Source organism: Aquamicrobium defluvii (assembly GCF_004363725.1).
In the GTDB taxonomy this organism is placed as follows: domain Bacteria; phylum Pseudomonadota; class Alphaproteobacteria; order Rhizobiales; family Rhizobiaceae; genus Mesorhizobium; species Mesorhizobium defluvii.
This window is the reverse complement of the sequence record NZ_SNZF01000005.1, coordinates 113111-210045: the sequence shown is the minus strand read 5'-3', so window position 1 is coordinate 210045 and position 96935 is coordinate 113111. Positions and strand designations below refer to the sequence as shown.

General features: G+C 61.8%; 87 protein-coding genes and 1 tRNA gene (1 of these 88 cut by a window edge). 64 read left to right on the top strand and 24 right to left on the bottom strand.

Going from position 1 to position 96935, the window contains the following annotated elements; translation table 11 throughout:
• The first annotated feature begins 149 nt into the window (after positions 1-149).
• Together DES43_RS06070 and DES43_RS22820 are read left to right on the top strand one after the other, a co-directional pair.
• Positions 150-2963: a lytic transglycosylase domain-containing protein gene (locus DES43_RS06070; RefSeq protein WP_133674858.1), complete on the top strand. Its 2814-nt coding sequence runs from the start codon at positions 150-152 to the stop codon at positions 2961-2963.
• Positions 2964-3613: 650 nt separating this feature from the next.
• Positions 3614-6064, top strand: coding sequence for a hypothetical protein (locus DES43_RS22820; protein WP_245514533.1), 2451 nt, complete (start codon positions 3614-3616; stop codon positions 6062-6064).
• A 607-nt stretch (positions 6065-6671) separates the two neighbouring features.
• On the opposite strand, the gene DES43_RS06060 is transcribed toward DES43_RS22820, so the two are convergent.
• The gene (locus tag DES43_RS06060; protein WP_133674857.1) at positions 6672-6935 is read right to left on the bottom strand and encodes a hypothetical protein; all 264 of its coding nucleotides are present in this window, start codon (positions 6933-6935) and stop codon (positions 6672-6674) included.
• Between the two features lie 97 nt (positions 6936-7032).
• Between DES43_RS06060 and DES43_RS06055 the strand changes: the two genes are divergently transcribed.
• Together DES43_RS06055 and DES43_RS06050 are read left to right on the top strand one after the other, a co-directional pair.
• Positions 7033-9135: a hypothetical protein gene (locus DES43_RS06055; RefSeq protein ID WP_133674856.1), complete on the top strand. Its 2103-nt coding sequence runs from the start codon at positions 7033-7035 to the stop codon at positions 9133-9135.
• A complete protein-coding gene (locus tag DES43_RS06050; protein ID WP_133674855.1) occupies positions 9135-9440 on the top strand; it encodes a hypothetical protein in 306 nt (101 codons plus the stop codon). Before DES43_RS06055 ends, DES43_RS06050 begins: the two co-directional genes overlap by 1 nt.
• A gap of 9 nt (positions 9441-9449) precedes the next feature.
• On the opposite strand, the gene DES43_RS06045 is transcribed toward DES43_RS06050, so the two are convergent.
• Both DES43_RS06045 and DES43_RS06040 read right to left on the bottom strand, forming a co-directional pair.
• Positions 9450-10151 (bottom strand): FkbM family methyltransferase, encoded by a 702-nt coding sequence (locus DES43_RS06045; RefSeq protein WP_133674854.1) that lies wholly within the window; start codon positions 10149-10151, stop codon positions 9450-9452.
• 607 nt (positions 10152-10758) lie between these two features.
• Positions 10759-11013, bottom strand: coding sequence for a hypothetical protein (locus tag DES43_RS06040; protein ID WP_133674853.1), 255 nt, complete (start codon positions 11011-11013; stop codon positions 10759-10761).
• A 132-nt stretch (positions 11014-11145) separates the two neighbouring features.
• On the opposite strand from DES43_RS06040, the gene DES43_RS06035 reads away from it, so the two are divergent.
• The 8 genes from DES43_RS06035 to DES43_RS05995 all read left to right on the top strand — a co-directional run bounded on the left by DES43_RS06035 (position 11146) and on the right by DES43_RS05995 (position 16638).
• A complete protein-coding gene (locus tag DES43_RS06035) occupies positions 11146-11934 on the top strand; it encodes a glycoside hydrolase family 108 protein (protein WP_133674852.1) in 789 nt (262 codons plus the stop codon).
• Positions 11935-12169: 235 nt separating this feature from the next.
• Positions 12170-12757 carry a phage antirepressor N-terminal domain-containing protein gene (locus DES43_RS06030; RefSeq protein WP_133674851.1) on the top strand — a complete coding sequence of 196 codons (588 nt, stop codon included), beginning with the start codon at positions 12170-12172 and terminating at the stop codon, positions 12755-12757.
• Between the two features lie 64 nt (positions 12758-12821).
• Positions 12822-13067 carry a hypothetical protein gene (locus DES43_RS06025; protein WP_133674850.1) on the top strand — a complete coding sequence of 82 codons (246 nt, stop codon included), beginning with the start codon at positions 12822-12824 and terminating at the stop codon, positions 13065-13067.
• 126 nt (positions 13068-13193) lie between these two features.
• Positions 13194-13424, top strand: a complete 231-nt coding sequence (locus tag DES43_RS06015) for a hypothetical protein (RefSeq protein WP_133674848.1) — start codon at positions 13194-13196, stop codon at positions 13422-13424.
• A 155-nt stretch (positions 13425-13579) separates the two neighbouring features.
• The gene (locus tag DES43_RS06010) at positions 13580-14047 is read left to right on the top strand and encodes an RT0821/Lpp0805 family surface protein (protein WP_051520369.1); all 468 of its coding nucleotides are present in this window, start codon (positions 13580-13582) and stop codon (positions 14045-14047) included.
• Between the two features lie 87 nt (positions 14048-14134).
• Positions 14135-15079: a DnaJ C-terminal domain-containing protein gene (locus DES43_RS06005; RefSeq protein WP_035023317.1), complete on the top strand. Its 945-nt coding sequence runs from the start codon at positions 14135-14137 to the stop codon at positions 15077-15079.
• Positions 15080-15176: 97 nt separating this feature from the next.
• Entirely contained in the window at positions 15177-15995 is an 819-nt protein-coding gene (gene fabI, locus DES43_RS06000) for an enoyl-ACP reductase FabI (RefSeq protein WP_035023314.1), read from the top strand.
• 55 nt (positions 15996-16050) lie between these two features.
• Positions 16051-16638, top strand: a complete 588-nt coding sequence (locus DES43_RS05995) for a histidine phosphatase family protein (protein WP_035023311.1) — start codon at positions 16051-16053, stop codon at positions 16636-16638.
• A gap of 21 nt (positions 16639-16659) precedes the next feature.
• Here the strand turns inward: DES43_RS05995 and DES43_RS05990 are convergent, their stop codons facing one another.
• Positions 16660-16923, bottom strand: coding sequence for a DUF1344 domain-containing protein (locus DES43_RS05990; protein ID WP_035023308.1), 264 nt, complete (start codon positions 16921-16923; stop codon positions 16660-16662).
• 205 nt (positions 16924-17128) lie between these two features.
• Here DES43_RS05990 and aroC point away from each other — a divergent pair, with 205 nt between their 5' ends.
• The 10 genes from aroC to DES43_RS05940 all read left to right on the top strand — a co-directional run bounded on the left by aroC (position 17129) and on the right by DES43_RS05940 (position 26499).
• Positions 17129-18235 (top strand): chorismate synthase, encoded by a 1107-nt coding sequence (gene aroC, locus DES43_RS05985; RefSeq protein ID WP_035023526.1) that lies wholly within the window; start codon positions 17129-17131, stop codon positions 18233-18235.
• Positions 18236-18340: 105 nt separating this feature from the next.
• The gene (gene ribB, locus DES43_RS05980) at positions 18341-19435 is read left to right on the top strand and encodes a 3,4-dihydroxy-2-butanone-4-phosphate synthase (RefSeq protein ID WP_035023305.1); all 1095 of its coding nucleotides are present in this window, start codon (positions 18341-18343) and stop codon (positions 19433-19435) included.
• A 412-nt stretch (positions 19436-19847) separates the two neighbouring features.
• Positions 19848-20777, top strand: coding sequence for a histone deacetylase family protein (locus DES43_RS05975; protein WP_035023523.1), 930 nt, complete (start codon positions 19848-19850; stop codon positions 20775-20777).
• Positions 20778-20781: 4 nt separating this feature from the next.
• The gene (locus DES43_RS05970) at positions 20782-21033 is read left to right on the top strand and encodes an exodeoxyribonuclease VII small subunit (protein ID WP_035023302.1); all 252 of its coding nucleotides are present in this window, start codon (positions 20782-20784) and stop codon (positions 21031-21033) included.
• A gap of 99 nt (positions 21034-21132) precedes the next feature.
• Positions 21133-23061, top strand: a complete 1929-nt coding sequence (gene dxs, locus DES43_RS05965) for a 1-deoxy-D-xylulose-5-phosphate synthase (RefSeq protein ID WP_035023299.1) — start codon at positions 21133-21135, stop codon at positions 23059-23061.
• Positions 23062-23224: 163 nt separating this feature from the next.
• A complete protein-coding gene (locus tag DES43_RS05960) occupies positions 23225-23503 on the top strand; it encodes a hypothetical protein (protein ID WP_035023297.1) in 279 nt (92 codons plus the stop codon).
• Between the two features lie 41 nt (positions 23504-23544).
• A complete protein-coding gene (locus tag DES43_RS05955; RefSeq protein ID WP_035023294.1) occupies positions 23545-24309 on the top strand; it encodes a TlyA family RNA methyltransferase in 765 nt (254 codons plus the stop codon).
• Entirely contained in the window at positions 24306-25547 is a 1242-nt protein-coding gene (locus tag DES43_RS05950) for a class I SAM-dependent RNA methyltransferase (protein WP_035023291.1), read from the top strand. The genes DES43_RS05955 and DES43_RS05950 overlap by 4 nt, the downstream gene beginning before the upstream one ends.
• A 78-nt stretch (positions 25548-25625) precedes the next feature.
• Positions 25626-25997 carry an antitoxin Xre/MbcA/ParS toxin-binding domain-containing protein gene (locus DES43_RS05945; RefSeq protein ID WP_035023288.1) on the top strand — a complete coding sequence of 124 codons (372 nt, stop codon included), beginning with the start codon at positions 25626-25628 and terminating at the stop codon, positions 25995-25997.
• On the top strand, positions 25990-26499 hold the full coding sequence (locus DES43_RS05940) for an RES family NAD+ phosphorylase (RefSeq protein WP_051520368.1): 510 nt from the start codon (positions 25990-25992) through the stop codon (positions 26497-26499). Before DES43_RS05945 ends, DES43_RS05940 begins: the two co-directional genes overlap by 8 nt.
• A gap of 6 nt (positions 26500-26505) precedes the next feature.
• Here DES43_RS05940 and tldD read toward each other — a convergent pair whose 3' ends face one another.
• Both tldD and DES43_RS05930 read right to left on the bottom strand, forming a co-directional pair.
• The gene (gene tldD / locus DES43_RS05935; protein ID WP_035023285.1) at positions 26506-27918 is read right to left on the bottom strand and encodes a metalloprotease TldD; all 1413 of its coding nucleotides are present in this window, start codon (positions 27916-27918) and stop codon (positions 26506-26508) included.
• A gap of 153 nt (positions 27919-28071) precedes the next feature.
• Positions 28072-28596, bottom strand: coding sequence for an invasion associated locus B family protein (locus DES43_RS05930; RefSeq protein WP_035023281.1), 525 nt, complete (start codon positions 28594-28596; stop codon positions 28072-28074).
• Between the two features lie 334 nt (positions 28597-28930).
• On the opposite strand from DES43_RS05930, the gene coxB reads away from it, so the two are divergent.
• From coxB to rnhA, 11 genes are all read left to right on the top strand, one after another.
• Positions 28931-29797: a cytochrome c oxidase subunit II gene (coxB, locus tag DES43_RS05925; protein WP_035023278.1), complete on the top strand. Its 867-nt coding sequence runs from the start codon at positions 28931-28933 to the stop codon at positions 29795-29797.
• A 37-nt stretch (positions 29798-29834) separates the two neighbouring features.
• On the top strand, positions 29835-31481 hold the full coding sequence (gene ctaD / locus DES43_RS05920; RefSeq protein ID WP_035023275.1) for a cytochrome c oxidase subunit I: 1647 nt from the start codon (positions 29835-29837) through the stop codon (positions 31479-31481).
• 73 nt (positions 31482-31554) lie between these two features.
• Positions 31555-32496: a heme o synthase gene (cyoE, locus tag DES43_RS05915; RefSeq protein WP_035023272.1), complete on the top strand. Its 942-nt coding sequence runs from the start codon at positions 31555-31557 to the stop codon at positions 32494-32496.
• Positions 32497-32501: 5 nt separating this feature from the next.
• Positions 32502-32660: a hypothetical protein gene (locus DES43_RS22310; protein WP_166647707.1), complete on the top strand. Its 159-nt coding sequence runs from the start codon at positions 32502-32504 to the stop codon at positions 32658-32660.
• Positions 32661-32668: 8 nt separating this feature from the next.
• Positions 32669-33298: a cytochrome c oxidase assembly protein gene (locus DES43_RS05910; protein WP_035023266.1), complete on the top strand. Its 630-nt coding sequence runs from the start codon at positions 32669-32671 to the stop codon at positions 33296-33298.
• Between the two features lies 1 nt (position 33299).
• Complete coding sequence (locus DES43_RS05905; protein ID WP_035023263.1) at positions 33300-34178, top strand: cytochrome c oxidase subunit 3; 879 nt, start codon at positions 33300-33302, stop codon at positions 34176-34178.
• A 187-nt stretch (positions 34179-34365) separates the two neighbouring features.
• The gene (locus DES43_RS05900; protein WP_035023260.1) at positions 34366-34773 is read left to right on the top strand and encodes a DUF983 domain-containing protein; all 408 of its coding nucleotides are present in this window, start codon (positions 34366-34368) and stop codon (positions 34771-34773) included.
• Entirely contained in the window at positions 34770-35555 is a 786-nt protein-coding gene (locus tag DES43_RS05895; RefSeq protein WP_035023259.1) for an SURF1 family protein, read from the top strand. Before DES43_RS05900 ends, DES43_RS05895 begins: the two co-directional genes overlap by 4 nt.
• 200 nt (positions 35556-35755) lie before the next feature.
• Positions 35756-36790, top strand: a complete 1035-nt coding sequence (gene ispH / locus DES43_RS05890) for a 4-hydroxy-3-methylbut-2-enyl diphosphate reductase (RefSeq protein ID WP_051520385.1) — start codon at positions 35756-35758, stop codon at positions 36788-36790.
• Positions 36791-36799: 9 nt separating this feature from the next.
• Positions 36800-37762 (top strand): homoserine kinase, encoded by a 963-nt coding sequence (locus DES43_RS05885; protein WP_035023256.1) that lies wholly within the window; start codon positions 36800-36802, stop codon positions 37760-37762.
• On the top strand, positions 37759-38283 hold the full coding sequence (gene rnhA / locus DES43_RS05880) for a ribonuclease HI (RefSeq protein WP_035023253.1): 525 nt from the start codon (positions 37759-37761) through the stop codon (positions 38281-38283). The genes DES43_RS05885 and rnhA overlap by 4 nt, the downstream gene beginning before the upstream one ends.
• Before the next feature lie 143 nt (positions 38284-38426).
• On the opposite strand, the gene DES43_RS05875 is transcribed toward rnhA, so the two are convergent.
• Positions 38427-38912, bottom strand: a complete 486-nt coding sequence (locus tag DES43_RS05875; RefSeq protein ID WP_035023250.1) for a peroxiredoxin — start codon at positions 38910-38912, stop codon at positions 38427-38429.
• Positions 38913-38982: 70 nt separating this feature from the next.
• Entirely contained in the window at positions 38983-39801 is an 819-nt protein-coding gene (locus tag DES43_RS05870; RefSeq protein WP_035023517.1) for a protein-disulfide reductase DsbD domain-containing protein, read from the bottom strand.
• Positions 39802-39961: 160 nt separating this feature from the next.
• Here DES43_RS05870 and DES43_RS05865 point away from each other — a divergent pair, with 160 nt between their 5' ends.
• The gene (locus tag DES43_RS05865; RefSeq protein ID WP_035023247.1) at positions 39962-40573 is read left to right on the top strand and encodes a YqgE/AlgH family protein; all 612 of its coding nucleotides are present in this window, start codon (positions 39962-39964) and stop codon (positions 40571-40573) included.
• Between the two features lie 15 nt (positions 40574-40588).
• Here the strand turns inward: DES43_RS05865 and DES43_RS05860 are convergent, their stop codons facing one another.
• Genes DES43_RS05860 through thrC form a run of 4 tightly spaced genes read right to left on the bottom strand, consistent with a single transcriptional unit; the run spans position 40589 to position 46806 of the window.
• Positions 40589-43462, bottom strand: a complete 2874-nt coding sequence (locus DES43_RS05860) for an EAL domain-containing protein (protein ID WP_035023515.1) — start codon at positions 43460-43462, stop codon at positions 40589-40591.
• A 41-nt stretch (positions 43463-43503) separates the two neighbouring features.
• Positions 43504-44088 carry a GNAT family N-acetyltransferase gene (locus DES43_RS05855; protein ID WP_035023244.1) on the bottom strand — a complete coding sequence of 195 codons (585 nt, stop codon included), beginning with the start codon at positions 44086-44088 and terminating at the stop codon, positions 43504-43506.
• A 13-nt stretch (positions 44089-44101) separates the two neighbouring features.
• The gene (locus DES43_RS05850; protein WP_035023241.1) at positions 44102-45394 is read right to left on the bottom strand and encodes a M16 family metallopeptidase; all 1293 of its coding nucleotides are present in this window, start codon (positions 45392-45394) and stop codon (positions 44102-44104) included.
• Between the two features lie 5 nt (positions 45395-45399).
• Positions 45400-46806 (bottom strand): threonine synthase, encoded by a 1407-nt coding sequence (gene thrC, locus DES43_RS05845; protein WP_035023238.1) that lies wholly within the window; start codon positions 46804-46806, stop codon positions 45400-45402.
• A 116-nt stretch (positions 46807-46922) separates the two neighbouring features.
• On the opposite strand from thrC, the gene DES43_RS05840 reads away from it, so the two are divergent.
• The gene (locus tag DES43_RS05840) at positions 46923-47612 is read left to right on the top strand and encodes a hypothetical protein (protein WP_063608036.1); all 690 of its coding nucleotides are present in this window, start codon (positions 46923-46925) and stop codon (positions 47610-47612) included.
• Positions 47613-47657: 45 nt separating this feature from the next.
• On the opposite strand, the gene DES43_RS05835 is transcribed toward DES43_RS05840, so the two are convergent.
• On the bottom strand, positions 47658-48347 hold the full coding sequence (locus DES43_RS05835; RefSeq protein WP_035023235.1) for an HAD family hydrolase: 690 nt from the start codon (positions 48345-48347) through the stop codon (positions 47658-47660).
• Between the two features lie 162 nt (positions 48348-48509).
• Here DES43_RS05835 and DES43_RS05830 point away from each other — a divergent pair, with 162 nt between their 5' ends.
• Positions 48510-49643, top strand: coding sequence for a site-specific DNA-methyltransferase (locus DES43_RS05830; RefSeq protein ID WP_035023231.1), 1134 nt, complete (start codon positions 48510-48512; stop codon positions 49641-49643).
• Between the two features lie 12 nt (positions 49644-49655).
• Here the strand turns inward: DES43_RS05830 and mutY are convergent, their stop codons facing one another.
• Positions 49656-50747, bottom strand: a complete 1092-nt coding sequence (gene mutY / locus DES43_RS05825; RefSeq protein ID WP_035023227.1) for an A/G-specific adenine glycosylase — start codon at positions 50745-50747, stop codon at positions 49656-49658.
• 60 nt (positions 50748-50807) lie between these two features.
• Between mutY and DES43_RS05820 the strand changes: the two genes are divergently transcribed.
• From DES43_RS05820 to DES43_RS05780, 9 genes are all read left to right on the top strand, one after another.
• Complete coding sequence (locus DES43_RS05820; protein ID WP_035023224.1) at positions 50808-51311, top strand: DUF721 domain-containing protein; 504 nt, start codon at positions 50808-50810, stop codon at positions 51309-51311.
• Positions 51312-51440: 129 nt separating this feature from the next.
• A complete protein-coding gene (locus tag DES43_RS05815; RefSeq protein WP_425352060.1) occupies positions 51441-52139 on the top strand; it encodes a DsbA family protein in 699 nt (232 codons plus the stop codon).
• Positions 52140-52223: 84 nt separating this feature from the next.
• Positions 52224-55682 carry a chromosome segregation protein SMC gene (gene smc, locus DES43_RS05810; protein ID WP_035023218.1) on the top strand — a complete coding sequence of 1153 codons (3459 nt, stop codon included), beginning with the start codon at positions 52224-52226 and terminating at the stop codon, positions 55680-55682.
• Positions 55683-56004: 322 nt separating this feature from the next.
• Complete coding sequence (locus tag DES43_RS05805; RefSeq protein ID WP_063608035.1) at positions 56005-58005, top strand: polysaccharide biosynthesis protein; 2001 nt, start codon at positions 56005-56007, stop codon at positions 58003-58005.
• A 416-nt stretch (positions 58006-58421) separates the two neighbouring features.
• The gene (locus tag DES43_RS05800) at positions 58422-58913 is read left to right on the top strand and encodes a transcription termination/antitermination NusG family protein (protein ID WP_051520366.1); all 492 of its coding nucleotides are present in this window, start codon (positions 58422-58424) and stop codon (positions 58911-58913) included.
• Between the two features lie 278 nt (positions 58914-59191).
• The gene (locus DES43_RS05795; RefSeq protein ID WP_035023215.1) at positions 59192-60484 is read left to right on the top strand and encodes a sugar transferase; all 1293 of its coding nucleotides are present in this window, start codon (positions 59192-59194) and stop codon (positions 60482-60484) included.
• 123 nt (positions 60485-60607) lie between these two features.
• Positions 60608-62374: an ABC transporter ATP-binding protein gene (locus tag DES43_RS05790; RefSeq protein ID WP_245264632.1), complete on the top strand. Its 1767-nt coding sequence runs from the start codon at positions 60608-60610 to the stop codon at positions 62372-62374.
• Positions 62355-63476: a glycosyltransferase gene (locus DES43_RS05785; RefSeq protein ID WP_084496384.1), complete on the top strand. Its 1122-nt coding sequence runs from the start codon at positions 62355-62357 to the stop codon at positions 63474-63476. Before DES43_RS05790 ends, DES43_RS05785 begins: the two co-directional genes overlap by 20 nt.
• Before the next feature lie 2 nt (positions 63477-63478).
• Positions 63479-64420, top strand: a complete 942-nt coding sequence (locus tag DES43_RS05780) for a glycosyltransferase family 2 protein (RefSeq protein WP_035023212.1) — start codon at positions 63479-63481, stop codon at positions 64418-64420.
• A 7-nt stretch (positions 64421-64427) separates the two neighbouring features.
• Here DES43_RS05780 and DES43_RS05775 read toward each other — a convergent pair whose 3' ends face one another.
• The gene (locus DES43_RS05775) at positions 64428-65534 is read right to left on the bottom strand and encodes a DUF2793 domain-containing protein (RefSeq protein ID WP_051520364.1); all 1107 of its coding nucleotides are present in this window, start codon (positions 65532-65534) and stop codon (positions 64428-64430) included.
• Between the two features lie 139 nt (positions 65535-65673).
• Here DES43_RS05775 and DES43_RS05770 point away from each other — a divergent pair, with 139 nt between their 5' ends.
• The 15 genes from DES43_RS05770 (at position 65674) to DES43_RS05700 (ending at position 84821) form a co-directional block, all read left to right on the top strand.
• The gene (locus tag DES43_RS05770; protein WP_051520363.1) at positions 65674-67020 is read left to right on the top strand and encodes a hypothetical protein; all 1347 of its coding nucleotides are present in this window, start codon (positions 65674-65676) and stop codon (positions 67018-67020) included.
• Positions 67021-67123: 103 nt separating this feature from the next.
• A complete protein-coding gene (locus tag DES43_RS05765) occupies positions 67124-68152 on the top strand; it encodes a glycosyltransferase (RefSeq protein WP_166647710.1) in 1029 nt (342 codons plus the stop codon).
• A complete protein-coding gene (locus DES43_RS05760) occupies positions 68149-69321 on the top strand; it encodes a glycosyltransferase family 4 protein (protein WP_133674845.1) in 1173 nt (390 codons plus the stop codon). Before DES43_RS05765 ends, DES43_RS05760 begins: the two co-directional genes overlap by 4 nt.
• Before the next feature lie 44 nt (positions 69322-69365).
• Complete coding sequence (locus DES43_RS05755; RefSeq protein ID WP_133674844.1) at positions 69366-70757, top strand: phenylacetate--CoA ligase family protein; 1392 nt, start codon at positions 69366-69368, stop codon at positions 70755-70757.
• A 77-nt stretch (positions 70758-70834) separates the two neighbouring features.
• Positions 70835-72886 (top strand): bi-domain-containing oxidoreductase, encoded by a 2052-nt coding sequence (locus DES43_RS05750; RefSeq protein WP_245264634.1) that lies wholly within the window; start codon positions 70835-70837, stop codon positions 72884-72886.
• Entirely contained in the window at positions 72883-73995 is a 1113-nt protein-coding gene (wecB, locus tag DES43_RS05745; RefSeq protein WP_035023203.1) for a non-hydrolyzing UDP-N-acetylglucosamine 2-epimerase, read from the top strand. Before DES43_RS05750 ends, wecB begins: the two co-directional genes overlap by 4 nt.
• A 152-nt stretch (positions 73996-74147) precedes the next feature.
• Entirely contained in the window at positions 74148-75635 is a 1488-nt protein-coding gene (locus DES43_RS05740) for a heparinase II/III family protein (protein WP_198027461.1), read from the top strand.
• Positions 75636-75656: 21 nt separating this feature from the next.
• On the top strand, positions 75657-76940 hold the full coding sequence (locus tag DES43_RS05735) for a glycosyltransferase family 4 protein (protein WP_035023197.1): 1284 nt from the start codon (positions 75657-75659) through the stop codon (positions 76938-76940).
• 19 nt (positions 76941-76959) lie between these two features.
• On the top strand, positions 76960-77421 hold the full coding sequence (locus DES43_RS05730) for a hypothetical protein (RefSeq protein ID WP_035023194.1): 462 nt from the start codon (positions 76960-76962) through the stop codon (positions 77419-77421).
• A 277-nt stretch (positions 77422-77698) separates the two neighbouring features.
• Entirely contained in the window at positions 77699-78019 is a 321-nt protein-coding gene (locus DES43_RS05725) for a hypothetical protein (protein ID WP_133674843.1), read from the top strand.
• 198 nt (positions 78020-78217) lie between these two features.
• On the top strand, positions 78218-79045 hold the full coding sequence (locus DES43_RS05720) for a tyrosine-protein phosphatase (protein WP_063608033.1): 828 nt from the start codon (positions 78218-78220) through the stop codon (positions 79043-79045).
• A 4-nt stretch (positions 79046-79049) separates the two neighbouring features.
• Positions 79050-79808, top strand: a complete 759-nt coding sequence (locus DES43_RS05715) for a polysaccharide biosynthesis/export family protein (RefSeq protein ID WP_245264631.1) — start codon at positions 79050-79052, stop codon at positions 79806-79808.
• Between the two features lie 147 nt (positions 79809-79955).
• Positions 79956-82328, top strand: coding sequence for a GumC family protein (locus DES43_RS05710; protein WP_035023185.1), 2373 nt, complete (start codon positions 79956-79958; stop codon positions 82326-82328).
• On the top strand, positions 82300-83475 hold the full coding sequence (locus DES43_RS05705) for a tetratricopeptide repeat protein (protein ID WP_035023182.1): 1176 nt from the start codon (positions 82300-82302) through the stop codon (positions 83473-83475). The genes DES43_RS05710 and DES43_RS05705 overlap by 29 nt, the downstream gene beginning before the upstream one ends.
• Complete coding sequence (locus DES43_RS05700) at positions 83472-84821, top strand: O-antigen ligase family protein (RefSeq protein WP_051520361.1); 1350 nt, start codon at positions 83472-83474, stop codon at positions 84819-84821. The genes DES43_RS05705 and DES43_RS05700 overlap by 4 nt, the downstream gene beginning before the upstream one ends.
• A gap of 16 nt (positions 84822-84837) precedes the next feature.
• Here DES43_RS05700 and DES43_RS05695 read toward each other — a convergent pair whose 3' ends face one another.
• The 5 genes from DES43_RS05695 to DES43_RS05675 all read right to left on the bottom strand — a co-directional run bounded on the left by DES43_RS05695 (position 84838) and on the right by DES43_RS05675 (position 89423).
• A complete protein-coding gene (locus tag DES43_RS05695) occupies positions 84838-85155 on the bottom strand; it encodes a GNAT family N-acetyltransferase (RefSeq protein WP_035023179.1) in 318 nt (105 codons plus the stop codon).
• Positions 85148-86716: a VOC family protein gene (locus DES43_RS05690; protein WP_035023176.1), complete on the bottom strand. Its 1569-nt coding sequence runs from the start codon at positions 86714-86716 to the stop codon at positions 85148-85150. Before DES43_RS05690 ends, DES43_RS05695 begins: the two co-directional genes overlap by 8 nt.
• Before the next feature lie 14 nt (positions 86717-86730).
• A complete protein-coding gene (locus DES43_RS05685; protein WP_035023173.1) occupies positions 86731-87687 on the bottom strand; it encodes a pirin family protein in 957 nt (318 codons plus the stop codon).
• A gap of 130 nt (positions 87688-87817) precedes the next feature.
• On the bottom strand, positions 87818-88438 hold the full coding sequence (locus DES43_RS05680) for an alpha/beta hydrolase (RefSeq protein ID WP_035023170.1): 621 nt from the start codon (positions 88436-88438) through the stop codon (positions 87818-87820).
• 52 nt (positions 88439-88490) lie between these two features.
• Entirely contained in the window at positions 88491-89423 is a 933-nt protein-coding gene (locus DES43_RS05675; protein ID WP_035023167.1) for a ring-cleaving dioxygenase, read from the bottom strand.
• A gap of 113 nt (positions 89424-89536) precedes the next feature.
• Here DES43_RS05675 and DES43_RS05670 point away from each other — a divergent pair, with 113 nt between their 5' ends.
• Positions 89537-90436 (top strand): LysR family transcriptional regulator, encoded by a 900-nt coding sequence (locus DES43_RS05670; protein WP_035023164.1) that lies wholly within the window; start codon positions 89537-89539, stop codon positions 90434-90436.
• A 54-nt stretch (positions 90437-90490) separates the two neighbouring features.
• Here DES43_RS05670 and DES43_RS05665 read toward each other — a convergent pair.
• Both DES43_RS05665 and DES43_RS05660 read right to left on the bottom strand, forming a co-directional pair.
• Positions 90491-90565, bottom strand: a tRNA-Gln gene (locus DES43_RS05665).
• 214 nt (positions 90566-90779) lie between these two features.
• Positions 90780-91124, bottom strand: a complete 345-nt coding sequence (locus DES43_RS05660) for a VOC family protein (protein ID WP_035023491.1) — start codon at positions 91122-91124, stop codon at positions 90780-90782.
• A gap of 277 nt (positions 91125-91401) precedes the next feature.
• On the opposite strand from DES43_RS05660, the gene ppdK reads away from it, so the two are divergent.
• Positions 91402-94068, top strand: coding sequence for a pyruvate, phosphate dikinase (gene ppdK, locus DES43_RS05655; protein WP_035023161.1), 2667 nt, complete (start codon positions 91402-91404; stop codon positions 94066-94068).
• Between the two features lie 9 nt (positions 94069-94077).
• Here the strand turns inward: ppdK and DES43_RS05650 are convergent, their stop codons facing one another.
• The gene (locus tag DES43_RS05650) at positions 94078-94434 is read right to left on the bottom strand and encodes a hypothetical protein (RefSeq protein WP_035023158.1); all 357 of its coding nucleotides are present in this window, start codon (positions 94432-94434) and stop codon (positions 94078-94080) included.
• Positions 94435-94659: 225 nt separating this feature from the next.
• On the opposite strand from DES43_RS05650, the gene DES43_RS05645 reads away from it, so the two are divergent.
• Positions 94660-95427, top strand: coding sequence for a DUF1499 domain-containing protein (locus DES43_RS05645; RefSeq protein WP_035023155.1), 768 nt, complete (start codon positions 94660-94662; stop codon positions 95425-95427).
• Between the two features lie 102 nt (positions 95428-95529).
• On the opposite strand, the gene DES43_RS05640 is transcribed toward DES43_RS05645, so the two are convergent.
• Positions 95530-96438, bottom strand: coding sequence for an MBL fold metallo-hydrolase (locus DES43_RS05640; RefSeq protein WP_035023152.1), 909 nt, complete (start codon positions 96436-96438; stop codon positions 95530-95532).
• A gap of 128 nt (positions 96439-96566) precedes the next feature.
• Between DES43_RS05640 and DES43_RS05635 the strand changes: the two genes are divergently transcribed.
• On the top strand, positions 96567-96935 hold the 5' portion of the coding sequence (locus tag DES43_RS05635) for a biotin transporter BioY (protein WP_035023149.1). Its footprint extends 225 nt past the window's final position; 369 of the gene's 594 nt are visible here — the first part of the coding sequence; its start codon is at positions 96567-96569; its stop codon lies off the right edge, out of view.

The following is a 96935-nucleotide window of genomic DNA, read 5'->3' as shown; positions in this document are numbered from 1 at the left end:
TTCAACTTCGCAAAGGCTCAAGCCGCCCCCTGAGCCGATAGCCGCGCCACGCTTGTTCACACATCTCTGCGGCAGGACCTGAAAATCGCGCTTACGATCAGCAATCCGTACCAGCGCTACAATCAAGGCCCGCTGGGGAGTATCTGACCATGGCAGTAATCCGTCGCATTGAAAGCCAGCGTTCGTTCGACATAGGCGGCATTCCGTCCACGCAGGTCGATGACAGCGTGGGACAGGGGCTGCGCGCGGTTGGCGGGGCAATCCAGAATGCCGGCGAAGCCATGCACGCCATGGAAATGCGCCGCCTTCAGTCGCAGATGCAGATGGTTGAGTTCGGTCAAACCGAAGCGTTTAACCGTTGGCAGAATGATAACGCGCTTGAGTTTGGCAAAGCTCAGGACGAGATGCCGGCGTCTGGCGACGGATTTACCGGAAATGTATCCAAGGTCTTTACGGATCGGTCGGAGGAATTCCTTAAAAACGTTCCTGACGCGCTCAAGCCCAAGTTCTCGGAGCTAGTTTCAACGGCGCGCGAAACATGGATCAACAAGGCCGCCGCCGCCGAGGTCGATCAGCGCAACAACTGGTACAGAACCGGCGTCACGGAGCGCCAGCAAATCCTGCAAAATCAGGTCTTCGATGACCCGGCGATGTTCGATGCTGCGAAGGAAGATGCGTTCCGCACCATTGATTCATCCGGCCTGCCGCCTGTCGAGAAAGAGGCGCTCAAGAAAAAGACTGAGGAAATGTTCTCGCTTGCCGTTGGTGAGCGTGAGGTCCGGGATGCCGAGGCAAATCCGTCTTCTGCGACCGGCGCGGCCTCCCGGCTTGGGGTTCCGGCCGCGGGGAACGATGCCGTTGACGTGGTGGTCAGCAAGATCATCGGCGTCGAGAGTGGCGGCAGGGCCAATGCCAAGAACCCGAATAGCTCTGCCTCCGGGCTTGGGCAGTTCATCGACTCGACCTGGCTTTCAACGGTCAAGAAGTATCGGCCCGACATTGCGCAGGGCCGGTCTAACAAGGAAATCCTGTCGCTCAAGAACGACCCGCAGCTTGGTCGTGAGATGACAAAGCGTTACACACAGGAAAACGCGGCGGAACTACGCAAGTCGGGCATGCCGGTTAATCCGGGCACGCTCTATCTCGCGCACTTTGCCGGCATCGGTGGGGCAAAAGCTGTCCTGCGCTCGGCAGATGACGCGTCTCTGGCAAATGTTCTCGGCCCTGCCGTCATAAAGGCCAATGGGTTTTTGTCCGGCAAATCGGCCGGCTGGCTCAAGGATTGGGCGGCGAAGAAGATGGGGGACGCCAAAGGCGTGCCTGCCAGCACTGGTGCCGCGCCTGCCGACCCGCGCTATGCCAACCTGTCTCTGATGCAGCGCCTGTCGATCTACGATAACATTCAGGCAGCGGCACAGCGTGGCGAGACTGCCATTCGTGCGCAGGAAAAAGCACAGTATGACGCGCAGAAGGGCGCTCTACAGCTTGGCATCCAGACCGGCGAGGTTGCCAGCCCGCAGCAAATCCTCTCTTCGCCCATGTCGGATGCCGACAAGGCCACACTGCTTTCGGCGTTGCGGTCCCGGCAGGGCGATGCCGCCTTGACGCAGCAGGCGCTTGCCGATTTCCAGAACGGATCTCTGAAGGTCGATCCATATTCCAGCGACGGCAAGAAGACCGTGGACGCTGTGCAGGACGTGATTTCCAAGAACGTGCCTGCCGAGCAGCAGCAGTATGCGACGGAAAACCTTGTCGCGCAGACCGGCGTCGTTCCACAGTCCGTTCTTAATCGGATGCGCGCGGGGCTCGAAAGCACGAATGTCTCTGAGGTCGAAGCGGCAGCACAGGAGGCCGCTCGGATAGCCCAGATCAATCCAGCGGCATTGTCTCGGCGCGATGGCGGTAGCGAAGTCCAGAAAAGGGCCGACGACTTCAATCACTTCGTCAAGAACCTGAACCTGACGCCGGCACAGGCGGCACAGAAGATTGCCGAAATGAACGATCCCGACAAGCAGCGGGAACGCAAGGCGCTGGAACCAGCGGCCAAGGAGTTCCGCAAGCAGCTTGAGAACGATGATCTCGGCTCCATGTTCGATGAAAATTGGCTGCCCTTCACCGACCCGAATGTCGGGTTTACCGAAGGGCAGCGCCTTGGCATCCAGGCTGAATATCTCGCCATTGCCGAGGAGCAGTTCTATCAGGCGAATGGTAACGTCGAACTGGCTAAGAACCGTGCGGCTGAAGAAATGAAGCGCCTGTATGGTGTGACCCGCATGGGGTCGTCGGCTACGGTCATCAAGCATCCTCCGGAGCGCTATTGGCCGGCAGAAAGCAATTCGCTTGACCCGCATGCTTATGCCCGTGACCAGATCGTATCCGAGATCATGCCGCTCATCAGCGATGAGGAAGCGCTTAGGTTTGTCGGGTCTACGCAGACGGGCATCAACCAGTCCTCTCTTGATCAGACATTCCTCGGGAAGCTGCCTGTGGCTGACAAAGGCCGGGAGCGCGTCGATGAGGCCAAGCGCCAAATGATCCTCGGCAGTCTCCAGATCGTCGCCACGCCCGAGACAGATCAGATGATCAAATCCGGGAAACTGCCGGGCTATGCCGTGTTCTACGCGGACGGAAACGGTGTCCTGCAAACCATTCCAGGCAAGCTGTTCGTGCCGAATATCGAGCCAGCGATGAAGGCGCAACAGCAGATGATCGATTGGGCGCAGGATGATCGCGAGACGCTTCTGGAAGACGAGCGGGCCGTGCAGGGACCGGACGGCGGGCGGGAACGCACGCTTGATACCTTCCTTGACGGTGATCCCCTGACGGGCCGCCAGCGGCTCCAGAACCTGCCGCCGAATGTCAACTTGCAGCCTCCGACGCAGAGGCAGGAGCTTAATGACCAGCGGCAGCAGTTGATGGATGATGCCCGAAACTCCGGCATCCTCTCTCCGGGGGGCATGTAATGCCGTTCATCGACGCGCAGCGCTATCCGCAAGACCTGACGAACATCGCAGGGCCGGAACCTATTGCCGACCCGTCGCTGGTCCAGATCTTTGAGGCAGCCTTCCGCACGGAAAACATGGTCGGCTCCTATCTCGCCTCGCGCGGAATGCCAGACCCCCGCAGGATCGAGGAAGGGTTAAATGCTATCGACTATGTGAAGGACGATGCAGAGTTCGCGCCATATGTCCGCGAGTTCGCGGGCGTCTTCAACAAGGAGGCAGCAGACGCGCTTAAGCTCCAGATCAAGCGCGAACAGCAGGACCGGCGCACGATAGAGGCGGCAGGCGGTATGGGAATGGTGGCCTCGCTGGCGGCTGGCGTGATCGACATTCCCACGCTTCTGCCCGTATTCGGCGGCGGCATGGCTGGCGGTTCAGTCATGCGCACCGCGACGGGCGCGGCTATCGGCGCGGCGATGGGCGCAACAGTGTCCGAAACCGGCCTGCAATTGACGCAGGTGACGCGCACTGGCGAGGAAACAGCATACAACATCGGCGGGTCGATCCTCCTTGGCGGGGCGCTTGGAACGCTGGCCGGTCGATACCTGTCAACGCCTCAGGCTGTGGAGCTTTCGCGTAAGATCGAGCGATCCGAGGCCGAATATGATGCGGTGGACAACGCGTTCATTGCGGCAGGTAAGGGCACGTCTGCTGGTGCAGCGGCGCGCGATACCGGCCCGCTGCGCCTCAAGGATGAAGACCTGATCAAGAAGCTGCCTGTCATAAACCGGCAGGATCCGATGATCCGGCTTCAGCTTTCGGATTATGACAGCGCCCGTCAGACGGTGCGAGGCTTGGCGGAAACGCCGCTGGAATATGCCGAGAACGCGCAGGGTGTTGCCACGGAAATCGGCGGCTCGGTCGAAACCCGCATGAAAATGTGGAATGCGCCGCTTGCGCGCACCCTGAGTGAGATGGACACCGCCTATGCCCGGTACTTCAACAATGCGCAGGAGCCGACATCTTGGCAGGTGCGGCTATCCCCGCTGAAATCCGAGTTCCAGCGCCTGACGGGCGGCCAGAAGCTGACCTATAAACAGTTCAAGGAGGAAGTTGGCAAGGCTGCATTCTCAGGCGAGAAGCATGCTATCCCGGAGATTGCCGAGGCCGCTCGCTTCTATCGACAGCTTGACGACGCCATGAAGCAGGCCGCTATCGATGCCCGCCTGTTCCCGGAAGATATAGCCGTGCAGGGTGACGTTTCGCACCTGTTCCGCATGTACAACAAGGAGAAGATCATTGCGCGCCGCGACGAGTTCGGACGCATCCTCCATGATTATTTCATCTCCAAGCGTGATGCGGCGGTTAAGATCGGGGATGCCCAGAACCTTGCCAAGGAAGCGGACGCCGCCGCCAAGCGCGCGAATGCCAAGATGGAAGAATTCTCCCGTCTCTCGGATCAGGAGGTTCGCGAGCTTGTCGAGGAAACCATTGACACAATACTGGGTAATGCTGACGGCCGCATTCCCTACGACAGCATCGTTTCCGGCCCGCGTGGCCCACTGAAGGAGCGCCTGCTTCATATCGAGAGCGCCAAGATACAGGATTTTCTCAATCTCGATATCGAGGAAGTCATGCGCGCTCAGGTCCGAACCATGTCGGCTGATGTGGAGCTATCCAAAAAATTTGGCACCCCTGATTTGGCAGAGGAAATTCGCAAGATCAACGATGAGGCGAACCGCAAGATCGCCGCTGTTGATGGGGCAAAGGATAAGGACGGCAAGCCGCTTTCGGCAGAGGCCAAGGAGAAAGAGCGTCGGCGTCTGGATAGGCAGCGCGAGGACGCCGTTCGGGACGTTAAAGGCATTCGCGACCGCCTGCGCGGCCAGTATGCGCTCCCGTCAAACCCTGACAGTCTGGTGTTGAGGGCAGGGCGCATTGCCCGAAATCTGAACTATCTGCGCCTGCTTGGCGGAATGACGGTCTCGGCTATCCCCGACATGGGCAAGGTCATATTCACCCATGGAATGACCAGCACGTTCAGGGATGGCTTTGTGCCGATGGTGAAGAACTTCCGGGCATTCCGTCTGGCGGCTGAGGAAGTGAAGCAGGCCGGTACGGCTCTGGATATGATCCTTGATAGCCGCACTATGGCGATGGCCGACATAACAGACGACTTCGGCAGGCATTCGGCCTTTGAGCGCGGTCTACAGGCAGCATCTTCCCGGTTCGGTGTCGTGTCCCTCATGGCCCCGTGGAATGCCGCCATGAAGCAGTTTTCCGGCCTTGTGACCATGACGAACATGCTTCAGGCTTCTCAGCGGGTAGCGAACGGGACGGCGAGCAAGGCGGACATTCGCAAGCTGGCGGCATCGAACATCAACCCCGATTTGGCGAGCCGTATTGCCAAGCAGTTTGCCGAGCATGGCGAGACGCAGGATGGGGTACTTCTGGCGAAGGCCGGCAACTGGACTGACCGACAGGCAACCGACGCATTCCGCTCAGCAATCGTTCGGGACGTTGACCGGATCGTCGTCACGCCGGGGCAGGACAAGCCGCTGTGGATGAGCACCGAACTCGGCAAGACGGTGGGCCAGTTCAAGAGCTTCGGCATTTCATCCATGCAAAAGACGACGCTTGCTGGCCTCCAGCAGCGTGACGCCGCTGTTCTCAATGGCCTCATGGTCATGATGGGGCTGGGAGCAATGACCTATGGCATGAAGGAATTTGTGGCCGACCGTACGCCTTCCGACAATTGGCGGGTCTGGGCTGCAAACGCTTTCGACTGGTCCGGTCTCGGCGGCTGGCTTATGGAGCCGAACGGGCTTCTGGAAAAGGCAACACGAGGCCGTCTCGGGCTATCGGCACTGACCGGTGAGCAGCTTTCGCGCTTCCAAAGCCGGAACATAGCAGGTACGATTGCCGGCCCGTCGATTGATGCGGTTGCCGACATTTTTCAGGTGTCGGGCTCAATCTTTGCGGGGGATACGACGAAAAGCGATCTGCGGAAGGCGCGGCAGCTTATTCCTTTGCAGAACCTCTTTTACGTTCGGAAATTGCTCAACGCTGTCGAGGACGCTACGGGCGACGCACTTGGTTTGCCGGAGACGCGACGCAATTGATGGGCTTGGTTGGACTTGTTGGATTGGTTCTGGCGTTGTTCGTGGCCGACGCCATAATGGCGGGTGACGGCAAGAGGACTCTGAAGTTCGGAGCGGGTCTGGCAGTATGCGCTGTTCTCGCGATTGCGCTCGGTGATCCGCCCCGTCTCTCGTCTTCCAGCGATTGCTATGTCGAGTGGGACATGCGCGCCAGCCGTACGGTTTGTGATTAGGCTAAGTCTTAGCCAATTCCGAAGCAAATCGGCACACGTTTTCAGTTGGACCTCTCCCTAAATTATCAGCCGTCAAAATTGCGACCATTTCGAGAACGGCAGCATGGTATCTGATTTCTGGGATCGGATTCAGTAGAATGGGAAGCGCCCCTTCTGCTTCGGGGATATGGGGCATTTTGCACGGACCTGCCGCCACCCACGCGCCCGATATTTGTTTCGCGACACGCGCCTCGTCATGCGAGAGATCACGCGCTACAGCCACGCGATCTAGCAGTCCGGTCAAACTTTCGGAGACCTGTTCGTAGGTAAGGGAGATGAAGTCAGCCCGCGCTGAAAACGTAGACGCCATACAGATGGCGATTGCCCATGAAACCTTAAACACAAGCCTTTCCTTGCTACTTTGAGCATCTGCCTTTCAGGATGGCGATCTCGGTTTCGTTGTCGCCGCCTGACATCGACGCGACCGGGAGACCGATCAGAAATACCCCGAGAGCATCGCCATTCGCGGCTTTTGTCTGCTTGTTTGACAGAAGGGCAAGCCGTTCTCTGTCGGCAGAGGTACACGGACCAGAATTTGGAACCCCGGAAATCTTCTCTGGCGGCGTGGCGCAGCCCCAAACAAGCGCTGCGATGGACGCCAGCAAAACAACTCTTCTCATAAACCCCTCCAAGCCCGAGGGACGATAACACCGCAAAACCCCTGACCTTTCAAGCCCTGCCAACCCGGCGGGGTTTTCTCATATGGAGACCTCCCCGATGACAGTACCTGTCCCCGGCTCCCTGACCTATTCCTATGATGAGGATGGCGTCACAACCGTTTTCCCATACCCGGTTCGCTTTCTTGAACCACAGGAGTTGACCGTCATCCGCGAAGTGGCAGGTGTGCGGACGGTCCTTGCCTACAACGTGGATTACACGGTTTCCGGCGCGGGCAATCCCTCTGGCGGATCAATCGTCCGTACGGCGGTCACGAATGGCGGCAAGATCATCATCGCCCGCTCTACAGAGTGGAAACAGATTGTTGATCTGGAAGACAAGGCGCGCAACCCAGCGCAAGCAGTGGAGGACCAGCTTGATCGCCTGACCATGGCGGGGCAGGACACGAACGAGCGCCTAGGCGGTAAGGCCGACGCCGCCAGTCTCGCACCGGTAGCCTTTAGCGGCGACTACGATGATTTGGAAAACAAGCCTTTCATTCCTCCGGGGACAGTGACGAGCGTCGGCTTATCAGCTCCCACTGGGTTTACGGTCTCTGGCTCTCCGGTAATCGGGTCGGGCACCCTCTCGTTCTCCTACTCGACTGGCTATCAGGGATACACCACCGCCGAGGCAAGCAAACTCGCAGGGGTACAGGCTGGCGCGCAGGTCAATACCGTCACATCCGTTGCCGGCAAGACAGGCGCTGTTGCGCTCGTAAAGGCGGATGTTGGCCTTGGTAGTGTCGACAATACATCTGACGCAGATAAGCCGGTATCCTCAGCCGCGCAGAGCGCACTTGACGCAAAGGCTGATAAGGCCATTGCAATCACGGCTGGCGCAGGATTGACAGGGGGCGGTGCGCTAGACGCCAGCCGCACAATCTCTTTGTCCTCGGCCTCACAGGTGGCTATCGCTGCGGCGCAGACGGCTGTCCAGCCGGGCAGTTTGGGCGATCTGGCTACCATTGATCTCCCTCCATCCCCGTCCGGCCTTGTTCTGGGGGATGGTGGCACTTGGGTGTTGCCAGCAGGCGGCGGCGACATGCTGTCCTCCGTGTATGACCCACAGGGCAAGGCCGGGGACGCGTTCAGCCGGGGGAACCATACTGGCACGCAGGCTATTTCCACCATTTCCGGCTTGCAGTCTGCACTGGACGCAAAGGCTGACAATGCTGCCCTAGCCGGAAAATTCGATATCCCGACTGGCACTACCTCACAGTACATTCGCGGCGATGGCAGCCTAGCGACCTTTCCGGCCATCCCGGCAGGTACGGTGACCAGTGTCGGACTGTCAGCACCCACAGGCTTTACCGTCTCGGGCAGTCCCGTTACCGGGTCCGGCACGCTCACCTTCGCCTACGCTCCCGGATACACCGGCTTTACGACCACCTTGCAAACCAAGCTGAACGGAATTGCAACAGGCGCTACGGCTAACCAGACTGATGCCTATTTGCTGAATCGGGCCAATCACACCGGGGTCATGCCTTTTTCGGCATTGGAATCCGTACAGTCAGGCGGTCGTGTTCTTGGTCGTACATCGGGAACCGGATGGAGCGAAATTTCTCTTGCGGGTGCGGCAAACGCAAACAGTGTGGCATATCGTGGAACGGGTGGCGTTCTTGAAGTCGGAATGCCAACTGCGGATGCCCACGCCGCGACCAAGAAGTATGTCGATGACGGGATAGCCAGTGTTGTTTCGTGGACAGAGACTTCTCCCGTAGCGGCGACCACCGGCACCGCAATAGATTGGACCAGCATCCCATCGGGCGTGAATGATATCGAACTATGGCTAAAGGACGTTATCCTGAGCGGGAATGATGCCTTGGTGCTTCAAGTCGGGCCGGGCGCCTCGCCGGTGATCAGCGGGTATAGTAGCGGATCGGGACTGGCTGGCGCATCAACGCGCACTCGTTTGTCATCCGGGTTCGTGGTTTTCCGTAACAGCGCGAGCTACACTTATTCAGGGGTTATGCGGCTCCATCGCACATCCGGCAACGATTGGGTGTCGGAGCATGTCCTGAATGATACTGCCACGGATGGCGTTTCTCCAGTGGGTGGCGGTGCCGTCTCGCTGGCTGGAGTCCTCGGCAATCTGCGCCTCCGATCACAAGGAGGCAGCCAGACGTTTAGCGGCGGGTCAATTCAAATGAGGTATCGCTGATGCGCACGATTGTTGACGCCGAAACCGGCGAAGTCACGGCGGACGAGAATTTCATTCTCGAACCTCTTGACAGAATGCTCCCAGATCGCGTTACCGCGCGCCAATTCAAGCTTCAGCTTCTTGCTGACGGCATTCTCGATCAGGTCGAAGGCTGGATTGGCACTCAATCCCAGGCAGTGCAGATCGCCTATGCCAACAGCGGGACCTTCGTCCGTGATGAGCCGATGATGCAGGCGGGCTTTGCTGCGTTGGGCTTCACTGAACAGCAGATAGAGGATTTTTTCTTGGCCGCAGATGCGCTCTGATGCGAGCGCTTAGCGCGTGAAGAGGTAGGTGTCTCCCATCCTGTTACGCTCCAAAAACCCAAGGCTGGCAAACCTGTCCAACACAGCCTTGGCTTTCAGCTCACCGATGACGTGCGGATGAACCTCCAGCATCGCCGCACGCACACCGGGAAAATCGGTTGCATCCACGATTTCCGCCTCAGCACCTTCAACATCCATGCTGATGATGGTCGGCCCGAACGCATTGATAATATCGGAAATGGCAACACTCTTGACCGATATGGCTCCCTTCGAGTCACGCGGGAAAACGCTGGATGAAAATACCCGCTTCTGAAGGTGAAGTTCGATATCTCTACCATCTTTGGTTACCGCGACCATATGAAGTGCCGGATCGACATTGTTGAGAGCGAAGTTCTTACGAATGATTGGCTCCAGCGCGGGGTTCGCCTCATGTGTCTGGACATTTTTGCTGCCAACCAGCTTTGCCGCCGTTATCGCAACAACGCCAACACATGTTCCAAGATCAAGAACCCTGTCGGATGGAGAGAGGTCCAGCGTTCGAATTAGATGCCGCTCCTGCTTTTCATACTCTCGATGGAACACGCCCTTGCGAATTTCGCGCGGCACCGTGAATTTATCGACTGATATCGTCAAGTCATCGAGCGATGCTGTCTGCTGGTTGAAAATCTTTGACGCATTGTAGCGAATTTTATCAGCGAATGAAGATTTCATCACGATTGGCACCCCGACCCATGATTGACGGATATATCCGGGCAGGCTGATCCTCACAACATGAAAGACACGCGGTCGTATTAGCCGCGAACCGCCAGAAACACGGCGATGGCAATGACGATCAGCAGAAATGCAATCAGCGATCCCTTGCGCACAGGCGGCCCGCCATAATCTGGTGATTTCTCATAACCGGTCATGGCTGGTCTCCGGTTGGGCCGGCGCATAAAAACTTGGGGATTTCAGTACGCCGGCCCGTGCGGCACTGGGGGGCGCCGCACGCCTATCTAACCCGATCCCGCTCCCCTGACAATCTGAAAGGAATTGACATGGACCTGTCGCATGGCGACGGGCGGGGTCGCTACGCTCTTGGGATAGAGGCGAATGGCGATGCCATCTGTAAGCGACGGTCGAAATATTCGATTGTGTAGCGGGAAAGGACTTCGAACTGATCGTTCCCCGGATGGATCACATATCGGCCATCCGGGGAAATTAGTTTGGTTACAGGGACCATCCCCCGCGTCGGATCGGCGCCAATGCCTACTCGACACTCCCCGCCTTGGGCGCGGAGCCAGCCCATGTATTCCCCCAGCGTTGCCACGAAAAGCTCTTAGGCTACGAGCTTTTCACGATACTGAGGGCGGTCCTCGTAAAGGTCGTGGAACATCTTCGGAGCGGGGCCGACGACTTCGTTAACGTCGCGACCGGAGGCAAGAGCCTCCTTTTCCTCGGCAATAAGAGCGATTTTCAGGCGATCCAAAGCCTCATCGAATGAACGGCCCTGCGCTGAGACATCAAGCTCAAGCGCCTGGACTACAAAGACGTCGCCGTCCTTGATGCCAACCACCCTGTATGTCTGTTTCATTGCAGTAGCTCCATTTTGGCCCGTGTAAATGGGCCTTTTGACCGAAAAGTCAACGTCTGACGCTTCGATCACCCCCCTGATGAAAATCAGCGAAGCACGAGAAACTTAAAAAATCAACAAGGAGAATGTCGCATGGATCGCAACTTTGCGAGAGCGTTAGCGCTCGTCCTGAAGCATGAAGGGCTTTGGTCCGACCACCCTCAAGACAAGGGCGGTCCCACCATGAAGGGCGTCACGCTCGCCAATTTCAGGCGCTACGTGAAGCCGAACGCGACCAAGGAAGACCTGAAGAAGATCACCGACGAACAGGTCGCAACAATATATCGCCGGTTCTATTGGGACGCCGTGCGCGGTTCTGACTTGCCGGGAGGGATCGACTACGCCGTCTTCGACATGGCTGTGAACAGCGGACCGGATCGGGCGATCAAGTACCTTCAGGCGGTTGTCGGGGCCAAGCAGGATGGGCGGATCGGCCCGGACACGTTGGCCAAGACCCGCGCAATGATGCGAGCCACGGTCATCAACAGCCTGTGCGACAAGCGCATGGCCTTCCTGAAGCGCCTGAAGACGTGGCCGACCTTCGGAAAGGGCTGGACCTCGCGCGTCTCTGGCGTGCGTGCTGAGGCTCTGAAGATGGCTGCCCAGCCGGATACGCCGCCCCCTGTCGTGGTGGAAAAGGAAGTCCAGAAAGAGGTCGTCCCCGAAACCGTCGAAACCAAGGTGAAGAAGGAAACCGGCCTGTGGGGCTGGCTCACCACCGGCTTCGGTGGCGTGGGCGCTGCGGTCGCATGGCTCCGTGACAGCCAGGTGTCGGACATTGCCGCGTTCGGTGGCGTTGCCATCGTCGGCCTGCTTATCCTGACTTTCCTTGGACCAAGATTGGCGGCGTCCATCCGCAAGATCAGGGAGGAACTGGCTTAAAGTACTCGTTTCGTTCTTGTTGCATTTGTTTGGGGAAACAGAGTTGCTGTCCGGGTGTTCTGGGTCTGTTTCGTTTAAAAGGGTATTGAACTAATGAATTCCCCATTTGGGGAATGCCCCAGCCCTAACTGGGGCTGGAGAGGGGGCGAGGTTTCTCGCTTGGACACCGAAGACCTTCCCCCTCTCGTGTCCAAAGTGCGGTTAGGGCCGCACATCGTACGAAAGGAACCCTATCATGGGTCAGATCGTAACTGTCAACTTCCGTGGCGATCAACTTTACGGCTTCGAGAGCGATGACGGCGTGTTCGTCGCGCTCAAACCCATCGTTGAGAGCATTGGGATGAACTGGTCCGGGCAGGAGCAGCGGGTCAAGCGCGACCCAATTCTCTCGGAAGGTATATGTGTCATGCATACACCTTTCGGCCCCGGAGGCGGGCAGGACTGCCTTTGCCTTAAGATGGACCTCGTGAACGGATGGCTTTTCACCATCGACTCAGCCCGGATCAAGGACCAAGCGGTGCGCGAAAAGGTCATTCTGTACCAGCGCGAGTGCTACGGGGTGCTTTTCAAGCACTTCTACAAGGGCGCAAAGCCTGTTCAGGAGCCGTTGGTTATCGAAGATCATGAGGAAACGGCCAGCCCCGACAACGCCAAGGTGCGCTTGGTGACCGAATGTCGCCAGACGTTTGGCTCAAAAGCTTCTGGTCAGCTTTGGTTCCAATTGGGATTGCCGACCGTACCGGCCATGATCGAACAAAGCAGGCAGTTCGACTTGCTCGACTTCGAGGCGATCAAAACGGCATCGGATAGTCGAGCAGCCTGAATATCGGAATAAACTTGCATTGGGGCGGTTCTTCGGAGCCGCCCCTTTCACATGGAGATTGGCAATGGCCTTCCTTCTCTCGCCTCTCGGCCGCGTGCTGGGCGCTCTCGCTGTCACTGCCTCTCTCATGGGCCTGTCATGGCTCCACGGCTACCAGCAAGGCGCGGCATCCGAAAGGCAGGCCATCCTCACTCGATCCGTTGAAGTCTTGCGCGAAAGGACAAAGGTCGATGACCAGATACGCGACATGGATGCTGCTGGCCTGTGTACCGCTCTTGGCGGCGTGTTCGAAGACGGCTCCTGCCAGTGAATGCGATGGGTGGCGGAAGCTCACGCCATCAGCCGAGACGCGGCAATTCATCATCCAGAACGACAGGCCGTTCGCGCAGGGCGTGGCGGCTCATAACCAATTTGGCAAGCAGCGGGGATGCTGGGAATGAGCGATGCAAAGCGGTTTGACGATCTGCCGGACGATACCAAGGAGTTTCTGACGGACCTCAGCCCAGATGATGTGCGCACCATCAGGGCTGGTCTGCCAATCGTCAGGGCCATAATTGGCTTTGGCAAGGTGACGAAGTGGATAGCAATCGCGGCGCTTGGAATTCTCGGCGGCATCGTCATGCTTGGAGAGAGCGTGGCGAAGATCGTCGCTTGGTTTCGGCCTTGAAGGTTTCCATTCCGGGCCGGAACGCGGCGCGAACATCGTTTGGAAACCCTTCCCTTAAGTAACTGAAAAGTCAGGCGATGTTCAGTAATGGTCTGTTAACTTCGCATCGCTCATAAGTTTTTACTCGAATTCTATCGTTCACCGGAGACGGGCTATTGTGGCGAAGCGCGCAGGCTTCTGACAACCGGGTAAGCCCAAAACGGGTTCCCGCCAGCGTCAGGGCTGTCGCTTCTGTCGTGCTCCTGTCGCTTGGCGGCTGCGGCATGGGCGGTTTCAGTCTCGACAAGGTCGAAATAGACCGTTCCATCGTCACCAGCAATGTACCATCCACGAATAGCGGCACGGCCACCGATGCCGGCTTCGCCGCTGACCAGATCACCGTCCGCAACGCCGCCTCGTCGGCCGACCTCGAGGAGCTCGGCGGGCAGCCGGTGCCGTGGGCGAATGCCGACACGGGCTCGCGCGGCTCGATTTCGGCGATTGCCGAAACCCGGATCGGGAGCGAACTGTGCCGCGTGTTCTCCGTCACACGCGAAAGCTTCGACGGTGTGATCCTCTACAGGGGACGCATCTGCATGATGGGTGCCGGCGTGTGGCGGATCGAGGAGTTCAAGGCGGTCTGAGTAGTTTTGCACAGGGTCTGGAATTTCTTCCTATGCAGGCGCATATAAGGCTCGACACCAGAACCGTTCGTCTAGCAGGCAGGATATATGCGCGACCCGTATGAGGTGCTGGGCGTTGCAAAAAACGCCTCGGCCAAGGAAATCAAGTCGGCCTACAGGAAGCTGGCCAAGAAGTATCATCCGGACCAGAATCCGGACGATCCCAAGGCCAAGGACCATTTCGCGGCCGCGAATCAGGCTTATGAGATCGTCGGCGACGATAAGCAGCGCGCCGCTTACGACCGTGGCGAGATCGGTCCCGACGGCAAGCCGCGCTTTCAGGGCTTCGAGGGCGCTGCCGGAGGCGATCCCTTTGCCGGTTTCAGGCGCGGACAGCAGGGGCCCGGCGGTGCGCATTTCGAATTCCGTTCGGCTGGTCCGGGCGGCGAAGCCTTTGGCGACGACATCTTCAGCCATATATTCGGCGACGCATTCACGCGCCAGCAGCAGGGCCCCCAGGGTCCGTGGTCGGCCGGAGCGGACCGTCGCCGCCAGACGGCTCGCGGACAGGACATGAATGTCGAGCTTGGCATCACCATCGAGGAAGCGGCGACGACGCCCAGGGTGACGGCCCAGTTCCCGGATGGCCGCAAGATCGCGGTGAAATTGCCCGGCTATGTCGAGGACGGCCAGACCATACGCCTCAAGGGCCAGGGGGAGCAGGGCCATGGCGCGCCGGGCGATGCGCTGGTCAGGATCCGCTTCCTGAACCATCCGCGCTATCGCGTGGAGGGTCGCGACCTTCATGTCGATCTGCCGGTGCCGCTGCGTGATGCGGTGCTCGGCGCCAAGCTGCCCGTGGAGACGCCGACCGGCAAACTGGCGCTCAATGTGCCGGCATGGTCGAGTTCCGACAAGGTTCTGCGTCTGAAAGGCAAGGGCCTGCCCAACAAGTCCGGCGGTCATGGCGACCTGTATGTGCATGTGCGCCTGATGCTGCCGGAGGGCGGCGACAGTGAGCTTGAGGCGCTGATGCGCAAGCGGCCGGCCTGACCCCGGATCGACAGGTCGGCGTTTGAGAGCTTGAAGCGCGGGTAAGCCTGTGCGATAGGGCTTGCTTCCAAGCAGACAAGGTGCGGAGAACGCTGACATGGCGGGTGTACAGGGCCTCATGGCCGGCAAGCGCGGGCTCATTCTGGGTGTCGCCAACAATCGCTCGATCGCTTTCGGTATCGCAAAGGCTTGCGTCGACAATGGCGCCGAGATCGCGCTGACCTATCAGGGCGAAGCCTTCAGGAAGCGCGTGGAGCCGCTGGCGGCGGAACTCGGCGCGCACATCGCCGGCCATTGCGACGTTACCGACCCGGAAAGCCTCGATGCGGTGTTTGCGAATGTCGCGGCGCATTTCGGCAAGGTCGATTTCGTCGTCCACGCCATCGCCTTCTCCGACAAGGAGGAACTGGACGGCCGCTACGTCGAGACGACCCGCGCCAACTTCAACCGCACCATGGAGATTTCGGTGTTCTCCTTCACCGATATCGCCAGGCGTTCCGAAGCGATCATGAACGATGGCGGCTCGCTGCTGACCCTGACCTATTATGGGGCGGAGAAGGTGATGCCGCACTATAACGTCATGGGCGTCGCCAAGGCCGCTCTGGAAGCCAGCGTGCGCTATCTGGCGGTCGATCTCGGCGGCCGCGGCATCCGCGTCAACGCCATTTCGGCCGGCCCGATCAAGACGCTGGCCGCCTCCGGCATCGGCGACTTCCGCTACATCCTGAAATGGAACGAGTACAACTCGCCGCTCAAGCGCACGGTCACGCCGGAAGAGGTCGGTGATTCGGGCCTCTATCTGCTGTCCGACCTGTCGCGCGGCGTCACCGGCGAGGTGCATCACGTCGATTCCGGCTATCATGTCGTCGGCATGAAGGCCGTCGATGCACCGGACATCTCCACCGTCAAGGACTGATTTCCGCCATTCCAGCCGGCGATTCCGGACGTTTTTTCAGGGGACGCTGCAGATCATGCCCGCGCCTGTCTATATCGTGCGCCACGGTCAGACCGACTGGAACGCCGAGTTTCGCCTCCAGGGGCAGGCCGATATCGATCTCAACGATCTCGGCCGCAGGCAGGCTGCGGGAAACGGCCGCAGCCTCGCGCGCCTGATCGCCGAGCCGCAGCTGTTCGATTTCGTGGCAAGCCCGATGGCGAGGACCCGCCACACCATGGAACTGCTGCGTGGCGCGATGGAGCTGGACCCCGCAGCCTACCGCGTGGACGAAAGGCTCAAGGAGCTGAATTTCGGCGACTGGCAGGGCTATACGGCCGAGGAGCTTGAGGCGCTGCACCCCGGTTCAACGCGTGAGCGCGAGCTTGCCAAGTGGGATTTCCGGCCGGCCGGAGAGGGTGCGGAAAGCTACCAGATGCTGCTGGAACGGGTGGAGCCGGTGTTCCGTGCCTTGCGGGGCCCCGCCGTCTGCGTCACCCATGGCGGCGTGATGCGCGCATTGTTTCGCCTCGTCGGAGCTGCGACGAAGGAGGAAGCCTGCGCTCTCGCCATCCCGCAGGACCGCATCCTGCGCTGGCAGGAGGGCACTCTGGAATGGCTGTAGAGATCGACAGGGCAGCAGGGACTATTCGGTAACCTGCATGTCGGTGATGACGTTTTCGCCATTGGTCACGTCATAGGCGATAACGACGTCCATGCCTGCTTCGAGCGAGTCGACATCCATCTCGGCATTGAGCTTGTAGGATTTGCCGTTATCCAGCGTCAGCGTCATCGCTTCCTTGTCGACCTTCCTGATCAGCCCTTCAGCCTGTTCGGCGAAGGCGGCGGTCGAGATCAGCATCAGGGCTGCTGCGGCGCCAGCGAGAATGCGCCCGGTTTTGATTGGCATATGTCGTCCTCTGGTTTCTTGCTCCGGCTTGGGGCCGGGTGATTGCGGAGACAGGGCGATGTGAACAGAAGCAGCCCAATGTGTCAAAGCTTAGACGCGGGGCATGACGGTTTGACCACCGCAAAAAACGCCAATAGAACGCATGCACGATCATACCGGTGTCGGGCCGCATGCCGGCTTCGACCCGAAGGGCAGGTTTTTCCCGATGTCTCACAACACGTTCGGCCATCTGTTCCGCGTCACCACCTGGGGCGAAAGCCATGGCGCAGCGCTTGGCTGCGTTGTGGACGGCTGTCCCCCCGGCATCCGCTTCACGCCGGCGGATATACAGGCCGAACTGGATCGCCGCCGTCCCGGCCAGTCGCGCTTCGTCACCCAGCGGCGCGAGCCCGATCAGGTGAAGGTGCTTTCCGGCTTCATCCTCGATGAGGACGGCGAGACGATGGTCACGACCGGCACGCCGGTATCGATGATGATCGAGAATGTCGACCAGCGCTCGAAGGACTATGGCGAGATCGCGCGCCAGTACCGTCCGGGCCACGCGGACTATACCTATGATGTGAAGTATGGCCTGCGCGATCATCGTGGCGGCGGGCGCTCCTCCGCGCGGGAGACCGCCGCCCGTGTTGCCGCCGGCGCGCTCGCCCGCAAGGTGGTGCCCGGTCTCGTGGTGCGCGGCGCGCTGGTTTCCATGGGCGTGAAGGACATCGACCGCGCCAACTGGGACTGGGATTTCATCGGCCACGAGGACAATCCCTTCTTCACGCCGGACCCCGCCTCGGTACCGGTTTTCAGCGCCTATCTGGATGAAATCCGCAAGGCGGGCTCGTCGGTGGGCGCAATTGTCGAGATCGTGGCGGAAGGGGTGCCGGCGGGGCTCGGCGCGCCGCTCTATGGCAAGCTCGATCAGGACATTGCCGGCAACCTGATGTCGATAAACGCGGTCAAGGGCGTCGAGATCGGCAACGGCTTCGAAGCGGCCCGCATCACCGGCGAGGAAAATGCCGACGAGATGCGCATGGGCGATGACGGCCGCCCCGTGTTCCTGTCCAACAAGGCGGGCGGCGTTCTCGGCGGCATCTCGACCGGCGAACCGGTCGTCGCGCGCTTTGCGGTGAAGCCGACCTCGTCGATCCTGACGCCGCGGCTTTCCATCGACAAGGAGGGAGCCGAAGTGGAAGTGCGCACCAAAGGGCGTCACGACCCCTGCGTCGGCATTCGTGCCGTGCCTGTGGGCGAGGCCATGGTCGCCTGTGCCATCGCCGACCACTATCTGCGCCACAGGGGGCAGACGGGCAGGGCGGAAGGGTAAGGGTTCGCAGGGCGATATATGGGGCGGGTACTTGCCCGCTCTGCCCCAAAGCCCTATTCCCTTACTGCCTTATTCCCTTATTGCTTGCGAGCGAAACGAGCCCCCATGTACGACCAGAAGAAGATCGTCGAAGCCATCCGCGCTTTCGAGCGTGGCGAGATCGTCGTTGTCATGGATGATGACGGGCGCGAGAACGAGGGCGACCTGATCGTCGCCGCCGTGCATTGCACGCCCGAGAAGATGGCCTTCATCGTGCGCCACACATCCGGCATCGTCTGTACGCCGATGCTGCGCGAGGATGCGCGACGGCTCAATCTCGCGCCGATGGTCGCCGACAACGATTCCGCGCACACCACCGCTTTCACCGTCAGTGTCGATTTCAAACATGGCACCACCACCGGCATTTCGGCCGACGACCGCACGCTCACCGTGCGCAATCTGGCCAATGGCAATGTAGGCCCATCGGATTTCGTGCGTCCCGGGCACATCTTCCCCCTGATCGCCCGGGAAGGCGGCGTGCTGATGCGCTCCGGTCATACGGAAGCGGCTGTCGATCTGTGCAAGCTCGCCGGCCTGCCGCCGGTCGGCGTCATTTCCGAACTGGTCAACGACGACGGCACGGTGATGCGCGGCCCGCAGGTGCAGGCATTCGCAGAGGCCAACAATCTCAGGCAGGTTTCGGTCGCCGACCTCATCGCCTATCGCCAGCGGCAGGAAACGCTGGTCGAGCGTGTCGCCTGCACCGATATCGAGACACCCGGTGGCCAGGCCAGGCTCTATGCCTACACGCTTCCGTGGGACCCGATGCAGCATCTGGCGGTTGTTTTCGGCGACATTCGCGATGGCGAGGAAGTGCCCGTGCGTCTGCATCCGGAAAATGTCGTCGCGGATGTATTCGGCACCAGCCACCGGCTGGACGGCATCATGAGCGCCATGGGAGACCAGAAGCGCGGCGTCATCGTCTATCTGCGCGAAGGCTCCGTCGGCGTCGCGCATCAGGAGAGCCGCCGCCGTGGAGGCGATAGCGAGGACCATGAGGAGGCCCGCCGCCGCGAGAACGAATGGCGCGAGATCGGGCTGGGCGCGCAGATCCTCAAGGACCTCGGTATCTCGTCCATCAATCTCATCGCCTCGCGCGAGCGCCATTATGTCGGGCTGGAAGGCTTCGGCATCCGCATCGTCAGGACCGAAATCGCCTGATCGCCGGCCACCGCTGCTACCCGATTGACGCAATCCCGAAGCGGCGCGATGCTTCCGGCGTTTCATTGGGGGGCGTGGATGTGGCCGTTCATCGCGCTTCGGATGATCGCCCATTTCGATATCACGCTCGCCTGCAACGTGCTGGACGGAATCTTCATCGCCGTTCAAACTGCCCGGCAGGGCATAGTTCTCTTCTATTTCACCGAAGATCGAAGGACAGGTTCCCGATCCCGAATGGGATCGGCGGCTTGCCGGGGCGTCTTCGAAATTTCGCGAGCTCGCAGACACGGCCGGGGAAAGCCTGCGCCCTTCGCGCAGTCGGATGGATGCTTCCGCAAAGTGAATTGTTGATCAAAAAGATCCGCGACCCTGAAAATGTGGTCAAGCGGTTCCCATGCGCCTATATCGGGGCATGGTCACGCGCCTCTACAGCCATCCGGTCTATCTGGAGCACCTGACGCCAGCCGGGCATCCGGAGCGTCCGGACAGGCTGCGCGCCATCGAACGCGTGCTGATGGAGGAGCCGTTCGAAGCGCTTGACCGGGTCGAGGCGCCGGAAGGCGATGCCGCAACCCTCTTATACGCCCACCCCGAAAGCCATGTGGAGCGGCTGCGCGCCGCAGCGCCGCAGGAGGGCATCGCCACCATCGATGGCGACACGGTGCTGAGCCCGAAGAGCTGGCAGGCGGCGCTGACGGCGGTCGGGGCGGCGAACGCGGCCGTGGACGATGTGTTTTCAGGCACCGCAGCCAATGTCTTCGTGGCCTCGCGCCCGCCGGGCCATCATGCCGAGAAATCCACGGCCATGGGGTTTTGCCTGTTCAACAATGCCGCGATCGCGGCCCGTCATGCACAGAAGAAGCACGGCGCGGAGCGCGTCGCCATCGTCGACTGGGACGTCCACCACGGCAATGGCACGCAGGATATTTTCTGGGACGACCCGAGCGTTCTTTATTGCTCCACCCACCAGATTCCGCTTTTTCCGGGCAGCGGCCGGCGTAACGAGACCGGCGCGTTCGGCAATGTCGTCAACGCGCCGCTGGCGCCGGATACGGGGTCTGAAGCGTTTCGGGAAGCTTTCGGCACCCGCATCCTGCCGCGCATCGATGATTTCGCGCCCGACCTGATCATCGTCTCGGCTGGCTTCGATGCCCATTATCGCGATCCTCTGGCCGACATCAACCTGACCGAGGACGATTTCGACTGGGCGACGGGCTATCTGCTGGAACGAGCGACACGCTATTGCGACAACAGGCTCGTGAGTCTGTTGGAAGGCGGCTACGACCTGCATGGACTGGCATTTTCGGTTGCGGCCCATGTCGGTCGCCTGATGAAGGGATGAACGGATGGATGCTTCGGCTAACGACGACGTGAAGGCGATGAGCTTCGAGCAGGCGCTCGATGCGCTGGAGAAGATCGTCGAGGATCTCGAACGCGGCGAGGTGCCGCTCGACCAGTCGATCCGCATCTATGAGCGTGGCGAGGCGCTGAAGGCCCATTGCGACCGGCTGCTGAAGGCGGCCGAGGACAAGGTGGAGAAAATCAGGCTGGCCCGCGACGGCAAGCCCGCCGGCACCGAACCGCTCGACGGCGAATAGCGCTGTTCGCGATACGCGCCGACAGGGGATCGAGCGTTTACATTCCGGTCTCGTCGGCCTATTCCGGCTGCGTGCATCAGCTTCGGGAGGTAGCAGCCGATGAACGCCGGACCCCAGCCGCAGCTTCCTGAGACTCCGCTTCTCGACAAGGTTCGCATTCCGGCGGACCTGCGAAACCTTCCTGAAAGCGCCCTGCCGCAACTGGCCGACGAATTGCGCCGCGAGACCATCGACGTGGTGTCGCGCACCGGGGGGCATCTCGGCGCCGGTCTCGGCGTCATCGAACTGACCGTGGCGCTGCACCATGTGTTCGACACGCCGCGCGACCGGGTGATCTGGGACGTCGGCCACCAGACCTATCCGCACAAGATCCTCACCGGACGCCGCGACCGCATCCGCACCCTGCGGCAGGAAGGCGGGCTTTCCGGCTTCACCAAGCGCGACGAAAGCGAATACGACCCGTTCGGCGCGGCGCATTCTTCCACCTCCATTTCGGCCGGGCTCGGCATGGCGGTGGCGCGCGATCTCGCCGGCGGGCGCAACAATGTCATCGCTGTCATCGGCGACGGCTCCATGTCGGCCGGCATGGCCTATGAGGCCCTGAACAATGCAGGCGCGCTGGGTTCGCGGCTGATCGTCATCCTCAACGACAACGACATGTCGATCGCACCGCCGAGCGGAGCGATGAGCGCCTATCTGGCGCGGCTGGCTTCGGGGCGCACCTATCAGGGCTTTCGCGAACTGGGCAAGAAGCTCACCGCCTATCTCGGCAAGCGTGCCGACCGGGCCATCACGCGGGCCGTGGAACATGCGCGCGGCTACGTCACCGGCGGCACGCTGTTCGAGGAGATGGGCTTCTTCCACATCGGCCCCATCGACGGGCACAATCTGGAGCATCTGGTGCCGGTGCTGAAGAATGTGCGTGACCATGGCGAGGGCCCGGTGCTCATCCATGTCGTGACGCAAAAGGGCAAGGGCTATGCGCCGGCCGAGGCCGCCGCCGACAAGTATCACGGCGTCAACAGGTTCGACGTCATCACCGGTGCGCAGGCCAAGGCTCCGGCCAATGCGCCAGCCTATACGAAAGTGTTCGCCGAAAGCCTGATTCGCGAAGCGCGCGAGGACGAGAAAATCGTCGCCGTCACCGCGGCCATGCCTTCCGGCACCGGGCTCGACCTGTTCGGCGAGGCGTTTCCGAGCCGTACCTTCGATGTGGGCATCGCGGAACAGCATGCCGTGACCTTCGCTGCCGGGCTTGCCACCGAAGGCTACAAGCCCTTTGCCGCCATTTATTCCACCTTCCTGCAACGGGCCTACGATCAGGTCGTGCACGACGTGGCGATCCAGAAGCTGCCGGTGCGTTTTCCCATCGACCGCGCCGGCTTCGTCGGCGCGGACGGCCCGACCCATTGCGGCGCCTTCGACACGACCTTCCTCGCCTCGCTGCCGGGCTTCGTGGTGATGGCCGCCGCTGACGAGGCGGAGCTGAGGCATATGGTGCGCACCGCTGCGGCCTATGACGAGGGGCCGATCTCCTTCCGCTATCCGCGCGGCAACGGCGTCGGCGTCGACATGCCCGAACGCGGCGAAATGCTGGCCATCGGCAAGGGCCGCATCGTGCGGCAGGGCTCGCGCGTGGCGCTGCTGTCCTTCGGCACGCGGCTGGCTGACTGCCTGCTGGCAGCCGAAGCGCTGGATGCTGCCGGCCTTTCCACCACGGTCGCCGATGCGCGCTTCGCCAAGCCGCTGGACGAAGACCTTGTGCGCCGGTTGGCGCGCGGACACGAGATTCTGGTGACGGTGGAGGAAGGCGCCATCGGCGGCTTCGCCACGCAGGTTCTGCACTTCCTTGCCCATGAAGGGCTTCTGGAAAGCGGCCTGAAGGTGCGCCCGCTGGTGCTGCCGGACGCGTTCACCGATCACGGCACGCCGGAAAAAATGTATGCCGAGGCCGGGCTCGACAGTTCCGGCATCGTGCGCACCGTCTTCGCCGCGCTTGGCCATGTCGAAAGCGTCCGGCGCGCCTGATGTTGACGCAACAATTTTGAATCACTGCATGAGCGGCCTGAATCATCTTCTGCCGTTTCTGTCGTAACGCTCTGTTTACGCTTATTTTTGGCGTTTCGCTTACCCTTCCGGTTGGCCGAATCTCAACGTCACGCTGTTAGCTCTGGCCCCGGCAAGGGGCGTGATGGCAGTGAAAGCGGTTTTCTACGGCATGGCGGTCGTGGTGGTGACGACGGGGTATGGCGCCGCGGAGACGCGCGTCGACGCGCGTATCGACGAAGCGGCGCGGGAGATCGTAGCCGCAAGGATGGGGAACCTGCGGGGCGGTTTCGAGCCGGGCGAAGAGCCTCTTTTCGTGGGGCAGGGGGTCGGGCAAAAGGAGCGCGAGCCGCTCAAGGTCCTTCAATATGGCCGTTACCGCGACGACCCGCGCATCACACCCCAAAGCAGGAAGACGCGCTGACGGCGCTTGCGTTCGTGCCCGCCTTTCGTCAATGAAGGCGGATGAAGCCAGAAGCACCAGCCAGCCGGCGGCTGCGGCTCGATGAACTGCTCGTCGAGCGCGGCCTGTTCGTCAGCCGATCCCGCGCCCGCGATGCGATCGGACGCGGAACCGTGCGCGTGGGCGGCGAGGTGGCTGACAAGCCCGGGCGGACCATTGCCATCGATGCCGCTGTCGAGATCGACGACCCGGCCCGCGCCTATGTCTCGCGCGCGGCGCTCAAGCTGATTGCAGGGCTCGATTGCTTCGGGTTCGACCCGGCCGGCTGCGAGGCGCTCGATATCGGCGCTTCCACGGGCGGCTTTACGCAGGTGCTTCTGGAGCGCGGTGCCGCTCACGTTACCGCAATCGATGTCGGCCATGGCCAGATGCGCGCGGAGATTGCCGCAGATCCGCGCGTCACCTCCATCGAAGGGCTGAACGCGCGTGAGCTTGCTGCCGCAAATCTCGGCGGCCGCGCGCCGGATTTCATCGTCTCCGACGTCAGCTTCATTTCGCTGAAGCTCGCCTTGCCGCCAGCTCTGGAACTGGCCGCATCGGGCGCGCGGGCGGTGCTTCTGGTCAAGCCGCAATTCGAGGCGGGCAGGGAGGCCATCGGCAAGGGCGGCCTGTTGAAGAACCCGGACGAGGGGGAGCGCATCGCTGCCGACCTGCGCGACTGGCTGGACAACCAGCCGGGCTGGCGCGCCCTCGGGCTGCATCCGTCGCCCATCGAAGGCGGCGACGGCAACCGCGAATTCCTGCTGGCCGGAGTGAAAGACCGATGAGCGCGCGCTTTACGATCGACAGGCTGGGCGCGCAGGGCGACGGCGTGGCCAATACCGAAAGCGGGCAGGTGTTCATCCCCTTCACGCTGGCTGGCGAGGTGGTGACCGCCGCCCGCGAGCGCGACCGCGCGACGCTGATGGCGGTGCTGGAGAAATCGCCGCTCCGTGTCGAGCCCGCCTGCCGCCACTTCGGCGATTGCGGCGGTTGCGCCTTGCAGCATCTTGAGGATTCGGCTTACCGCGCCTGGAAGCGCGACAAGGTCGTTCATGCCCTGAAAGGCGCGCGCATCGAATGCGAAGTGGACGATCTGGTACCCTGCGCGCCGCATACGCGCCGCCGGGTGACGCTGAGTGCGCGGCGCACCGAGGCGGGGCTGCTGCTCGGCTTCAACCGGCATATGTCCACGCAGATCGTCGACCTTGACGAATGCCCCATCGCGCTTCCGCAGATCGTCGGCGCGCTGGATTTGCTGCGTGAACTCGGCAGCCTGATCTGCGCCACGCCGAAGCCGTTCCATATGACCGTAACCGTCACGGCATCCGGCCTTGATGTCGCCGCTTCCGATTCGGGGCGCATGGGCGAACGCCAGCGCCAGATCGCGGCCAATTTCGTCATCGGCCATGGGCTGGCGCGGCTGTCGGTGGATGGCGAGATCATCATCGAGCCGCAGAAGCCGGTGGTGATGTTCGGTGCTGCGGCCGTTCCGGTCCCGCCCGGCTCGTTCCTTCAGGCAACGGAACCGGCCGAGCAGACCATGGCCGATCTGGTCGGCCGGCATCTGGCACGGGCGAAGAAGGTGGCCGATCTTTTTGCCGGTTGCGGCAGCTTCGCGCTGCGGCTGGCGGCAAAATCCGAAGTGCATGCGGTGGAAGGCGAAGCAGCAGCCCTTGCCGCTCTGGACCGAGGCTTCCGTTACGCACCCGGCCTGAAGCGGGTGACCTCGGAAAAGCGCGACCTGTTCCGTCGCCCGCTCACCTTCAAGGAACTGAACGCGTTCGACGGGCTGGTCTTCGATCCGCCGCGCGCCGGCGCGGAAGACCAGTGCCGGCAGATCGCGCGCTCCGATGTGCCGCTGGTCGCGGCGGTATCGTGCAATCCCGTCACGCTCGCGCGCGACCTCGCCATCCTGCTTGCCGGCGGCTACCGGCTCAGGCAGGTCATACCCATCGACCAGTTCCTGTGGTCGGCGCATGTCGAGGCCGTGGCTCTGCTGGAGAAGCCGAAGAAAAGGCGATAAAAGCGGTGCGCTTGAAATGCGCGCCGTTTGCGCTTATTTTGAGCACATGATGTTCAAAATATGAAAGGAGGATGAACTATGGCCTCCATGGCTCTTGCATTTCATGCTTCGCGTTTTGGCGAAGGCGGTTCGCCCTTCCTCTCGCCGAGGCGGGTGGCGGAATTGCTCGGCGTAACCCTTTCCGAACTGGCGGCGCTGATCGGTGTCGCCCGCAACACGCTGGCCGCCAAAACCGGCGCGCGCAAGGTGGATGCGGCGCTGAGCCCCGTCGTGCGCATATTGACGATGGCCGGGGAAATGTCGGGCGACGAGCGCCGCGCCGCGATCTGGTTCAAGCACCAGCCAATACCCGGCTGGGCCGGCAAGACTGCCTACGACCTTGTGCGCGAGGGCAAGGCCGACAAGGTGCTCGCCTATCTGGAGGCTGTGCGCTCCGGCGTCTATGCCTGATAAAGCGCCGCTTACCCTGTGGCGCGCTTTCGTGCCGCAATGGGCGCACCTGCCTTTGTCGGGCGAGGGCGCGGCCCGTTTCGGCGGGCGCTGGAACCCGGTCGGGGCACCGGCCATCTATGCCGCGCGCGAATTGTCTACCGCCTGGGCAGAGTACAATCAGGGCTTCGTCCAGCACCCGGCGCTGATCGCCCGGCTCGAACTGACCGGCGCGCGGCTTGCCGACCTCACCGACGCTGAGACGCTGGACGCCCTGAGCATAGAGCCGTCGATCCATGCCTGCGAATGGCGCGACATGATGGATCGCGGCAAGGTTCCCGACACCCACAGGCTGCGCGCGAAACTTTTGCGGCAAGGGTGGGACGGGGTGATCTACCCGTCCTTCATGTCTCCGGGCGGCACCTGTGTGGCGCTATGGCGCTGGAACGGCAAGGGCGCGCCGGAACTTACCGTCATCGACCCCGATCACAGGCTGCCCAGATCAGCCGCCTCGTGGATGTGACGCCGTTCAGACCTGTGTGCCGCCAACCGTCATCTGGTTCATGCGCAGATGCGGCTGGCCGACGCCCACGGGAACCCATTGGCCGGCCTTGCCGCAATTGCCGATGCCGGTGTCGAGTTTCATGTCGTTGCCGACCATGGTGACGCGGTGCATGGCGTCGGGGCCGTTGCCGATCAGCATGGCGCCCTTGATCGGCTGCGTCACCTTGCCGTCCTCGATCATGTAGGCTTCGGTGCAGCCGAACACGAACTTGCCGGAGGTGATATCCACCTGCCCGCCGCCGAAGGATACGGCGTAGATGCCCTTCTTCACCGAGGCGATGATTTCCTCGGGCGTCTTGTCGCCGGACATCATGTAGGTGTTGGTCATGCGCGGCATCGGCCGGTGGGCGTACCCCTCGCGGCGTCCGTTGCCGGTTGCCGTCATGCCCATCAGCCGGGCGTTCTGCCGGTCCTGCATGTAGCCGACGAGCTTTCCGTCCTCGATCAGGACATTGTGGGCGCTAGGCGTGCCCTCGTCGTCGACGGTGATCGAGCCGCGGCGTTCGGGAAATGTGCCGTCATCGACAACGGTGACGCCTTTGGCGGCCACCTGTTGTCCCATCAGGCCGGCGAAGGCGGAGGTCTTCTTGCGGTTGAAGTCGCCTTCGAGCCCGTGGCCGACCGCCTCGTGCAGCATCACGCCGGGCCAGCCGTTGGCCAGCACGATGTCGAAGGTTCCGGCAGGGGCCGGAGCCGCTTGGAGATTGACCAGCGCCTGCCGCAGCGCCTCGCCTGCGGCATATTTCCAGTTCTCTTCCGCGAGGAACTCGCCGAATGCCTTGCGCCCGCCCGTGCCGTAGGACCCGCTTTCCTGCCGGTCGCCGTCACCGACGACGACCGCGACGTTCATGCGCACCAGCGGGCGGATGTCGCGCACGACCTGCCCGTCGCCGCGCAGGATTTCCACATGCTGCCACGAGGAGGAGAGCGAGGCCGTCACCTGCCGCACGCGCGGGTCGGCGTTCCGCAGATGAGCGTCGATCTCCTGCAGGAGCTTCGCCTTGGCCTCGAAGCCGGGTGCGGGGATAGGGTTCTCGTCGGAATAGAGATGGCGGTTGGTGCGCGCCGGCGCATCGGCAAGCGTGCCTTCATGCCCGTTACTCACGGTCGCGACCGCGTCGGTGGCGCGCAGCAGGGCGGCATGGGAAAGTTCGCTCGAATGGGCGTAGCCCACAGCCTCGCCGGCAACCGCGCGCAGGCCGAAACCGCGGTCGGTATTGAAGTTGGCGGTCTTCAGCCTGCCGTTGTCGAGCATCAGCGATTCGTTCTCGCTGTGTTCGAGGAACAGTTCGCCATCGTCCGCGCCACGCAGCGTGTCTGCCACGAGCGTTCGGATGCGATCCTCGGAAATGTCGAACTGGGAAAGCAGGCTGGTCATGACATGTCCTCGAACGTGAGCATCGGAGCGGAATATGTGGCGCGGTTCTCGCGCTGGCCCGATGCTGGAACAAAAAAGGGTCTCGCCGCCATGTAAGCGTGCGAGACCCGTTCGGCAATGAGCGGAGGGGCAAGAACCGACCGAAGCGCCGGGTCAGGGCAGTGCGGCGAAACCGTCGGCGAATCCCTTGAGATCGACCGGGATGCCGATGCCTTCTTCCGGCGTCTGGAATATGATGAACGTGGCGGATGCGCCGGCCTTGAGCGTATCGAGCAGCTGCTTTTCAAGGATCACTTCGGCATAGCAGCCGTCCTGGAAGCAGCGCACGAAATAGGCGCGGCCGATATCCTTGCCGTCCACGTTGAGGCCGAGGCCGTTGGGCAGGAGCACGCCGAGCGGCGCCAGCACGCGCAGGATTTCCGCCTTGTTGTCGGCCGTGCGCAGCACGACGACCGAAAGGCCCATTTCGGGCCTGTCTTCGGCGACGACATTCTGCATCATCACGCATTGTTCGGCGGTCGCGCCCGGAGGCGTGTCGCAGATCACGGACCACGCGCCATGGGTCGAGCGCACCGTGCCGCTCTGCTGCGCAAGGGCTGAGCCCGAAACTGACATCACCCCCAGCAAGGCGGCGAGAAAGGTGACCTTCGCCAAGGTTCCCGAAACCCAAGACTTCATGACGGCTCCACTGCGAATCGCCTCACTTTAAGCCGCCCATGCGCGGAGCGGAAGGATGCGGGCGCGCCCAATTGCTTCCGGACGCGACAATAATGCGGTTTTTGCACCTCTATTTTGCCCATGCGGCCGGCTCGCGGCAAGAATGCGCTTACATCGGGGCAGGCGCGGTGCTGCGATGCCGCGCGCAAAAATGCCGCATGGATGACCCCGGTCCTTCCTTGCGGAGGGAAACAGAGTATGGTTTGAACCACCATCGACTGTCCGGGATTCCCGTTCCGGCATCAATTGGATTATTCTCGCGCCGGATGTGCGAGCAAGGGAGATGATAAGGGCGATGAAAAGATTCATTGCAGGGGGAATCGGCGCTGGAGCCGCATTGTTTTCCGCAGCCTCCGCCTGGGCGGCGCAGCCGTCCGACTGGGAATACAGGTTCCAGCCTGCGGCAACCGACATCATGCATCAGATCACATGGTTCGAAGGTTATACGCTTGCCTTCATCATTCCGGTCACGCTTCTGGTTCTGGTGCTGCTCGCCTATTGCATCGTGAGGTTCCGCGCGAGTGCGAACCCGGTGCCTTCGCGCACCAGCCACAATACGGTCATCGAGGTGATCTGGACGGTGGGGCCGGTGCTGATCCTGCTGCTGCTGGCCGTTCCGTCCTTCCAGCTGCTCACCAACCAGTATTCGCCGCCGGAAGAGGCAAAGCTGACCATCAAGGCAACCGCCAATCAGTGGAACTGGGACTACGAGTACCAGACCGACGACGCCCTTTCGTTCAACTCGGCCATGCTTCAGGAAGGCGATCGCGCCGCTGCCGGCAAGGAAGACAAGTCCGTCTATCCGCGCCTGCTCGCGGTCGACAACGAGATGGTCGTGCCTGCCAATACCGTTGTGCGGGTTCTCGTGACGGCTTCCGACGTCATTCATGCCTTCGCGGTGCCGTCGTTCGGCGTCAAGAGCGACGCCGTTCCCGGCCGTCTGAGCGAGGTATGGTTCAAGGTGGAGAAGGAAGGATTCTATTACGGCCAGTGTTCCGAGCTTTGCGGCAAGGATCACGCTTTCATGCCGATCGCCGTCCGTGTCGTTTCTCCGGAGCAGTATGAAACCTGGGTGGCGGCAGCCAAGAGCGACCTGCCTGCCGCCAACAAGGCGCTGACCGCGCAGATCGAGGCTGCCAGCAAGCTGGCCGCTGCAAACTGAGCCCGCAACCCAGATATTCAAGGTAACGGAGCCGAAAATGGCACATGCTGCAACACATGACGAACACCACGCGCCGCGTGGCTGGGTTCGCTGGGTCTACTCGACCAACCACAAGGACATCGGAACCCTCTATCTGATCTTCGCGATCATCTCGGGCATCATCGGCGGCTTCATGTCGATCATGATGCGCTGGGAACTGGCCGAGCCGGGTATCCAGATCTTCCACGGCCTCGCCTCGATGGTCTATGGCGTTGAAGGTGACGCGGCGCTCGATGCCGGCAAGCACATGTTCAATGTGTTCACCACCATGCATGCGCTGATCATGATCTTCTTCATGGTCATGCCTGCCCTCATCGGCGGCTTCGCCAACTGGATGATCCCGATCATGATCGGTGCACCGGACATGGCGTTCCCGCGCATGAACAACATCTCGTTCTGGCTGCTGCCTCCGGCTCTCATCCTGCTGCTGATCTCGTTCTTCGTTCCGAGCGCCCCGGGCGCCCATGGCGTCGGCGGCGGCTGGACGATGTATCCGCCGTTCTCGACGTCCGGCCAGCCGGGCCCTGCCATGGACTTCGCCATCCTGTCGGTCCACATCGCGGGCGTGTCGTCGATCCTCGGCGCCATTAACTTCATCACCACCATCTTCAACATGCGCGCGCCCGGCATGACCATGCACAAGATGCCGCTGTTCGCGTGGTCGGTGCTGATCACCGCCTTCCTGCTGCTGCTGTCGCTTCCGGTTCTGGCCGGCGGCATCACCATGCTGCTGACCGACCGCAACTTCGACACGGCCTTCTTCTCGCCCGAGGGCGGCGGCGATCCGATCCTGTTCCAGCACCTGTTCTGGTTCTTCGGCCACCCCGAGGTCTACATCCTGATCCTGCCGGGCTTCGGCATCGTCAGCCACATTGTGTCGACCTTCTCGCGCAAGCCGGTGTTCGGTTATCTCGGCATGGCCTACGCCATGGTCGCGATCGGCGCCGTCGGCTTCGTCGTGTGGGCGCACCACATGTTCACCTCGGGCATTTCGCTGAACGCCCAGCGCTACTTCACCTTCGCCACCATGGTCATCGCGGTGCCGACGGGCATCAAGATCTTCTCGTGGATCGCGACGATGTGGGGCGGGTCGATCACCTTCCGCACGCCCATGCTGTGGGCCATCGGCTTCATCTTCCTGTTCACGGTCGGCGGCGTGACGGGCGTGCAGCTCGCCAACGCCGGTCTGGACCGCATGTATCACGACACCTACTACGTGGTGGCGCACTTCCACTACGTGCTGTCGCTGGGTGCCGTGTTCGCCATCTTCGCCGCCTGGTACTACTGGTTCCCGAAGATGACCGGCTACATGTATTCGCCGACCATCGCCAATATCCACTTCTGGGTCACCTTCATCAGCGTCAACGTGGTGTTCTTCCCGCAGCACTTCCTCGGGCTTGCCGGAATGCCGCGCCGCTACATCGACTATCCCGACGCCTATGCGGGCTGGAACATGGTGTCGTCCTACGGCTCGTATTTCGCGGGCATCGGCGTGCTGATCTTCCTGTTCGGCGTGTTCGAGGCTTTCCAGAAGAAGCGTGTCGCCGGAGCCAATCCATGGGGCGAGGGTGCGACGACCCTGGAGTGGCAGCTTCCTTCGCCGCCGCCTTACCACCAGTGGGAGCAGCTGCCCCGCATCCGGTGATGCGGACCTGAATGCGAACCGCCGGCTCCGGCCGGCGGTTTGGTCACACGGAATGATCGGACTTTGAGTACGCATGGCCCTGATCGACGACAGAAACATTGATGATGCGCCGTTCCGCATGTCGGAAGCGACGCCCGGTGACTATATCGCGCTGCTGAAGCCGCGCGTGATGTCGCTGGTCGTGTTCACCGCGGTTGTCGGCCTTGTCGCCGCGCCGGGGTCGATGAACCCTCTGCTTGCCATCATCGCCATTCTGGCAATCGCCATCGGCGCGGGCGCGTCCGGCGCGCTGAACATGTGGTACGATGCCGATATCGACAAGATCATGAGCCGTACCGCCAGCCGCCCGGTTCCGGCCGGTCGGGTCACCCCCGGCGAGGCGCTCGGTTTCGGCCTCGTGCTCTCGGTGCTGTCGGTGATGACGCTTGGCGTGCTGGTCAACTGGCTGTCGGCGTCGCTGCTGGCCTTCACAATTTTCTTCTATGCCGTCATCTACACCATGTGGCTGAAGCGCTGGACACCGCAGAACATCGTCATCGGCGGTGCTGCCGGCTCCTTCCCGCCCATGATCGGCTGGGCTGCCGCAACCGGCAGCATCAGCCTCGAAAGCGTGATCCTCTTCCTCATCATCTTCCTGTGGACGCCTCCGCATTTCTGGGCGCTGGCCCTGTTCAAGTCCGGCGATTACGAGCGCGCGGGAATCCCGATGATGCCCAACCGGGCCGGCCATGCGTCGACACGCCGCCAGATTTTCGCCTATGCGCTGCTGCTCGCGCCGGTTGGCGTGGCGCCGTGGCTGCTTGGCTACACGACGCTGTTCTACGGCGTTGTATCGCTTTCATTGGGCCTCGGCTTCGTCTGGTATGCATGGAAGGTGCTGAAGATGCCAGACCAGGACAAGGCCATGGCGCCTGCGAAGTCGCTGTTCGGATTCTCGCTGATCTATCTTTTCGTGATCTTTGCCGCCTATCTCGGCGACAGGCTTATCGCCCACCTGACGGGCCTTGGAGCATGAGCGCCATGGACAAGCTTGAAATGGTCGATCTGACCGAAAAGCAGAAGAAGACCCGCCGCTGGCGCTCGATCGCCATCGGTCTGGCTCTGGCCGGCCTTGTCGTCGTCTTCTATGTTGCCACGCTGGCGAAATTCGGCCCTGCCGTTCTCAACAGACCGTTTTGAGGGAGGACATGACCACCGCTTCCGACAAGGACGAGGCCAGGCAGAAGGGGAACCGCAGGATTGCGGCGCTTTGTGTCGCCTTCTTCTGCGGCATGGTCGGCATGGCCTATGCGGCCGTGCCGCTCTATACGCTGTTCTGTCAGGTGACCGGCTACGGCGGCACCACCCAGCGCGTGACCCAGTATTCGGACCGCGTGCTCGACCGCGACATCACGATCCGCTTCGACGCCAACACGGCCGGCGGCGTGCCATGGAAATTCGCGCCGGTCGACCGCTCGATCACGGTCAGGATCGGCGAGACGGCGCAGGCGCATTACACCGCCACCAACATGGCGTCCGTGCCGACCGGGGGCCGTGCCACCTTCAACGTGACGCCGGAAACGGCCGGAGCCTATTTCAACAAGGTGGAATGCTTCTGCTTCACCGACACCACGCTCGCCGCCGGCGAAACGATGGACATGCCGGTGATCTTCTTCGTCGATCCCGACATCGTGGATGTACCGGAACTGAAGAACGTGAAGACCATCACCCTGTCCTACACCATGTTCCCGATCAGCAAGGTCGACTCCGCAGTCACCGGCTCGATCGATACAGACAACGAACCCGCAACGAATACCGAAGAAAACCTCGGGGGCTGAGATGGCTGAAGCACACGCGAAACAACACGACTATCATATCCTCGACCCGAGCCCCTGGCCTGTCCTCGGCTCGCTCGGTGCGCTGGTCATGTGCATCGGCGGCGTCTTCTGGATGCAGTATCTGAAGGGGAACGAGTTTCCCGTCTTCGGCATCAACATGGCGTCGCCATGGCTGTTCTGGATCGGCGTGCTCATCGTCCTCTACACCATGTATGGCTGGTGGTCGGACACGGTAAAGGAAGCGCATGAGGGCCATCACACGCGGGTGGTATCGCTTCACCTGCGCTACGGGATGATCATGTTCATCGCCTCGGAGGTGATGTTCTTCGTTGCCTGGTTCTGGGCGTTCTTCGATGCCAGCCTTTTCCCCGGAGAGGTCGCGCAGTATGCACGCAACGAATATACCGGAGGCATCTGGCCGCCGAAGGGTATCGAGGTTCTCGACCCCTTCTATCTGCCGCTCTATAACACCATCATCCTGCTGCTGTCGGGCACGACCCTGACGTGGGCCCACCATGCCCTGCTGCACAACGATCGCAAGGGCCTGATCAACGGACTTGCGATCACCGTGGCGCTCGGCGTGCTTTTCAGCTTCGTGCAGGCCTACGAGTACATCCACGCTCCGTTCAACTTCAAGGATTCGATCTACGGCGCCACTTTCTTCATGGCGACCGGTTTCCATGGCTTCCACGTCTTCGTCGGAACCATCTTCCTGATCGTGTGCCTGATCCGGGCAGTTCGCGGCGATTTCACGCCCAGGCAGCATTTCGGTCTTGAAGCCGCTGCATGGTACTGGCACTTCGTCGACGTGGTCTGGCTCTTCCTCTACGCCACGATCTATGTCTGGGCCTCGGTAGGCGCCGACATCGCGGTCCACTGAGGCAGAAGCGGACATTGAATGAAAAGGCGGCTGCGACAGCGTGGCCGCCTTTTCCTTTTTGGCTTCCGGCTGGTAGAGCAGTGTTCGCAAGGAAGCGGCAAGCCCCGGCCGACTCCGGACGGCACGAACGGGGTTGAGCGCCTTCCGGTAATAGCTGAGCAGGCGGCGGCGCCTTCGGGATGGGAAGATGACAGACAAACAGACACCGGACAGCGAGGATCAGGCCCTGTGGGCGCCTGTCGATCCGATACGCGCGGGCATTGCCGGCCGTTGTCCGCGCTGTGGCGAGGGCAGGCTGTTTTCCGGCTTCCTGACGGTGGGCAGGGAATGCAGCAGTTGCGGCCTCGATTACTCCTACGCCGATGCCGGTGACGGGCCGGCAGTGTTCGTCATTCTGATCATCGGGTTCATCATCGTCGGGCTGGCCCTTTGGGTCGAGGTGACCTACAGCCCCACGCTGCTGGTGCATATGCTGCTGTGGCTGCCGCTGACGCTCATCCTTGGGCTTTTGTCGCTGCGCTGGATCAAGGGCATCCTGCTGACCCTGCAATATGCCAACAAGGCGGCGCAGGGCAGGCTGGATCGCAGCGAATGACAGGCAGGCCAGCCATGGAGAAGGCAGGGCGGGGCCGGTTCTGGCTTGCCGTGGCGCTGGGTCTTGTCGCGCTTGCCATACTGCTGTCGCTCGGCACCTGGCAGGTGCAGCGGCTGAAGTGGAAAGAGGATCTGCTTGCCACCATCGACCAGCGCATGCACTCCCCGCCGGTTTCTCTGGAGCAGGCGGAACGGTTGTTCAGGGAAAGCGGCGATGTGGACTATGTGCCGGTTTCGGTCAGCGGCAGCTTCGCGCATGAAGGCGAGCGGCATTTTCTGGCCACATGGAAAGGCCAGTCCGGCTTTTACATCTATACCCCGCTGAAACTGGAGGATGGCCGCTTCCTGCTGGTCAATCGCGGCTTCGTTCCCTATGGCATGAAGGAAGCTTCCAGCCGGCCCGCAGGTCAGGTGCAGGGAACGCTTACGGTCTCGGGTCTGGCCCGCAATCCTCTTGCCGGAAAGCCGTCCAGCATCGTGCCGGACAACGATCCGGGGAAGAACGTATTCTACTGGAAGGATCGCGATGCGATGGCTGCGTCAGCCGGATTGCCTTCCGGCTACACGCTCGTTCCCTTCTTCCTCGACGCCGACGCGACGCCAAATCCCGGTGGATGGCCCGCCGGCGGCGTCACCATCGTCGATCTGCCCAACAATCACCTCGAATATGCGGTGACATGGTACGGTCTTGCGGCAGCGCTCGCGGGTGTGCTGTTGTTTTCACTGGCCGGGCGGCGCAAACACCGGGAGCATGACGGGAACGGCGAGCAATCCCGGCCTTGACATGAGCGGCATGGTCATCCCATGTCCAGCAGAGGGTTGCCGGATCATTTTTACAGTCGGACAGTGTCGTCCGGCCGAAAAAGCAGCCGGGAAAGTTGGCTGGAATTGCGGATCGGGTTCGTCAGAACCCCCGTAGCTCCGGCGCTCCAGCGAAAGGATGCTGCGGTCTGCGACCGGCATTGCGAAAGAGTTTGGACGACATGCTTCAGACCCCAACGGCCGATATCGCGCCGACAGCGACCAGGCCGCCATTGACGCTCCGGCTCTGCCAACCGCGCGGTTTCTGTGCCGGCGTGGACCGGGCGATCCAGATCGTGGTGCTGGCCATCAAGAAATACGGTGCCCCGGTCTATGTGCGCCATGAGATCGTGCACAATCGCTACGTGGTCGAAGGCTTGCAGAATCTCGGCGCGGTGTTCATCGAGGAACTCCATGAAATCCCCGAGGATCATCACCATTGCCCGGTCGTGTTCTCCGCCCACGGCGTACCGAAATCCGTTCCGGCAGATGCTGCGGCGCGTAACCTGTTTTATCTGGATGCGACCTGTCCGCTTGTTTCCAAGGTCCACAAGCAGGCGATCCGTCATCATCGCCATGGCCGTCACGTGCTGCTGATCGGGCACGCAGGCCACCCGGAAGTGATCGGCACCATGGGGCAGTTGCCCGAGGGCGCGGTGACGCTGGTCGAAACGGAAGACGACGCCCGGAACCTGCAACCGGCCGATCCGGAAGCGCTTGGCTTCGTGACCCAGACCACGCTGTCCGTAGAGGACACCGCCCACATTCTGGAAGCCTTGCAGGAGCGTTTTCCCGCGATGCAGGCGCCGGCGGCCGAGTCGATCTGCTATGCCACGACCAACAGGCAGGACGCCGTGAAGGAAACCGCTCCAGGTGTGGATCTCTATCTGGTGGTCGGCGCCCCCAATTCCTCCAATTCGCGCCGTCTGGTCGAGGTGGCGGAACGTGCGGGCGCACGCATGTCGATTCTGGTGCAACGCGCTAGCGAGATACCGTGGAACGACATAGGCGACATTTCCACGCTCGGGCTCTCGGCCGGGGCTTCCGCACCCGAAATCATCGTCGACGAGATCATCGACGCCTTCAGGGCGCGCTTCGACGTCACCGTCGATCTGGCCGTCACCGCTACCGAGACCGAGGATTTCCCGGTGATGCGCGTGCTTCGCGATGTGGAACTTACCAGGGCCGACATGGCCTTTGTCAACGGCGAGAGATAGCAGGCACGCATGGCCGTCTACACCGATGTCACCGAGAGTGATCTGGGCGCGTTCCTGCGCGATTATCCGGTCGGGGAGCTGCTATCCTACAAGGGCATCGCCGAGGGCACGGAAAATTCGAATTTCCTGCTGCATACCGGCCAGGGCTCCTTCATCCTCACGCTTTACGAAAAGCGGGTGGAAAAGGCCGACCTTCCGTTCTTCCTTGGCCTGATGGACCATCTGGCCGGCAAGGGCATCTCCTGTCCGTTGCCCGTGCACCGGCAGGATGGCGGGATCATCGGCACGCTTGCGGGGCGGCCGGCCGCCATCATCACCTTCCTCGAAGGCATGTGGCCGCGCCGGCCAACGGCGGCGCATTGCCGCGAGGTGGGCAGGGTGCTGGCCGCGATGCATGTGGCTGGCGCCGATTTCCCGATGACGCGCCCAAACGCGCTGGCGCTCGACGGCTGGCGCGATTTGTGGGCAGCTTCGCGGGAGCGGGCCGAAGAGGTCGAGCCCGGCCTGGCACGCGAGGTCGATGCCGACTTCGCCGTTTTCGAGGAGAGCTGGCCGGCCAGCCTGCCTGCCGGGATCATCCATGCCGATCTGTTTCCCGACAATGTGTTCTTCCTCGGCGAAAAGCTGTCGGGGCTGATCGATTTCTACTTTGCCTGCAACGACCTGCTCGCCTACGACCTCGTGACCTGCCTTAATGCCTGGTGCTTCGAGAAGGACATGTCCTACAACGTCACCAAGGGGGCAGCGCTGCTTGCCGGCTACCAGAGCGTGCGTCCGCTGACAGATGACGAGAAGCAGGCGTTGCCCATTCTGGCCCGGGGCTCGGCGTTGCGTTTCATGCTGACGCGCCTCTATGACTGGCTGCACGGGCCCGATGGCGACCTCGTTGTGAAGCGGGACCCGGCCGAATACATCCGCAAGATGCGCTTCCATCGCGCCATCGTCTCGCCGCAGGAATATGGGCTGCCATGAAACGCGTGGAAATCTTCACCGACGGTGCCTGTTCGGGCAATCCGGGTCCGGGCGGCTGGGGCGCCATCCTGCGCTTCAACGGCACGACGCGCGAGCTGTCCGGTGGCGAGGTGCAGACCACCAACAACCGCATGGAACTGATGGCCGCGATTTCGGCGCTGAACGCCCTGAAGGAACCGTGCCAGGTCGATCTGCACACCGATTCCAGCTATGTGAAAGACGGCATTTCGAGCTGGATCGACAACTGGAAGCGTCGCGGCTGGAAGACGGCGGACAGGAAGCCTGTCAAGAATGTGGAACTGTGGCAGGCATTGGATGAGGCGCGCAACCGCCACAAGGTGACATGGCACTGGGTCAAGGGTCACGCCGGTCATCCGGAGAACGAGCGTGCCGACGAACTGGCCCGTGAAGGCATGGCGCCATTCAAGAGAGGGCCTGTCCGGCCCGCCGTGGCTTCCGGCGCTCCGGATGCGAAAAAACCGGCGTCTCCGAAAATACGCCGGTCTTCGCAAAGCTACTAGAGCATTTCCGCTTTACTTCGAACCGCAGAAACGCTCTAACCTTTTGTTTTTACGCAATTCCGAACGCAAAATCGCTTCGCACTTTTGCTGGAATTGCTCTGGCAGCCGGCCCCGGCAGGCGGGAGCCGGCTGTCGCCTGAATTTCAGAGCTGTTCAAGGATATTTGCCGCGCTGGTCTCGTCGGCCTTGCTCGGAACCGGCTCGATGTTGAGTGCGGTCACCTTGCCATCGTCGACGATCATGGAAAAGCGCTTGGAGCGCAGACCCATGCCGGCTCCGGACAGGTCTATATCGAGGCCGAGGGCCTTGACGAAAGTGCCGCTGCCATCAGCCAGGTAGACGATCTTGCCTTCGCCGCCGGTGAACTTTTCCCAGGCGCCCATCACGAACGGATCGTTGACGGCAACCACGGCGATCGTGTCGACGCCCCGGGCGCGGATGGCGTCGTTGTTTTCCAGATAGCCCGGCAGGTGGTTGTTGTTGCAGGTGGGCGTGAAGGCGCCCGGCACGCCGAACAGAACGACTTTCTTGCCGGCGAAAATGTCGGCTGTGGTCAGTTCCTTTGCGCCGTCGGCGGTCATCGTCTTCAGGGTGGCTTCAGGCAGCTTGTCGCCAACGGAGATCGTCATGGCAATTCCTCATCATGAAAGGGATATGAAAGCGATAGCGGACTATGCCTGCCGCCGCAATGGCGCAGTCTCAGGGGTAGGGCAGGAAGCCGGATACGGCGCCCGCAGAGGAGGTCAGCGTATAAGGCACGCCCATGCCGGACGGCTCTTGTGCGGGGCGGGAAAGGATCGGTATCCTGAAGACAAGCTTGCCATTCCCGGTCTCGCGGACAGGGGTGGCAAAGGCGTAGCCGTCTTCTCCGGCCACGAAGAGTTCTGCCGATTGTGCGCCACGCGGCAGCGAAACTTCGGCTTTCAGCGCGCCGTTTTCCGAGGTGGCCAGGCTGACGCCGAAATGCGGAGTGGCCTGCGCCGGCAGCGCCGTCCGCGCATTGCGCACCAGAGCCTCTTCCACTGCCTCATGGGGCGATCTGGCCGTATCGACCACCAGATCGGCATGTATCGGAATGCAGATCTTCTCGCATATGCCGAGCAGCACCCGGGCGGCGATATCGCCTGCCGGTGCAACGCCGTCGGCAAGGGTGAAACTCACGGGAAGCCGCACGGAGCGATCGTAGCCCGCCCACTCCGAATATCCGTCGTCGTGGCGGGTAGGGGCGGGGAAGTTGAGCTTCGCTTCCCTGACGTTCCCGCCATCAACCGCGATCTGCGGGGGTACGCCGCTGTCGCCGGGGTCGCGCCAATAGGTCTTCCAGCCGGGTTTCAGGTCGATCTCGAGCACGCCGTGAAGCTGTCCTTCGGCGTCGGGGCGGCTGGCGGTAACCAGCCGGATCCGTCCGCCCTCGCTCTCATGCCAGTCCGATGAGCCCGCATAGGCAGGAAGGCCCGTCAGCGATGCGGCAAGGCTGAAGGCGAGCGGGATCGCGGGGAAAACGAAAAGGCTGCGCATGGCACCGATTTGATCTTCTTGCGGCATGGCTGCAACCGGTTTTGGTCTGAATCGTACATCATTTTTGTGTGAGCGTGGGTCGCTAGGCGGAATTTCCGGCAGGCAGCCGCGACGCGGGCGCATCTTTCCAGTGACATCGAAACGCGCTAACTTTCCCCGTATGGATATACTGTCCGGCAACAACGCGGACTCGGGGCGCGGCGGCTTCCTCGAGGATCAGTTCCTCATCGCCATGCCCGGCATGAAGGACGACAGGTTCGCGCGTTCGGTGATCTATGTCTGCGCCCACAGCGAAGAGGGCGCCATGGGGCTGATCATCAACCAGACCCAGCAGATCCTGTTCCCGGACCTGCTTGTACAGCTTGGCATCATGGACGAGCAGGAGGCGATCCGCCTGCCGCCGCCCGCGCGCGACCTGGTGATCCGCAATGGCGGCCCGGTGGATCGCAGCCGCGGCTTCGTTCTGCATTCGGGTGACTACCGGGTCGAATCCTCGCTCAATGTGGCCGACAACATCTGCCTGACGGCGACGGTGGACATATTGCGCGCCATCTCCACGGGGCGCGGTCCCCGCCGTGCGCTGATGGCGCTTGGCTATTCCGGTTGGGGTGCGGGCCAGCTTGAAAACGAGATCGCCCAGAATGGCTGGCTGACATGCCCGGCGACGCCGGAACTGCTGTTCGATACCGATATCGAAAGCAAGTATGACCGCATCCTTGCCTCGATCGGTATCGACATCGCCCATCTCAGCCCCAATGCCGGCCACGCCTGACCTGCTGCCGGTTTGTCAGGTCTGCGCCAGCGGGTACTGTTCTTTCAGCAGCTTGATGACCTGATCGCCGGCTACCGGCGGGCCGAACATGAAGCTCTGCACATATTCGCAGCCGATCTGGCGCAGTTCGAGCGCGTCGCTCGGATCGGACACGCCTTCCGCCACCACCGAAAGCCCCAGCTCGTGCGCCATGTTGACCATGGATTTGAGCAGCATGGTGCGCTTGGGCGTGGTGTCGTCGACGAAGCTCTTGTCGATCTTGATCGTGTCGAACGGGAAGCGGGTGAGGTAGGCGAGGGATGAATAGCCGGTGCCGAAATCGTCGAGCGACAGGCCGATGCCGAGGTGCTTGAGCTTGTTCAGCACATGGGCGGTCTGCTCGGGATTGTCCATGACCAGCGATTCGGTCAGTTCCAGCCGGAAGCAGCGTGCCTTGAGATTGGCACGGGCGAGGATGGAGCGCACGTCGCTGACCAGATCGCGCCGGATGAGCTGGCGGCTGGAAAGGTTGACCGACACCGAAAGCGGCACGTCGCCGATCTGCTTTTGCCATGACACGAGGTCTTCGGCAGCCTTCTGCATGGCGAACAGGCCGAGCGGGACGATCAGCCCGCAATTTTCCGCCACGGGGATGAAATCGGCCGGCGGGATCATGCCACGGCGCGGATGCTCCCAGCGCATCAGGGCTTCGAAGCCGGCAATGCTGTTGTCCTCCAGCCGCACGATCGGCTGGTAGGCAAGCGTGAGTTCCTTACGCTCGATGGCCCGGCGCAGATCGGATTCGAACTGCAGCTTGTCGGTACCCACGGTGCGGAAGGAGGGGCGGAACGGTTCGATCCTGTCGCCACCGAAGCGCTTGGCCTGATGCAGTGCCAGCTCGGCGTCCTTGACCATGTCTTCAGCCGAAGTCTGGTCCGAGGTCCAGGTGATCAGGCCGATCGATGCGGCCAGAACGATCTCGCGCCTGGCGAAGGTGATCGGCGCGCTGATGGCGTTCCTGATGGCATCGGCCACGGCGGCGATGCGGGCCGGCTCCTGCTCGGAAAGCAGCATCAGCGCGAACTGGTCTCCGGCGAAGCGCGCCAGCGAATCCTGCGGCTTCAGCAGCCGGTGCAGGCGGCGCCCGATGGTGAGCAGGATGGTGTCGCCGGCGGAGATGCCCAGCCCGTCATTGACCTGCTTGAAGCGGTCGATGTCGATAACGAACACGGTCGGCCGCACCTTCTCCTCGGTCCGGGCGATGGCGATGACAGCCTCGAGGCGGTTCATGAACAGCTCGCGGCTGGGCAGGCCGGTGAGGTTGTCGTGCACGGCATCGTGCAGAAGGCGTTCCTCCGCCTTCTTGTGTTCGGTGATGTCGATCATGGTGCCGACGCAGCGGATAACCTCGCCGTCCGAGCCGATCACCGGGCGGGCCCGCAGCGCAAACCAGTGATAGTGGCCATCTGCTCCGCGCAGGCGGAATTGCTGGCCTATCCGCCCGCGCCTGTGCTCCAGAACGATGTCCAGCGTGGTGCGGAAGGCGTCGCGGTCGTCGGCGTGGAGAACCGGCAGCCAGTTGCGCGCCGGCCCGCCGAGGCTGTTGGGTTCGAGGCCGAGCTGCGCGCTGATGTCCGGGCGGGTGACGACGCGATCACGCAGCACGTCCCAGTCCCACACGATGTCGCCGGCGCCCATGACCGCCAGCGCCTGCCGCTCTATATCGGAAAACAGGCCCTGATGCAGCGCACCGCCGGCGAATGCATGCTGCATGACGGTGAAGCCGATGAGCAGGATGATGAGGATCAGCCCGCCGCCGAGCGCCGGTTGCACGATGTCGTTGTCGAGCAGGCCGGTCACCGCCATCCACGAGCCGGTGAGCCACAGCAGCACCATGACCCAGCTTGGCACCAGCATGATGGCGCGGTCATAGCCGCGTATGCCAAGATAGAGGATGAGGCCGATGCCGACCAGCGCGGTGGCGGCGAAGGAGAAGCGGGCGATGCCGGCGGCAATGGGCGGATCTATGATGGCGATGCCGGCGATCAGCGCCAGACACAGTATCCACACCAGCGCGCCGTAGCTGAAATGGCCGTGCCAGCGGTTGAGGTTGAGATAGGTGAACAGGAACACCACGAAGGTGGCGGCGAGCCCGATTTCCGTGCTGGCCCGCCATATCTGCTCGTTTCCGGGCGAAAGCTCGATGATCTTGTAGAGGAAGCCGAAGTCGACGCAGATATAGGCCAGAACCGCCCAGGAGAGCGCAGCCGTGGCCGGGAACATCGAGGTGCCCTTGACCACGAACAGGATGGTGAGGAACAGGGCGAGAAGGCCGGCGATGCCCAGGACGATGCCGCGATAGAGCGTGTAGGAGTTGACCGAATCCTTGTAGGCTTCCGGCTCCCACAGATAGACCTGCGGCAGCTTCGGCGACGCAAGGTCCGCCACGAAGGTTACGACGGCGCCGGGATTGAGCGTGACGCGGAAGACGTCTGCGTCGGGGCTTGCCTGCCGGTCGAGCGCGAAACCCTCGCTTGGCGTGATGGCGGCGATGCGGGTCGAACCAAGGTCGGGCCAGAGCAGTCCGGAGTTCACCAGCCGGAAATGGGGCGCGACGATGAGCCTGTCGATCTGCGCGTCCGTGGTGTTGGCAAGCGCGAACACGGCCCAGTCGCCGCTGGAGCGGTTGTCGTTGGCTTCGACTTCGATGCGGCGCACGATGCCGTCCGGACCGGGCGCGGTGGAAACCTGGAAGTTCTCGCCCTGATTGCGGTAAATCTCGACGGCTCCCGAAAGATCAAGCGCGACGTCGTCGCGGGAAATCTTGATCGGTTCGACGGCATAGGCAGCGGAAAGCTGCAAAAGCAGTGCAAAGACGAGGAAGGAAGCGGCGAGAAGGGTGGCCGGCAGCGACCTCGCTTTCGGAGATGTCGTCAAGATCAGTCCTTCGTTCACGCGGCCGGCGGATCGTCTTCGATCCGGGCGTAGAGATAATGGTCCTGCCAGGCGCCGTTAATCCTCAGATAGGACCGCAGCAGCCCTTCGCGCTGAAATCCGGCTTTTTCAAGCACGCGGATCGAGCGAATGTTCCTGGGAATACAGGCTGCCTCGATCCGGTGCAACTTCAGCTCGCCGAAAGCGAAGCGCGAAAGCGTCGTCACGGCCTCGGTCATCAGGCCCTGTCCGGCATAGGGCTGGCCGATCCAGTATCCCACCTGAGCGCTTTTGGACACGCCATGACGGATGTTGCCGAGCGTTATGCCGCCGGCCAGCCTGCCGCGGCCTTTCTCGAAGATGAAGAAAGCCATCGCAGTGCCTTGGGCATGGTCTTGCCGGTAGTGGTTGATGCGCATGCGCCACGCCGTGCGCTCGAGCTCGTCCGGCATCCAGCGCGGTTCCCATGGTTGCAGGAAAGCGCGACTGGCGGCGCGCAGTTGCGCCCATTCACGATAATCGCCGATCTGCGGCACGCGCAGCCTGATCTTCCCGCCTTCCAGTGCCGGGGTTTCACGGCGGATGAAGGGAAGGGCGAACACGGCTGCAAGAATTCTAGACGGCGAGCCGGTGTGGCAGCGACGTGGAAGACGGGAGCGCGCCGACCACGGATTCGTAGGAGGTCAGCGAACCGACGGGGCCGACGGCGGCAAGGGTCGGCCGGGTGGAGAACAGCCTGCCCGACAGGTCGCTCAACCGCTCCACGGTCAGCGCCGAAAGCCGCTCCATCAGCTCTTCCTTGGGGATTGGCCGGCCGAACAGCAGAAGCTGCCGCGCGATCTGCGAGGCGCGGCTGGAAGGGCTTTCGGCGGACATGATGAGCCCGGCACGATATTGCGCGCGGGCCCGGTCCAGCTCTTCCTGAAGAATGCGGTCGCCGGCCTTCTGCAACTCGTCCGCGATCACCGGCACCAGTTCGGCCAGATTGTTCTGCCCGGTGGCGGCATGAATGCCGAAGATGCCCGTATCGGAAAAACCCCAGTGGAAGGCATAAACCGAGTAGCAGAGGCCGCGCTTCTCGCGCACTTCCTGGAACAGGCGCGACGACATGCCTCCGCCGAGGATCATCGACAGCACCTGCGAGGCATAGAAGTCGCGCACATGGTAGGCGCGGCCCTCGAAGCCGAGGATGACCTGCGCGTCCATCAGGTCGCGATCCTCGCGGAAATCGCCACCCACATATTGCGCATATTGGGAGACCGCTCCCTGCGCATGCGGGCGGAAACCGCCCAGCCTGCTCTCGACCTGCCTCACGAAATCGTCGTGCTTCACATCGCCGGCAGCAACGACGATCATGCGGTCGGCGCCATATTCGCGCTGCATGAAGCGGTGCAGTTGCGCCGAGCTGAAGGACAGAACCGTTTCGGGCGTGCCGAGGATGGAACGGCCGAGGGTCTGGTGACGAAAGGCCGTCTCGGTGAAACGGTCGAAGACGACGTCGTCGGGCGTGTCGTGGGCCGCCCCGATCTCCTGAAGGATGACGTTCTGCTCGCGCTCCAGCTCTTCCGGCTCGAAGGTGGAATTCTGGAGGATATCGGCGAGGAGGTCGACCGCCAGCGGTACATCGCCGGAAAGCACGCGGGCATAGAAGGAGGTGGTCTCGACGCTGGTGGCGGCGTTTATTTCGCCACCGACATTTTCGATCTCGGAGGCGATCTCGAAGGCGCTGCGCCTGGCGGTGCCCTTGAAGGCCATGTGTTCGAGCAGATGCGCCATTCCGTGCTCGTCGTCACGTTCGTTACGGGCTCCGGATTTGACCCAGACCCCGAGAGCGACGGATTCCATGCTTGGAAGGGTTTCGGTGGCGACTGTCAGGCCGTTCGACAGACGGCTTACCTCAACGCCCATATAGATCAGACTCCCTGCTGATAGGCCCGCGTATGGCGGAAAATGTGATCTTCCAACATTTTTTTGTCCGATGGAAGCACTGTGTAGTTTTCCTTTGCGTCCATCAGGTGAGAAAGCCATGCGGGCAGGGCAGGCGAGACCCCGCAGGCTTGCTTCACAGCCGCCGGGAACTTGGCGGGATGGGCGGTGCCGAGAATGACATTGGGCACGGCGGACTTCTGCGCGCCCGCCGCGACGTGGACCGCCGTGGCGGTGTGCGGATCCAGCAGATAGCCGCTGGCGGCAAGGGTCGAGCGGATGGTTTCGGCCGTATCCTTTATCGTCGCGCGGCCGGCGGCAAAGCCGTCGCGGATCGTTTCCAGTTCGTTCGGTTCGATGGTGAAGGCGCCGGACTGCTTCAGCCCGTTCATATAGCGGCGAACGGTATCGGCGTTGCGGCCGGACGCCTCGAACAGCAGGCGCTCGAAATTGGACGAGATCTGGATGTCCATCGACGGCGAGGTGGTGGCGACCACGTCCTGCATCCGGTATTCGCCGGTTGCCAGCGTGCGGGCCAGAATGTCGTTGTCGTTGGTGGCGATGGTCAGCGTCTCGACCGGCAGGCCCATGCGCCTTGCTGCATAGCCGGCGAAGATGTCGCCGAAATTGCCGGTCGGAACGGTGAAGGACACCGGCCGGTCCGGCGCGCCGAGAGACAGCGCCGACGTGAAGTAGTAGACGATCTGGGCCATGATGCGCGCCCAGTTGATGGAGTTGACGCCCGAAAGCGCCGCGCGGTCGCGGAAGCCGTGATCGTTGAACAACTCCTTCACCAGACCCTGGCAGTCGTCGAAATTGCCTTCTATGGCGAGCGCATGGACATTGTCCGCCGTCGAGGTCGTCATCTGGCGCTGCTGCACCGGCGACACCTTGCCGTGGGGGAACAGGATGAAGATGTCGGTTCGGTTCCGGCCGGCGAAAGCCTCTATTGCCGCGCCGCCCGTGTCGCCCGAGGTGGCGCCGACGATGGTGGCGTGCTGGTCGCGCTCAGCCAGCACATGATCCATCAGGCGGGCGAGCAACTGCATGGCCACGTCCTTGAAGGCGAGCGTGGGGCCGTGGAACAGCTCGAGCACGAAGCTGTTCGGGCCAAGCTGCACCAGCGGACAGACAGCGTCGTGGCGGAAGGTGGCGTATGCCTCGTTGACCAGCTTCTCCAGAACCGGCGTCGCGATCTCTCCGCCGACGAAGGGCGTGAGCACACGCAGAGCAATCTCCTGATAGGTCAGGCCGCGCATGGCGCGGATCTCTGCGGCGGAAAATCGAGGCCATTCCTGCGGCAGGTAGAGGCCGCCATCGCGTGCCAGTCCCGCCAGTACGGCATCGGAAAAACCGAGACGGGGTGCTTCACCGCGGGTGCTAATGTAGTTCATGCAGAATATTCCGTCGTTTCCAGCCAGCCGGCGTGTGGATTTGTCGCTTTCGTCAGTCGCATTTTCGCCGCCGGATTGCTATAGGACACCACCGCCGCGAGAGGGAAGTGCACTTCATGGTAGCTGCTACATCGAAATTTCGCTTTTTCACGGGCCTTGCTCTTTCCAGCATGTTGCTGGCCATGGCGGGCTGCCAGTCGAACAGCGGCGATGTGCTGAACGTGCAGGGCAAGCAGGCTGCCAGCGCTTCCGGCGAGAAGGTTCTGGCCAGCGAGCTGAACGCTTATTGCCCGACGCTGACGCTGCGCGAGGGGACAGCCTATTTCAACACCTATGCCAGGGGCGGACAGGATGACCCGGCGAAGATCGTCTATCAGGCGTCGATCGGCGAGGTGACGCGCGACTGCAAGCGCGCCAACGGCCAGCTCACCATGAATGTCGCCGCAGCGGGCCGCATCGTGCCCGGCCCGCAAGGAGCGGCCGGAACCATCACCATGCCTATCCGCGTGGTTGTGACGCGCGGCAGCGACGTGCTCTATTCGCAGCTTCACCAGCACAAGGTGCAGGTCGGGGACACCTCTTCCGCCACCCAGTTCGTGTTCAACGATCCCAATGTGACGGTGCCCGAGCCGACCTCCCGCGATTATCAGGTCTTCATCGGCTATGACGAGGGACCGCCGAAGGCGAAGCAGGAAGAGCAGCCGAAGCGGGTGGTGCGCAGGAAGCCTCCGGCACAGGCTGCGCGCCCCGCTCCGGCACAACAGCAGCAGCCGGCCACCACTTCGGAATCGGACATTCCACGCTGACGACATAAGAAGAAGGCCGCCTCGGGGCGGCCTTTTTTCTGCTTGTCAGTCGTCTTCCGACCAGACCATCAGCGCTTCAAGAACGCCCTTGAGATCGGCCCAGCGGCGGATGACGGTTTCCGCGCCCGCCTCCATCAGCACGTCGGCGTGGCCGGGATAGCTGTGGGCCCCGCCGGTGAAGCCGATCACGCGCATACCCGCGGCGCGTGCCCCGGCAATGCCGTGAACGGAATCCTCGATGACGAAGGTGCGCGCCGGATCGGCGTTGAATTCGCTTGCCGCATGGAGGAATACGTCGGGCGCCGGCTTGGTTCTGCCGGTGGGCAGCTCTGGCGCCGAAAAGATCGGCCCCAGGAACACGGGCATGATGCCGGTTCTTTCCAGCATGGCCCGTATCCGCTCGCCGGGGGAGTTGGAGCAGATGCAATATGGCGCCCCAACCTGCATGACAGCCTCGCGCACACCGTCCACCGCCCGCACTTCCTGCCGCAGCCTGCGGTCAACTGCCGTCTCCGCCTTGTCGATCAGCGTGGCCTGAAAGGGCAGTCCCGAGATTTCCTCGATGCGCAGCAATATGTCCTTGAAGGTCAGGCCGGCATAGGTCCGGGCCAGTTCCTCGGGCGTGATCTCGAAACCCGCTTCGGTCAGCAACTCGGCTTCCACCCGTGCAGCGATGATCTCGGAATCGACCAGAACGCCGTCGCAGTCGAAGATGATGAGGTCGGGCTTGTCCATATCGGTCCGCAATCCGGTTTCGGGGGAGCGCCGGCAACCGGCGGGCGGGGCATACATCAAGGCGCGCTTCCGCGCAAATCGCACCCGGCCTTCACCGATTGTTTACGCTGATCGGTAACCATAACGGCAGGTAAACAGTAACGCGCATCCTGGGTGTACAACATGTCTGCAGTACGTCGTCTCGACGAGTTTTCCGGCGTCTCTTCCAGAACGGAATGGCTGGACACGATCCTCAAGGGCGACTGCGTGGCGGCGATGAACCGGCTTCCCGACGCCTCGGTCGATGTCATCTTCGCCGACCCTCCCTACAACCTCCAGCTCAACGGCGACCTGCACCGTCCCGACCAGTCGAAGGTCGATGCCGTGGACGACGAGTGGGACCAGTTCGACAGCTTCGAGGCATATGATGCCTTCACCCGCGCCTGGCTGCTGGCCGCGCGCCGCGTGCTGAAGCCGAACGGCACCATCTGGGTGATCGGCTCCTACCACAACATCTTCCGCGTCGGAGCGAAGCTGCAGGACCTCGGCTTCTGGATCCTCAACGACATCGTCTGGCGCAAGACCAACCCGATGCCGAATTTCCGCGGCCGCCGCTTCCAGAACGCGCATGAGACGATGATCTGGGCTTCGCGCGATGCGAAGGCCAAGGGCTATACCTTCAACTACGAGGCCATGAAGGCAGCCAACGAGGATGTGCAGATGCGCTCCGACTGGCTGTTTCCGATCTGTACCGGCAACGAGCGGCTGAAGGACGCGAAGGGCGACAAGCTGCATCCGACCCAGAAGCCGGAAGCGCTGCTGGCGCGCGTCATGCTGGCCTCGACAAAACCGGGCGATGTCGTGCTCGATCCGTTCTTCGGTTCCGGCACCACCGGGGCGGTGGCGAAGCGGCTTGGCCGGCACTTCGTCGGCATCGAGCGCGAGCAGGACTATATCGACGCCGCCATGGAGCGCATCGAGGCGGTGAAGCCGCTGGGCGCGACCGAACTCACCGTGCTGACCGGCAAGCGCGCCGAACCGCGCGTCGCCTTCGGCAGCCTTGTCGATACGGGCCTGATCAAGGCCGGCACCACGCTTTGGGACTCGCAGCGCCGCTGGTCGGCCAGGGTACGCGCCGACGGCACCCTTTCGATCGGCGAGGATGCCGGCTCGATCCACAAGATGGGCGCGCGCGTCCAGGGCTTCGACGCCTGCAACGGCTGGACCTTCTGGCACTATGAGCGTGCCGGCGGTCTCACCCCCATCGACGAACTGCGCCGCATAGCGCGCCTCGGCATGGAGAAGGCGGGCGCCTGACCCGCATTCTCCTCATCGGCCTGCCTTGTGTTTCGTCGCGCCGGGTATGGCAGCCTCTATCGCCTTTTTCATGACGGTAGGCAGAGCCTCGCCATGCAGTTCGTCAGGCCGCGACCAGAAATGGTCTGCCGGATTGCCGTCGAACCGGGTGCGATAGATGTCCAGTTCCAGCGTGAAATGCGTGAACACATGGGCGATCTGCCCGGCCCGTTCCCATTGCGAAGGGAAGGGGGCGGCGTCGGGCGAGGTCTCGCCGTCCAGCCGTGCGGTCCAGCCGCTGGTCGGCACCTCGGTCATGCCGCCGAGCAGCCCCTTTTCCGGCCGCTTGCGCAACAGCACGGCACCATCGGCGCGGACCGCGACGAACGCTGCGCCACGCCGCAGCGGCTTTTCGGGCTTTGCCAGCTTCACCGGATAGAGTTCGGGATCGCCGGCAGCGAGCGCATCGCAATCCTCGCGCAGCGGGCACAACATGCATTTCGGCCGGCGGGGCGTGCAGATGGTGGCGCCAAGGTCCATCGTCGCCTGCGCGAAATCGCCCGGCCGCGTCGCAGGCACCATCTGCTCCACGAGGGCGCGGATTTGCGTCTTGGCCTGCGGCAGGGGCGTTTCAATGCGAAACAGCCTCGAAATGACACGTTCTACATTGCCATCCATCACGGCGGCGGGCCGGTCGAAGGCGATGGAGGCTATGGCCGCCGCCGTATAGGGGCCGATTCCCGGCAGGGTGCGCAGGCCCTCTTCCGTGTCGGGAAAAACCCCGCCCTGGGCGGCGACCAGATCGGCGCACGCTTTCAGGTTGCGGGCGCGGGAATAGTAGCCGAGCCCGGCCCATGCTTTCATGATGTCGTCATTCGCGGCGGCCGCGAGCGCCGACACCGTAGGCCAGCGCGCGACGAACGCGCTGAAATAGGATCTGACCGCCTCGACCGTGGTCTGTTGCAGCATGATTTCGGAGAGCCACACGCGGTAGGGGTCTGGCCGCTCGCCTCTCGCGAGAGCTGCGGGCGCGGTCCGCCAGGGCAGTTCGCGATGGTGGGCGTCGTACCACTCCAGAAGTCTGGCCGCGATGGCGGGCTTGCGGCTTTTGTCCTGCGGTGCCATTGATCGGAAATACCGGTTTCCGGTGCCTGAGGTTCGATTAAACGTCGCTGGAGTACGCACATGGCAGGGAAACCCTTCACGGGCAATCCCGTTCCGGTCAGCGATCTGGCAACGGGCATCCTCGATCCCGTGCTGCGCAAGCGCGCAGGCATATCCGTCGGGCTCGTCCAGTCGTGGGAGGAGATCGTCGGGGAAAGGCTGGCTTCGAGCTGCCGGCCGGAAAAGATCCAGTGGCCCCGCCGCATGCGCGAGGACGACCCATTCCAGCCGGCCGTGCTGGTCATAGCCTGCGAGGGGCTGGCCGCGCTGCACATCCAGCACCAGAGCGGCGAGGTCATCGGCCGCGTCAACGCCTTTCTCGGCTTCGCCGCAATCGGGCGCATTCGCATCGTGCAGAAGCCGCTGAGCGGTCCGGTCCGGCGCAAGGCGCCGACATTGCGCGCCCTGACGGAGGCTGAGAAGGCAAGGCTGGCACGCACCGTCGACAAGATCGAGGATGAAGGTCTGCGCGCATCGCTGGAGCGGCTGGGCGCCACCGTTCTCGGCCGCAGGAAGCAGGGGTAATGCCGGCCATCGCGCTTTCGTGATCATGCCAACATGGCCAGGCGATTGGATTGTCCGTCTCAATGCCTTAATTGGCCACGACTCTCGCTTTTATAGGCCGTCACGGTACACAATCGGAAAACAAATCAGGTGATTCGCATGAGCTTGTCCCGCAGAACAGTCCTTTCTTCACTGGCCGCGGTTCCCGCCGGACTGCTGCTGTCGGCGTGCAGCGATTCAGGCCAGCAGGGCACGGCCAACGCCTCGTCCGCTTCCGCCTCCACGGCAGCGCCGCCCGCATCGGATACGCTGGACATGGCCGAGGTGCTCAAGGAAGGTGCGCTGCCGGACAAGGTGAAAGGCAGCGCCGATGCGAAGGTCACGGTCGTCGAATATGCCTCGATGACCTGCTCGCACTGCGCTCATTTCGCGGTGAACACCTATCCGGAGGTCGAGAAGAAATACATCGACACCGGCAAGGTGCGCTTCATCCTGCGCGAGTTTCCGTTCGACCCGCGCGCCGAGGCCGGCTTCATGCTGGCGCGCTGCGCCGGCGACAACTATTTCCCGATGATCGATGTGCTGTTCAGGCAGCAGATGAACTGGGCGGCGGCCGAGAACGTCAAGGACGCGATGTTCCAGCTTGCCAAGCTCGCCGGTTTTACACAGGAGAGCTTCAACGCCTGCTTGACTGACCAGAATCTTCTTGACCAAGTGAGAGCGGTCCAGAAGCGCGGCGCGGAGGAATTCAGGATCGACTCCACGCCGACCTTCATCATCAACGGAAAAGTCTACAAGGGGGCTTTGTCGATTGACGAAATCTCGGCGGTCATTGATCCGCTGCTTTGACGTCCCGGCAGCATCGGAGCGGCCCGCCACCGGTGCGCCGCTCTCCCTGATGCATGACTTTTTTCTCCCGGAACGAGGACGCGGATGAAGTTTTCGCGCCTTCGCCTTCTCGGTTTCAAATCCTTTGTCGAACCTGGCGAATTCGTCATCGAACGCGGCCTGACGGGCATTGTCGGGCCAAACGGCTGTGGCAAGTCCAACCTTGTCGAAGCCCTGCGCTGGGTCATGGGCGAAAGCTCCTACAAGAACATGCGCGCGTCCGGCATGGACGACGTGATCTTTTCAGGTTCGGGCTCGCGTCCCGCCCGCAATACGGCCGAAGTCACGCTGTTCCTCGACAACAGCGACCGCACCGCGCCGCCAGCCTTCAACGATACCGACGAATTGCAGGTCTCGCGCCGCATCGAGCGCGAGGCAGGGTCGGTCTACCGCATCAACGGCAAGGAAGCGCGTGCCAAGGACGTGCAGCTTCTGTTCGCCGACCAGTCGACCGGTGCGCGCTCTCCTTCCATGGTGGGGCAAGGGCGCATCGGCGAGTTGATTCAGGCGAAGCCGCAGGCAAGGCGTGCGCTTCTGGAAGAGGCGGCCGGCATTTCCGGCCTGCACAGCCGCCGCCATGAGGCGGAACTGCGTTTGCGGGCGGCCGAGCAGAATCTCGAACGTCTCGACGATGTGGTCGGTGAACTCGAAGGCCAGATCGAAAGTTTGAAGCGGCAGGCGCGGCAGGCTTCCCGCTTCAGGAACCTGTCCTCGGACATCCGGAAGGCCGAGGCGACCTTGCTGCATCTGCGCTGGAGCGCGGCCACGGCACAGGAAAGCGAGGCGCATTCCGCGCTGGCCCAGGCAACGTCTCTGGTCGGCGAACGTGCGGCGGCACAGGTCGAGGCTGCGAAAGAACAGGCCATCGGCGCGCACAGGCTGCCGCAATTGCGCGAGGCCGAAGCGGCCGCGGCCGCAGCCTTCCAGCGTCTGTCCATCGCCAATGCCCAGCTTGAGGAGGAAGCCAGGCGCATCCTTTCGCGCCAGTCGGAACTCGACAGGCGGCTGGAACAGCTTGACGCCGACATTGCGCGCGAAGAGCGCATGGTACGGGAAAACGCCGACATTCTGGAGCGGCTGGCCGAAGAAGAAGGGGCTCTGAACGAGGAGAATGCGGGCTCGGCCGAGCGGGCGGAGGCCGTCCGCGCAGCCCTTGAGGCTGCCGCCGAAACGCTCGGCAACAGCGAGGATGCGCTGGCGCGGCTGACGGCGGAACGTGCGGAGGCGGCAGCCTCCCGCAATCAGGTGGAGCGCTCCCTGCGCGAAGCCGGTGAGCGCCGCGACCGTTTCGCGCGCCAGCTCGGCGAGATGGACCGCGAACTGTCGGACATCGGGGGCCGGCTCGCCGCTCTCGCGGACCCGGCCGAGAAGCGCGAACTGGTCGAACAGGCGGGTGCGGCCCTGGAAGAGGCGGCAGCCGCTGTCGAGGCTTGCGAGCAGGCCGTGGCGGAAGCCCGCGAGACCGAGAGCGAAGCGCGCGGCCCTGTGCAGGATGCCCGGGCGGAGCTGGCCCGCATCGAGACCGAGGCGCGAACGCTTGCAAAAATGCTGGGCGCTGGCGGCAGCGACCTGTTTCCGGCCGTTTTGGAGCAGATCGGCGTGGAGCGCGGTTTTGAGACCGCGCTCGGTGCGGCTCTTGGCGAAGACCTCGACGTTCCGCTGGATCGCAGTGCGCCTGTGCATTGGGGCGATGTTGCGCCTGCCGATGGCGACCCCGCATTGCCGCAAGGCGTACGAAGCCTTGCTTCGGTGGTGCGTGCGCCGGACCAGCTGTCGCGGCGTCTGGCGCAGATCGGCATCGTCGAAGCGGACGAGGGACCGGCGCTACAGCCTCTGCTCGCACCCGGCCAGCGGCTGGTGACGTGTGAGGGTGCATTGTGGCGGTGGGACGGTTTCACTGCCAGTGCGGACGCGCCGACTGCCGCAGCCCTGCGTCTGGCGCAGAAAAACCGGCTGGCAGAACTGGATGCGGAGGCGGTCGCTGCGACGGTCAGGGTGCGCGCGGCCGAGGAGGCGCTTGCCGCTGCCGAAGCCGCAATCCGCGGCAACATCGATGCCGAGCGCGCTGCACGGCAGGTGTTGCGGGAAACGCAGGCGAAACTCGATCAGGCCCGTACGGCACTGGCACAGGCCGAACGGGCGGCGGGCGAGATTGCAAGCCGCCGCGACGCTCTGGAAGATGCACGCCAGCGGCTGATGGAGGAACTGGAGGAAGCATCCGCCACCCATGCGGAGGCGGAGGAGGCGTTGCGCGACGCGCCCGATCCGGGCGATCTTCAGCTTCGGCTCGAACAGGCTTCCGCCGTCGTCGCGTCCGACCGCGCGGCTCTTGCCGAGGCGCGCGCCGTTCACGACGGACTGAGCCGTGAGGCCGAGGCGCGCGCGCGCCGGATTCTGGCGATCGAAACCGAGCGCCGCAACTGGCTGATGCGCGCCGAGAATGCCGACAGCCATATCCGTGCCCTTCACGAACGCCGCGCCGAGGCGCTTCAGGAGCGTGAGACGCTTGCCGACGCGCCGGATGAGCTCGATATGCGCCGTCGCGCGCTGCTGTCCGAGCTTTCGCGGGCCGAAGCGCAGCGCAAGGAAGCGGCGGACCGGCTTCAGGAAGCCGAAAACCGGCAGGCGGAGCTGGACAGGGCGGCAACCGCCACCATTCAGGGGCTGGCCGAATCCCGTGAGGCGCGGGCGCGTGCCGAGGAGAGGCTGACGGCTGCCAACGAGCGGCGGCAGGAGGTCGAGGCGCGCATTCAGGAGGCGCTCAACACGCCGCCGCATCTGGTGATCCGCCACACTGGCCTGCAACCGGACGATCCGATGCCGGACGCCACCAATGTAGAGCGCACGCTTGAGCGGCTGAAGATCGAGCGCGAACGGCTGGGTGCGGTCAATCTGCGCGCCGAGGAAGAGCAGCGTGAACTGGCCGAGCGGCTGGATACCATCGTTTCCGAACGCGACGACATCATAGAAGCGGTCCGCAAGCTCCGGCAGGCGATCCAGAGCCTGAACCGTGAAGGGCGCGAGCGACTGCTGGCAGCCTTCGAAGTGGTCAATGGCCATTTTCAGCGCCTGTTCTCGCATCTGTTCGGCGGGGGTACGGCTGAATTGCAGCTCATCGAATCGGACGATCCGCTTGAGGCGGGACTTGAAATCCTCGCCCGCCCGCCCGGCAAGAAACCGCAGACCATGACGCTGCTCTCGGGTGGCGAGCAGGCGCTGACGGCCATGTCGCTCATCTTCGCCGTCTTCCTCACCAATCCTGCGCCGATCTGCGTGCTCGACGAGGTGGATGCGCCGCTGGACGACCACAATGTCGAGCGCTTCTGCAACCTGATGGACGAAATGGCGGCTTCAACCGAAACGCGGTTTGTCGTCATCACCCACAATCCCATCACCATGGCGCGCATGGACCGCCTTTTCGGAGTGACCATGGCGGAGCAGGGCGTAAGCCAGCTCGTTTCGGTTGACCTTCAGGAAGCCGAGGCCATGCGCGAAGCGAGCTGATACCGGCAGCCAGAGGAGATGTTCCATCCTGGATCACTTTCTGCGGCTGGTTGTTACAGTTGTTGTCGTCCGATTCCTCCCTTTTTCACCCTATCCCGATGATAGGACATGGTTTTGTCGTGTTAGGGTGGCAAATTGGTAAGCGCGGGATTTTCACAGGGCAACGACTCCGATAACACGGCGTTAGTTATTGTCGGGTGGAAAGTTCGCGTATGGGGGGAACGCGCTGCCGATTCCGGTTGGCGCGATGAGCGGGAAACGATGCTGATTGCCCGGGGGCGGGGCTGATCTTTGCTGCCTTGCCGAGGAGAGTTTCTACAGCATGAAGTTTCGCGATCTGGTGCGTAGAGCGCGCATTCTGCGAGTTGCCGGCACTGCGCTGGATGCTTTCACCGCGTTTGCCGCATTCATCCTTTCCTATGTCACCGCCTATGGCGAGCGCTTCATGTTCGCCGTGCCTGGCCTTGAGGAAAAGGCGCTTGCGTTCGTTGCGATCTTCATCTGCTTCTACTGGCTGTTTTCGGCCAATCGCGCATCGTGGCGGTATTTTTCGATCCCCGACATGGTTACGATCGTCAAGGTCGTCTCGGCATCGGTGATCGCCTACACGATTGCGGCGTTCCTGATGACGCGCGGTTCGAATGTGCCGCGCTCTGTACCCGTTCTGACGCTCATCTATCTGGTGGCCGGTCTTTCCTTCAGCCGCACTGCCTATCGCCTCCTGATGGAGAGGTCGTTTTTCTCCATGGCCTGGACCAGGCCAAGCACGCCGGCGAACGCGATGCGCCACGTGTTGCTTTACGGACTCACGGACAATGCGGAGAGCTTCATACGCGCGAACCGGCGCGGGGCGGCCGGCGAGTTCAATATACTTGGCATACTGGACGATGGGGTTCTCAACCAGGCTCGCATCGTCCAGGGCGTCAAGGTGGTCGGCAGCTTCGAGGATCTCGAATTGCTGGTTGAGCGGTTCAAGGTCAGGGGAACGCCGATCAGCGAACTGATCGACACCGAGGAAGCCCCGAGCAGGCAGCATCTGGCCGAGGTCGTGCAGTTGGCCACCCGGCTGGGGATCAGGGTTTCCCGCATTCCCGATTTCACAGAGACGGCGCAGCTTACGGGGCAGAGTCTGCTTCAGCCGAAGCCGATCGATCTCAGCGACCTGCTGGGGCGGCCGGAGATAGCTGCCGATCTGGCAAGCGTGGCGCGGCTTATCAACGGTCGCGTGGTGCTGGTGACGGGTGCTGGCGGTTCAATAGGTTCCGAGCTTTGCCGGCAGATTGCGGAATATGGACCGGCCCAGCTTGTGCTGGCGGATGCTTCCGAACTCCATCTCTACAAGCTGGATATGGAGTTGCGGGAAAGCTGTCCGCAGATACGGATTGAAGCAAACCTCGTCGATGTCCGGGACAACACGAGGGTGGAGGCCGTCTTCGCGCGGTTCCGGCCGAACCTTGTCTTCCACGCGGCGGCGCTCAAGCATGTTCCGATCGTTGAGGAAAACCCGGTCGAGGGCATCAAGACCAACCTGCTCGGCACCCGCAATGTGGCGGAAGCGGCAGTCAGGTTCGGTGCCTGCAATTTCGTCCTGATCTCCACGGACAAGGCGGTGAAGCCGACCAATGTCATGGGCGCCAGCAAGCGCGCGGCGGAAGCCTATTGCCAGTCGCTGGACATGGCCTCCCAGACAACCCTGTTCACGACGGTCCGTTTCGGCAATGTCCTTGGCTCGAACGGCTCCGTCGTTCCCCGCTTTGAAAAGCAGATCGCGGAGGGTGGTCCGGTGACGGTCACCCATCCAGAAATCACCCGTTTTTTCATGAGCATACCCGAGGCCGTATGTCTGGTTCTCAATGCTGCCGCGGCCTATGCGGGCCGAAAGCGGGGCGATATCGTGGTTCTGGACATGGGCAAGCCCGTGAGGATTGTCGATCTTGCCGAGCGCATGATCCAGCTTGCCGGTCTCAGGCCCTATATCGATATCGACATCGTGTTCACCGGCTTGCGTCCGGGCGAAAAGCTGCATGAAGAACTCTTCGACTCGACAGAAGTTCTGCAACGTGCCCCGGAGATGCCTTACTTTGCAGCCTCTCCGCGCGTGATCGACAAGGAGGTCCTGCACAAGACGATCCTCTTCCTCGAACAGGCGGTGGAGCACGAGGATCGGGAACGCGCTGTCGAGTTGCTGCGGCACATTGTGCCGGAGTTCAGACCCGGTGCTGTTCTGGCAAGGGATGACGACGACTACGATCCGGAGGCGATGGTCATCCGGATCGACAGGAAAGCAAAAAACCGGCCATCTGGTCCGAAGCCGGTGGCCTGAATCGGGCCTCCCCGTTTCTTGACCAGGAAGTAAAAATCTGCTCTCCCTCAATGATCCTCGGAGAAGATCGCTGGGGGAAAGTTCCCAATTCTGTATCGCCCCGATAGTACGGGTCATATATAAATTCAAAAAAAATTTAATGATTTAACACGTTATGCGTGTATTTTAAAAATTTTAAAATATATATTTAGTTTTTTCAAAATTTTCACATAAATATTTTTTAGAATTTAGATTGCAGATTTTAATATTTAGACTTTTATCCTCTGTATATGGCTCGATACCCTCGCTTGGGGATCGTGTCTGCTTGACTAAATCAAAATTAACGGTAAGGGAAAAGGTGGGTTCGCCTTTCGGGCGTGGGTATCCGCCGGTGCTTTTACGGCGGCGGAGGTGTTGGGGAAAATTGCACCGGGGAAATGTCGGATTGGTTCGTTGTTGCGACCAAGCCTCGTAAAGAGGCGCAAGCAGCCTTTAATCTGAGCAACCAGGGATTTTACGTGTTCTTGCCGCAGATGCGCAAGACCATTCGTCACGCGCGTCGGACCTTCGTCGGGGCTGTGCCGCTTTTCCCTGGGTATCTGTTTCTGGAGGCTTCTTCGGCTGGTCGCTGGCGCTCGGTCAACGGCACGATGGGTGTGAAGCACATTCTCACGGGTGGCGAACACCCGCTGGCGGTCGAACCGGGTTTTGTGGAGGCTCTTATCTGCAAGGCTGACAGCAATGGCGTCATCGATCTCGATCCGGGGTTCGGTTCCGGCGATGCGGTCGAGTTGCTGGAAGGGCCGTTCGCCAGACGGATTGGCAGGCTGATCGATCTTGATGCCCGGGGGAGGGCGTCGGTCCTTATGGAGTTCCTGACCGGGAGTGTGCCTGTGCATACCACGGTCGATAATCTGGCGCGACCGTAACGGGGCAGCGCAGGCCGGATATTTGCTGCTGACGCGGGTGATGCCTTGCACCCTGCGTGCGGTAGCATTGGTTGGGGGGGGGCATGGTTTCCGGGTATGGAGTGGCGTTGGTTGCCGATCTCGAGGGTGCTGCACCTGTGCGGATGCCTCATGGTACGCGCCCTGAAAACGGGTTGCGGCCAGACGCTGCAGCGCTTCTGCTGTCTGTTTCATTATGGCTTTGGTCCCGGCTGCCGCTTTTTTACGAACTCTCCGATCTGATCTGAAATTCGGTAAAGATGAACACCGCGCTATCCCAACGGCCGGCCGCTGTTGCCAGCACACGTCATCCGCTGATGCGTCTGCGCTATCAGCTGACGGGTGGTCTGTTGCTGGCAATCGGTATTCCTCTGCTGGCGCGCATGGCGCTGGAGCCGAGGATTGTGTTGTCGATCAATATACAGGTGACGATAACCGCGGCCGCAATAGCCCATGTGATGGGCTATGCGATCTACAGGCGTCTGGATTCTTTCCCCGGAGTCGCGACGTTCAGCACGATACTGCCGGCCTTCACCCTGAGCTACGGGCTGGTTTTCATTATCATTTTCTTTTTCCGTCTCGACTACAGCCGTTTTCAGGCAGCGGGTTCCTTCCTGATCTCCACATTGTGGTATTTCAGCCTGAGTGCCGTTTCCAGCCGGCTGGAACCCGCCCGGCTGGCGATGGTTCCGCTGGGGAGTGTCGAGCGGCTCTCCGCGGTGGAGAGCGTCGTATGGCATCCTCTGCACACGCCGGGCATCGTTCCAGAAAAGGTGCAGGGCATCGTTGCGGATCTGCGGGCGGATCTGCCGGAGTCGTGGCTGCGCTTCATCACCAGTTGCGTTCTGTCGGGGATGCCGGTCTACCATGTGAAGCAGGTGCTGGAATCGCTGACGGGTCGCGTCGAGATCGATCATCTGTCAGAGAACACGCTGGGCTCGCTCAATCCCAATCAGGCCTATATCAAGATCAAGCAGACGATCGACTGGCTCGCGGCTCTGATCGTACTGATCGTCACTTCTCCGCTGCTGCTTGTGCTTGCATTGCTTATCCGTCTGGAAAGCCCCGGACCGGCCCTGTTTCGGCAGGAGCGCGTCGGCTATCGCGGCGCGACATTCACGCTCTATAAATTCAGGACTATGCGCGATGGCGACGATGGGTCACTGGCAGCCAGGGATAAGGCCATTACGCGTGAGGGCGATCCACGAATTACACGCATCGGTCGCCTCCTGAGGCGCAGCCGGCTGGATGAGTTACCGCAACTCATCAACATATTGCGTGGGGAGATGAGCTGGATCGGGCCCCGCCCGGAAGCGGTCGTGCTGTCGCTGTGGTATGACGCCGAGCTCGCATTCTACCCCTATCGACATATCGTTCGGCCGGGTATCACCGGATGGGCGCAGGTGAATCAAGGCCATGTCGCGGATGTCGACGAAGTGCATGAAAAACTGCATTACGATTTCTACTACATCAAGAATTTCTCTCCCTGGCTCGATCTGGTCATCGTCATGAGGACGATCCGCATCATGCTGACAGGGTTCGGAGCGAAGTGAATTGCGTTTCGGACACCCGGAAAAAACGCACTTTGCGGAAAAACACGTGAAGTGACTGTGGTGGTAAAAAATACGTCTGAGAGCGGAACGGCGAAGCTGAATTCGGCGCAAGACGGGCTGGACTTGTCCCTGTTCGCCGCGTTGCGCATACTGTTCAACAGGCTTTCGCCGTCGCGCCGCCGTGCATTCGTTCCCCTCATGGCGCTGATGCTTGTCGGTGCTTTTGCCGAGGTCGTCACGATCGGCGCTGTGGTGCCGCTTCTCGCCCTTATAGCCTCTCCTGCCGATGAGGGTGCAGCGATGTCCCCCATGGTCAGGTATCTCGGCTCCGGGGACCAGACCGCAGCGGTCTATGTCGTGACGGGCCTGTTCGCGCTGGCGGCGCTTATCGCTGCGGTGCTGCGGCTGGCCCTGCTGCGGGCGAGCAACCGGTTCGTCTACGGCGTGTCCTACGATCTGGGCGTACGGCTCTATTCAGATACGCTGCTACAGCCCTACACGTACCACACACGCCACAATTCGAGCGAGATCATCGCCTCGATCAACAATGTCCAGATCGTCACCAACAATGTGCTCATTCCGCTGATGAACGGGTTCATCGCCGTGGTGATCGGCCTGTTCATCGTCGGCGGGCTGGTCGTCATCGATCCGGTGGTCGCGCTTGTCGCCGGCGTAGGATGCGCAGCGATCTATCTCGTCGCCTCGGTCGCTGCCCGCAGGCGCCTGCGCCGCAACAGCGCCATCATCGCGCAGGCGCAAGGAAGACGGGTGCAGGCCATGCAGGAAGGGCTGGGCGGCATACGCGACGTGCTCCTCGACCGTTTGCAGCCTGTTTTCATCGAGACCTACGAGCAGGCGGAGGCGGATTACCGCGACGCGCGAACGCGCAACGCCGTTCTTGCCGGCGCGCCCCGCTTCGTGGTCGAAGCGCTCGGCATGGTGCTGATCGCGCTGGTGGCCGTGGTGATGGTGCAGGGCCCCGGCGGCCTTGCCCAGGCCATTCCCGTGCTGGGCGCACTGGCGCTCGGCGCACAGCGCCTGCTCCCTCTGATCCAGCTGGCCTATAATGGCTGGGCATTGGCAATGGGCAACCGGCAGGTCCTCAACGATGTGGTGCAATTGCTGTCCCGGCCGATGCCGGAAATGCCGGATGCAGATATTCCGCTGTCCTTCGAGCGGACCATCAGTCTCGACAGCGTCGATTACGCCTATCCCGGCGGCAGAGGCGTCACGCTCAACGGGGTGAACCTGGAGATCGCGAAGGGCGCGCGCGTCGGCATAGCGGGCAAGACAGGCAGCGGAAAGTCGACGCTGATGGACCTCGTTCTGAGCCTTCTGGAGCCGACCGCGGGAGAGCTCCGCGTCGACGGTGTGAAACTCACCGCCGCCAATCGCGCCGCCTGGCAGAAGAATATCGCGCATGTGCCGCAAGCCATCTATCTGGCCGATACCACCATCGCCGAAAACATCGCTTTCGGAGTGCGGCCGGCGGAAATAGACCGCGAGAGGGTGCGCCGGGCCGCGGAGCAGGCGGAGCTTGCGGAAGTGATCGCGGCGCTTCCCGACGGCTACGACACGCGCGTGGGCGAGCGCGGCATCCAGCTTTCCGGCGGGCAGCGCCAGCGCATCGGCATCGCCCGCGCGCTCTACAAGCAGGCGCGCGTTCTGGTGTTCGACGAGGCGACCAGCGCGCTCGACACCGAGACCGAAAGCGCGGTGATGGCGGCGATCGAACGGCTCGACCGCAACCTCACCATCCTCATCATCGCCCACCGTCTGAGCACTCTGGAAGCGTGCGATATGGTGGTGCGGCTGGAAAAGGGGAGAGTTCTCGATTGGCGGGAAGCCATGTCGGGCGAAAGAAAGCAATATGTGCCGGACCAATCATGAAGATTGCATTATTCATCCATACCCTATCAGGAGGCGGAGTCGAGCGTTCCACTATCGCCTTGCCAAATGTTTTTCCGCGTTGGGCCACCAAGTTGATATTCTGGCTTTCTCCGGTCGCGGCGACATGCGATCAGAAGCTCATGATATTGCAAGCGTATTCGACTTCGAGGCACCATGGTGGATAAGGAGAATGGGCGCGTATCTTTCCTACATTTGGAAAGAGAACCCGGATCTCGTAATCGCGGCGACGTCCGGGCCGAACATGATCGCTTCCCTTGTAAACGGTCTGCTCTCGCGCAAACGTCCTGTGATCATCTCGCAACGCGGGTGGGATGGTATCGGTTACGAACCTCAGAAGAGACTAAAACCTAGAATTTTGCAGAAGCTGGTGCGCGCATCCTATACAAGAGCAGCCGCACTCGTTGCTATATCTTCCGGGGTGGCGGATCAGTGGACTCATGTGCCGGGTATCAAACGCAACCGCATCAGCGTGATCTACAATCCTGTGTGGAGCCCCGAGATCGAAATTCTTGCCGGCCAGCCGGTTTCGCTTATTTGGCCGGTGCAGAAGGACATGCCCGTTATCATCTCTGCGGGCCGCTTTTCGAGCGAGAAGGATTTTTCCACCCTTATACAGGCCTTCGCAAAGCTGCGAAAAAAGCACCAGGCCAAGCTTATTCTGCTGGGAGAAGGCAGCCTGAGGGCCTCTCTGGAGGACTTGGCAAAGCAACTCGGTGTGATCGACGACCTGACGATGCCCGGCTTTGTGGAGAATCCATTCGCTTATCTCGCGCGCGCCGATGTGTTTGTTCTGCCCTCCCTGCACGAAGGGTTCGGCAATGTCCTTGTTGAAGCCATGGCTTGCGGCACGCCGGTGGTCAGTACGAACTGCCCCTCCGGACCTCGTGAGATTCTTGATGGCGGACGTTATGGCGCGCTGGTGCCTGTGGGTGATGCAGATGCTCTCGCCGCTGCCATCGAACAGCAATTCGATAATCCGACACCTGCTGAATTGCTGAAGACAAGGGCGCGGGAGTTCTCGGTTGAGAAAGCGGCCGGCGCCTATCTGGCACTTGCGGAAGATCTGGCGGTGCAAGGATGACTTTGAGCCCTGCGCCCGACCTCTCCAACATTTCCATCGTCGTGCTGTCGTTCAACAGGGGGAACACACTTGGGCGGAATCTGATCGCACTGGCGCAGATGGTAGAAGAAACGGGTTGCGAACTGATCGTTGTCGACAACGCCTCCACGGACGGCTCACCCGAGATGATCGCTGATATTCTGTCAGGAAAGACCAATACCCATTTTATTCTCAACAATAGCAATCTGGGAGTGGCGGGCGGGCGCAACACGGGCTGGCGCGAGGCGACGCGAGATTTCATCCTTAACATCGATGACGACACGTTCATCACGGCGGAGGCGGTCAGCACAATGCGAGCCAGCATACAACGGTCCGCACGCTTTGGCATCGTCTCACCGCGAATCCTGCACGCTGCCACCGGCAAAGTGCAGCTTTCCTTTGATGATCCAGATTACAGGCTGGCGAACTTTCACGGTGCTTGCCATCTGATCCGACGGGCTGTCCTCGATGTCGTCGGCCTCAACGACGAAAACTGTACTTTCGGAGGAGAGGAACTCGACCTGTCAATCCGCGCGCGCGCGGCGGGATTTGATATCGCCTACGTGGGTGATGCCACCGTCCTGCACGACAATCTGGTAAGCAAGGCAGAGGTCGGGCTGGAAAGACGCAAGCGCTGGGTCTACAATTTCACCCGTGTCTTCTACAAGCACTTCCCCTTGCGTGCTGCGCTGCCCTTCTCGCTGCGCTATCTTCTTAGCCATGTCGTCTCGGGCGTACGCGCCTTCGGCCCCGGCTTCGGCCTGACACTTACCAGGGCGGCGTTGCACGGATGCCGTGACGGACGGCGCCAGCATAAGCCGGTGCCCCCGCATGTCGTGCGGTTCTATCGCAATCCCGATCTACGCCCGGAATTCGGCAATCGCCCGCTCTGGCGCAAGCTTATGAAGAGGCGCGCGCCCCATTGAACCCCGCTCATCCTGCCATCCCCACCCACCCCGCTCCGGTCCAGACCTGCGGTTCGTGCGCGGTCGTGTTATAGACGATCAGCCCTTCGGCTGGCGAGGGGATCGCATCGCGCTGCGCCGTGGTCATGCGTGGCGGGAGGAAGCCTTTCGTCGTGCTTGCCACTTCGAGCTGGGCCGAAGCGGCGGGCATCGACGTGCCGATTCCCGTACGGGCATCTCCCAGCACGACGAATATCGGACTGCCTTCCGCATAGGCATAGATCGCCCGTCGCTCCGCGCTGGCATCGGGCAACCGGATGCGCAGATAATAATTGTTGGTCGGAGTCGTGCCGATGGCGAACAGGCCTGTGGTCGAGAAATGGGCGCTGGTGTTGAGCTGGGACGAATTTGCTCCATTCTGCAAGGTCGCATTGCCGATTCGAAAGCCAGTCGACGCGCGGATAATGCCATCGACATCGAGCGCGGTCGCAGGCGTCACGGCGCCGATGCCTACCCGGCCTGTGGCATGGTCCACGGTCAGCGCCCCGTGCCATGCCAAGCCATCCGGCGAAACCTTGATCGAGAAGTCGTCATCGCCCGTCAACCCCATTTCCGCGCGGCCGGACCAGCCGGTCTGGAACAGCAGCGAGCCGGTGTCGCCTGTGGCGGCCTTGTTGATCTTGAGCTGATGGCCGGCCCCGTCATGGCTCAGCAGCGTGGCGTCGCCGCGCACCGCAAGCCGGTTGGTTTCGTCGGCCTGCGTGTTGACGCCGATGAGGGGAAGGTTCTGCGGGTCGAAAACCGGTTTCCATGCTGCGCCGTCGAACACCAGCAAGGCGCTTTCCGCAGCGTCCCAGATCACCCAGCCCGCACGTGGCGTGTAGAAGGCCCAGGCGCCATCCTGAAATGCCGCGATGTTGCCGGCCTGCCCGGCAAAAGCCTCCGATGGCGCAGCCCCTACCACCAGGCGGTCGCCTTCGGCCGGATCGGCTGGCGGCGTGTCGACCCCGCGCGCGCCAACGCGCAGATGCACGAGCGCATCAAGCATGCGCAGCGATTCGTTGTGGGTAACATGCTTTTGCGCCTGCGACGGCATGATATAGGGAAGATCGAGCAGGGGGGTGGTTTCGGTCATGGGCAGCGGCCTTTGTTCATGATTTGTTCAAGCCATGATAGTTTCACCGCGCAAGGGGTGGATAAATTGGTGAGGATAGGTTGAGTTGAGAGCCGCAATTCCCGGTAGTCCTGCGGTCGCACCGGTCCGGGCATCGGCGATGGGCCTGGGGGCCTATACACCGCTCATCGTCGCGCTTGCGCTGCGACTCGCCTCGGCGCCTACCGCCAGTGTGAGCTATCTGGTGCTCGCGAGCTATGCACTGCTTGGCCCCGCACACGCGATTCGTGCGCTCGCCATGTCATGGCTCTTCACGATGCTCAGTCAGGGGGTAGCGCCGGAAGCTTCAGGCGCGGCAGTCGGCCGCTACGCCGTGCTCTTCGCAGCTGCTTTTTCGGCCCTGATCCATAGCAACCTGCTGTCCCGCCAGCCGCATCTGCTTCCTTTTACGCTGGCTACGGTTCTTCTTGGGGTGTTCCTTATGGGGCATTCCGTCCTGTTCAGTCCGATCGTCGACGTGTCGGTGCTCAAGGCGCTGTCGTGGACGCTGGCGATGGGAACGTTGATTTCCGCTTGGTCTGGACTTTCCGACTGGCAAAAACACGAGCTCTCGCAGCAGATATTCTGGGGACTGGTGATCATACTGGTTCTCAGCCTGCCGCTGGCGCTCACATCGCTGGGTTACCTGCGCAACGACCGGGGTTTTCAGGGCATACTGAACCATCCTCAAGCCTTTGGGCCTACCATGGCGCTGCTCGGCGCATGGACAGCGACGCGCATGTTCGGCGAGCGAAAGCCGGGTTGGTGGCTGGTTGTGTTGACCGGAGCATGCCTCATGCTGGTATTAATGTCGGAGGCACGTACGGCGGGGCTCTCCATGGTTGGGGGCATCGGCCTGTCCATTCTGCTGGCCCCAGGCTTTTCCGGCCTGTCCATCGCGCGAATGGCTCCGGGGCTGGGCAGCGCACGCATCTGGGCGGTGTTGTGCATGGCTCTGGTGGGCGGAATTTTTATGGCGCCGAAAATTGCTGAAACAATTCAATATTATATCACCAAATCTGGCCGTGCGAGCGGCGAAAACCTGTCTGAACTCTATGACAGATCGCGTGGCAGGCTGATGGATGCGATGCTTGACAATATTGCCCGGCAGCCGCTGACGGGTATCGGCTTCGGCATAGCCTCGGAGCCTGCCTTAATGGAAGTGAAGCGAGATCCCGTTCTCGGTCTGCCGACGGGCGCATCGATTGAGAAAGGGGTTGCGCCCCTCATGGTTCTTGAGGAAGTTGGTGTGCTCGGCGCCCTGTTCGTGGCACTTTGGCTCCTGCGGTTGTTGCGCTCTGCTGCGCGCAGCGGGCTTGCGCCTTTCGCGGTTTGCATGACCGTGCTGCTGCTCAATATGGGTGAAGCGACTCTCTTCTCGGCAGGTGGAATGGGCTTGCTGCCAATGATCCTGCTTGGCTGGGCCTATGCCGGTGGCCAGTCGCGAACCCGTATGTGCCGTGCCTGATCCCGTCTGGTTCTGGCAGCGTATTGTCTCGCCACATATGGCGGGGCTGGCTGCGGCTCTTGCCGCCACCGGGCGCGCGGTCACATATGTCGCCGAAGAGGAAATGTCGGCCGATCGCGCCGCGCAAGGGTGGCAGGTGCCGCCGCTCGGCGCGGCGCATCTGCGCTTTGCACCCACGTCCGACGCGGTGCGTGAGGTGGTGCGCGAGGCGCCCGAAGACAGCATTCATATCTGCCAGGGCCTTCGTGCCAATGGGCTGGTCGGCGTGGCGCAGCGGACGCTTGCAGAGCGGGGTATCCGGCAATGGGTCATCATGGAGACTGTGGACGATTCCGGCTGGCGCGGCGCGCTCAAGCGTCTGGAATATCGTCGACTTGTCCGGCAATGGGGTCCGCGTATCGAGGGCGTTCTTGCTACGGGCCACGCCACTCCGGGGTGGCTTGCGGCGCGAGGCATGCCCGCCGACAGGGTGTTCCCGTTTGCCTATTTCCTGCCCGACAGTCCGCAGCCCATCGCGCAGAATTTCGAACCTCGGGCACCGTTCCGATTCCTGTTTGTCGGTCGGTTCATCGAACTCAAACGTGTTGACCTACTGATCAACGCGCTCGAAAGGCTAGCGAATGAGCATTTTGAACTGATGTTGGCCGGTTCTGGCCCACTCGAAGCGGCGCTTAGAACTCTGGCCGAAAAGAAACTCCCGGGTCGTGTAGACTGGCTTGGCAGGCGACCCATCGGTGAAATCCCCGCGCTTATGGCCGAGGCGGATTGCCTCGTGCTTCCCAGCCGGAATGACGGCTGGGGCGCGGTGGTATCGGAGGCGCTGATGGCTGGTACACCCGCCATCTGCTCCGATGCCTGCGGGGCGGCTGGTATCGTTCAGGTCAGCGGCGTCGGCGGTGTGTTTCCTGCCGGAAATGTGGAAGCGCTGGTCGCGCTCTTCAGGCAAGTCATAGCCCGGGGCAGGCAAACGCCTGAAGCACGCGCAGTACTTGCGCAATGGGCACGCTGCCTCGGAGCGGATGCGGGGGCGAAATATCTCGGTACGGTGTTTTCGCATGTCGCGGGCGCAGCCACCACGGCCAGACCGGTTGAGCCGTGGGTCTCAAAAGAGATTGGAGCAGCGCCGTTATGAACACAGACGAAAAGGATCGCCCCATCGTCCTCGCCTTCATTCACTATTACCTGCCGGGCTACAAGTCCGGCGGCCCTATCCGTACGATCGCGAATATGGTCGAGGCGCTTGGCGACAGTTTCGATTTCCGCATCGTTACCTCCGATCGCGACGCCACCGACACGGAACCTTATCCCGACGTGACGGATGGTGTCTGGAAGACGGTGGGCAAGGCGCAGGTACTCTATCTCTCTCCGCAGGAGAAAAGCTTGGGCCATATAGCGAGAGTCCTGCGGGACACGCAGCACGACGTGCTATATCTCAACAGCTTCTTCGACCCTGATTTTACGCAGAAACCATTGCTGGCGCGGCGTCTCGGCCTTGCACCGAGGACGCATTGTGTCATTGCTCCGCGTGGCGAGTTTTCGGAAAGTGCACTGAGGCTCAAGCCATTGAAGAAGCGCGCTTACATGCTGGCAGCGCGTGTGATGCAGCTGTATCGCGGTCTCAAATGGCAAGCATCAAGCGAGCATGAGGAAGCGGATATTCGTCGCACTTTGGGTTCGGTTGCGAAGCGTATCAAGATCGCGATCAATCTGCCCGAGACGGTTATCAACGAACCGCCTCTGTTTGTTCCCAGCGAACAGGGAGAACCGCTGCGTATATGCTTCCTGTCACGTATCTCGCCTATGAAGAATCTAGACTTCGCACTAAAGGTGCTGGGGGAGGTGCGAGCGCCTGTCCGGTTCGATATTTACGGACCGGTCAGCGACGAAGGGTATTGGTTGCATTGCAGGAAACTGATGGAAGACCTTCCGGCTAATGTTGAAACGGCCTGGTTCGGCGGAGTAGAACACGAACATGTGACATCGATTCTTGCCGGCTATCATCTGTTTTTCCTTCCCACACAGGGCGAGAATTATGGACATGTCATTCATGAGGCGCTCGCTGCTGGAACACCGGTCTTGATTGCCGACACCACACCATGGCGAAATCTTGCAGATGCTTGTGTTGGATGGGATTTGCCTTTGGGCGATCCTCAGAAATTTGCGGAAAAAATTGAGTATATAGCAAGGATGACTGCTGATGAAGACTCACGGATGAGAGCGTCGTCGGTATCTTTTGCTCGGAAGAGGATCGTAGATGCAGGATCGCTTGAAGCCAATATGGATTTGTTCAGGAAAATTTAATTAAGTATAATTTTTATTTGATTTATATTTTTAGAATTTATATTATGATCTTTGAAAAAATATATGAAAATCTACCAGATGGTTTGCAAAATATTGCATGCAGTATGCAAGGGTGGCGAATCCAGCGCTCAAGATATGCATCTGCTTTCTGGAAGGAATTGGAGCGGGTTGAGGCTCGAGGCGCATGGAGCCACGAGCAGGTATGTGCATTCAGGGATCGGCGGCTGAGAGCATTTGTGAAGCATGCTGCGGAAACAACGCCCTACTACCGTAATCTGTTCAATAAACTCGGTCTTTCGCCTGCTGACATCAAGACGCTTGATGATATGAAGGTGTTGCCGGTGCTTTCTAAAGCGCAGGTTCAGGCCGCTCCAGAGCAGTTTCTTTCGTGTGCAGTACCTAAGCAGAAGCGGATTGTTGCCCATACCAGTGGTAGCACGGGTAGTGGCCTTGTATTTGCAACCACCATCGAGGCACAGTGGGAGCAATGGGCTGTCTGGTGGCGATACTGGCGTTGGCATGGGCTTCAACCTGGTACCTGGTGCGGATATTTCGGAGGACGATCTGTTGTTCCAGTAAGTCGGAAGCAGGCTCCTTTCTGGCGTATCAATTACCCCGGCCGACAAATTCTTTTCAGCGCATATCATACAAGCCCCGGCAATCTTGTACTTTACCTTGAAGAGTTACGCCGGCGTCGGCCACCGTGGTTGCATGGCTATCCATCTCAACTGGCGTTGATAGCGGGACATATTATCGAGTCCGGGTTTGATCTTGGTTATCAACCACACTGGATCACAGTTGGGGCCGAAAATCTTTTGCCGTCACAAGTTCGGGTGATAGCTGCTGCATTCGGTCGAGCGCCAATACAGCACTATGGAATGGCCGAAGCGGTTGCTAATGTATCGCAGCGGAAGACAGGTAATCTTCACGTTGACGAAGATTTCGCTGCTGTTGAGTTTCTTCCGTTGGAGGATGACAAAGCTTATCGTGTTGTTGGAACAAATTTCTCCAATCTGGCTACTCCTTTATTGCGTTATGAAGTTGGAGATCATGCAGAACTTACCCCCAATCCATCAATTTTGATTTGCCCTGGCCGTAAAGTTAATTCTATTGATGGCCGCCAAGAAGACTATGTATTAACTAAAAATGGAACAAAAATTGGAAGATTAGATCATATATTCAAAGATTTTATGAATATTAGAGAGGCGCAAATACGCCAATCACACCTTGGGAGAGTCAATGTATACATTGTAAAAAATGCAACCTATGACCCTTATGATGAATCTGAACTGAGACGTGCATTTGCATCTCGACTTGGAACCGACATGGAGGTGGACATCAACTATGTGGACCGGTTGGAGCGCACACAGAGTGGAAAATTGAGATTTGTTATAAGCGATATCTCATCTGGGAACATCGACCGAGAACGCTCATGAAGCAAATCCTCCAGTCCCTTAAAATCGGGGCCACTGAAGTCGCGGATGTACCTTGCCCGGCGCCTGCGCGCGGGCAGGTGTTGATCCGCACTTCGCGCACGCTGGTCTCCGCCGGAACGGAGCGCATGCTGGTCGATTTCGGCAAGGCCGGGCTGATCGGCAAAGCGCGACAGCAGCCGGACAAGGTACGGCAGGTTCTGGAGAAGATCAGAACCGACGGGCTGGCTCCGACGCTCGAAGCCGTCTTCAACAAGCTCGACCAGCCCTTGCCGCTGGGCTACTGCAATGTCGGGCGCATAATGGAAGCAGGACCGGGCGTTTCGGCCTTCCCGGCCGGGGAGCGCGTCGTTTCCAACGGCAAGCATGCCGAGGCGGTGGCGGTGCCCGTCAACCTGTGCGCCCGCGTTCCCGAGGCGGTTTCGGACGACGAGGCAGCCTTTACCGTGCTCGGAGCCATCGCGCTTCAGGGCATAAGGCTTGTCCAGCCGACGCTGGGGGAAGCGGTCGTGGTCACCGGCCTCGGCCTGATCGGGCTGATGGCCGTACAATTGCTGCGTGCGCATGGCTGCCGGGTGCTCGGGATCGATTTCGACCCGGAAAAGCTGCGTCTGGCCGAAAGCTTCGGCGCGGAAACTGTCGACCTGTCGGCCGGTGCCGACCCGGTCTCTGCCGCACAGAATTTTTCGCGCGGGCGCGGGGTGGATGCAGTGATCATCACCGCCTCCACCAGGAGCAGCGAGCCCGTGCATCAGGCCGCACTCATGTGCCGCAAGCGCGGCCGCATCGTGCTCGTGGGCGTGACCGGTCTGGAATTGTCGCGCGCCGATTTCTATGAGAAGGAACTGACCTTCCAGGTCTCCTGCTCCTACGGTCCGGGCCGTTACGATCCGGATTACGAGGAGAAGGGGCAGGACTATCCCGTGGGCTTCGTGCGCTGGACCGAGCAGCGCAATTTCGAAGCCGTGCTCGACATGATGGCCGATGGCCGTCTCGACGTGACGCCGCTCATTTCGCACCGGTTTCCGCTCGATCGGGCTCCGGCGGCCTATGAGATTGTCACGGGGAGCGAGCCCTCCCTCGGCATCCTCCTCGATTATGGGGTGGCCCAGGAGGCGGACGAGCGGGCTTTCAGGCAACGGACGGTGCGCCTGAGACCAGCACCAGCCGAGAGTTCCGGCAAGGCTGCGGTGGGGTTTGTCGGCTCGGGCAATTACGCCGGGGCGGTGCTCGTCCCGGCGTTCCGGGAGGCTGGGGCGCGTCTGGTGAGCGTTGCGTCCAGTGCCGGTGTCAGCGGCCTGCATGTCGGGCGCAAGTTCGGCTTCGAGAAAACGACGACCGACGTGGCGGAATTGCTCGAAGACGCCACCATCAACGCGGTGGTGATCGCAACCCGGCACGACACCCATGCCGGCCTTGTCTGCCGCGCGCTTCAGGCCGGCAAGCATGTGTTCGTGGAAAAACCGCTGGCGCTGTCACGACAGGAACTCGACGATGTCGAAGCGGCTCGCAATGCTTCCGTCGAAGCCGGCAAGCCTGCAACGGTCATGGTCGGCTTCAACCGGCGGTTCGCGCCCCAGATCCAAAAGATGAAAACCCTGCTGGAAGGAGCTTCCGGGCCGAAAGCGTTCGTGATGACCGTAAACGCCGGAGCGATTCCGGCCGGGCACTGGACGCAGGACAGGCAAACCGGTGGCGGCCGCATCGTCGGGGAAGCCTGCCATTTCATCGACCTGCTGCGGTATCTGGCCGCCGCCCCGGTCGATCGGCACGGCGTGGCGATGATGGCGTCGCCAACCGGCGACACGGCCACGATCACGTTCACATTCGCCGATGGCTCCGTCGGTTCCATCCACTATTTCGCCAACGGCTCGAAAAGTTTCCCCAAAGAGCGGCTGGAGGTGTTTGCCGGCGGCCGGATCCTCCAGCTCGACAATTTCCGGCGCCTGCGCGGGTTCGGTTGGCCAGGCTTCCGCAAGATGAACCTGTGGCGGCAGGACAAGGGCCAGAAAGCCTGCGCGGCGGCCTTCGTGCGAGCCGTTGAACAGGGAGGCGATGCGCCGATCCCATTCGGTGAATTGCTCGAGGTCGGCAGGATCACGATAGAGATCGCGGAGGCAGCGCAGCAGTGAAAAACCAACCTGCCGCCGTTGTCGACATCATCGCCGGCGCGCGTCCCAATTTCATGAAGGTCGCGCCGATCATACATGCGCTGAAGAAGCGCCAGGCAGGGGGAGGCCACCTGCGTCACCGGCTTGTTCATACCGGCCAGCATTATGATGCACGCATGTCGGGCGATTTCTTCACCCAGCTCGGCATTCCGGAACCCGATGTGAATCTGGAAGCCGGATCCGGCACCCAGGCCGAGCAGACGGCCGCGATCATGGTGCGGTACGAGAAGCTGCTGCTGGAGGCGCCCGCCAGCCTTTGCCTGGTCGTCGGCGACGTCACGTCGACCATGGCCTGTGCGATCGCCGCCCAGAAGCTCAAAATTCCGGTGGCCCATGTGGAAGCGGGAATCCGCTCCGGGGACTGGGCCATGCCGGAAGAGATCAATCGCATGGTGACGGATGCGATCACCAACTGGTTTTTCACAACCAGCGAACAGGCGAACGAGAATCTCAGGCGCGCCGGCATAGAAGAGCAACGCATTTTCTTCGTGGGCAACACGATGATCGATACGCTGCTGGCCAATATGGACAGGCTCCGTCCACCGCCGTTCCGCGACGAACTGAACCTGTCGCCGGGCGGCTATTTTGTGGTGACGCTGCATCGGCCCTCGAATGTGGATGCATCCGCTTCCTTCGAGCGCTTGTTGAAGGCGATCGGCAAGGGCGCGCGCGGAATGCCTGTCGTATTCCCCGTGCATCCGCGCACGGCAAAGACGCTCGAAGCCGTGCCCGGCCTGCCGCCCTCGATCCGTTTTGTGGAACCGCAGCCCTATCTGGAATTCAACTGGCTGGTGAAAAACGCGAAAGCCGTAATCACGGACTCTGGCGGCATCACCGAGGAAACGACGGTGATGGGCGTGCCGTGCATGACGTTGCGGGACACGACGGAGCGGCCCGAAACGGTAACGACAGGCACGAACGAGATATTGGGAACGGATCCCGCCGCACTTTCGGAAGCGCTCGAGCGCCTGTTTGCCGGGCGCTGGAAGAAGGGCGGCATACCGGAAAAATGGGATGGCCGCACCGGCGAGCGCATCGTTGCTGCGCTTGAGGGATTGCTGCCAGCGTGAACCCGATGCTGACGCGTATGCGTCTTTATGGGGAAACCCTGCGCCACTTGCGGCCGATCCAGATTTACGGCCGCCTGTGGTTCCGCATGGTTCGTCCCCGGCCTGACCTGCGAGCGCCTCCCTCGCAGCGATTGCAGACGGGACAGTGGGTAATGCCGGCCCGCAGACGGCAAAGCCAGACCGGAGCCGAAGAGTTCCGATTCCTGAACGAGACGCGCTCGCTCCCCCGCCACGGGTGGGACGATCCCGAACTTTCGAAGCTCTGGCGCTACAACCTTCACTATTTCGACGACCTGAATGCCGAGGGTGCACAGGGCAGGGCGCAATGGCATCGGACCCTGATCGGCCGCTGGGTCGAGGAAAATCCACCCGGCAAGGGCAGCGGCTGGGAGCCTTACCCCGTCTCGTTGAGGATCGTGAACTGGGTGAAATGGGCGCTGGCCGGCAGCGAACTGTCTCCGCAGGCACTCCACAGCCTTGCCGTGCAGGCGCGCTGGCTGACGCAGCGGCTGGAATACCATCTCCTTGGCAACCATCTTTTCGCCAACGCCAAGGCTCTGGTGTTCGCGGGTTGCTTCTTCGAAGGCGCGGAAGCCGAGAACTGGCTTTCCATCGGACTTCGGATTTTGCAGCGCGAAGTGCCGGAGCAGATTCTGGCCGATGGTGGCCATTTCGAACTCAGCACCATGTATCACGCGCTGGCGCTTGAGGACATGCTTGACTTGATAAACGTCATGCGTTGCGCAGGATTGCCCGTGCCTGCTCTCTGGGCGGACAGGATTTCACCGATGCGTAACTGGCTCGCCGCCATGTGTCATCCGGACGGAGAAATTTCCTTCTTCAACGACGCCGCAATCGGGATGGCGCCTTCTCCGGCCGAGCTTGAGCACTATGGGGTCCGTCTGGGCTTTCCTCCCCTCGGCGGCATCCGCGATGGATGCACCTTGCTGAAGGACAGCGGCTATATCCGTCTGCAGAACGCGCGCGCAGTGGCGCTGCTGGACGTGGCGCGGGTGGGCCCCGATTACCTGCCCGGCCATGCGCACGCTGACACCCTGTCCTTCGAGCTTTCGGTGGACAGGCGCCGCGTCATCGTCAACTCGGGCACTTCCGTCTACGGCACCGGGCCCGAGCGGCTTCGCCAGCGCGGCACGGCGGCGCACAACACGGTAATGGTGGACGGTCAGGATTCCTCGGAAGTCTGGTCGGGCTTCAGGGTCGCGCGGCGGGCGAGCCCGCACGGGCTGTCTTTAAGGCAGGAAGGCGGCAGGCACATCGTGACATGCGCCCATGACGGCTATGCTCGGCTTTCCGGCAGGCCCCGCCATCGGCGAACCTTGATTCTTGAAGACGACAGCCTTGTCGTCAGCGACACTGTCGATGGCCTTTGCCGTCATGCCGAGGCGCTATTCCATTTTCATCCCGGTTGCACGGCAGCGATTTCCGGGGGCGGCCGGTCCGGTTCTGTTTCGGCAGGCTCAGTGCCTGTTTTGTGCTGGCAGCTTCGCACAGGAACCGCTCGTGTCGAACCGTCCAGCTGGCATCCTGAATTCGGTTCCGGCGAACCGACCCACCGATTGGTCATCGGCCTTGTTGAAGGTCGTAGCGAAATCGCGTTCCGGTGGGCGGCGGCTGACTGAGGCAAACGGCTAACTGTTCACATGCACATTCTTTTCCTGACAGACAACTTCCCGCCGGAAGTGAATGCCCCGGCCAGCCGAACGTTCGAGCACTGCCGGGAATGGGTGGAAGCCGGCCACAAGGTGACGGTCATCACCTGCGCCCCCAATTTTCCCGCCGGAAAACTGTTCGAGGGGTACAAGAACCGGCTTTTTGGGCGGGAAACGATGGCGGGCATCGATGTGGTGCGGGTCTGGAGCTACATCACCGCGAATGAAGGTTTCTTGCGCCGTACCCTCGACTATGTGAGCTTCATGCTCACGGCGACGCCGGCCAGCCTTGCAATCGCCCGGCCGGATATCGTGGTCGCCACATCGCCGCAATTCTTCACGGCCTGCGCGGGCTATGCCGTCAGCCGCCTGCGGCGGGTGCCGTTCATGTTCGAGTTGCGTGACCTGTGGCCCGAATCGATCCGGGCGGTTGGAGCCATGAAGGAGTCGGGCCTCCTGACTGCACTGGAGAAGCTAGAGCTGTTCCTTTACCGGAAGGCTGCGACGATCGTGCCGGTGACGCATTCCTTCAAGGCTAAACTGTGCGAGCGTGGGGTCGATCCGGGCAAGATTCATGTGGTGACCAACGGGGCGGATCTGCAACTGTTCCAGCGCGTATCGAAAGATCGGGAACTTTCCGAATCGCTTGGCATCCAGGGAAAGTTCGTCGCAGGCTATATTGGCACTCATGGCCTTGCCCACGCGCTCGACACCCTGCTCGATGCCGCCGTGCTGCTGCGCGACGAGGGCCGCGACGATATCCATTTGCTGTTTCTGGGGGGCGGGGCAACCAGGGCCGCGCTTGCCGAGCGGGCCGAAATGTTGAAGCTCGACAATGTCACCTTTCTGGATTCGGTGCCGAAAGCGGAGGTGGTGCGCTACTGGTCTCTGCTCGACGCCTCGGTCATTCATCTGCGCAGAACCGACCTCTTCACGACAGTCATTCCCTCGAAGCTCTTCGAAAGCATGGCGATGGGAATTCCCGTCCTTCACGGGGTTCGTGGCGAATCGGCCGACATCGTCGAACGGGAGGAGGCAGGGCTTACGTTCGAACCGGAAAATCCCGCTGAATTGCGTGACAGGCTTGTCCGGATGGCTGAAGACAGGCCCCTCTGCGAACGTCTTGCGCAGAACGGGATGGCAGGAGCCAGAAAGTATGACAGGAAGTATCTGGCCCGAAAAATGCTTCACATTATAGAAGATTGTGCGATGAAAAACTCATCTCGTCATAAAGAGGAAAAGGCACTGTCCGATTCCGATATTCGTCGGAAATAATATCGAGTACGGATTTTCGATGAGTATGAAAAAAACGGTATTTTTGCTTGTTGCCGTGCTCGGCTTTGCGACCCTCATATTGTATATGCTGACCGGGCCTAATCGCACGACGGCGCGTTCGCGCACCGAATCCGCGAGGGAGGCGATTGTGTTCAGCGGCAAGCTGGATATCCGCGCGATGGACGATCTGCGTGTCGGCGGGCGCAAGGTCTTGTTGTGTGGGGTTGCTTTCACCAGGCCGCGTAGTCTTGAGCCGATTGTTCGTGATCAGGCGCGCAGGGCATATCAGGGGCAGCAACTCGACTGCATCCAGGTTGGCGGGGGAACGCCCTGCGACGGCAGGGCATCGCCCGTCTTCGGCGGCACGGTCGTAGCGCAATGCCGGACTGCGCAAGGGGTCGACCTTGCGCATCAACTCAGTAGCGATGGCTATTTGTGCGATCTTCCCGCCCAGTCGGGAAGCATTTACAAAGGCTGTTAGGCGATTGATTTTTTTCTCTTCTAGGTTGCATAAGCTGTCTGGTGATGGTATTCACCAGCCTGCTTTTACTTGAGGCGGGGTTAGAATGCGCATGTCTTCTTGGGGATTGTTTCGATCGGCGGCGGGTGGCGCCGTTCTGACAGCCGCTTTGGCCGCTGCATGTGGTTTCGCGAATGCGCAGCCGGCAGCCGGGAACTCGCAGCAGGCGGCCTCATGTGCCTGTCAGCTTCCTGCCGAGGCATCCGGCGTTGTGGAGAGCGTTTCCGGAAACGTGTTCGTGAGTCAGGCGAACGGCTCAACTCCGGCCCGGCCTTCCATGCGGCTTCGTTCCGGAGATGCTGTCCTGGTTGGTCCGCAGTCGGCCTCGACCGTCGTCTTCGGTGATCGGTGCAAGTTGCATCTGCGCGCGAACACCACTTTCGAAGTGCGTTCGCAGGGTGAGCTTCTGTGCCTTGCCGTCAATGGAAACGGTGCGGAAGCCGGGGCTGTGGCTCAGGCAGGCCGCAGTTTCGTCGGTCCGGCGATCCTTGCCGGTGGTATCGGAGCCGGGGTTATTGCCATCGCAGCGTCCGACAAGGACAAGGCCGTCAGCAAGTAATCCGGTATCTGCCTGGTTCAGCGTCCTCTCTGAGGTGAATCGAAAGTATCTGGAAATTCTTCCGCGCCAATGAGGCTGACAGCTTCATTGGCGTTGTATGGCTTGGGGTGGCTTCAGATCAAACGGGGTTGCTGTAAGGGGGGATCGAATGGCAATTGTGGCCATTGTTGTGCCTCCGCGATGCCGATTTTGCTGTAGATGATCGATCTGCACTCGCACATCTTGTCCGCTCTCGATGACGGCGCAGCCGATGTGGCTGCATCGATCGAGATGGCTCGCATAGCGGTCGGGGACGGCATCACTCACATGGCATGCACGCCGCATGTGGTTCCTGGCAAGTACGAGAACTCGGTCTCCACCATCCTGCCTGCTATGCACACTCTTCAGGCCATGCTGGATGCGCAGTCCATTCCCCTGACGTTATATTGTGGGGCCGATGTTCATGTGGCTCCGGATCTTGTCGAGCGCCTGAGGGACGGCGAGGTGCCAACCCTGAACCGCACGCGCTATTTCCTGCTGGAGCCGCCGCATGAAATCCTGCCGCCGAGGCTGGAGGATTTTGCCAACCGCTTGCTGGAGTCGGGATTCGTTCCCATCATCACGCACCCGGAACGGCTTTTATGGGCGAGCCGGCATTTCGATGTTGTCCAGCGTCTTGCCGATCTTGGTTGCCCGCTCCAGCTCACCGCGGATTCGCTCACCGGCGGTTTCGGAGCCGCAGCCAGGCAGTTGACCGAACGAATCCTGAATGAGGGCAGGGCGAGCTTCTTTGCCAGCGATGCGCACGGCGTTTCGTGGCGCAAGCCTGTCATGTCCGGTGCCCGGGCCATGGTTGCAGAGCGGTTCGGGCAGGAGGTCGCCGACCAGATGTTCCACGATCGGCCTGCCGCTATCCTGGCCGATGCTGAGCCGTCAGCCGTGTTGCCATCATCTCGCCGGACGGCCGGTGCCCCTGCTTCGCCCGGGCTCGCGCGACGCCTTGCCGATCGAATTTTCAGGGCCGATCGAATTTTCAGGAATGGATAGAGCCATGGTCACACCCAGAATCCTGTCCGTGATCATGCTGATGGTGCTTTTCTTCATCGCAGGCTGCACCAGCACCGCCAATACGGGGGCGGCCCCTTCCGATGTGCTTTCGCTGCAATCCGGAGCCGGCGCGGGCGCATCGGATGGAAGCCTGCGGCTGGTCAAAAGTCTGCCTGCACCTGCGGGTACGCGTGACGGAGCCGAGCAGTTGCTGTCAGCGAACGATGTCCTTGAAATCAACGTCTACAATGCCGACTCCCTCAACCGCACGGTGCAGGTCGATTCCTCCGGGCTTATCTCGCTGCCCCTGATCGGGGTCCGGACCGCAGCCGGAAAGTCCGTCCGCCAGCTGGAGCAGGAGCTGGAAAAGGCCTACGGCGCTTCCTATCTGCAATCCCCCGATATCACGGTTTTCCTGAAGGAATCGGCCAGCCAGCGGGTTACCGTCGATGGCGAGGTCGCCAGATCGGGCCTTTATCCCGTCTCGGCCGGCACCACGCTGCTCGATGCGATAGCCCTGGCGGGAGGCTTCCGCGACGTGGCCGATCAGAGCAAGGTCTATATCTTCCGGGATGTGGGCGGCAGCAAGCTCGTCGCGAACTACAATGTCGAGCATATTCGCAGCGGCCGGCTGGCCAATCCGCGCATTTATGGCGGCGACGTGGTCATGGTGTTCACTTCGCAAAGCCGGGTGGCTATCAACAATCTGAAAGAGGCGCTGGGCATCGCAGTCAATGCGAGCCGGCTGGCTGTCATTCCCTGATGCAAGGCTGCAGGGGAACGGCAGAACGGCACCGGGGAGTTCAGGCGGGACTTTCACCGGCATCGGAAGAGCGGCATCGGGTAGCGGGTACCCGGCAGTCGCAGCAGGGGCAGGCCACCCACCGGTGGCGGGGATTGGAATACAGGCATGTTTGATCGTCATCGCCAGATCGGCCCGGAGCATCCCGGAAGCGGAGCGGTTGCCGTGCCGGGGGCCTGGTACGATCCACGCCTGCACATTCAGGACTATGCCTATGAGCCTCCCCAGCAGGAGGAAGGCATCGATATCCTGCGGCTGTTTCTCTATGTCGTGCACTATCGCTGGCTTCTGGCCACTCTCGTTGCCGTCGGCATAGTGTGTGCACTGGCCGTCACGATGATGATGACGCCTCAATACCGTGCCACGGCACGGCTGGAAGTGCTGGTGCCGTCGGCGAAGGTTTTTCAGGACATCGAAGTCACTTCGGAAGGCAGCGACATGCGCTCCTACCTGACGGCGCGTGAAAAACTCAAGAGCCGCTCCCTTGCGCAGCGTGTCGTGTTCAATCTCGGCCTGGGCGAACGCGAGGACTTCCTGTTTCCAAGGCCCAGCTTCTCGCCCCTGAACATACTCAACCGCGCCTTCGGCAGGTCGCCGGGCGGGGATATCTCCCAATATTCCGCGGATGAGCGCGCCAACATGGCTGTCGACAGGGTGCTCGCCAATCTCTCCGTCGATCCGATCACCAACACCAGCCTTCTGTCGATCAGCTATTCCGACCAGCAGCCCAGATACGCTTACGAGATCGCCAATCAGGTCGCGCAGAGCTTTATCGACCAGCGTGTCGACCAGGCCAGCGATACGTCCTCGCAGGCGCGCAAGTTCATTCAGGAACAGGTGTTGCAGGTCAAGGAACGGCTTCAGCAGTCGGAGGAGGCGCTGGTCGATTACGCCAAGAGCGCCGGCATCACCATCACCGGCAGCGACAGTTCGCTGATTGCCGCGAACCTGACGGAGATCAACAAGGCGCTGGCGCTCGCCATGCAGGAAAGCCTGGATTACGGCCGGCTGGTGCAACAGATCGACAACGGGCAGGGCGCCAGCCTGGAACAGGTGCTCAAGAGCGAAGGGCTGGAGAAGCTGCGGGGCAAGCTCGCCGAGCTGAATGCCGAATATCAGCAGAAACTGGCGTTCTTCAAGCCGGGCTTCCCCGAGATGCAGCAGCTTCGTTCGCAGATCAGGGAGATCGAGAACCAGTTGAACCTTGGCATAGCCGCCGTGACGGATTCCATCCGCATCAAGCACACGGAGACGCTCGCCAAGGTTCAGGATCTCAGGAACAAGCTGGCGGAACTGGAAGCCGAGCAGGTCGCCTATCAGGACAAGAACATCAGGTACACGATCCTGAAGCGGGAGGTGGATTCCAACCGCTCCCAGTATGAAAACCTGATCGCCAAGCTGAACGAGGTCGCAGTCGGCTCCGAACTGAGGAACCAGAACGCCGCCGTGGTCGATATGGCGGTGATGCCCCGTTCTCCCTACTCTCCGCGGCTGCCCGTCAATCTGGCGATCGGGCTGGTCCTTTCCATGGTGATCGGCGCGGCCGCCGTCTACGTTCTTGAGCTGCTCAACAACACCTTCACCAATCCCGAGCAGGTGGAGAAGGAACTGCGGCTGCCGATCCTTGGCATCCTGCCGGCGATCGATGACAGGGAGTTCGGTCAGGCGGTGGCGGACCCGAGGTCTGGCCTGTCGGAATCCTACCGGTCGCTGCGCACCTCGCTTCAGTTTTCCGGCGAACAGGGCGCGCCGCGCGTCCTGCTCGTTACCAGTTCCGAGCCCTCCGAAGGCAAGTCGACGACGGTCTTCAAGCTGGCCGAGGATTTCGGTGCCCTCGGCGCAAAGGTTCTGGTCGTGGATGCGGACCTTCGCAAGCCGGTGGTGCATCGCATATTCAAGGTGGACAATATCGTCGGCCTTAGCAACGTCCTGACCAACACGATCCGCCGTGACGATCTGCCGAAGCTTATCAAGCCGGTCGGGGGGAATGTCAGCGTCATGACAGCCGGCATGATCCCGCCGAATCCCGCCGATCTCCTGTCCTCCTCCCGCATGGGGCTGCTGCTGCAAAAGCTGTCGCGCAGCTATGATCTGGTCCTGATCGATTCGCCGCCGATCATCGGCCTTTCCGATGCGCCCATCCTCAGTCGCCTGACCGAGGCCACGCTTCTCGTCGTCTCCTCAAATCAGGTGACGCGAAAGGCCGCGCGCGCGGCGCTCAAGCGCATTCAGGCAGCCGGTTCCAATGTTCTGGGCGTTGCAATGACCAAGTTTGCGGTGCGCAAGCTGGACTACAACTACAGCTACAAATACCTCAGCTACAACTACTACAGCTACGGCGATGAAACGCCGAAGCTGGAAAGCAAGGGCGGTGAGGGGGGCTCATCAACACATGCGAAAAACTGGTCGCTGGCTTCTGTGTCTGGGCGCGTGCGCAAGCATCTTCGCGATCTTGGCGATCGCATCAAGTCGGCATCTTGAGACCGATCATCCGGACGTTGCGCTGGCGCTCTATCCGCTGAATGCGGAGGCACTTATCGCCGATACCGTCGCCCGCCTGAACCGGCAGGACGCGGACGCTCGCCTCGATGAAATGGAAGCGCAGGTCCGCCGGGCGGTACCTGCCAATGCCGGCGATGCCCGCATCTACAGCCTGCTTGGCGAAATTCTGCGCAGGCGCGGTGAGGCCGATACCGCCTATGCCATGTTCGATCATGCCCTGACGCTGGCAAGCACCGAAATCCATGCCCTGCACTGGAGCGTGCAACGGGCTGTGGCAGCCGCAGAGTATGACAAGGCGGCTGAGGCGCTGGATCTGATGTTCCGCCGCTGGCCCGACCAGGTCGGGGCTTTCGCAGCTGCGGTGCCGCAGGTGTTTTCGCAGGCCGACAGTTATGAGGTGCTGCTTGAAATGCTTGCCGCAGCTCCGCCATGGCGCTCACGGCTCATCTCGGCCCTCGCACGTGGTGAGAGCGATGATCTGGCTTTCACTGCGCGGCTCTTGCAGGATCTGGCCCTTGGATCCTCTCCGCCGGCTTCGTCCGAAACGGCCCAGCTGATCGCCAGCCTTTTCAGGCATAAGCAGTACGATCTGGCATATCGTACGTTCCTGCTCACGCTGGCGCCGCATGAACGGGAATTGTCGGGTTTCGTGTTCAATGGCCAGTTCCGCCAGGGGCCGTCGGGCAGAAGGTTCGACTGGGGCGTGCGACAGCAGCCGGGAATGGTGCTCAGCCTGCCGTCCGGACCCGCGAGCGGCCCACCGGGCTATGGACTGTCGCTTGAGTTCAGCGGGACACCGGTCCTGCGCATCGGGCTGGAGCAGTATCTGTCTCTGCCGTCCGGGGCTTACGAAATCGAGTTCAGGGCTTCCGCCACCGCGGCCGAACTGCCCAAGTCGTTGATGTGGGCCATAGATTGTGCCGATCCGGGTCAGCCGATCGTGCGTGTCGAGGTGCCGGCCGGGACCTATCAGGAGCGTAGCGTTCGCGACACATTCACCATCCCGCAGAACTGTCCCGTGCAGACCCTGACACTGAGAACCAACGCCATGGTGGAGAACTGGAGCAATCGCTACAGCGGCGAGGTGCTGTTCCACGATATTCGTATCCTGGCGGTGCAATCATGACGACGCTCGAAACAGGGCTGGCGAGGGGATGGCGCGGCAAGCGCAATCTGCTCGGTTTCTGTCTGCTTGCCTGTCTGCTGGTGGGGGGCGCCACACAACGGGGTGTGTTGATCGATGCGGTCCTGCAATCGATCGTCATAGCCGGTTCAGCCTTTGCGCTGATGTCGGCGCAGATGACGAAGCCGATGCGTGCCGGCATCGTCCTGCTTGTGCTGATCCTTGTGCTCGGAATCATGCAGCTTCTGCCGCTACCGCTTTCCCTGCTGGAAATCGTCCGCCCGGCGGGTCTGCTTCCGTTCGCGGGAGACGATCCGTCCGCAGCCTTCGAAGCCGCTCCGGTCAGCCTCGCCGTATCGCGCACCATCGAGGCCACGATCTTCGCCCTTGTGCCGGTGATTTTCTTCATCGCAGCCGCGAGCCTACCGCAGGACAAATTTGCGGACCTGCTGCCCTTCTTCGTCATCGGTTTTGTCTGCAACCTGATAGCCGGCGGCCTGCAATATTCCTTCAGCACAGGCGCCACGCTTGGCGATCTGCTGGGCTACGGCGTCATGGTCGGCATGTTCGCCAATGTGAACCATTTCTCCACACTGGTTTTTTCAAGCCTGCCGCTGATCGTCTATTTCGGCTTTTTCCACGGTCGCGCGGCTATCGCCACGCTTCTCCTGATCCTGACGTTCCTCGTGTTGCTGGCTGCCGGGTCGCGTGCCGGAATCCTGATCGGGCTTTGTGTGGTCGCGATCTCCGTCGCCTCGCTCGTCTGGCGCGGCCGTGTCGGGACCATTGCGATGGTGGTTCTGTTCGCCAGCCTGGTCGCCTATGGCTATGGCGCGCTGGTGCAGATCGGTTCCCAGCAACTGGACCCGGATTTCGGGCGCAGGGAATTTGCCCTTACCACATGGAAGGCCATACAGGACAACTGGCTATGGGGCACGGGCTTCGGCACATTCGATCTCGTGTACCCGGCCTATGAAAAGCGCGACATGGTGCATGCCCTGTACGTCAATCATGCGCACAACGATTTTCTCGAGCTGCTGCTCGAAGGCGGGGCAGGGGCGATGATGATCTTTGCCGTCTACGCAGCAATGGTGATCGCGCGCGCCGTGCAGGTCTACAACCGCCCGCTCCAGCGACTGGCGCTGTTGTCGATCGCCGTCATCCTGTTGCACTCCATTGTGGATTATCCCTTGCGGACCATGTCGATCGCCATGACCTTCGCCTTCTTCAACGTGCTGTTCTTTTCCGACATAGGTGTGCGGCCGGCATCGCCGGAGAGCGGCCTGAAAGGAAAAAAACGTCAGCCCCGGGAAGAAGTTCTGCTCCCCGCCCCGCAGCACGGTCGATGAAAGTTGTCTGGCGAGGTCATGGCTCCTGGCCGGGCGCCAGCGTCATGACATCCGCCCAATCCGGATTCTTGCGATACTGGCTGCGCACATAGGGGCATAGCGGAAGAATTCTGAACCCGTTGCTGCGGGCATCCTCGACCATGAACGAAACCAGCGCCGCCGCCGCTCCCGTTCCCTTCATCGTCTCGGGCGCGCCTGTGTGGTCGGCGCTGATCAGCGCCGGCCCCCTTCTGGTGAAGGTGATTTCAGCCTCGCCGTCGATGCCATCGATCCGCGCGACGTAGCGGCCTCGCCGTCCTTCCGGCTCTTCCCTGGCTATCCTGATGTCAGCCATGTCGGCCTCCTTGCCTTATGCGCAGCCAATCCCGCGTTATGGTTTCGTCCTCCTGCGACAGTTCGTGTCCGGCACCGATTGTGTGCAGGTCGAGCATCGCGCCCGAACCCTCCAGCCATTGCGCCAGCGGCCTGCCGAAATTGGAGAAGGGGTCGCGCGCCCCGGCGATCATCAGAACTTCGGTACCGGCAAGGTCGGTCGCGGGCGGATCTTCCAGCACCATCATGGGACGGAGCAGGATCGCTTTTGCGATGTGGCCGGGTTGCAGGCCCATCACCGAAGCGGCAAAGTTCGCGCCGTTCGACAACCCCATGAAGGTCATGCGGGCGGGATCGAGTCCGTAGCCCGCGACGGCGCCCTCGACGAATGCCGCGAAAGCTTCCGCTTCGGAGCGGATATCGGCCTGATCGAAGCTGGTCGGCCCCAGCCGGCGAAACCAGCGCGCATTGCCCTCTTCATGGGCGCGACCGCGCACGCCGAGCAAGGTGGCGTGCGGCGATATGCGGTGCGCCAGCGGCATCAGGTCCGCCTCCGTGCCGCCTGTGCCATGCAGAAGCACCATGGTGCTGCCGTCCGGATCATCGGGCGTGAAGAAGCGGTGCACGAAAGGCAATTCGCGGCGCGGCGTGCGCGGCTGGCCCGGCATGGCGAACTGGGGCAGCATGACCCGAAGGTCCTGCGCGCGCAGCTGATCGCCTGGCGGCACCATCAGCGTGGTGCCAAGTGTGTCCGGCGGCTCGTCGACAGCAAAGCCCGGTCCGTCCGTGGCCACCTCCAGCAGCGTTCCTGCCGGTTCGCGTACATAGAGCGAGGTGAAGTAGCGCCGGTCATGAACGTTGGTCGGCGAGGAATTGAGCGTTGCAAGCTGCGTTTCCAGTGCCTCTATTGCGGCAATGTTGGCCGCCCGTACGGCGACGTGATCGGCCGTGCCTGTGCCGGGGATGCCTTCCACAAAGCCGGAGCCATCCCGGATATCGATGGCGTCGGTGTCCGAAAGCATGCGTGTGGTGTTTCCCTCCACCGGGCCTTGCCGATAGCCGAAGCGGGTGATGAAGGCGGCGGTTTCCTCCGGCGCTTCCGAAAGGATCGTGACGGCGCGCAGGCGTGCAGGACCACGCCCGGCATCGCCCCACGGATGCGGGGCAGGCATATCGACCCCCGCCAGCTTGACGATGACGCCATCGGGGTCCTTAAGCCGAAGCACGGTTTCGCCGAACTCGCGCGAGGGGCCCTGCATGGCGATGCCGTGCTGAAGGCAGCGGGTCATCCACTCGCCAATGCTGGAGGGCGGTATGGCCAGCGCGATTTCGAACACCTGCCCGTGGCCGACCCGTCCGGTTGCGCCGTCTTCCCACACAAGGAAGGTGATGAGGGTGCCCGGCGAGCCCGCGGCGTCGCCGTAGAACAGGTGAAGCTGCTCGGCATCCTCATAGCCGCCGGTGCGCTTGACCAGCCGCAGGCCGAGAAAACCGGCATAGAAGTCGACATTCGCCTGCACGTTGCGCGTGATCAGCGTGACATGATGGATGCCGCTTTCGGGCTTTCCGGCCTGCTGGTGCATGATGGGTCGCCTCTTCAGTGACCGGACGATCCGATCGCCGGGAATGGAATGAATTCGGCATTGTCGTCCGGCGGGAGGCGGAAGCGGCCATGCTCGAAATCGCCCTTTATCCAGGCTTCCTTCGCGGCATCGAGCTTTTCCTTCGATGAGGCGACGAAGTTCCATGAGATGTAGCGCGGGCCGTTCAGCGTCTCGCCGCCGAGCAGCATCAGCCGTGCGCCACGTTCGCCCGCGGTGACGGTGATGGGATCGCCGGGGCGAAACACCATCATCTGCCCTGCCTCGAACTCCTGCCCGGCAATCAGCACCGAGCCTTCGGTGACATAGATCCCGCGGTCTTCGTGATTGTCGGGCAGAGGCAGCCTGGCTCCCGCCAAAAGCACGGCGTCGGCATAGAACATTTCCGAGAAGGTCTTCACCGGCGCGCGCTCGCCCCAGGCATTGCCCAGTATGAGCCGCACCTGCTTGCCTTCGCCGGTAATGAAAGGCAGCGCATCCTTGTCCTGATGCTCGAAGGTCGCGGGCCTGTCCTCGTCGGCTTCGGGCAGAGCCACCCAGGTCTGGATGCCGAACAGGGAGTGATGCGGCTGGGCGCGGGTGTGTGCGCTTGTGCGCTCGGAATGGGTCACGCCATTGCCGGCCACCATCCAGTTCACTTCGCCCGGATAGATCATCTGGTTTGTGCCGAGGCTGTCGCGATGCTGGAACTCGCCCTGATAAAGGTAGGTCACGGTGGCGAGCCCGATATGCGGATGCGGGCGCACATCGATGCCGCCTTCGTCGATGAATTCGGCAGGTCCCATCTGGTCGAAGAAGATGAAGGGGCCAACCATCTGGCGTTTCGGCGCGGGCAGGGCCCGCCGCACCTCGAAGCCGCCAAGGTCGCGCGCACGCGGCACGATCAGCGTCTCGATGTCGTCGATGCTGCCCGCTTCCGGGCATTTCGGTTCGATGTCGGGCATCCAGCTCATGGCGTTCCTCTTTCGCTTGCTGATTGAAAATCCGGCTGGCTGTTGGCGGTTCCCTCATACCACGCCGAGCATTGTGTCCGGCCACTGGTGCGTCAATGCCTGTTCGGCCGCCGGGCATTTACGTTGTGTTTCATGGCGAAGCGGGAACCGACGACAGGAACGCCGCTATGGCGTGCACTTCCTGCTGCCTCACCTCGTGGCCGCCGTCATGCAGTTGCAGGTCGACTTTCGCCCCCTGACCTTCGAGATGGTTCGCCAGCGTTTCCGTGAGCGGAAGCGGACAAATCGGGTCGTGACGGCCTGCGGTTATCAGGACATGACGACCTTTCAGGTCCGGATTGGCGGCGGGTGTCCACGGGATCAGCGGGTGCATCAGAACCACCCGGTCGAACAGCTCCGGCGCCTGGAACAGAACGGAAGCGAGAATATTCGCACCGTTGGAATAGCCGAGCCCGAACACGGGAGCGCCCTCATGTTCTTCACGATGAGCTCGGACGAACCCGATCATCTTTTCGCTGCGGGCGGCGAGATCCTCCATGTCGTAGACGCCTTCCGCCTTTCTGCGGAAGAAGGGGTTCGCGCCATGCTCGGAAACGTCGCCTCGCGGCGAGACGATGCCGGCATCTGGCAGGATCTGCTCGATCAGGCCGGTGAACTGGTGTTCGTCGCCGCCGGTTCCGTGAAAGGTGAAGACAAGCGGTGCGCCAGTCTCGGGCTGTTTGAATGAATGATGATAAGCGTCTCGGGACATGACGTTCTCCTTGAGGCGGTTCCCCGCCGAGGTGGCTTGGCGGGGAGGGGCATCAGTCGACAATCGGAGGCAGGATTTCCTCGATGCGGCTGCGCAGATGGGCGTGCTGCGCGGGAAGCTTCAGCGCCTCGCCCAGATGCGCGGTGTCTTCGTCACGGTCGAAGCCGGGCTCGTTGGTGGCGACCTCGAACAGGACACCGCCCGGCGTGCGGAAGTAGATGGCCCAGAAATAGTCGCGATCGATGATCGGGGTGACATGGTAGCCGGTGTCCATCAACGCCTTGCGCACTTCGGCCTGCGCCGCGCGGTTTTCGACCGCAAAGGCAACATGGTGGACCGAGCCGGCGCCCTGCCGTGCCGCCGGAGCGCCGGGCAGCACTTCGAGATCGACGAAATCTGCGCCATTGCCGCCCTTGATGGCGTAGCGGGTCAGCGCCCCCTGACGGTCGACTTCCTCGTAACCCATGTACTTCAGAAGCTCTCCGGTCGCGCCGCCGTCCCGCAGCCGCATGGTCACGCCATGGAAGCCATGGACGCCTTCGTCGGCCGGAACCGTACCGGCCGCAAATGGCTGGCGCTTGTCGCCATCCACTTCCACGAGCGCGAAAGTGTCGCCGTCGGGGCCGGGAAAGCGCAGGCGCTTTTCGCCGAAGACTTCGCTTTCCTCAAGCCCGGTCACGCCCTGCGCAACGAAGCGCTCCTTCCAGTAGCCCAGCGTGCCTTTCGGCACCGAGAATACGGTTTCCGATACTTCGCCGGCGCCGCGGTTGCCTTTGACGATGTGCGGGAAAGGAAAATAGGTCATCACCGTTCCGGGGGTGCCGACCTCATCGCCATAATAAAGATGATAAACGTCGGGCGCGTCGAAATTGACGGTTTTCTTGACCCGGCGCAGGCCCAGCGTCTTCGTGAAGAAGTCATTGTTCTCCTGCGCATTCGCGGCCATCGAGGTAACGTGATGCAAGCCTTTGATCTGGGTAAGCATGGCAGTGTCCTCACATGCGGTTCAATTCGCTGGACCCAGGATAGGACCGCATTCCATTTGTAGGAATAACCATAATCTTGCATTTATTATTGCGTTTATCGTAATAATGAAAAATGGGCGAACTCGAATCCGTGCGTGTGTTTCTGACCGTGGCCGAGCAGGGCAGCTTTGCCGGCGCGGCCCGCCAGCTTGGGCTTACTCCGGCCTCCGTGACGCGCACGATAGCCGGCCTTGAGGACCAGCTCGGCGTTCAGCTTCTGGTGCGCACGACGCGTCAGGTGTCGCTGACTTCGGCGGGCGCCGTCTATGCTGCGCGCGTGGCGCCGCTCTCCGAAGGGCTGGCGCGCGCGGCGGAAGAAACCCGCGAGGCGCAGGGCATCGCCTCCGGCAATATCCGCATCAGCGCCCCGATGTCGCTCGGCCTCAAAGTGCTGCCGCCTGTGCTGTCCCAGTTCGCCACGCTCTATCCGCAGACCCATGTCTCGCTGACGCTTTCCGACAGCTTCGTCGACATCGTCGAGGAAGGCTACGATCTCGCGATCCGGATTTCCGGACCGCCGGACGACAAGTCGACCATCTGGCGCAAGATCTGTGAGGTGCAGCGGATGCTTGTCGCTTCGCCAGCCTATCTGGGCGCGCGCGGGACACCGGCGACGCCGGACGATCTCGCCGACCATGCATGCCTGAGCTATCGGTCGGATGCGCGCGACGAAAGCTGGGAACTCTCCCGAGGGCCGAGCCGCCGCGTTCACAAGGCGGTGGGTTCATTCAGCGCCAACAATGGCGACATACTTGCCCGGCTTGCCATCAACGGCGAGGGAATTGCCCTGCTTCCCCGCTTCATCGTTGACGGGGATATCGCGGCCGGGCGTCTCGTGGAAATTCTGTCCGACTGGAACGCACCCCGGATATGGCTCACGCTCTACTATCCGCCCTACGAGCGATTGCCGCTCAGGGTCGCGACCTTTTCAGACTTCTTCGAAAATTGGGTCGCCGACAGCAGGTGCTTCTGAAGCGGTGGACCGCGCCGGATGGCGGTGAAGGTTCAGGGCAGAAGGGGGATAGTATGGCTGGGGCGCCAGGATTCGAACCTGGGAATGTCGGTACCAAAAACCGATGCCTTACCGCTTGGCGACGCCCCAACGGAACTGTCCAGACCGGACAGAGCGGCCTTATAGGCAGAGACGGCGAAAAGCACAATCCGTCATGTCGAGATTAAAGCATACTCCCTGAATGTGGGGGTGGCTTCCAGGCAAAGCCACACAAAATCACGAGAGCCGGATTCGCCGATGCGAATCCGGAACGACAGAATGCTGGGTTGACCATGCCGGCAATCGGGAGCGGAGACGTGCCGTTCTACTCTCCCCAGACCGCCAGTTCGTTGCCCGCGGGGTCGGCAAAATGGAAGCGCCGTCCACCGGGGAAGGAGAAAATGGGTTTGACGATCCTGCCCCCGGCTCCCGTCACCGCCCCCAGCGTTTCCTCCAGATTTTCACTGTAGAGCACCGGCAAGGGCTTTAATGATCCTTCAGAAGCGTCGGTATGGAAACCGCCATCCAGCCCTTCGCTGAAAGCCGAGTAGCTGGGGCCGTAATCTGTGAAGGACCACGAGAAGGCCGTGCTGTAGAAGGCCTTGACGCTGTCCAGCGTACCGCCGGTGGCGGGCATTTCTATATAGTCGAGCTTGCCTGTCTGTCTCATAGCATCCTCCATGTTCTCTTTATGTTCTATTGGATTTCTCATGGTCCGGCAACAGGGTGGCGCGGCCCTGGCAACTTGTTTTCACAGGAACAGGCCATCCTGCTTGTTGTTTTCCGCAACAAACGGAAAGCGAGCCGACGCATGTGCCGGGACCTTTAATCGATATAGATTGCGGGCAGGCCAAGCGCGCGCTTGCCTTTCGCTTTTCGGCACCTTATCGCTGCCGGCATCCAGCCCCGGCCGGGGCATGTCGACCACAGCAAGCCGGGGAGAAGGCATGAGCAAGTGGGTGTACACCTTCGGTGACGGAGCGGCCGAAGGGCGCGCCGGGGACAGGAACCTTCTCGGCGGCAAGGGCGCGAACCTCGCCGAAATGTGCAGCCTCGGGCTGCCGGTGCCGCCCGGCTTCACCATCACCACCGAGATGTGCAACTGGTACTATGCCAACGGTCGCCGCTACCCGCAGGAGTTCGAGACGCAGCTCGATGCCGCGCTCGACCACATCGGCAAGGCGACCGGCCGCCGTTTCGGCGATCCGGCGAAGCTGTTGCTGGTTTCGGTGCGCTCCGGCGCGCGCGCCTCCATGCCAGGCATGATGGATACGGTGCTCAATCTCGGCCTCAACGACGAGACGGTCGAGGCGCTGGCTTCCGATTCGGGCGATGCGCGCTTTGCCTATGACAGCTATCGCCGCTTCATCCAGATGTATTCCAATGTGGTGCTGGGGCTCGACCATGAGGTGTTCGAGGAAATCCTGGAGGACGCCAAGGCCCGCCTCGGCCACGAGCTCGACACCGATCTGAGCGCCGTCGAGTGGCAGGAGGTCATCGACCTCTACAAGGCCAGGATTCAGGAGGAACTGGAAAAGCCGTTCCCGCAGGACCCGCGTGAGCAGCTCTGGGGCGCCATCGGCGCAGTGTTCTCGAGCTGGATGAACCAGCGCGCCATCACCTACCGGCGCCTGCACGACATTCCCGAAAGCTGGGGCACGGCCGTCAATGTGCAGGCCATGGTGTTCGGCAATATGGGCGACACTTCCGCCACCGGCGTGGCCTTCACCCGCAACCCCTCGACCGGCGAGAACTCGCTCTATGGCGAGTTCCTCGTCAACGCGCAGGGCGAGGACGTGGTGGCCGGCATCCGCACGCCGCAGAACATCACCGAGGCGGCGCGCATCGCCGCCGGTTCCGACCGGCCGTCGCTGGAAAAGCTGATGCCGGAGGCGTTCCGCAGCTTCGTCGAGATTTCGCAGCGGCTGGAAAACCACTACCGCGACATGCAGGACCTCGAATTCACCATCGAGCGCGGCAAGCTGTGGATGTTGCAGACGCGGTCCGGCAAGCGCACCGCAAGGGCGGCGCTGAAGATCGCCGTCGACATGGCCAATGAAGGGCTGATCACCAGGGAAGAGGCAGTCTGCCGCATCGATCCGGCCTCGCTCGACCAGCTTCTGCACCCGACCATCGACCCCAAGGCCGCGCGCGATGTCATCGGCGTCGGCCTGCCTGCCTCGCCGGGTGCGGCGACGGGCGAGATCGTGTTCTCCTCCGACGAGGCGGAGGAGATGAAGTCGGTCGGCCGCAAGGTCATCCTCGTTCGTGTCGAGACCAGCCCGGAAGACATCCATGGCATGCACGCCGCGCAAGGCATCCTCACCACGCGTGGCGGTATGACCAGCCATGCGGCCGTCGTTGCACGCGGCATGGGCAAGCCCTGCGTCTCCGGCGTCGGCTCGCTGCGCGTCGATCACAGGAACGGCACGCTGACCGCGCTCGGCCAGACCTTCCGCAAGGGCGACATCATCACCATCGACGGCGGTTCGGGCCAGGTGCTGAAGGGCGCGGTGCCGATGCTCCAGCCGGAACTGTCCGGCGATTTCGCCGCCATCATGGAATGGGCGGACGCGGCGCGGCGCATGAAGGTGCGCACCAACGCCGAAACCCCGGCGGATGCGCGCATGGCCCATTCCTTCGGCGCGGAGGGCATCGGCCTTTGCCGCACAGAGCATATGTTCTTCGACGGCGACCGCATCGTTTCCATGCGCGAGATGATCCTTGCCGATACCGAGAAGGACCGGCGCGCAGCGCTCGCCAAGCTGCTGCCGATGCAGAGGTCGGATTTCCTCGAACTGTTCGAGATCATGGCTGGCCTGCCGGTGACGATCCGCCTGCTCGATCCGCCTCTGCACGAGTTCCTTCCCAAGACCGAGGAGGAACTGGTCGAGGTGGCCGCGGGCATGGGCGTTTCGTCCGACAAGCTGCGCCAGCGCACCGAAGCCCTGCACGAGTTCAACCCGATGCTCGGCCATCGCGGTTGCCGCCTGGCTGTCTCCTATCCCGAGATCGCCGAGATGCAGGCCCGCGCCATCTTCGAGGCGGCAGTGGAAGCCGGCCGCAGGGCCGGCAAGCTGGTGGTGCCGGAAATCATGGTGCCGCTGGTCGGCCTCAAGAAGGAGCTCGACTACGTCAAGGCCCGCATCGATGCTGTTGCAAAGAGCGTGATGGACGAAACCGGAGTCGCCATCGAATACCTCACCGGAACGATGATCGAACTGCCGCGCGCCGCGATCCGCGCCAATTTCATTGCCGAAACCGCCGAGTTCTTCTCCTTCGGCACCAACGACCTGACGCAGACGACCTTCGGCATCTCACGCGACGATGCGGCGAGCTTCCTCGAAATCTACCGACAGAAGGGCATCATCGATCAGGACCCGTTCGTGTCGCTCGACATCGAAGGTGTCGGGGAACTGGTTCGCCTCGGAGCCGAGAAGGGCAGGGCGACACGGCCCGGCATCAAGCTCGGAATCTGCGGCGAGCATGGCGGCGATCCGGCCTCGATCCGCTTCTGCGAGGAGGTCGGGCTCGACTATGTGTCGTGCTCGCCGTTCCGCGTGCCGATCGCCCGGCTAGCGGCGGCGCAGTCGGCCATCCGCAAGGCAGGTTGAGCGGGAAAATTACGCTGCGGCGTTCAGCGCATCCATGAGGGCGGCATAGGAAGCGGCGATTCCGGCGAGCGGATTGCCGCTTTTCGAGGCTGTCTCGACTTTCAGCGGCCCCCCGCATACAGGCTGGGAAAGCAGCAGGAACTGCCGGCTGTCACCGTCGCCGATACAGCCGGCGGCGACATGCTCCTCCGTCTCGCCGTTGCCGGTACGCACCTTGAAGAGAAGCCGGCCACCGACCGATTCAAGGGCCTCGCCCGCAATCTGCGCGAACTCTTCGTCCGAAACCGAATTTGCCTCGGACGCGATCTCGGCCAGGCTTTCCGCCAATGTCTCTTCCAGCACCTTTTCGTCGAGCTGTGCTCCCATGCCGATGGCCCTGTCTTCGCCAGTTTAAGAAAGCATTTACCGTCAGCGTGGCTGCATTGTGGCGTCCCGGGGCAGGGTGGCCGCCGGTGAGGAGCGCAGCGCATCAACTTTGATGAAGAGCGCCCGAAAATCCTTGAGCGAGCGGTGCGGTCTTCCGAAAACCGGATTCCCCTTTTCGCCCCGATGCTCTAAGTCTGTCACCCGGAAAGACTTCGATGGCGGGCGATGACGGCATTTCCTGAACGGCGGACCACCATGGCGGCAGGCTGGTCGCGCCGCACGGCAGCATTTTCGGCGGTGCTCCTGCTCACGGCATGGACCGGCCACCATTTCGGCCTCGTCGAAACGCCTGCCTTCCTGTGGGTTCTGGCGCTGGTGGCGCTTCTGGCCGCCCTTGCCCTGCTTTTTTCAGGCTGGGCCTTTGCCCGCCTGTGGAGCTTCGGCGACCGCGGTGGGCGCGATCTGACCGTGGGAGCGCTGATTGCGCTGACCGTGCTGGCACCCTATGCGGTTGCGTCCTACTGGGCGCTGACATTCCCGCCGCTGCGTGACATTTCCACCGACCTCGAAACCGCGCCGGCGTTTGCCGATGGCCGCGTTTTTGAAGCGACGCCCGGCGAGCGGCGGCTTCAGGCGGAAACCTATCCGCTGGTCAACGGCCGTCGCTATGATCTGCCGTTCCCCGAGGCTGTGAGGATGGTTCAGAACGTGCTTCGCCGGCAAGGGTGGAACAGTTCCACCATGCCAGCTCTGGATGATGGGGAGCTGCGGGAAATGCTCGTCACCGCAACCGCAACCAGCTTCGTGCTCGAATTGCCGGTCGATGTGGCCATCCGCGTCACCGGTGACGACGAGACAAGTTTCGTCGACATGCGCTCCGCGTCTCGCTACGGCCGCCACGATCTCGGCGACAATGCCGACCGCATCGTCGGGTTCCTCAGGGAACTGGATCAGGAGGTCACGGGCCAGACCGGCATCGAGCAGGGACAGTAGGGCAATCCGGAACGGGTGACATGTCATGTCCGCAATCGCGCGGAACCGGGAGTCGGAGCGTTTCTGGCGTTTCGGCGAAGCGGAATTGTCCGTCCGGCCAGCTTACCTTCCCGGTTCGTAGATGCCGTCGATTGCCGGCGCGCCGCGGGTCGTCGCCAGACCACGGCTGACAAGATCTTCCAGATGCGCAAGGATTGAGAGGCCGGCAGCGCCGTGCAGGCGCGGATCGGTTTCGCGATAGATGACCCTGACCATGTCGCCGATGGTGCGGTCTCCCTGCTGGAGACGCTCGATGATGGCGCGTTCGCGCATCTTTCGATGTGCTTTCAGCCCTCTCATGAACGCTTTCGGCTGGGTGACGGGACCGCCATGGCCGGGCAGCAGCAGCCGGTCGTCCCGTTCCAGCAGCCTTTCGAGCGAGGCCATGTAGTCCGCCATCGCTCCGTCGGGCGGGGCGACGATGCTGGTGGACCATGCCATCACATGATCGGCGCTGAACAGGATGCCGGTGTTCTCGAGGGAAAAAGCCGCATGGTTGGCCGCATGGCCAGGTGTGTGCACGGCACGGATCGACCAGCCGTCGCCATCGACGACCGCATTGTCGGGCAGGGCGATGTCGGGCATGAAATCGGTGTCGTTGCTCTCATCCAGCGCATTGACCTCGCCAATCGCTAGTTCGCGCGCCGGGCGGTGAGGGCCTTCCGCGAGCACGAGGGCGCCCGTTGCAGCCTTGAGGCGTCTGGCGAGTGGGGAGTGGTCGCGATGCGTGTGGCTGACGAAAATGTGGCTCACCGGCCGTCCGGCGATGGCATCGAGAAGGGTTTTCAGATGGCGCTCGTCGTCGGGGCCGGGATCGATGACGGCGAGCGTGTCGTGCCCGACAATGTAGCTGTTGGTTCCGTGGAATGTGAATGCCGAGGCGTTCGGCGCCGTGACCCGCAGAATGTCGGGTGCGACGCTTACGAAAGAACCGTGAGCCGGCTCGAAACCCGTGTCGAATTCTAGTGCCATGGAATGTGCCGTCCGGTATGCTGCGCTGCGAAACCATTTGCCGCATAGCACGTAAGACAATATAGGGGAAACGTGCTGCGCGATGACCGCACCTGCCCAAACGCCTGACTAACGGAATGAGGAAGATCATGGCAATTGCAACGACGATGCGTCCGCTTGTTTCTCTGGCTTTGCCCGAAAAGGGCGCTGCGCGGCTGGCCGCGCAACTCTTCCTCGCCATAGGCGGCACGCTGTTGCTGACGGTTTCCGCCAAGACCAAGGTTTTCCTCGGCCCGGTCGATATTTCTCTGCAGACGCTGGCTGTTTTGCTGATCGCGTCCGCCTTCGGCATGCGCCTCGCCGTCGCAACCCTGCTGCTCTACATGGCACAGGGCGCAATGGGGCTGCCCGTTTTCCAGAGCTCGCCTGAAAAGGGTGTCGGCATTGCCTATATGCTTGGCACCACCGGCGGTTATCTGGCCGGCTTCGTCGCGATGGCCGCCATTGCCGGCTGGGCT

Excerpts from the sequence above, each read along its gene's own strand:
- DES43_RS06070 (WP_133674858.1), top strand. The coding sequence starts at position 150 with ATGGCAGTAATCCGTCGCATTGAAAGCCAGCGTTCGTTCGACATAGGC.
- DES43_RS06060 (WP_133674857.1), bottom strand. The coding sequence starts at position 6,935 with ATGAGAAGAGTTGTTTTGCTGGCGTCCATCGCAGCGCTTGTTTGGGGC.
- DES43_RS06055 (WP_133674856.1), top strand. The coding sequence starts at position 7,033 with ATGACAGTACCTGTCCCCGGCTCCCTGACCTATTCCTATGATGAGGAT.
- DES43_RS06050 (WP_133674855.1), top strand. The coding sequence starts at position 9,135 with ATGCGCACGATTGTTGACGCCGAAACCGGCGAAGTCACGGCGGACGAG.
- DES43_RS06045 (WP_133674854.1), bottom strand. The coding sequence starts at position 10,151 with ATGAAATCTTCATTCGCTGATAAAATTCGCTACAATGCGTCAAAGATT.
- DES43_RS06040 (WP_133674853.1), bottom strand. The coding sequence starts at position 11,013 with ATGAAACAGACATACAGGGTGGTTGGCATCAAGGACGGCGACGTCTTT.
- DES43_RS06035 (WP_133674852.1), top strand. The coding sequence starts at position 11,146 with ATGGATCGCAACTTTGCGAGAGCGTTAGCGCTCGTCCTGAAGCATGAA.
- DES43_RS06030 (WP_133674851.1), top strand. The coding sequence starts at position 12,170 with ATGGGTCAGATCGTAACTGTCAACTTCCGTGGCGATCAACTTTACGGC.
- DES43_RS06025 (WP_133674850.1), top strand. The coding sequence starts at position 12,822 with ATGGCCTTCCTTCTCTCGCCTCTCGGCCGCGTGCTGGGCGCTCTCGCT.
- DES43_RS06015 (WP_133674848.1), top strand. The coding sequence starts at position 13,194 with ATGAGCGATGCAAAGCGGTTTGACGATCTGCCGGACGATACCAAGGAG.
- DES43_RS06005 (WP_035023317.1), top strand. The coding sequence starts at position 14,135 with ATGCGCGACCCGTATGAGGTGCTGGGCGTTGCAAAAAACGCCTCGGCC.
- fabI (WP_035023314.1), top strand. The coding sequence starts at position 15,177 with ATGGCGGGTGTACAGGGCCTCATGGCCGGCAAGCGCGGGCTCATTCTG.
- DES43_RS05995 (WP_035023311.1), top strand. The coding sequence starts at position 16,051 with ATGCCCGCGCCTGTCTATATCGTGCGCCACGGTCAGACCGACTGGAAC.
- DES43_RS05990 (WP_035023308.1), bottom strand. The coding sequence starts at position 16,923 with ATGCCAATCAAAACCGGGCGCATTCTCGCTGGCGCCGCAGCAGCCCTG.
- aroC (WP_035023526.1), top strand. The coding sequence starts at position 17,129 with ATGTCTCACAACACGTTCGGCCATCTGTTCCGCGTCACCACCTGGGGC.
- ribB (WP_035023305.1), top strand. The coding sequence starts at position 18,341 with ATGTACGACCAGAAGAAGATCGTCGAAGCCATCCGCGCTTTCGAGCGT.
- DES43_RS05975 (WP_035023523.1), top strand. The coding sequence starts at position 19,848 with ATGGTCACGCGCCTCTACAGCCATCCGGTCTATCTGGAGCACCTGACG.
- DES43_RS05970 (WP_035023302.1), top strand. The coding sequence starts at position 20,782 with ATGGATGCTTCGGCTAACGACGACGTGAAGGCGATGAGCTTCGAGCAG.
- dxs (WP_035023299.1), top strand. The coding sequence starts at position 21,133 with ATGAACGCCGGACCCCAGCCGCAGCTTCCTGAGACTCCGCTTCTCGAC.
- DES43_RS05960 (WP_035023297.1), top strand. The coding sequence starts at position 23,225 with ATGGCAGTGAAAGCGGTTTTCTACGGCATGGCGGTCGTGGTGGTGACG.
- DES43_RS05955 (WP_035023294.1), top strand. The coding sequence starts at position 23,545 with ATGAAGCCAGAAGCACCAGCCAGCCGGCGGCTGCGGCTCGATGAACTG.
- DES43_RS05950 (WP_035023291.1), top strand. The coding sequence starts at position 24,306 with ATGAGCGCGCGCTTTACGATCGACAGGCTGGGCGCGCAGGGCGACGGC.
- DES43_RS05945 (WP_035023288.1), top strand. The coding sequence starts at position 25,626 with ATGGCCTCCATGGCTCTTGCATTTCATGCTTCGCGTTTTGGCGAAGGC.
- DES43_RS05940 (WP_051520368.1), top strand. The coding sequence starts at position 25,990 with ATGCCTGATAAAGCGCCGCTTACCCTGTGGCGCGCTTTCGTGCCGCAA.
- tldD (WP_035023285.1), bottom strand. The coding sequence starts at position 27,918 with ATGACCAGCCTGCTTTCCCAGTTCGACATTTCCGAGGATCGCATCCGA.
- DES43_RS05930 (WP_035023281.1), bottom strand. The coding sequence starts at position 28,596 with ATGAAGTCTTGGGTTTCGGGAACCTTGGCGAAGGTCACCTTTCTCGCC.
- coxB (WP_035023278.1), top strand. The coding sequence starts at position 28,931 with ATGAAAAGATTCATTGCAGGGGGAATCGGCGCTGGAGCCGCATTGTTT.
- ctaD (WP_035023275.1), top strand. The coding sequence starts at position 29,835 with ATGGCACATGCTGCAACACATGACGAACACCACGCGCCGCGTGGCTGG.
- cyoE (WP_035023272.1), top strand. The coding sequence starts at position 31,555 with ATGGCCCTGATCGACGACAGAAACATTGATGATGCGCCGTTCCGCATG.
- DES43_RS22310 (WP_166647707.1), top strand. The coding sequence starts at position 32,502 with ATGGACAAGCTTGAAATGGTCGATCTGACCGAAAAGCAGAAGAAGACC.
- DES43_RS05910 (WP_035023266.1), top strand. The coding sequence starts at position 32,669 with ATGACCACCGCTTCCGACAAGGACGAGGCCAGGCAGAAGGGGAACCGC.
- DES43_RS05905 (WP_035023263.1), top strand. The coding sequence starts at position 33,300 with ATGGCTGAAGCACACGCGAAACAACACGACTATCATATCCTCGACCCG.
- DES43_RS05900 (WP_035023260.1), top strand. The coding sequence starts at position 34,366 with ATGACAGACAAACAGACACCGGACAGCGAGGATCAGGCCCTGTGGGCG.
- DES43_RS05895 (WP_035023259.1), top strand. The coding sequence starts at position 34,770 with ATGACAGGCAGGCCAGCCATGGAGAAGGCAGGGCGGGGCCGGTTCTGG.
- ispH (WP_051520385.1), top strand. The coding sequence starts at position 35,756 with ATGCTTCAGACCCCAACGGCCGATATCGCGCCGACAGCGACCAGGCCG.
- DES43_RS05885 (WP_035023256.1), top strand. The coding sequence starts at position 36,800 with ATGGCCGTCTACACCGATGTCACCGAGAGTGATCTGGGCGCGTTCCTG.
- rnhA (WP_035023253.1), top strand. The coding sequence starts at position 37,759 with ATGAAACGCGTGGAAATCTTCACCGACGGTGCCTGTTCGGGCAATCCG.
- DES43_RS05875 (WP_035023250.1), bottom strand. The coding sequence starts at position 38,912 with ATGACGATCTCCGTTGGCGACAAGCTGCCTGAAGCCACCCTGAAGACG.
- DES43_RS05870 (WP_035023517.1), bottom strand. The coding sequence starts at position 39,801 with ATGCGCAGCCTTTTCGTTTTCCCCGCGATCCCGCTCGCCTTCAGCCTT.
- DES43_RS05865 (WP_035023247.1), top strand. The coding sequence starts at position 39,962 with ATGGATATACTGTCCGGCAACAACGCGGACTCGGGGCGCGGCGGCTTC.
- DES43_RS05850 (WP_035023241.1), bottom strand. The coding sequence starts at position 45,394 with ATGGGCGTTGAGGTAAGCCGTCTGTCGAACGGCCTGACAGTCGCCACC.
- thrC (WP_035023238.1), bottom strand. The coding sequence starts at position 46,806 with ATGAACTACATTAGCACCCGCGGTGAAGCACCCCGTCTCGGTTTTTCC.
- DES43_RS05840 (WP_063608036.1), top strand. The coding sequence starts at position 46,923 with ATGGTAGCTGCTACATCGAAATTTCGCTTTTTCACGGGCCTTGCTCTT.
- DES43_RS05835 (WP_035023235.1), bottom strand. The coding sequence starts at position 48,347 with ATGGACAAGCCCGACCTCATCATCTTCGACTGCGACGGCGTTCTGGTC.
- DES43_RS05830 (WP_035023231.1), top strand. The coding sequence starts at position 48,510 with ATGTCTGCAGTACGTCGTCTCGACGAGTTTTCCGGCGTCTCTTCCAGA.
- mutY (WP_035023227.1), bottom strand. The coding sequence starts at position 50,747 with ATGGCACCGCAGGACAAAAGCCGCAAGCCCGCCATCGCGGCCAGACTT.
- DES43_RS05820 (WP_035023224.1), top strand. The coding sequence starts at position 50,808 with ATGGCAGGGAAACCCTTCACGGGCAATCCCGTTCCGGTCAGCGATCTG.
- smc (WP_035023218.1), top strand. The coding sequence starts at position 52,224 with ATGAAGTTTTCGCGCCTTCGCCTTCTCGGTTTCAAATCCTTTGTCGAA.
- DES43_RS05805 (WP_063608035.1), top strand. The coding sequence starts at position 56,005 with ATGAAGTTTCGCGATCTGGTGCGTAGAGCGCGCATTCTGCGAGTTGCC.
- DES43_RS05800 (WP_051520366.1), top strand. The coding sequence starts at position 58,422 with ATGTCGGATTGGTTCGTTGTTGCGACCAAGCCTCGTAAAGAGGCGCAA.
- DES43_RS05795 (WP_035023215.1), top strand. The coding sequence starts at position 59,192 with ATGAACACCGCGCTATCCCAACGGCCGGCCGCTGTTGCCAGCACACGT.
- DES43_RS05785 (WP_084496384.1), top strand. The coding sequence starts at position 62,355 with ATGTGCCGGACCAATCATGAAGATTGCATTATTCATCCATACCCTATC.
- DES43_RS05775 (WP_051520364.1), bottom strand. The coding sequence starts at position 65,534 with ATGACCGAAACCACCCCCCTGCTCGATCTTCCCTATATCATGCCGTCG.
- DES43_RS05770 (WP_051520363.1), top strand. The coding sequence starts at position 65,674 with ATGGGCCTGGGGGCCTATACACCGCTCATCGTCGCGCTTGCGCTGCGA.
- DES43_RS05765 (WP_166647710.1), top strand. The coding sequence starts at position 67,124 with ATGTCGGCCGATCGCGCCGCGCAAGGGTGGCAGGTGCCGCCGCTCGGC.
- DES43_RS05760 (WP_133674845.1), top strand. The coding sequence starts at position 68,149 with ATGAACACAGACGAAAAGGATCGCCCCATCGTCCTCGCCTTCATTCAC.
- DES43_RS05755 (WP_133674844.1), top strand. The coding sequence starts at position 69,366 with ATGATCTTTGAAAAAATATATGAAAATCTACCAGATGGTTTGCAAAAT.
- DES43_RS05740 (WP_198027461.1), top strand. The coding sequence starts at position 74,148 with ATGCCGGCCCGCAGACGGCAAAGCCAGACCGGAGCCGAAGAGTTCCGA.
- DES43_RS05735 (WP_035023197.1), top strand. The coding sequence starts at position 75,657 with ATGCACATTCTTTTCCTGACAGACAACTTCCCGCCGGAAGTGAATGCC.
- DES43_RS05730 (WP_035023194.1), top strand. The coding sequence starts at position 76,960 with ATGAGTATGAAAAAAACGGTATTTTTGCTTGTTGCCGTGCTCGGCTTT.
- DES43_RS05720 (WP_063608033.1), top strand. The coding sequence starts at position 78,218 with ATGATCGATCTGCACTCGCACATCTTGTCCGCTCTCGATGACGGCGCA.
- DES43_RS05715 (WP_245264631.1), top strand. The coding sequence starts at position 79,050 with ATGGTCACACCCAGAATCCTGTCCGTGATCATGCTGATGGTGCTTTTC.
- DES43_RS05710 (WP_035023185.1), top strand. The coding sequence starts at position 79,956 with ATGTTTGATCGTCATCGCCAGATCGGCCCGGAGCATCCCGGAAGCGGA.
- DES43_RS05700 (WP_051520361.1), top strand. The coding sequence starts at position 83,472 with ATGACGACGCTCGAAACAGGGCTGGCGAGGGGATGGCGCGGCAAGCGC.
- DES43_RS05695 (WP_035023179.1), bottom strand. The coding sequence starts at position 85,155 with ATGGCTGACATCAGGATAGCCAGGGAAGAGCCGGAAGGACGGCGAGGC.
- DES43_RS05690 (WP_035023176.1), bottom strand. The coding sequence starts at position 86,716 with ATGCACCAGCAGGCCGGAAAGCCCGAAAGCGGCATCCATCATGTCACG.
- DES43_RS05685 (WP_035023173.1), bottom strand. The coding sequence starts at position 87,687 with ATGAGCTGGATGCCCGACATCGAACCGAAATGCCCGGAAGCGGGCAGC.
- DES43_RS05680 (WP_035023170.1), bottom strand. The coding sequence starts at position 88,438 with ATGTCCCGAGACGCTTATCATCATTCATTCAAACAGCCCGAGACTGGC.
- DES43_RS05675 (WP_035023167.1), bottom strand. The coding sequence starts at position 89,423 with ATGCTTACCCAGATCAAAGGCTTGCATCACGTTACCTCGATGGCCGCG.
- DES43_RS05670 (WP_035023164.1), top strand. The coding sequence starts at position 89,537 with ATGGGCGAACTCGAATCCGTGCGTGTGTTTCTGACCGTGGCCGAGCAG.
- DES43_RS05660 (WP_035023491.1), bottom strand. The coding sequence starts at position 91,124 with ATGAGACAGACAGGCAAGCTCGACTATATAGAAATGCCCGCCACCGGC.
- ppdK (WP_035023161.1), top strand. The coding sequence starts at position 91,402 with ATGAGCAAGTGGGTGTACACCTTCGGTGACGGAGCGGCCGAAGGGCGC.
- DES43_RS05650 (WP_035023158.1), bottom strand. The coding sequence starts at position 94,434 with ATGGGAGCACAGCTCGACGAAAAGGTGCTGGAAGAGACATTGGCGGAA.
- DES43_RS05645 (WP_035023155.1), top strand. The coding sequence starts at position 94,660 with ATGACGGCATTTCCTGAACGGCGGACCACCATGGCGGCAGGCTGGTCG.
- DES43_RS05640 (WP_035023152.1), bottom strand. The coding sequence starts at position 96,438 with ATGGCACTAGAATTCGACACGGGTTTCGAGCCGGCTCACGGTTCTTTC.